The 96,244-nt window shown below is 60.5% G+C and carries 77 protein-coding genes, 2 tRNA genes and 1 pseudogene; 40 read left to right on the top strand and 40 right to left on the bottom strand.

Annotated elements, in window-relative coordinates; genetic code table 11:
- The 4 genes and pseudogenes from F7P80_RS13515 to F7P80_RS17380 form a co-directional block, all read right to left on the bottom strand.
- A partial coding sequence (locus F7P80_RS13515; protein ID WP_487246629.1) for a flagellin N-terminal helical domain-containing protein occupies nucleotides 1–473 on the bottom strand: 473 nt, incomplete at its 3' end.
- Between the two features lie 86 nt (nucleotides 474–559).
- Entirely contained in the window at nucleotides 560–1,711 is a 1,152-nt protein-coding gene (locus F7P80_RS13510) for a flagellin N-terminal helical domain-containing protein (protein WP_151045489.1), read from the bottom strand.
- 197 nt (nucleotides 1,712–1,908) lie between these two features.
- Nucleotides 1,909–3,096: a flagellin gene (locus F7P80_RS13505; protein WP_151045486.1), complete on the bottom strand. Its 1,188-nt coding sequence runs from the start codon at nucleotides 3,094–3,096 to the stop codon at nucleotides 1,909–1,911.
- 287 nt (nucleotides 3,097–3,383) lie between these two features.
- Nucleotides 3,384–3,491: pseudogene (locus F7P80_RS17380) on the bottom strand (flagellin); the annotation flags it as partial.
- A 220-nt stretch (nucleotides 3,492–3,711) separates the two neighbouring features.
- Between F7P80_RS17380 and F7P80_RS13495 the strand changes: the two are divergent.
- From F7P80_RS13495 to F7P80_RS13450, 10 genes are all read left to right on the top strand, one after another.
- Entirely contained in the window at nucleotides 3,712–4,965 is a 1,254-nt protein-coding gene (locus tag F7P80_RS13495; protein WP_151045483.1) for a flagellin, read from the top strand.
- Nucleotides 4,966–5,153: 188 nt separating this feature from the next.
- A complete protein-coding gene (motA, locus tag F7P80_RS13490; RefSeq protein ID WP_054065984.1) occupies nucleotides 5,154–6,011 on the top strand; it encodes a flagellar motor stator protein MotA in 858 nt (285 codons plus the stop codon).
- A 3-nt stretch (nucleotides 6,012–6,014) separates the two neighbouring features.
- On the top strand, nucleotides 6,015–6,992 hold the full coding sequence (gene motB / locus F7P80_RS13485; protein WP_151045479.1) for a flagellar motor protein MotB: 978 nt from the start codon (nucleotides 6,015–6,017) through the stop codon (nucleotides 6,990–6,992).
- Between the two features lie 77 nt (nucleotides 6,993–7,069).
- Nucleotides 7,070–7,462, top strand: coding sequence for a chemotaxis response regulator CheY (gene cheY / locus F7P80_RS13480; RefSeq protein WP_275886664.1), 393 nt, complete (start codon nucleotides 7,070–7,072; stop codon nucleotides 7,460–7,462).
- A 4-nt stretch (nucleotides 7,463–7,466) separates the two neighbouring features.
- Nucleotides 7,467–8,249 (top strand): protein phosphatase CheZ, encoded by a 783-nt coding sequence (locus F7P80_RS13475; protein WP_054065986.1) that lies wholly within the window; start codon nucleotides 7,467–7,469, stop codon nucleotides 8,247–8,249.
- Between the two features lie 250 nt (nucleotides 8,250–8,499).
- Nucleotides 8,500–9,648, top strand: coding sequence for an EscU/YscU/HrcU family type III secretion system export apparatus switch protein (locus tag F7P80_RS13470; RefSeq protein WP_151045475.1), 1,149 nt, complete (start codon nucleotides 8,500–8,502; stop codon nucleotides 9,646–9,648).
- Between the two features lie 75 nt (nucleotides 9,649–9,723).
- Nucleotides 9,724–11,799, top strand: coding sequence for a flagellar biosynthesis protein FlhA (gene flhA, locus F7P80_RS13465; protein ID WP_417034338.1), 2,076 nt, complete (start codon nucleotides 9,724–9,726; stop codon nucleotides 11,797–11,799).
- Nucleotides 11,796–13,319, top strand: a complete 1,524-nt coding sequence (gene flhF, locus F7P80_RS13460) for a flagellar biosynthesis GTPase FlhF (protein ID WP_151045469.1) — start codon at nucleotides 11,796–11,798, stop codon at nucleotides 13,317–13,319. Before flhA ends, flhF begins: the two co-directional genes overlap by 4 nt.
- Nucleotides 13,312–14,091, top strand: a complete 780-nt coding sequence (locus F7P80_RS13455) for a hypothetical protein (RefSeq protein ID WP_058879496.1) — start codon at nucleotides 13,312–13,314, stop codon at nucleotides 14,089–14,091. Before flhF ends, F7P80_RS13455 begins: the two co-directional genes overlap by 8 nt.
- Before the next feature lie 4 nt (nucleotides 14,092–14,095).
- On the top strand, nucleotides 14,096–14,812 hold the full coding sequence (locus tag F7P80_RS13450) for an RNA polymerase sigma factor FliA (RefSeq protein ID WP_054065991.1): 717 nt from the start codon (nucleotides 14,096–14,098) through the stop codon (nucleotides 14,810–14,812).
- 152 nt (nucleotides 14,813–14,964) lie between these two features.
- Here the strand turns inward: F7P80_RS13450 and F7P80_RS13445 are convergent, their stop codons facing one another.
- From F7P80_RS13445 to flgA, 3 genes are all read right to left on the bottom strand, one after another.
- On the bottom strand, nucleotides 14,965–15,330 hold the full coding sequence (locus F7P80_RS13445) for a hypothetical protein (protein WP_054065992.1): 366 nt from the start codon (nucleotides 15,328–15,330) through the stop codon (nucleotides 14,965–14,967).
- Nucleotides 15,331–15,437: 107 nt separating this feature from the next.
- Complete coding sequence (gene flgM / locus F7P80_RS13440) at nucleotides 15,438–15,764, bottom strand: flagellar biosynthesis anti-sigma factor FlgM (protein WP_054065993.1); 327 nt, start codon at nucleotides 15,762–15,764, stop codon at nucleotides 15,438–15,440.
- A gap of 93 nt (nucleotides 15,765–15,857) precedes the next feature.
- Entirely contained in the window at nucleotides 15,858–16,592 is a 735-nt protein-coding gene (gene flgA, locus F7P80_RS13435; protein WP_151045466.1) for a flagellar basal body P-ring formation chaperone FlgA, read from the bottom strand.
- 173 nt (nucleotides 16,593–16,765) lie between these two features.
- Here flgA and flgB point away from each other — a divergent pair, with 173 nt between their 5' ends.
- The 19 genes from flgB (at nucleotide 16,766) to F7P80_RS13340 (ending at nucleotide 37,167) form a co-directional block, all read left to right on the top strand.
- The gene (gene flgB / locus F7P80_RS13430; RefSeq protein WP_054065994.1) at nucleotides 16,766–17,191 is read left to right on the top strand and encodes a flagellar basal body rod protein FlgB; all 426 of its coding nucleotides are present in this window, start codon (nucleotides 16,766–16,768) and stop codon (nucleotides 17,189–17,191) included.
- A 25-nt stretch (nucleotides 17,192–17,216) separates the two neighbouring features.
- Entirely contained in the window at nucleotides 17,217–17,621 is a 405-nt protein-coding gene (flgC, locus tag F7P80_RS13425; RefSeq protein ID WP_058879493.1) for a flagellar basal body rod protein FlgC, read from the top strand.
- A gap of 23 nt (nucleotides 17,622–17,644) precedes the next feature.
- A complete protein-coding gene (locus F7P80_RS13420; RefSeq protein ID WP_151045464.1) occupies nucleotides 17,645–18,319 on the top strand; it encodes a flagellar hook assembly protein FlgD in 675 nt (224 codons plus the stop codon).
- A gap of 17 nt (nucleotides 18,320–18,336) precedes the next feature.
- Nucleotides 18,337–19,626 carry a flagellar hook protein FlgE gene (gene flgE / locus F7P80_RS13415; protein WP_151045461.1) on the top strand — a complete coding sequence of 430 codons (1,290 nt, stop codon included), beginning with the start codon at nucleotides 18,337–18,339 and terminating at the stop codon, nucleotides 19,624–19,626.
- Between the two features lie 35 nt (nucleotides 19,627–19,661).
- On the top strand, nucleotides 19,662–20,399 hold the full coding sequence (gene flgF / locus F7P80_RS13410; RefSeq protein WP_054065998.1) for a flagellar basal-body rod protein FlgF: 738 nt from the start codon (nucleotides 19,662–19,664) through the stop codon (nucleotides 20,397–20,399).
- 36 nt (nucleotides 20,400–20,435) lie between these two features.
- The gene (gene flgG, locus F7P80_RS13405) at nucleotides 20,436–21,218 is read left to right on the top strand and encodes a flagellar basal-body rod protein FlgG (protein ID WP_054065999.1); all 783 of its coding nucleotides are present in this window, start codon (nucleotides 20,436–20,438) and stop codon (nucleotides 21,216–21,218) included.
- Between the two features lie 116 nt (nucleotides 21,219–21,334).
- The gene (locus F7P80_RS13400) at nucleotides 21,335–22,075 is read left to right on the top strand and encodes a flagellar basal body L-ring protein FlgH (RefSeq protein WP_151045458.1); all 741 of its coding nucleotides are present in this window, start codon (nucleotides 21,335–21,337) and stop codon (nucleotides 22,073–22,075) included.
- Nucleotides 22,076–22,096: 21 nt separating this feature from the next.
- Nucleotides 22,097–23,242 carry a flagellar basal body P-ring protein FlgI gene (locus F7P80_RS13395; RefSeq protein WP_054066001.1) on the top strand — a complete coding sequence of 382 codons (1,146 nt, stop codon included), beginning with the start codon at nucleotides 22,097–22,099 and terminating at the stop codon, nucleotides 23,240–23,242.
- Nucleotides 23,239–24,198 (top strand): flagellar assembly peptidoglycan hydrolase FlgJ, encoded by a 960-nt coding sequence (gene flgJ, locus F7P80_RS13390; RefSeq protein WP_054066002.1) that lies wholly within the window; start codon nucleotides 23,239–23,241, stop codon nucleotides 24,196–24,198. The genes F7P80_RS13395 and flgJ overlap by 4 nt, the downstream gene beginning before the upstream one ends.
- Nucleotides 24,199–24,220: 22 nt before the next feature.
- Nucleotides 24,221–26,191, top strand: coding sequence for a flagellar hook-associated protein FlgK (gene flgK, locus F7P80_RS13385; RefSeq protein ID WP_151045455.1), 1,971 nt, complete (start codon nucleotides 24,221–24,223; stop codon nucleotides 26,189–26,191).
- A gap of 24 nt (nucleotides 26,192–26,215) precedes the next feature.
- Nucleotides 26,216–27,424: a flagellar hook-associated protein FlgL gene (gene flgL / locus F7P80_RS13380; protein WP_151045451.1), complete on the top strand. Its 1,209-nt coding sequence runs from the start codon at nucleotides 26,216–26,218 to the stop codon at nucleotides 27,422–27,424.
- Between the two features lie 110 nt (nucleotides 27,425–27,534).
- Nucleotides 27,535–28,794 (top strand): HDOD domain-containing protein, encoded by a 1,260-nt coding sequence (locus tag F7P80_RS13375; protein WP_249041476.1) that lies wholly within the window; start codon nucleotides 27,535–27,537, stop codon nucleotides 28,792–28,794.
- A 145-nt stretch (nucleotides 28,795–28,939) separates the two neighbouring features.
- Nucleotides 28,940–29,539, top strand: a complete 600-nt coding sequence (locus tag F7P80_RS13370) for a LysE family translocator (protein ID WP_054066006.1) — start codon at nucleotides 28,940–28,942, stop codon at nucleotides 29,537–29,539.
- Between the two features lie 230 nt (nucleotides 29,540–29,769).
- Complete coding sequence (locus F7P80_RS13365) at nucleotides 29,770–30,954, top strand: aminotransferase-like domain-containing protein (protein WP_058879488.1); 1,185 nt, start codon at nucleotides 29,770–29,772, stop codon at nucleotides 30,952–30,954.
- 102 nt (nucleotides 30,955–31,056) lie between these two features.
- Nucleotides 31,057–31,998, top strand: a complete 942-nt coding sequence (locus F7P80_RS13360) for a PhzF family phenazine biosynthesis protein (RefSeq protein WP_054066008.1) — start codon at nucleotides 31,057–31,059, stop codon at nucleotides 31,996–31,998.
- A gap of 187 nt (nucleotides 31,999–32,185) precedes the next feature.
- A complete protein-coding gene (locus F7P80_RS13355; RefSeq protein WP_054066009.1) occupies nucleotides 32,186–33,367 on the top strand; it encodes an imelysin family protein in 1,182 nt (393 codons plus the stop codon).
- A 152-nt stretch (nucleotides 33,368–33,519) separates the two neighbouring features.
- Nucleotides 33,520–34,995, top strand: a complete 1,476-nt coding sequence (locus F7P80_RS13350; RefSeq protein WP_211372042.1) for a di-heme oxidoreductase family protein — start codon at nucleotides 33,520–33,522, stop codon at nucleotides 34,993–34,995.
- Nucleotides 34,995–36,014, top strand: a complete 1,020-nt coding sequence (locus F7P80_RS13345) for an imelysin family protein (RefSeq protein ID WP_151045448.1) — start codon at nucleotides 34,995–34,997, stop codon at nucleotides 36,012–36,014. Before F7P80_RS13350 ends, F7P80_RS13345 begins: the two co-directional genes overlap by 1 nt.
- A 7-nt stretch (nucleotides 36,015–36,021) precedes the next feature.
- Entirely contained in the window at nucleotides 36,022–37,167 is a 1,146-nt protein-coding gene (locus tag F7P80_RS13340) for a DUF1513 domain-containing protein (protein WP_240183996.1), read from the top strand.
- 85 nt (nucleotides 37,168–37,252) lie between these two features.
- On the opposite strand, the gene F7P80_RS13335 is transcribed toward F7P80_RS13340, so the two are convergent.
- Nucleotides 37,253–38,383 (bottom strand): cytochrome-c peroxidase, encoded by a 1,131-nt coding sequence (locus F7P80_RS13335; protein ID WP_151045445.1) that lies wholly within the window; start codon nucleotides 38,381–38,383, stop codon nucleotides 37,253–37,255.
- Nucleotides 38,384–38,559: 176 nt separating this feature from the next.
- On the bottom strand, nucleotides 38,560–40,854 hold the full coding sequence (locus tag F7P80_RS13330; protein ID WP_170265389.1) for a TonB-dependent receptor plug domain-containing protein: 2,295 nt from the start codon (nucleotides 40,852–40,854) through the stop codon (nucleotides 38,560–38,562).
- 250 nt (nucleotides 40,855–41,104) lie between these two features.
- On the opposite strand from F7P80_RS13330, the gene F7P80_RS13325 reads away from it, so the two are divergent.
- Together F7P80_RS13325 and F7P80_RS13320 are read left to right on the top strand one after the other, a co-directional pair.
- Complete coding sequence (locus F7P80_RS13325) at nucleotides 41,105–41,776, top strand: histidine phosphatase family protein (RefSeq protein ID WP_058879485.1); 672 nt, start codon at nucleotides 41,105–41,107, stop codon at nucleotides 41,774–41,776.
- Between the two features lie 134 nt (nucleotides 41,777–41,910).
- Nucleotides 41,911–42,483: a hypothetical protein gene (locus tag F7P80_RS13320; RefSeq protein ID WP_151045439.1), complete on the top strand. Its 573-nt coding sequence runs from the start codon at nucleotides 41,911–41,913 to the stop codon at nucleotides 42,481–42,483.
- Here the strand turns inward: F7P80_RS13320 and F7P80_RS13315 are convergent.
- The gene (locus tag F7P80_RS13315) at nucleotides 42,468–43,325 is read right to left on the bottom strand and encodes a creatininase family protein (RefSeq protein ID WP_151045436.1); all 858 of its coding nucleotides are present in this window, start codon (nucleotides 43,323–43,325) and stop codon (nucleotides 42,468–42,470) included. The two genes, F7P80_RS13320 and F7P80_RS13315, sit on opposite strands and share 16 nt — an antisense overlap.
- Before the next feature lie 91 nt (nucleotides 43,326–43,416).
- Here F7P80_RS13315 and F7P80_RS13310 point away from each other — a divergent pair, with 91 nt between their 5' ends.
- Complete coding sequence (locus F7P80_RS13310; RefSeq protein WP_151045433.1) at nucleotides 43,417–44,919, top strand: MATE family efflux transporter; 1,503 nt, start codon at nucleotides 43,417–43,419, stop codon at nucleotides 44,917–44,919.
- 248 nt (nucleotides 44,920–45,167) lie between these two features.
- Nucleotides 45,168–47,408, top strand: a complete 2,241-nt coding sequence (locus F7P80_RS13305; protein ID WP_151045429.1) for a protein-disulfide reductase DsbD family protein — start codon at nucleotides 45,168–45,170, stop codon at nucleotides 47,406–47,408.
- A 175-nt stretch (nucleotides 47,409–47,583) separates the two neighbouring features.
- Here F7P80_RS13305 and tgt read toward each other — a convergent pair whose 3' ends face one another.
- The gene (gene tgt / locus F7P80_RS13300; protein WP_054065716.1) at nucleotides 47,584–48,756 is read right to left on the bottom strand and encodes a tRNA guanosine(34) transglycosylase Tgt; all 1,173 of its coding nucleotides are present in this window, start codon (nucleotides 48,754–48,756) and stop codon (nucleotides 47,584–47,586) included.
- A 111-nt stretch (nucleotides 48,757–48,867) separates the two neighbouring features.
- Here tgt and F7P80_RS13295 point away from each other — a divergent pair, with 111 nt between their 5' ends.
- On the top strand, nucleotides 48,868–49,344 hold the full coding sequence (locus F7P80_RS13295; RefSeq protein WP_054065717.1) for a universal stress protein: 477 nt from the start codon (nucleotides 48,868–48,870) through the stop codon (nucleotides 49,342–49,344).
- An 18-nt stretch (nucleotides 49,345–49,362) separates the two neighbouring features.
- On the opposite strand, the gene F7P80_RS13290 is transcribed toward F7P80_RS13295, so the two are convergent.
- From F7P80_RS13290 to F7P80_RS13280, 3 genes are all read right to left on the bottom strand, one after another.
- Complete coding sequence (locus F7P80_RS13290) at nucleotides 49,363–49,809, bottom strand: hypothetical protein (RefSeq protein ID WP_054065718.1); 447 nt, start codon at nucleotides 49,807–49,809, stop codon at nucleotides 49,363–49,365.
- 210 nt (nucleotides 49,810–50,019) lie between these two features.
- Nucleotides 50,020–51,165, bottom strand: coding sequence for a phospholipase A (locus F7P80_RS13285; RefSeq protein ID WP_058879484.1), 1,146 nt, complete (start codon nucleotides 51,163–51,165; stop codon nucleotides 50,020–50,022).
- Between the two features lie 27 nt (nucleotides 51,166–51,192).
- Complete coding sequence (locus tag F7P80_RS13280) at nucleotides 51,193–53,259, bottom strand: ATP-dependent helicase (RefSeq protein WP_054065691.1); 2,067 nt, start codon at nucleotides 53,257–53,259, stop codon at nucleotides 51,193–51,195.
- 199 nt (nucleotides 53,260–53,458) lie between these two features.
- On the opposite strand from F7P80_RS13280, the gene F7P80_RS13275 reads away from it, so the two are divergent.
- Genes F7P80_RS13275 through F7P80_RS13255 form a run of 5 tightly spaced genes read left to right on the top strand, consistent with a single transcriptional unit; the run spans nucleotide 53,459 to nucleotide 58,325 of the window.
- Nucleotides 53,459–54,406 carry an AEC family transporter gene (locus tag F7P80_RS13275; protein ID WP_151045426.1) on the top strand — a complete coding sequence of 316 codons (948 nt, stop codon included), beginning with the start codon at nucleotides 53,459–53,461 and terminating at the stop codon, nucleotides 54,404–54,406.
- A gap of 56 nt (nucleotides 54,407–54,462) precedes the next feature.
- Complete coding sequence (locus F7P80_RS13270; protein WP_058879483.1) at nucleotides 54,463–56,073, top strand: glycosyltransferase family 39 protein; 1,611 nt, start codon at nucleotides 54,463–54,465, stop codon at nucleotides 56,071–56,073.
- A complete protein-coding gene (locus F7P80_RS13265) occupies nucleotides 56,070–57,086 on the top strand; it encodes a glycosyltransferase family 2 protein (RefSeq protein WP_077344592.1) in 1,017 nt (338 codons plus the stop codon). The genes F7P80_RS13270 and F7P80_RS13265 overlap by 4 nt, the downstream gene beginning before the upstream one ends.
- Nucleotides 57,083–57,490, top strand: a complete 408-nt coding sequence (locus F7P80_RS13260) for a GtrA family protein (RefSeq protein WP_151045423.1) — start codon at nucleotides 57,083–57,085, stop codon at nucleotides 57,488–57,490. The genes F7P80_RS13265 and F7P80_RS13260 overlap by 4 nt, the downstream gene beginning before the upstream one ends.
- A 4-nt stretch (nucleotides 57,491–57,494) precedes the next feature.
- Nucleotides 57,495–58,325 carry a ChbG/HpnK family deacetylase gene (locus tag F7P80_RS13255; protein ID WP_151045420.1) on the top strand — a complete coding sequence of 277 codons (831 nt, stop codon included), beginning with the start codon at nucleotides 57,495–57,497 and terminating at the stop codon, nucleotides 58,323–58,325.
- Nucleotides 58,326–58,408: 83 nt separating this feature from the next.
- Here F7P80_RS13255 and priA read toward each other — a convergent pair whose 3' ends face one another.
- Both priA and hemE read right to left on the bottom strand, forming a co-directional pair.
- Entirely contained in the window at nucleotides 58,409–60,580 is a 2,172-nt protein-coding gene (gene priA / locus F7P80_RS13250) for a replication restart helicase PriA (RefSeq protein ID WP_151045417.1), read from the bottom strand.
- Nucleotides 60,581–60,975: 395 nt separating this feature from the next.
- Nucleotides 60,976–62,091 (bottom strand): uroporphyrinogen decarboxylase, encoded by a 1,116-nt coding sequence (hemE, locus tag F7P80_RS13245; RefSeq protein ID WP_054065697.1) that lies wholly within the window; start codon nucleotides 62,089–62,091, stop codon nucleotides 60,976–60,978.
- Between the two features lie 238 nt (nucleotides 62,092–62,329).
- Here hemE and gltS point away from each other — a divergent pair, with 238 nt between their 5' ends.
- Entirely contained in the window at nucleotides 62,330–63,550 is a 1,221-nt protein-coding gene (gene gltS / locus F7P80_RS13240; RefSeq protein WP_249041475.1) for a sodium/glutamate symporter, read from the top strand.
- 191 nt (nucleotides 63,551–63,741) lie between these two features.
- Here gltS and F7P80_RS13235 read toward each other — a convergent pair whose 3' ends face one another.
- The 24 genes from F7P80_RS13235 to F7P80_RS13120 form a co-directional block, all read right to left on the bottom strand.
- Nucleotides 63,742–64,809: a zinc ribbon domain-containing protein gene (locus F7P80_RS13235; protein WP_151045414.1), complete on the bottom strand. Its 1,068-nt coding sequence runs from the start codon at nucleotides 64,807–64,809 to the stop codon at nucleotides 63,742–63,744.
- Nucleotides 64,810–64,842: 33 nt separating this feature from the next.
- Nucleotides 64,843–66,201: an MFS transporter gene (locus F7P80_RS13230; protein ID WP_151045411.1), complete on the bottom strand. Its 1,359-nt coding sequence runs from the start codon at nucleotides 66,199–66,201 to the stop codon at nucleotides 64,843–64,845.
- A gap of 39 nt (nucleotides 66,202–66,240) precedes the next feature.
- Nucleotides 66,241–67,083, bottom strand: coding sequence for a PhaM family polyhydroxyalkanoate granule multifunctional regulatory protein (locus F7P80_RS13225; protein ID WP_151045408.1), 843 nt, complete (start codon nucleotides 67,081–67,083; stop codon nucleotides 66,241–66,243).
- 247 nt (nucleotides 67,084–67,330) lie between these two features.
- Nucleotides 67,331–67,852 (bottom strand): copper chaperone PCu(A)C, encoded by a 522-nt coding sequence (locus F7P80_RS13220; RefSeq protein WP_054065721.1) that lies wholly within the window; start codon nucleotides 67,850–67,852, stop codon nucleotides 67,331–67,333.
- A 57-nt stretch (nucleotides 67,853–67,909) separates the two neighbouring features.
- Complete coding sequence (locus F7P80_RS13215) at nucleotides 67,910–68,302, bottom strand: hypothetical protein (RefSeq protein ID WP_151045405.1); 393 nt, start codon at nucleotides 68,300–68,302, stop codon at nucleotides 67,910–67,912.
- A 107-nt stretch (nucleotides 68,303–68,409) separates the two neighbouring features.
- Nucleotides 68,410–70,476 carry an exodeoxyribonuclease V subunit alpha gene (recD, locus tag F7P80_RS13210; RefSeq protein ID WP_151045402.1) on the bottom strand — a complete coding sequence of 689 codons (2,067 nt, stop codon included), beginning with the start codon at nucleotides 70,474–70,476 and terminating at the stop codon, nucleotides 68,410–68,412.
- Nucleotides 70,473–74,138, bottom strand: a complete 3,666-nt coding sequence (gene recB, locus F7P80_RS13205; protein ID WP_151045400.1) for an exodeoxyribonuclease V subunit beta — start codon at nucleotides 74,136–74,138, stop codon at nucleotides 70,473–70,475. The genes recD and recB overlap by 4 nt, the downstream gene beginning before the upstream one ends.
- A complete protein-coding gene (gene recC / locus F7P80_RS13200) occupies nucleotides 74,135–77,665 on the bottom strand; it encodes an exodeoxyribonuclease V subunit gamma (RefSeq protein WP_428840872.1) in 3,531 nt (1,176 codons plus the stop codon). The genes recB and recC overlap by 4 nt, the downstream gene beginning before the upstream one ends.
- A 250-nt stretch (nucleotides 77,666–77,915) precedes the next feature.
- Nucleotides 77,916–77,991 (bottom strand) — tRNA-Phe (locus F7P80_RS13195).
- A 54-nt stretch (nucleotides 77,992–78,045) separates the two neighbouring features.
- Nucleotides 78,046–78,759 carry a response regulator gene (locus F7P80_RS13190; protein ID WP_151045397.1) on the bottom strand — a complete coding sequence of 238 codons (714 nt, stop codon included), beginning with the start codon at nucleotides 78,757–78,759 and terminating at the stop codon, nucleotides 78,046–78,048.
- Nucleotides 78,760–78,803: 44 nt separating this feature from the next.
- The gene (locus F7P80_RS13185) at nucleotides 78,804–81,092 is read right to left on the bottom strand and encodes a sensor histidine kinase (protein ID WP_054065705.1); all 2,289 of its coding nucleotides are present in this window, start codon (nucleotides 81,090–81,092) and stop codon (nucleotides 78,804–78,806) included.
- Entirely contained in the window at nucleotides 81,089–81,670 is a 582-nt protein-coding gene (locus tag F7P80_RS13180; protein WP_249041474.1) for a DUF4390 domain-containing protein, read from the bottom strand. Before F7P80_RS13180 ends, F7P80_RS13185 begins: the two co-directional genes overlap by 4 nt.
- Nucleotides 81,671–81,785: 115 nt before the next feature.
- Nucleotides 81,786–83,168 (bottom strand): 16S rRNA (cytosine(967)-C(5))-methyltransferase RsmB, encoded by a 1,383-nt coding sequence (rsmB, locus tag F7P80_RS13175; protein ID WP_151045391.1) that lies wholly within the window; start codon nucleotides 83,166–83,168, stop codon nucleotides 81,786–81,788.
- Nucleotides 83,165–83,737, bottom strand: a complete 573-nt coding sequence (locus F7P80_RS13170; RefSeq protein ID WP_170265388.1) for a hypothetical protein — start codon at nucleotides 83,735–83,737, stop codon at nucleotides 83,165–83,167. The genes rsmB and F7P80_RS13170 overlap by 4 nt, the downstream gene beginning before the upstream one ends.
- A 112-nt stretch (nucleotides 83,738–83,849) precedes the next feature.
- Nucleotides 83,850–88,055, bottom strand: a complete 4,206-nt coding sequence (rpoC, locus tag F7P80_RS13165; RefSeq protein ID WP_054065708.1) for a DNA-directed RNA polymerase subunit beta' — start codon at nucleotides 88,053–88,055, stop codon at nucleotides 83,850–83,852.
- Between the two features lie 121 nt (nucleotides 88,056–88,176).
- On the bottom strand, nucleotides 88,177–92,289 hold the full coding sequence (gene rpoB, locus F7P80_RS13160) for a DNA-directed RNA polymerase subunit beta (RefSeq protein WP_054065709.1): 4,113 nt from the start codon (nucleotides 92,287–92,289) through the stop codon (nucleotides 88,177–88,179).
- 291 nt (nucleotides 92,290–92,580) lie between these two features.
- A complete protein-coding gene (gene rplL, locus F7P80_RS13155) occupies nucleotides 92,581–92,958 on the bottom strand; it encodes a 50S ribosomal protein L7/L12 (RefSeq protein ID WP_054065710.1) in 378 nt (125 codons plus the stop codon).
- A 40-nt stretch (nucleotides 92,959–92,998) separates the two neighbouring features.
- Complete coding sequence (gene rplJ / locus F7P80_RS13150) at nucleotides 92,999–93,511, bottom strand: 50S ribosomal protein L10 (protein WP_054065711.1); 513 nt, start codon at nucleotides 93,509–93,511, stop codon at nucleotides 92,999–93,001.
- Between the two features lie 233 nt (nucleotides 93,512–93,744).
- Nucleotides 93,745–94,440 (bottom strand): 50S ribosomal protein L1, encoded by a 696-nt coding sequence (rplA, locus tag F7P80_RS13145; protein WP_054065712.1) that lies wholly within the window; start codon nucleotides 94,438–94,440, stop codon nucleotides 93,745–93,747.
- A gap of 1 nt (nucleotide 94,441) precedes the next feature.
- Nucleotides 94,442–94,873 (bottom strand): 50S ribosomal protein L11, encoded by a 432-nt coding sequence (gene rplK, locus F7P80_RS13140; RefSeq protein ID WP_054065713.1) that lies wholly within the window; start codon nucleotides 94,871–94,873, stop codon nucleotides 94,442–94,444.
- Between the two features lie 95 nt (nucleotides 94,874–94,968).
- Complete coding sequence (gene nusG / locus F7P80_RS13135) at nucleotides 94,969–95,559, bottom strand: transcription termination/antitermination protein NusG (RefSeq protein WP_054065714.1); 591 nt, start codon at nucleotides 95,557–95,559, stop codon at nucleotides 94,969–94,971.
- Nucleotides 95,559–95,942 carry a preprotein translocase subunit SecE gene (gene secE / locus F7P80_RS13130; RefSeq protein ID WP_054065715.1) on the bottom strand — a complete coding sequence of 128 codons (384 nt, stop codon included), beginning with the start codon at nucleotides 95,940–95,942 and terminating at the stop codon, nucleotides 95,559–95,561. The genes nusG and secE overlap by 1 nt, the downstream gene beginning before the upstream one ends.
- Nucleotides 95,943–96,030: 88 nt before the next feature.
- Nucleotides 96,031–96,106 (bottom strand) — tRNA-Trp (locus tag F7P80_RS13125).
- A 13-nt stretch (nucleotides 96,107–96,119) separates the two neighbouring features.
- Nucleotides 96,120–96,244: EF-Tu C-terminal domain-related protein (locus tag F7P80_RS13120; protein WP_479723912.1), on the bottom strand; the 125-nt coding region annotated here is incomplete at its 5' end.

The raw sequence follows: 96,244 nt of genomic DNA, 5'->3' as shown, positions 1-96,244 counted from the left end.
GTGATATTGTCACCAGCAGCAGCTCCCACCTGAAATACACCACCAGCAAAATCACCATTGAGCAACTTGGTGCCATTGAATTCTGAAGTCTTGGCTACACGGTCAATTTCAGCGATCAGCTGAGTCACTTCTGCCTGCATGGCCTTGCGATCATTGTCGCTATTGGTGGCGTTGGACGACTGCACGGCAAGCTCACGCATGCGTTGCAGCATATCACCCACTTTGCCCAACGCGCCTTCGGCCGTCTGCGCCAGCGAAATACCGTCATTGGCATTGCGTGCTGCCACGGCCAAGCCGCTGGATTGCGCTTTCATGCGCTCAGAAATGGCCAGGCCAGCCGCATCGTCCTTGGCGCTATTCACACGCAGGCCCGAAGACAGGCGCTGCATGGAAGTGGCCAAAGAGCTGCCAGACAGGCTCAGATTGCGCTGCGAGTTGATCGATACAACGTTGGTATTAATGGTCATTGCCATTTTTTATTCCCCTTCAAAAACCTTGAAAGCCATGGCAGCGCAGCCCGTGCAATTCAGCAGGAAAACTGCTGCGCTGCATGCATGACTTAGCGCAGCAGGCTCAGCACATTCTGTGGCAGCTGGTTGGCCTGGGCCACCATGGCGGTACCTGCCTGCTGCAAGATTTGCGAGCGGCTCAGATTGGCGGTTTCCGCGGCAAAGTCCGCATCCACAATACGGCCACGGGCTGCAGAAATGTTTTCGTTCATGATGTCGATGTTTTCAATCGACTTTTCAAAACGGGTTTGCAGCGCACCCAGATCACCTCGTGCAGTATTAACTTGGTTAATCGACTCGTCGATTTTTTTCAAGGCAACCCACGCGTCAGACTGCGTCTTCACAGAAACATCCTGAATACCTGTCAACCCAGTCGTTGCCAATGCTGTGGCAGTAATCGCCATAGTCACAGTTGCAGGAGTGGTCTCATTCGTCTTCAAAACCACGTTGGCTGTCGCCACCACCCCACCTGACAGCAAAGTGATAGTATCGCCATCATCTTCCAAAAAGGCTGTCAGCCCAGTGGATGCTGATTGCGAGTTAATTAGTGCTATCACGTCACCGGCTCGTTCTTTGGCTGAGCTGGCTTCACCAACTGTTTTTTCAACACCGTTATAAGTTAAGGTACCTGCTTTGAGGTTTGTACCAAAGTCAGCCACTTTCATCTCTGCAGTGGCATATGCAATAGTCGACAACTTATTAGCACTGACATTAGTCAATGCACCCACTGTGATATTGTCACCAGCAGCAGCTCCCACCTGAAATACACCACCAGCAAAATCACCATTGAGCAACTTGGTGCCATTGAATTCTGAAGTCTTGGCTACACGGTCAATTTCAGCGATCAGCTGAGTCACTTCTGCCTGCATGGCCTTGCGATCATTGTCGCTATTGGTGGCGTTGGACGACTGCACGGCAAGCTCACGCATGCGTTGCAGCATATCACCCACTTTGCCCAACGCACCTTCGGCCGTCTGCGCCAGCGAAATACCGTCATTGGCATTGCGTGCTGCCACGGCCAAGCCGCTGGATTGCGCTTTCATGCGCTCAGAAATAGCCAAACCTGCCGCATCGTCCTTGGCGCTGTTCACACGCAGGCCGGAAGACAGGCGCTGCATGGAAGTGGCCAGGGAGTTACCCGACAGGCTTAAGTTACGTTGCGAGTTGATCGATACAACGTTGGTGTTAATGGTCATTGCCATTTTTTATTTCCCCTTCAAAAAAACCGAGATGAAGGTGCGCTGTCTCTGTGACAAACCATGGCAACTGCCATGGTGCTGTGCAAGCACGCGAGATTCACGCACTTCATATTTAAGAGCAGCTAGCGTTTGATTGATAAGGATTTACAGATCATTTCTTATTGAAATTCTTATCCAATCAGCGCTAGCCGCTCTCTTTGTTATTGCAGCAGGCTCAGCACACCCTGTGGCAGCTGGTTGGCCTGGGCGACCATCGCCGTGCCTGCCTGTTGCAGAATTTGCGTGCGGCTCAGGCTGGCGGTTTCTGCTGCAAAGTCAGCATCCACAATGCGGCCACGGGCTGCAGAGATGTTTTCATTCATGATGTCGATGTTCTCAATCGACTTTTCAAAGCGGGTTTGCAGGGCGCCCAGGTCAGCACGTGCTGTATTGATTTGGTTAATGGCAGAGTCAATCGACTTCAGAGCCTTCCAAGCGTCTGCTTGGGTGTTAACACTCAAATCGCTGATGCCAACGTCAGGCGTTGTCGCCTGCGATGCAAATTTCAAGTCTGTTGCAGTAATGCCAAATGCTGTTTTCAGTGTGGCGACTGCATAGTCCGTACCACCCGCATCCTTGCCGGAGAACATAATGTCCTCATTCTTGCTCGACAAAATGTCAATTGATTTCTTATCTTCACTTAAAAAAGCAGCCACGCCTGTATCTGCAGTCTTAGCGTTGATTGCGGCCACGAGCTGACCCAAGCGCTCTTCGCCAGATGCTGCTTCTCCCAGAGAACCCAAACTGGTACTTCCAATCTTCAATTCACCTGTTGCGCCTTTTGTTGTGATGTCAGCAGCGTTTACTGTCAACTTACCTGCTGCATAGCTCACAGACGACAACTTTGCTGCCGTCGAATCCACCAAGCCACCCACAGTAATGTTGTCACCCGCCGCAGAACCCACCTGGAATACAGCACCCGCAAATGTGCCGTTGAGCAGCTTGGTGCCGTTAAATTCCGATGTCTTGGCCACACGGTCAATTTCGGAAATCAGCTGAGAGACTTCTGCCTGCAGTGCTTCACGGTCGGTCTTGCTGTTGGTGGCGTTGGACGCCTGCGCAGCCAGTTCACGCATGCGCTGCAGCATGTCGCCTACCTTGCCCAGTGCGCCTTCAGCGGTCTGAGCCAGCGAGATACCGTCGTTGGCATTGCGTGCCGCCACGGCCAGGCCGCGCGACTGGGCATTCATGCGTTCAGCAATAGCCAGACCGGCTGCATCATCCTTGGCGCTGTTCACGCGCAGGCCCGAAGACAGGCGCTGCATGGCGGTACCCAGCTGGCTGCCAGACAGGCTCAGATTGCGCTGTGCATTGATGGAAACAACGTTGGTGTTGATGGTCATGGCCATGATGTGGTGTCCTTACTTGCTGGGTACGCTGAAAGTTTGTTTGCAATGCCAGATCTTTGTGGTGAGCTGCCTGCGCCGTCTTTGCGGCATTGAAGTGCGGCTCCTGATCTGTACACCCATTACTTCGGCCACGCATGCCACTTCTTTAGAAGAAATTTCACGATTTCTTACAGGTCACCCAGGCTCAACACTCCTAGCTGACTTAAGTCTTTGAATCCAAAGAAAAAGCCCTGCAGGGCGGGGCTTGGGTGGTGGCATGGCAGCAAGACAAGCGCCTGCCTGATACCTCAGCGCAGCAGGCTCAGCACTTGCTGCGGCAGCTGGTTGGACTGCGCCACCATGGCGGTGCCAGCCTGCTGCAGGATCTGGGTGCGGCTCAGGCTGGCCGTTTCAGCAACGGCAAGAAGTACACCTCTTAAGGGCGCTACATGACAAACGGCATGCCATGCCTGCGGAAACCGCAAGAAAGATGGTTTTTGCGCCTTTATTCAGCGCAATAGAAAGCAAGCAACCATAGAAGAATTACCCCATCGCTAGCGTTGCCTGTCGCACATCCATGCCCATGGTCTATGTGAGCGATCCAAGCAACTCGCTTTTTCTGAAGGAAGCAAAGCAATGGCCGCAACTATCAATACGAATATCGCCTCCATCAACGCCCAGCGAAACCTGGCGTTGTCGGGGCAGTCTTTGAACACCACCATGCAGCGCCTGTCTTCGGGCCTGCGCGTCAACAGCGCCAAGGACGATGCAGCCGGTCTGGCCATCGCAGAGCGCATGAACACCCAGGTCACGGGCCTGACCGTGGCAGCACGCAATGCCAATGACGGCATCTCGCTGGCACAGACCGCTGAAGGCGCCCTGGGCAAGGTAGGCGATATGCTGCAGCGCATGCGTGAACTGGCTGCGCAGGCGTCCAACGCCACCAATAGCGCATCGGACCGCAAGGCACTGCAGGCAGAAGTGAGCCAGCTGGCTGCAGAAATTGACCGTGTAGCCAAGCAGACCAATTTCAACGGACAGAAGATTCTGGATGGCTCGTTTGCGGGCGCGGTGTTCCAGGTGGGTGCCAACTCTGGCGATAACGTGACGCTGGGTGCACTGGTTGATACACGCTCTTCGAAGGTGTCCAACATCTCGTACGGAACCAAAAAAGAAACACCCATTTCGACCGAAGACTCCAGCACCAATGGCACCTTGAAGGACTATGCATCCCCTCTAGACAGCACTAACCTAACCATCACGGTTTCCAGCAACGATGGCAACACCCAAATCACAGAAGTCACATTGCCTGACCTGCCTGCAGCCACATCCCGCCAAGAAAGATTGGGTCAAGTGGTTGAAGCCATCAACAACAAGTCTGCAGACACTGGAGTTACCGCTTATTTGACAAAAATTGATGGCACTGAAGACTACACTGTGACAATTATGTCGTCACGCATTGATGCAGATGGACTGCCTGCAACTATCAAATTTGGCTCAGGATTCACCACAGAAACCACTGGCATCAGCACTGATTTAAATATTACTGATACTGATGGCATCAAAAATGAACAAGGCATCGATGATATTGATGTCACCACCCAAGAAGGCGCCTGGATTGCCCTGAAGAAGATTGACAGCGCCATTGACCAGATCAACGGTGCACGCGCCACTTTGGGCGCCATGCAGACCCGTTTTGAAAACGCCGTGAACAATATCGACATTCAGGTGGAAAACTTGTCTGCCGCACGCGGCCGTATTGTGGATGCGGACTTTGCCGTGGAAACTGCCAACCTGAGCCGCACCCAGATCCTGCAGCAGGCAGGCACGGCCATGGTGGCGCAGGCCAACCAGATTCCACAGAATGTGCTGCAGCTGCTGCAAGGCTAAGCACGCACCGACCTGAGTTTGCCCTTCAGAATCTGCCACCAGCTGCCGATAAGGTGTCTGGTGGCTTTTTTCATGGCGGCTGCACAGGTGCTTGCGGTACAGCAAGCCTGCTCGTAAGCCCGAAACAAGGCGGTTTTTCTTGCGCCATTTCTGGGCTTGCCCGGTTCTGGCTCTGACACAATTTCCTCATGCTTGTCCTAATTGGTTACATCATCGCCTTCGGTTGCGTCTTTGGCGTGTATGCCCTGCACGGCGGGAACATGGCTGTGCTTGCCAAGGCCCTGCCGTTTGAGCTGGCCACCATTGGCGGCGCGGCGATCGGTGCGTTCATCGTGAGCAACCAGCCCAAGGTGCTCAAGGCCACCATGGCGGCCATTCCTGCGGCCATCAAGGGTTCCAAATACACCAAGGCGCGCTTCATGAGCCTGCTGGCCCTGCTGTACGACCTGCTGCAAAAAGCCCGCAAGGAAGGGCTGATGGCCATTGAAATGGATGTGGAAGAACCGCAGAACTCCGAAATCTTCCAGAAGTACCCCGATCTGCTGGCCGACCAGCATGTGGTGGAGTTCATGACTGACTATCTGCGCATGATGGTCTCGGGCAATCTGAACTCGCACGAGATCGAGTCTTTGATGGACAACGAAATTGAAGCCCACCACGGCGAAGGTCACCGCGTGGTGGTGGCACTGCAGCGCCTGGCTGGCGCACTGCCTGCCTTCGGTATTGTGGCCGCCGTGCTGGGTGTGGTGAACACCATGGGCTCGGTGGGGCAGCCGCCTTCGGTGCTGGGCGGCATGATTGCCTCGGCGCTGGTCGGTACCTTTCTGGGCATCTTGCTGGCCTATGCGCTGGTGGAGCCGCTGGCTGGCCTGATTGAGCAGCGCCACCAGGACGGCGCCAAGGAATTTGAATGCATCAAGTGCACCCTGATTGCCAGCATGCAGGGCTATAACCCGCCCACCGCCATTGAATTTGGCCGCAAGGTGCTGTTCTCGACCGAGCGCCCAGGCTTCCTGGAGCTGGAAGAGCACGTCAAGAGGAAATAAGCCATGCCGCCCCCAACCCCACCCGGTGGCGCAGCCGCAGGTGCAGCCAGTGAAAAGAAGCTGCAGCCCATCATCATCAAGCGTGCCAAGAAAGGTGCCCATGGTCACCATGGCGGCGCGTGGAAGATTGCCTATGCCGACTTCATGACGGCGATGATGGCGTTCTTTCTGCTGATGTGGCTGCTGGGCTCCAGCTCCAAGGGCGACCTGCAGGGTATTGCCGCCTACTTCAACTCGCCGCTGAAGGTGGCCATGACCGGGGGCGATGGCTCGGGCAACAGCTCCAACATCATTCCCGGCGGTGGCTCGGATCTGGCCAAGATTTACGGCCAGGTCAAGAGCGCAGACGCCGAGCAGAGCGAAACCAACCGCCAGAATATGCGCGAGCAGCGCGCCAGGCAGGATGCGCAGCGCATCAAGGCCTTGCGCGCCAAGATTGACGCCATGGTGGCCAGCAACAGCACGCTGAACGAGTACAAGTCGCAAATCCGCATGGATGTGACGGCTGACGGGCTGCAGATCCAGATCGTGGATGAGCAGAACCGCCCCATGTTCGACATTGGCAGTGCGATGGTGAAGCCGTACATGCGTGACATCCTGCGTGAAATTGGCGCGGCGCTGGGTGGCGTGGAAAACCGCATCAGCCTGGCTGGCCACACGGACGCTGCGCCCTATGGCACAGGCGAGCGGGGCTACAGCAACTGGGAACTGTCAGCAGACCGTGCCAACGCCTCGCGCCGCGAGCTGGTGGCAGCGGGCATGCCCAACGACAAGCTCGCCCGCGTGGTGGGGCTGGCCGATACCGATTTGCTCATTGCCGAAGATCCCCGTGCGCCGCAGAACCGGCGCATCACGATCACGGTGCTGACACAGGAAGCCGAAGAGCGCTTGCTCGGCAAGCGAGCCCCCTCTTCCCAACAGGAGCACAAATTGCCAACGGAAACACTGGAAAACCCCCTTCCAGCATCACAAACTCCGTGACAATTTGTGAATTAGGACAGCGTTGGTGTTATACATCGACGTCATTCAGAGAATTAGTTTGACCGAAAGGGTCCCCCGTGGCTAACAATGCCCTTCGTTTTTTAATCGTTGACGATTTCTCCACCATGCGCCGCATCGTGCGCAACTTGTTGAAGGAAAGCGGTTTCACTGAAGCGGATGAAGCCGAAGACGGCGTTGCCGCCCTGCACAAGCTGCGCAACAGCAAGTTCGACTTTGTGGTGACAGACATCAACATGCCGAACATGAACGGCTTTCAGCTGCTCACCGAGATCAAGAGCGACGACAAGCTCAAGCACCTGCCCGTGCTGATGGTGACCGCGGAAGCGCGCAAGGAAGACATCGTGGCTGCCGCTCAGGGCGGCGCTGCGGGCTATATCGTCAAGCCCTTTACCAAGGCTACCCTGGAGGAAAAGGTCAACCTGATCTTGAAGAAGGTTGGCTTGAGTTAATCCCATGGACCAAGCAACGCCTCAGAGCACTGCATCCACCCAGGGCATTGGCCAGGGTGATGTGCACAACAAAATCGGCTTGCTCACCCGGCAGCTGCATGACGCCCTGCGCGAGCTGGGCTATGCAGACCGTCTGCGTGATGCCACCGAAGAGTTGCCAGATGCGCAGAACCGACTCTCTTATATTGCGCGCTTGACTGGTGAAGCTGCTGAGAAAGTTTTGACCCTGGTCGATGATGCCAAGGGCCGGCAGACCGACATCGTGGCGCAGACCAAGAAGATGCGCCAGGCGATGATTGCCGACCCGGTCGCAGCCGTGGCCAAGGGCCACATCATGAATTACCTGGAAGACATGGAAAAGTCCACGGAGATCGTGGACAACCAGCTGACAGAAATCATGATGGCCCAGGACTTTCACGATCTGACGGGCCAGGTCATCGCCAAGGTCGTGCATCTGGCCTCCAACCTGGAGCAGCAACTGGTGGAGCTGCTGCTGCTGACCGCACCACAGCTTGCGCAAGGTGAGGTGCAGCTGGACCAGGGCGAAGTCAGCGCTGCGGCAGCCATGGCCACCGGCTCTGCCGTGCAGACGGAGCAAGTGGACGACCTGTGGGCTGCGGCTCTGGCCGAGTCCGGCAGTGCACCTGCTGCGGCCCCTGCCGAAGAAAGCAAGCCTGCTGCGCCAGCACACCCCAAGCTGTCCGGCCCCGTGGTCGACCCCAATGCGCAGGATGTGGTGACTTCGCAGTCGCAGGTGGACGAGCTGCTCGCCAGCCTGGGCTTTTAAGCGCCACTCACAAAAAAGAGAGCTGGCAGCGCTTGATTTTTAAGCATTTCAGACTGATTTCTATCTGAAAGCCTTGAAAACAGAGCGCAAGCAGCTCTCTTTTTGAAAGCATTCCAAGCCTGTCTAACAGATTGCGGCAGCCGCAGCCGCAGCTCTGGGACCTGATAAGCGCCCCCTGTTGCGCGCTTTTCCAGCTTTAGCAATTCCGTGGCTTGCGGACAATGGCATGAGATCAGTCCCTCATGCCGCCATGGAATCGAGCCAAGAAAAATCCCTACCAGCTTCCGAAAGAAAGCTGCAGAAAACCCGCAAGGACGGGCAGACGTCGCGCTCGCGCGACCTCGGCCACCTGGCGGTGCTGGGTGGTGGCTCGCTGATGGTGATTCTGGGGGGGCCCACCTTCATGCAGTACCTGCGCATTGCGACCAGCAATCAGCTGGCGTTTGATGCCAGCACCGTGCTCTCGCCCCTGTCCATGCAGGAGCGCCTGGTCGACATGGCCATCGTGGGCGTGATGGGCTGCGTGATTTTTGCGCTGGCCATCAACACCATCTCCATCATCACCACCTTGCTGTCGGGCGGCTGGATCTACAGCCTCAAGCCCATCATGCCGCAGTTCAACCGGATCAACCCGATCTCTGGCCTGGGCAATGTGTTCTCCAAACAGCAGATGGTGACCGCACTCAAGAACGTGGCGCTGATGCTGATTCTGGCCGCCGTGGGCTGGTTTCATATCCAGTCCGGCATGCTGCACCTGTCCACCCTGCCTGCACTGGGCGGCCCTGCTGCGCTGGCTGACATGGGCAACTGGATTGTCCAGGGCATGATCATGCTGCTGATCGTGGTCTTTGCCACCGCCTTGATTGATGTGCCGCTGCAGCGCTTTCTGTTCCTGCAGCGCCTGCGCATGAGCCACCAGGAAGTCAAGCAGGAACACAAGGAATCCGAAGGCAGCCCTGAGCTCAAGGGCAAGCTTCGCCAGAAGCAGCGCGAGATTGCCCAGCGCGCCAGCATTACTGCCGTGCCCAAGGCGGACTTTGTGGTCACCAACCCTACGCACTACGCCGTGGCCCTGCGCTATGACGATGCCACCATGGCAGCCCCTCAGGTGGTGGCCATGGGCGCTGACCTGATTGCGCTGAAGATTCGTGAAGTGGCCAAGGCCCACCAGATTCCGGTGCTGGAGTCTCCCATGCTGGCGCGTGCCCTGTACGCCCATGCCGAGATTGACCAGCCCATTCCATCCACGCTGTATACCGCTGTGGCTCAGGTCCTGGCCTATGTCTATCGCCTCAAGGCAGCCATCAGCGGCCAGGGCCCTGCACCGGGCGAGCTGGTGCAGCCCCATGTCCCCCCGGAGCTGGACCCCCACTCCAAGCGCGCGGCTGGCACCAAGTGATTACGTGAAAGAAAGCACTGCACCATGAGCACTGCACTCCTGAAGAACCTCCAAAACTGGAACTCCAAGCACGGCATGGGGATCCAGAATCTGGCTGCGCCCATGCTGGTCATTGCCATCCTGGCCCTGATGGTGCTGCCCATGCCACCATGGCTGCTGGACACCTTCTTCACGCTGAACATCGCCACCGCGCTGATGGTGATGATGATTGCCGCCTACATGGTCAAGCCGCTGGACTTTGCGGCTTTCCCCTCGGTGCTGCTGCTCACCACCCTGATGCGCCTGTCGCTGAACGTGGCCTCCACCCGCGTGGTGCTGCTGGAAGGCCACACCGGCCCCGGCGCAGCTGGTCAGGTGATTGAGTCCTTTGGCCACTTTCTGATTGGCGGCAACTTTGCCGTGGGTCTGATCGTGTTTGCCATTCTGGTGGTGATCAACTTTGTGGTGATTACAAAGGGTGCAGAGCGTATTGCCGAAGTGTCGGCCCGCTTTACCCTGGACGCCATGCCCGGCAAGCAGATGGCCGTGGACGCCGATCTGAACGCCGGCCTGATTGATGAAGCAGAAGCCAAGCGCCGCCGCGCAGAAGTGCAGGAAGAGGCGAACTTCTTCGGCTCCATGGACGGTGCCTCCAAGTTTGTGCGTGGCGACGCCATGGCCGGTATCTTGATTCTGATCATCACCATCGTGGGCGGTTTCATCATCGGCATGGCACAGCACGGCATGAGCGCTGGCGATGCGGCCAACAGCTACATTCTGCTGTCCGTGGGTGATGCGCTGGTGGCACAGATTCCTGCGCTGCTGATCTCGGTGGCATCGGCCATGGTGATCTCGCGCGTGGGCAAGGACAACGACACCGGCAAGCAGATTGCCAACCAGATGCTCAGCTCGCCCCGCGCGCTGGCCATTACCTCGGCCATTCTGATCATGCTGGGCCTGATCCCCAACATGCCCCACACCGTCTTCCTGACCATAGGTGCCCTGTTTGGCTATGGCGCGTGGACGGTCTACCGCAAGGGCCAGAAGAAGGAAATGGCCGCCAAGGCGGGCAACGGCAGCGAAGCGCCTGCTGCCAACCCCGGCGCCCTGCCTGCCCCACAGCAGGACTCTGAAGCCACCTGGGATGACCTGCAGCCCGTGGACCTGCTGGGCCTGGAGCTGGGCTACCGCCTGATCGCACTGGTGGACAAGAAGCGCCAGGGCGACCTGCTGACCCGCATCAAGGGCGTGCGCCGCAAGTTTGCACAGGAAGTGGGCTTTCTGCCGCCTGCCGTGCACGTGCGTGACAACCTCGAACTCAAGCCCAGCGCCTACCGCATCACCCTGCGTGGCGTGATGGTGGGCGAAGGCGAAGCCTTCCCCGGCATGTACCTGGCCATCAACCCCGGTGGCATCACCACGCCGCTGATTGGCACGCCCACCACCGACCCTGCGTTCGGCCTGCCTGCCCACTGGATCGATGAACGCCAGAAGGAAGCGGCACAAATGGCCGGTTTTACGGTCGTTGATTCGGAAACTGTGATGGCGACACATTTGTCACACTTGATGCAAATGCACGCTGCCAAGCTGCTCAGCCGTAATGAGGTACAGCAGCTGGTGGATCACGTGGCCAAGTCCGCTCCGAAGTTGATTGAAGAAGTGATTCCCAAGATGGTGTCCATCACCGTGTTCCAGAAAGTCCTGCAGCTGCTGCTGGAGGATGCTGTGCACATCCGTGACATCCGCACCATCATCGAAACCCTGGCTGAAAACGCCGCTTCAACACAAGACCCTGCGGAACTGGCCCGTCGTGTACGTATTGCGCTGGCTCCTGCCATCGTGCAGCAGATCTACGGTCCCACCCGTGAGCTCAATGTGATTGCCATCGAGCCCGGTCTGGAACGTCTGCTGATGCAAGCGCTCTCGAATCCTCAGGCTCCTTCGCTGGACCCTGGCGTCGCCGATGTGCTGACCCAGCGTGCCGCCGAAGTGGCCAACAAGCAGGAAGAGCTGGGCATGCCCGCCTGCCTGCTGGTACCCGACGCCATTCGTAACCCTATTGCGCGCTTGGTGCGCCGTGCTGCTCCGCGCCTGCAGGTGCTGGCACACAGCGAGATCCCTGAGACCCACACCATCCGCATCGGCCCCATTCTTAAAGGTGCAAACGCATGAACATCCAACGCTTCATAGCCCCAACTTCTCGTGAGGCCCTGGACAAGGCGCGTGCCGTTTTTGGTGAGAACACCCTGATCCTGTCCAACCGCCCCACCGCCCATGGTGTGGAAGTCATGGCGACTTCGGAGGACGTGCTGGACCAGGGCTCGACCACCAGCCCTGGTCTGCGCGCAGCCATTCAGGCACGCGAGGCGGATGAGACCCGTGCCCCCAAGCCAAGCACCAAGCCGCCCATGCCGCTGGATACGCTGCTCAAGCAAAGCAGCCCTGCTCCCAAGGCCAACCCTCGCCAGACGGTTGCGGAAGACACCGAACAGCTGGCCATGAGCACGCTGTCCTTCCAGAACTATGTGCGCGAGCGCATGCTGCGCCGTCGCAATGAAGAGCTGAGCGGGGAGCTGTCTCCTGAATCCCTGCCCACGTTTGCGCGCAAGAAGCAGGCCATGGCTGCACGCGAGCATGCCCCCATGTCCAGCAGCCCTGCCGTGGTCAAGCACAACCCCCTGCGCGGCCTGGCCGTAGATCTGACTGCGGAAATGGCTCCCAAGGCCAGCGCACCCGCCGTGGCTGCACCTGCGCTGATGAACGAGCTGCAATCCGTCAAGGACCTGATTGAAGAACGCTTCAACACCCTGACCTGGATGAACCAGACCCGCGCCAACCCGCTGCTCAGCAACATGATGCTCAAGCTGCTGCGCGCCGGTTACTCGCCCATGCTGTCGCGCGCCATCATGGAGCATCTGCCCCAGGAAACTGGCCCGGCGGACGCCATGAAATGGCTGGTGCAGGTGCTGGAGCGCAATCTGCGCACCGACAGCGCAGAAGCCCCCATCTGGGAGCAAGGCGGCGTCTTCGCGCTGGTGGGCTCCACTGGCGTGGGAAAGACCACCACGGCGGCCAAGCTGGCCGCCCTGTGCGCTGCCAAGCACGGTTCCAACAGCGTAGGCCTGATCACGCTGGATACCTACCGCGTGGGCGGCCATGACCAGCTGCGCGCCTATGGCCGCATGCTCGGCGTGGTGGCCCACCTGGCGCATGACAAGGCTGCGCTGCAGGACCTGCTGGGCCTGCTGGCTGGCAAGAAGATGGTCATCATCGACACCACCGGCGTGGCCCCCCGCGACCCTCGCAAGGACGACATTCTGGAAGTGCTGAACCTGCCCGGCATCCAGCACCTGCTGGTGGCCAATGCCGGTGCACACGGTGACACGCTGGACGAAGCACTGGCCGCCTTCAAGCGCGTAGGCTGCAAGCAAGCCATCCTCTCCAAGGTGGATGAGGCCGTGAAGCTGGCCCCTGCACTGGATGCACTGATCCGCCACCAGCTGGTGCTGCGCGGCATCACCAACGGCCAGCGCGTGCCCGAAGACCTGACACGCGCACAGGCCAGCGACCTGGTGGCCACCTCCATGCGTGCGCACACCAAGTCGGCCTTCGACCCTTCGACGCTGGACATGGAGTTCTACTTCACCGACTCTGCGCTGGCTCGTTCTGCACACGGAGCACTGCATGCTTGAACGCGTTTGGCACCAAGGTACAGGCTTACACTGGCAAGGCGCGCAGTCGTCGCTGCGTGTGCTGCCCGTGGTGCCATCCGGCGACGCCGCAGACGCCGCCGCGCTGTGGATGGCCTGCGCCCACCTGCAGCAGCAGGGCTACCCTGTGGTGGTGCTGGACGGCACCGAGCGTGAAACACCGGCCAGCCCCGGCCTGCAGGACATGCTGCAGCCCCGCCAGGGCTATGCCTTCACCACACTGGCTGCTGACCTGAGCAACCCCGCCAGTGTGGCCACCCTGCCTGCTGCATGCGGGCTGGTACAGCTGCAGCACAAGGCAGCCACCACAGGTGAGCGCCCCATGGATCTGCTCTACCGCTATGTGCGCAACTTTGCGCTGGTAGTGCTGTGGGCACCAGCGCCGCTGCTCGCAGGCATGCTGCACGGCAGCACCCGCTCTGCCATACAGCTGGTTCCCTCGCAGTCACGCAATGTGGTGAGCAGCTACCGCGCACTCAAACAACTGTTCATGGACACGGGCCACATGCCCCGCCTGGTGGCACTGCGTCCTGCAGACTACGGGCTGGACACTGTGCTCAAATCCGTCTCGCAATGCGCCATGCGCCATCTGCATGCAGAGCCGCTGTGCGAGCAGTTTGACCCGCTGGACAGCCGCCAGCTGCAGCGCTGGGCGCTGCGCTGCCTGGAGCATTCAGAACCCGTGCAGGCCCCGCAAGACATGGCAATCGCCGGGGCTGCGCCCTCTTCTTCGTCCGCCGTGTGGAGTCACTGAGTTCATGTACACCGCCCATGGCCACCTGGATCGCGATGCGCTGATTCGCCAGCATGCCCCGCTGGTGCGCCGCATTGCGCAACACATGATCGCCAAGCTGCCCCCGAACGTGGAGCTGGATGACCTCATCCAGGTGGGCATGATCGGCCTGGCTGACGCGCTCTCGCGCTATGAATCCAGCCAGGGCGTGCAGTTTGAAACCTTTGCCAGCCAGCGCATCCGCGGTGCCATGCTGGACGAGCTGCGCGACAACGACTGGATGAGCCGCAGCTCCCGCAAGGGCCAGAAAGACATTGAACGCGCCATCCACAAGCTGGAGCAGGAGCTGGGCCGCGCGCCCAAGGAATCGGAAATTGCCGAATCCATGGACATGCCGCTGGACGAGTACCAGTCTCTGCTGGGCAAGGTGCGCGGCGCCCAGCTGATCTACCTGGAAGACATTTCACCCAGCGACGATGAAGGCGAAAGCTTTCTGGACCGCTTTGTGGCCGACACCGATGCCGACCCGTTCGCCATCCTGCGCGATGTGCGCCTGCGTGAGGCTCTGGTGGCCGCCATCGAACACCTGCCCGAGCGCGAGCAGTACGTCATGGCCATGTACTACGAGCACGAGATGAACCTCAAGGAAATCGCCGCCGTGCTCAATGTGACGGAATCGCGCGTGTGCCAGCTGCACAGCCAGGCCATTGCCCGCCTGCGCACCAAGATGCGGGCGCACTGAAGCAGTTAAAGCCGTCATCGCTCCCAAAACAAAAGCGCCACACGGGCGCTTTTTTGTTTTTTGATAGCTGCTGGCGCTTGATTTACAAGGAATTCACAGCGATATATATGTGAAAGCCTTACTTGATAAGCGCAAGCCGCTATAGAAACCAGTTAACCACTGATGTGATACATGCGCGCCACAGAGGCTGCAGCGCCGGGCTTGCTGCTGCCGCCGTAGGTGAAGTTCATGGACTGCTCGGGCAGCAGCGTGGCCAGCTGCTGGGACGTCATGGCCGTCATCTTGGCCATATGGCCACGCATTTGCGTCATGCGCTGTGACAGGGCCTGCATGCGTGCCACGTTCTGTTCGGTGAACTGCTCCTGGCCAAAGCGTGGGGCCAGGCCTGCAAAGGCTTCCATGCCCTGGCGCAGCTGCGTGACGGCCTGTTCCGTCAGTTCGGGCTGGTTTTTCTGAATGCAGGCATTGACCAGGTCGATCATGCCTTCGATTTGGTCCAGAGCTTCGCTAAGTTGCATGGCTGATGGTGCGTTGGAGCGGTAAAAACGGAATCTGGGCGCTGATCACCAGTATGGCCGAAGGTCGGAAGGCCAGTACCGGCGCACAGCGCCCAGTCACAAGAGCATCAGATGCGTGCGCCGCCCAGCAGGGCAGAGGCATCAATCAGCAGCGTGTCGGCGATCACGCCTGCGTTGACTTTGAAAGTGCCATTGGCAATGGCTTCGCGAATGGCGTTGACCTTGGCCATGTCGATGTCCGAAGAAGACTTGGCGTTCTGATCCAGCGTGCGCACGGAACTGGAGACCGTGACAGGCACGCCAGCCGCATTGCTGCGTGCCTGGTGCACCACCTCGCTGGCAGTGCCACTCTTGCTTTGCTGGGTTTGCTGAGTAGCTTGCTGTTGCAGCTTGGCTGCCAGCATTTCTACGTTGGTGTTTTGTCCGACCTTCATGTGTTTACTCCAATTTCCCGCTCCCGGGCTCTGTAGCCTAGCTATCGGCCTTTGTAACGAGAACTTTAGGATTTTCTTTCAAAAGCACTTGTTTCACTGTGCAACCAGCACTTCACCCTGCGCATTGACGGTGCCAATCACCGTGCGGCCATTGTCCATACGCACACGCACGCTCTCACCCACGGAGCCGCCCTGCAGGGCCTTGCCCGAGGAAGTCACCTGAAAACCTGCGCCCTGCACCAGCACCTTGACGCCAGCACCCGCCTTGAACAGCTCAGGCGCCTTGACCATGGTCTGACGCAGTGCCATGCCTGCGGTGAGGTTGCGCACGGCGGTCTTGCCCACCCAGTCATCCGGCAGCGCAATGATGGCATGAGGCGATTCGGCCCAGTCCACCTCGCTTTGCATGGCGTGGTCCATGGTGAGCGGCTCGCCCATGTTCACATTTTGCGTCAGCACCCAGGCGGGGCCAAAGGCCTTCACCGTCACGGGCACGAACACGTTCCAGGGCCTGTCGCCTTCCACGCAGCGCACGCCAATGCGGGTGCGCCCCCACAGCTTGCTGCCACTGGGCAGATAGGGCTCCATGCGCAGACAGGGAGCCAGATTCAGACGCGGGTCCAGCTTGCCGACCTGCACCTCCATGCGCAAAGGCATGGTCTGCTGCATCTCGCTTTGCGCCAGCGCGTTGTGCACCCACTGGTCGCTGAGGTCCGTCAGGCTTTCCTGCGCAGCTGCCACGCCACTGGCTGCCAGCAATGCAGCCACAGAGCAACGCAGCGCAGCGCGTGCCGTTTGAGCAGACAGTGAAAAGGCATTTTTTCGCATAGCAGGCACTGTAGAGCCCTCCCGGTTTTTTGAACCGCCGAAATGCACAGGCATCCACGCTTTCTTTCCACTTTAGAAAAAACGCGTGCTTTTCATAATCGCTGCACGCACCAAAGTCCCATCCCGGAACGGTGGTGCATGGTCTTTCTGTTTTATCGACTGCAAGGAATCACATGCTCAACAAAATGACCGGCGGCTTGAATTTCCACAGCGACGCTCTGCTGTTGCGCGCAGAACGCCAACGTGTGATTTCCAGCAATATCGCCAACGCAGACACACCAGGCTATGTGGCCCGTGACTTCAATTTCGCCAAGACGCTCAAGGCAGCGCAGGGCGAAAACGGCACCGTGCGCAAGGCCCTGCAGGCTGCCAGCACCAGCCACCCCGAGCACATGCCACTGCCCACCGAAAAATTTGGCACAGACGGCAAGGGCCCGCTGGCCTATGCCCTGTCCTCCCAGCCCAGCCTGGACAACAACACCGTGGATCTGGACCGTGAGCGCGCCAACTTTGTGGACAACGCCGTGCGCTATGAAGCCACGCTGCGTTTCCTCAACGGGCATTCCAAGACCATGCTCAGCGCCATCACCGGCCAATAAGCACTGACGAACAAGGAGTTCCGCCATGTCCATGTTTTCCATTTTCAGCGTCTCTGGCAGTGCCATCAGCGCGCAATCGCAGCGCCTGAACGTGGTGGCCTCCAACCTGGCCAACGTCGACGCCGTTGCAGGCCCTGATGGTGAGTCCTACAAGGCCCGCCAGGTCGTTTTCCAGACTGCGCCCATGGGCCCCGAAGGCTCTGCCGGCGTGAAGGTCAAGGACATCACCGAAGACAACACCCCCGGCCGCCGCGTGCACAACCCTGAGCACCCGCTGGCCGATGAACAAGGCTATGTGACCCACTCCAACGTCAATGCCGTGGAGGAGATGGTCAACATGATTTCGGCTTCCCGTTCCTACCAGAACAACGTGGAAGTCATGAACACGGCCAAATCGCTGCTGCTCAAGACGCTGCAGCTGGGCCAGTAAAGCTGCACGGAAAGTAGGCCAACATGATTTCTGGCGTCAACAACACCAGCGCCGCGCTGAACCAGAGCGCCAAGTCCTCGGGCACCGATGCCCAGTCCATGCAGGATCAGTTTCTGACCCTGCTGGTGGCCCAGCTGCAGAACCAGGACCCCACCAACCCCATGGACAACGCGCAGCTGACCTCGCAGATGGCGCAAATCAGCACCGTCAGCGGCATCGAAAAGCTCAACAGCACCGTGGAAAGCGTGACCAGCCAGTTCGCCTCCATGCAGATGCTGCAGGGTGTGTCCATGATCGGCCACACCGTGCTTTCCGCCGGCAACCACCTGGGCCTGGCCGCCAAGGAAGCCGAGGACGGCACCAAGCACCTGACCGGCACGGCGGCCTTCGACCTGGATGCCTCGGCCTCCAACGTCACGGTCACCATCACCGATGCCAACGGCAAGCTCGTGGACACGATCGAAATGGGTTCGGCCAACGCGGGCCGCAACTACTTCACCTGGGACGGCAGCGACTACACCGGCGAAAGCATGGACCTGCGCTTCAAGGTCACTGCCACCAACGGCGAAGCCGCCGTCAAGTCCACCACGCTGTCGCCCAACGCGGTGGTCGCCACCAGCATCAGCAACGGCTCGCTCATGCTGGAGCTGGCGAACGGCGAAAGCATTAACTACAACAGCGTCAAGGCTGTGTTCTAAATTCGCAGGAGTCAACCATGGGTTTCTATCACGGTCTGTCCGGCCTGAACGCTGCCAGCAAGAACCTGGACGTCATCGGCCACAACATCGCCAACAGCAACACGGTGGGCTTCAAGCACTCCCGCGCTGAATTCAATGAAATGGTGGCCAGCGCCATGGGTGCATCCAGCAGCACCAACACCGGCATCGGTGTCAGCGTGGCCGCTGTGTCCCAGCAGTTCACACAAGGTGTCACCACCCCATCCGCCAACGGCCTGGACATGGCCATCAACGGCGACGGCTTCTTCGTGGTGCAAACCGGCACCGGCACAGCCTACACCCGCAACGGCGCCTTCCAGCTGAACAAAGCCGGCGAGCTGGTCACGGTCAATGGCGACAAGGTCCAGGGCTACACCGTCGACCCCACCACCGGCCTGCGCACCAGCGTGGCCCTGAGCAACCTGGTGTTCCCGGCCGGCACGCCCATCCCCGCCAAGCAGACCAGCACCGTGACCGCCACGCTGAACCTGGACGCGCGCGTGGACCAGAATGCCGTGCCCGCACCGGCACGTTCCACCTATGGCACGTCGCTGGAAGTGTTCGACGAACAAGGCATGGCCACCCCGCTGTCCATGTACTTCCAGAAGTCGGGTGCCAACACCTGGACTGTGTACGACAGCCTGGACCCCAATGCCATGCCCATCGGCCAGATGGTGTTCAGCTCCACAGGCAAGCTGCAAACCGTGGCCGCCTACAGTGGTGCGACCGACCCTGGCGGCCTGAACCCCGGTGACGCCGGCTATGTGCCCCAGTTCGCGGCCCCCACCGGCACCACGCTGACCACCACCGTCACCACCACCAACCCCAACAACCCCAACCCCGGTCCCTGGCCGGTGGACATCGACCTGGGCAAGGTGACACAGATGGGCAGCGCCTTCTCCGTGGCCAAGCTGACCCAGGACGGTTATGCGACCGGTGAACTCACTGCGGTGAACGTGGCCTCGGACGGCACGCTGCTGGCCACCTACTCCAACGGTGTCACCCGCGCCGAAGCGCAGCTGGCCCTGGCCAAGTTCACCAACAGCCAAGGCCTGCAGCCCGATGGCAACAACAACTGGGTCGCCTCGAACGACTCCGGCCCACCGGTGTACGGCTCGGCCGGCAGCGGCAGCTTCGGCGTGATCCAGGGCAATGCCCTGGAGGAATCCACCGTGGACCTGACCGCCCAACTGGTCGGCATGATGACCGCCCAGCGCGCCTACCAGGCCAACGCCCAGACCATCAAGACGCAGGACCAGGTCTTCTCGACCCTGGTGAACCTGCGCTAAGCACCGCACTGAATACGCGCTTTTAGGGGTTTGCAATGGACCGCATCATCTACACCACCATGACCGGCGCCAACGCCGCTGCTCAGCGGCAGGCGGTGCTGTCGAACAACCTGGCCAATGTCTCGACCACGGGCTTCCGTGCAGAGCTGAGCACCTTCCGCTCAGTGCCACTGCAGGGCCAGGGCTCCACCACGCGCGTGTTCGGTCTGGATGCGACCTCCGGCCACCTCGAGCAGGCCGGCCCCGCCATCACCACCGGCAAGAACACCGACCTGATGGTGCGTGGCAATGCCTGGTTCACCGTGCAGGGGCTGGACGGTCTGGAGGCCTACACCCGCAACGGCGCACTGGAAGTCACGGCCGAAGGTCAGCTGGTAACCGCCAACGGCCTGGCTGTGCTCAGCGAAGCCGGCGCCCCCATTGATGTGCCACAGAACGCACGCATCAGCTTTGGCGGCGATGGCACGGTGGTCGCCACCCTCGATGGGCAGGACCCCATCAACATTGGCCGCCTCAAGCTGGTGACCCCCAATGCAGAGCAACCTCTGCAGCGCGGCGATGACGGCCTGTTCCGCTCCGCACAAGGTGATCTGCCAGCCGACGCCAACGCCACCGTGGTGGCCGGTGCGCTGGAAGGCTCCAACGTCAATGCGGTGGAAGCCATGGTCGGCATGATTGCCGCCTCGCGCCAGTTCGAGCAGCAGATGAAGCTGCTGACCACCGCTGAAAACAATGACAAGACGGCCAGCCAGCTGCTGAGCCTCAACGGCTAAGCCGTGATGTAACGCATTAGCGAAGGAAACTTCACCATGATGAATTCTCTGTGGATTGCCAAGACCGGCATGTCTGCCCAGCAGACCAAGATGGACGTGGTCTCGCACAACCTGTCCAACGTCTCCACCACCGGCTACAAGCGCCAGAACGCGGTTTTTGAAGACCTGATCTACCAGAACCTGCGTCAGGTGGGCGCCCCTGCCGACGAGCAAAACAACCTGCCCACCGGCATGCACCTGGGCCTGGGTGTGCGCACCGTGGCCACGACCCGCAACTTCCAGCAGGGCACGCCCACCGAAACTGGCAAGGACCTGGATGTGGCCATCAGCGGTGATGGCTTCTTCCAGATTCAGATGCCCGATGGCACCACGGCCTACACGCGTGATGGCACATTCAGCAAGGATGCCAACGGCCAGCTCGTGACCTCCGGCGGCTATCCACTGCTGGACGGCATCACCGTGCCTGCCGATGCCGTGAAGCTGAGCATCAGCAAGACCGGTATCGTGGCCGTGACCACCACGGGCAACCCCATCCCCACACAGATCGGTCAGCTCAACACGGCATCGTTCATCAATCCAGCAGGTCTGGAGCCCATTGGGGAGAACCTGTACCGTGAAAGCGCCGCCTCCGGCGCACCCCAGACCGGCACACCCGGCACCAACAATCTGGGCACGGTGATGCAGGGCTTTCTGGAGTCCTCCAACGTGAACGTGGTGGAGGAGCTGGTCAACATGATCCAGACCCAGCGTGCCTATGAGATGAACTCCAAGGCCATCTCCACCAGCGACCAGATGCTGGCCAAGCTGTCGCAGCTGTAACTCATCTTTTAGAAGCGCCTTGCGCTGGATATTCAAAGGTTTCAATATAAAAACTATCTGAAACCCTTGAAATTCAAGCGCTAGCCGCTTCTGTTTTCATATTTGCCGGAGCATTTATGCCTGCCTCAGTCCGCCGCATCTCTGCATTGCCTGCCTTGCCCCATCTGCCCCGCTATGCGCTGTGGAGTGCGGCCAGCGTGCTGGCCAGCGGCTGCGCGTTCAACGAACCACCGCCCGTAGACCTGCACGCCCAGACCCAGCCGCTGCCAGCCACGGCCATTACCACGCCCCAGCCGCAGCAGCAGGCCACCGGCGGTCTGTTTCAGGCCAACCGCTATCGCCCACCTTTTGAAAGCCGCCGTGCCCGCCTTGTGGGGGATCTGGTGACGATTCAGATTGCTGAGAAGGTCACGGCCAGCCAGCAGTCTTCATCGACGGTCAACCGCGACAGCTCCATCGGCGCAGGCATTACGGAATTCCCCTTCGCGACGGGCGGTGCGCTCAACACCATCCAGAACGCAGGCAAGCTGGGCATGGGCAGCAATGCCGATTTCCAGGGCGGCGGTGGCACGACCAGCGCCAATACCTTTGCAGGCTCCATCACTGCCACCGTGGTGGAGGTGCTGCCCAATGGCCACCTGCTGGTCACCGGCGAAAAACAGGTGGGCGTGAATCAGAACGTCGATGTGCTGCGCTTTACCGGCACGGTAGACCCCTATCTGCTGGGCCCCAACAGCATCATCAGCTCGACCCAGGTGGCGAATGTGCGCGTGGAGTCGCGCGGCCGTGGTCAGCAGAATTCAGCGCAGGCAATTGGCTGGTTGTCGCGCTTCTTTTTGAGCTTTATCCCTTTCTAAAGATCACCAGAATTGGGCAGTATGAAAGTACTGTCCACCCTCTCCACATTCCGCGCCGCGCACATGGCGCTGGCGCTGCTCGCAGCCAGCTGCTGCCTGCTGGCCACTCCAGCGCACGCACTGCGCATCAAGGAAGTGGCTTCGGTACAGGGCGTACGCTCGAACCAGTTGACCGGCTATGGTCTGGTCGTCGGCCTGGATGGCACGGGCGATCAGACCACGCAGATGCCCTACACCACCCAGACGCTGTCGAACTACCTGCAGCAAATGGGCATCACGCTGCCAGCGACCGCCAACACCAACAACCTGCAGCTCAAGAACGTGGCAGCCGTGATCGTCACTGCCGAGCTGCCCGCCTTTGCCCAGCCGGGGCAGTTCATCGATGTGAACGTCTCCTCTATGGGCAATGCCAAGTCGCTCAAGGGCGGCACGCTGATCACCACCCCGCTGCGCGGTGCTGACGGTGAAATCTATGCACTGGCCCAGGGCAACCTCATCGTGGGTGGCGCAGGCGCTGCACAGGGCGGCTCCAAGGTACAGATCAACCACCTGAGCGCAGGCCGCATCCCCCAGGGTGGTCAGGTCGAACGTGCCGTGCCCAACCCGCTCAATGAGGGCGACACCATCAAGCTGGGCCTGAACCAGACCGACTTTCTGACCGCCAATCAGGTGGTCAATGCCATCAACAACCGCCACGGCATGGGCACTGCCATGGCGCTGGACGGCCGCACGGTGGAAGTACGCGCCCCTGTGAACCCTGGCGCACGCGTGAGCTTTCTGGCAGACATTCAGGAGCTGAATCTGCCCATCAACAAGCCAGCGGCCAAGGTGGTCATCAACGCGCGCACGGGCTCCATCGTCATGAACCAGGCCGTCACGCTCGGCCCCTGCGCCATTGCCCACGGCAATCTGGCCGTGACCATTGAGTCCACCCCCGTCATCAGCCAGCCCGGCGCCTTCTCGCAAGGCCAGACCGTGGTGGCAGAAAAGACCAATATCAATGTGACGCAGGAGCCTGGAAAGATCGTCAGCGTGCCCTCTTCGCCGCAGCTGACGGACGTGGTCCGTTCGCTGAACGCGCTGGGCGCAACCCCTCAGGACCTGCTGGCCATCTTGCAAGCCATCAAGGCTGCAGGCGCACTGAATGCCGAGTTGGAGGTGATATGAGCATGTCGCTGGGTGCCAGTCAGGCGCTGGCCACCGATATCAATTCACTCAACAGCCTGAAGAACCAGGCCAATGCCAGCAACCCGCAGGCCGCCCGTGAGGCGGCCAAGCAGCTGGAGTCGCTGTTCATGCACGAGATGATCAAGAGCATGCGACAGGCCACCATGAAAAGCGGCCTGCTGGACAACGACAGCTCGCAGTTGGCGGACTCCATGCTGGACCAGCAGTTTTCGGTCTCCATGTCCGGCCTGCCCGGTGGGCTGACCGATGCCATCACCGCGCAGATTGCCCGCTCCATGGGCATGGACCCCGCAGAAGCCGGCGTGAGCAGCACAGCAGGCATTGGTGGCAGTGAGCGCAGCTTCAGCATTCCCTCGACCATGAGCTTTGCCAGCCGCAGCGCACGCTATCCCGGCCTGAGTGGCAGCACTCCGATCGGTGGCCCGACAGCGTTTCTGGATGCCTATGCGCCCTCACCCAAGGGGCGCGAGCAGTTTGTGCAGGCGCACGGTGCAGCAGCCGAGCGCGTGGCGCGCGAAAGCGGCATCCCCGCCAGCTACATGCTGGGCCAGGCCGGCCATGAAACCGGCTGGGGACGCAGCGAAATTCGCGGCGACAACGGCAGCAACTCCTTCAACCTGTTCGGCATCAAGGCGGGCGGCAGCTGGAGCGGCAAGGTCGCAGAAATCACCACCACGGAATACATCGACGGCATTCCCCGCAAGGTCAAGGCCAAGTTCCGCGCCTACAACTCCTACGAGGAGTCGTTCCGCGACTATGCCCGCCTGATCAAGGAAAGCCCGCGTTACGCCAAAGCCATGCAAAGCACTGGCAGCGCCACGGCCTATGCCAGCGCGCTCCAGCAGGCAGGCTACGCCACCGATCCGCTCTACGCCAGCAAGCTCTCGCGCGCCATCCAGAGCGTGCAGGCCGTGCAGCAAGGCACACAAGGTTGAGAAGATTTAGAAAGATTCGCACATGAGCTTAATGAATGTCGGCGTCTCCGCACTGGTCGCCAACCAACAGGCACTGACCACCACCGGCCACAACATCGCCAACGCGAATTCGGCCGGCTACTCCCGCCAGACCGTGGCCACCAGCGCCCTGATCGGCCAGAACGTGGGCAACGGCTTTGTCGGCAAGGGCGTGCAAGTGGCCACCGTCATGCGCCACTACAACGAGCTGCTGGGCAAGCAGTCGAACGCAGCGAATGCCGCCAGCGCCGCCGACGCCATCCGCTACCAGTCGCTGATGCAGATGCAGGACGTGTACTCGGGTGGCGACAGCAGCCTGGGCGCCGCCATCAACAGCGTGATGAATGCCTTTGCGGACGTGGAGGCCGCACCGTCCGACGGCACCGCACGCAACGTGGTGCTGACGCGCATGAGCGAGCTGACGGCGCGTTTCCGCGCGGCCTCGGCCACGCTCAAGGAACAGGACTACAGCACCCAGCAGCAGCTGGGCAACAACGTCACCCTGGTGAACAACCTGGCAGGCCAGGTGGCCGCGCTGAACACCCAGATCAGCCGCGCCGTGGCCTCGGGCCACCAGCCCAACGACCTGCTGGACGCCCGCGAGCAGCTGATCCGCGAGATCAACCAGTACGTGCAGACCAGCCAGGTGGACGCCGACAACGGCGGCATCAACCTGTTCGTCGGTGGCAGCCAGCCGCTGGTGCTGGGCAGCAGCGCCGGCCAGCTGAGCGTGGCCGAAACCACCGAATACCCGGGCAGCGGCAAGCTGTCGCTGTACTTCAGCCAGCCCAATGGCGAGCAGGTCGAGCTGACCGCCAACATGGTGGGTGGCGGCGAGATCGCCGGCCTGCTGAAATTCAACAACGACGACCTGGTCGTCGGCCGCAACCTGCTGGGCCGCCTGGCACTGGCCATCGGCTCGGAGCTGAACCAGCAGAACAAGCTGGGCCTGACCCTGTCGGGCAACTACGGCACCGACCTGTTCAAGCTGACCACGCAGACCCAGGGCTGGAGCAACATCACCGGCTACGACGTCAGCAACCCGGCCACCAGCGCCACGGCCACCGTGACCGACACACGCAGCCTGGTCGCCTCGGACTACAAGATCTTGTTCGACGGCAGCAGCAACGCCCAGCTGATCCGCATCTCCGACGGCAAGACCACCAACCTGCCCATCGACCCGGTGAACGGCATCGATGCCCAGGTCGATGGCCTGCAGTTCTCCGTGCCCGCCACGGTCACGGCCAGCGCCACCCAGGGCCAGAGCATTCTGTTCCAGCCCTTCAGCGCGGCCGCCGACGAAATCCAGCCGCTGGTGCACAACGCCGGCGACCTGGCCGTGTCCAGCGCCGTGACCGCCAAGATCAACCAGGGCAACCAGGGCACGCTGCAGATGAGCAGCCTGCGCGCTACGGACCTGGCCGGCGTGCCGGCCCAGAACGCCCCGGTGCGCATCACCTTCGACGGCGCCGGCAACTACAGCTACCAGACCTACGACCCGGCCACCAGCAGCTGGAGTGCCGCCTCGGCCGCCGCGTCCTACACCTCGGGCCAGGCCATCCAGATCAACGGCTGGAACATCACACTGACCGGCACGCCCGGCAGCGGTGACAGCGTCGACGTGGGCAACGCCCTGGACCTGGGCGACGGCTACAAGCTGAACGCCGGCAACGCCTCGGCCTTCCTGGCCCTGCGCGACACCACCATCTTCGACGGCGGCACCACGCTGAGCGACGGTTTCTCCTCGGCCATGGCCGTGATCGGCACGCGCACCCAAAGCGCCAAGTACGCGGCCCAGCTGTCGCAGACCGTCGCCAACAACCTGAATGCCGACCGCACCGCCGTGTCCGGCGTCAACCTGGACGAGGAAGCCGCGCGCCTGCTGCAGTACCAGCAGGCCTACCAGGCCTCGGCCAAGATCATTCAAACCGCACAGTCCCTGTTCGACAGCGTGCTCAACGCCGTCGGCGGCTGATTTATCAAGGTTTAGGAGTTCTCCATGAGCATTACACGCCTGGGTACGGCCAACATGTATGACCGCACCATCAGCAACATCAGCAAGCAGCAAGCGGAGCTGGCCAGCCAGATGGAACACACCACGGCCGGCAAGCGCGTGCTGCGCGCCAGTGACGACCCCGTGGCGGCCGCCCTGGCCGAACGCGCCCGCACCCGCCTGGACCGCATCGAGACCGACAAGCGCATGCTGGATGCGCAGACCGCCACCGTCGAGTACGCCGAAGGCACGCTGGGCGAAATCAACAGCGCCGTGCAGGAGCTGCGCACGCTGCTGGTGCAGGCCGGCAACGGCACCTACAACCAGACCCAGCGCGACACCCTGGTCGAGCAGCTGACCAGCCTGCGCGCCCAGGTCCTCAAGTACAGCAACCGCACGGACAGCAACGGCCTGCCCCTGTTCCGCGGTCTGGACACCCAGGCCAACACGCCGTTCCCCAATGGCGGCAACGGAATCCAGTCCGGCCAGCCCAACAGCAGCGAATACACCATCACCAACTCGCTGGATGGTGCCCTGGCCTTCTTCAGCGGCAAGACCGGCAACGGCGTGCTGGCCGTGGACGCCAACCCGGCCAACCAGGGCAAGGCCCACACCGACGCCGGCGTGATCAAGGACCCGGCCACCGCCACCGCGCTGACCGTGCCGGTGACCATCAGCTTCCACGACGACAACGGCGTGCTGTCGTACAGCCTGGATGGCGGCACCACGATGCTGCCCTACAAGGCGGCGGGCGACGCCATCGATGTCGCCGGCATGGCGCTGACCATCAGCGGCGAACCGGCCGTGGGCGACAGCTTCACCGTCAAGCCCAGCGAAACCATTTCCGTCTTCGATGCCATCGACCGCGCCATCTCCACGGTGCGCAACGGCGGCAACCCCGACGGCAGCACCAACTCCGGCGCCCTGGCCCATGGCATCGCCCAGTCGCTGGCCGAGCTGGACACCGCGCTGAACCGCATCTCCACCGTGCGCGGCGTCGCAGGGGACCTGCTGAACCAGGCCAAACGCATGAACAACACGCTGGACGCCCGCGACGAGCAGGTGCAGGCCCAGCGCGTGGCCGCGGAAGACTATGACTCCGAAGGCATGGTGAAGGCGATTGCACAGCTCAAGACCCAGGAAACCGCGGTCTCGGCGGCGCTGCAGTCCTACGCCTCCATCCAGAAGCTGTCGCTGTTCGACTACATCCGCTGAGCGCTGCCCCCACTAGCCTGGGTGCGTGGTCCCGCAACGGCGGGGCCACCCGGTCCCGGGCGGCTGGCAACGGCAGCCCTCCCTAGACCTCAACACGGAGCGCTTGCGCTGTGGAATTCGTTCTCAATGCTTTGGTGATGGGCTATCGCCCGCTGTGGAATGCACAGCGCCACTTGGCGGGCGTGCAACTGTTCCTGCACGACACGCCCGACAACCCGGCCGACACGGCCCACCTGCTGCGCATCCTGCAGGAGATGTGGGCCCCGACCTCGCCGCTGCTGTTGCTCTCGCCCCAGTCGCCCGCCATGCTGCAGGCACTGCTGACGCACATCACGCCCTGCCCGCACTGGGCGCTGGAAGTGCGTGCCCCCTGGCTGCAGCAGCACCCTGCGCTGCAGGAGATGGTGGCCGCCACCTGTGCCCGCGGCGTGCGCCTGGTCTGGCGCGGCGGCATGGATGCGCTGCCCAGTGCCGATCAGGCCTGCAACTACGCCTGCAGCCTGCTGCATCTGGCGCCCCAGCAGGCGCTGCAGCTGATGCGCGCGAGCGCCAACCCTGCGGCCATGCAGGGGCTGGGTCTGCTGCAGGGGCAGATGTACGAAGACATCCACAGCCAGACGCTGGTCCAGCACTGCCTGGAGCATTACCAGGCCAGCGCTGTGGCGGGCTGGCCCACCGAAGACGTGCTGCACCGCGTGCGCGGCACGCGTGCGCTCTACCCCATGCATGCGCATGTGCTGCGCCTGCTCAAGGCCGTGGATGCTGACGAGTCCCTCGAAACCTTTGAAGCCATCCTCAGCGAGGACCCGCTGCTGGCCTACCGCTTCATGCTGTATGCCAACTCGGCCGCTCTGGGTGCACGCAACCCCATCAACTCCCTGCGCCGCGCGCTGGTGATGCTGGGCTATGGTCCACTCAAAGCATGGCTGGCCAATGAGCTGGTACACGCCAGCCATGACCAGGACCTGCAGCCCATCCGCCTGGCTACGGTGATGCGCGCCCAGCTGACTTCGCACCTGCTCGATGCCGGCGTGAGTCAGGAGCTGCGCAGCGAGGTCTATCTGTGCGGTCTGTTTGCACGTCTGAACGAATTGCTGGACGAGCCGCTGGAGACCACGCTCACCCGCCTGCCGCTGTCTGAGCGCATTCCTGAGGCGGCCATCCACGGTCAGGGCCCCTACGCGCCCAGCCTGCAGCTGGCCTTTGCCATGGAAAGCGAAGACAGCCTGATGCAGATTCCGCAGCTGTGCGAGCAGTACGAAATCTCACTCGAGCATGTGAACCGCAGCTTGCTGCGTCTGGCCTGCGAATGGCCCAGCCAGCGTCCTGCCTGGTCACCGACTCCAAAAACAAGAGCTGCCAGCGCTTGATTGGCAATCTTTTCCAATACAAAACCATTTGAAAACGAAGCTGCACAAGCGCTGCACGCTTCGTTTTTTTATGCATGGTAGAAATCCTCTGCCCTGCCGCACAGCCAGCCTTTAGAGTCTGGACATTTTTGTGTACACCTGCGGCATGCCACTCCAAGAATTCACCGCCCTGCTCGTGCTGGCCACGGCCATGAGCTTCACACCGGGGCCTAACACCACGCTCTCTACGGCCCTGGCCGCCAACCATGGGCTGCGCCGCAGCCTGCGCTTTGTGCTGGCCGTGCCCGTAGGCTGGGTGCTGCTGCTGGCGCTGTGCGCCCTGGGTGTGGGAGCACTGGTTACAGGCATCCCGGCGCTGCGCTGGGCCATCAAGGGCGTGGGCATTGCCTATCTGCTGTGGCTGGCCTTCAAGCTCTCGCGCAGCGGCCAGCTTGCACAGGCACAGCAGGCACAGCTGCAAGTCGGCTTTGGTCAAGGGGTTTTGCTGCAGTTCGTGAACATCAAGGCATGGCTTTTGGCGTTGACCATCGTCGCCGGTTGGGTGGCAGGCCAGAGCGATGTCACCACGCGCATGCTGGTCGTGCTGCCGGTGATGGCGCTCTACGCGCTCAGCAGCAACCTGCTTTATGCCTGCATTGGCGCGGCTTTACGCCAATGGCTGGCTCAGGGCCAGCGCCTGCTGTGGTTCAACCGCGGCATGGCTGCACTGCTGGTGCTGACGGCCATCTGGATGTTGCAAAGTTGAACACCATGTTTTTTTCACCTGTGCGTCAGCAGGCAGCAATACTTCGCTTCACAATAGCTGCATCGGCACCGCCGCCTTACCCTGCGCCCCGGTGTCATTGCCACTGTCGGCCCGGCTACGTACGTATTACCCGGGGCTGCATGGCCATGCTGCACAACGGTATGCTCTTTGCAACAAGCTTTCGCCAGCACGCGCACTGTGCGCGCGCGGCTTATTGAGATTGAGTAGTTATGACGAACTGGACCCTGGCTGCACGTGCAGCCAAGATGAACTCCTCCGCGATCCGCGAAATTCTGAAGCTGACTGACCGCCCCGGCATCATCAGCATGGCCGGTGGCCTGCCCTCGCCCGCCAGTTTCCCGATCTCTGCTTTCACCCAAGCTTGCAACACCGTGATGGAGCGTGACGGTGCAGCCGCACTGCAGTACTCCACCACCGAAGGCTTTCCTGCATTGCGCCAGGCGATTGCCGATTTCCTGCCCTGGGATGTGAACCCCGACCAGATTCTGATCACCACCGGCAGCCAGCAGGCGCTGGACCTGATTGGCAAGGTCTTCCTCGACAAGGGCAGCCGCATCCTGGTGGAAAAGCCCACCTATCTGGGTGCGCTGCAGGCCTTCACGCCGTTCGAACCCACCCCCGTGGGCGTGAACAGCGATGACGAAGGCATGCTGATTGACGACTTCGCCGCCAAGGTGGGCACCGGCGAGAACAAGGCCCGTCTGGCCTATGTGCTGCCCAACTTCCAGAACCCCACAGGCCGCACCATGAGCGAAGCGCGCCGCCAGGCGCTGGTGGAAAAGGCCAGGGAACTGGACATCCCCCTGATCGAAGACAACCCCTACGGTGACCTGTGGTACGAAGGCGAGCCCCCGCTGCCGCTGGCCGCACGCAACCCCGAGGGCGTGATCTACATGGGTTCGTTCTCCAAGGTGCTGGCCCCCGGCCTGCGCGTGGGCTTCATCGTGGCGCCCAAGTCGGTCTACGGCAAGCTCACCCAGGCCAAGCAGGCGGCTGACCTGCACAGCCCCAGCTTTAACCAGCGCGTGGTGGCTGAAGTCATGAAGGACGGTTTCCTGCACAGCCATATCCCCACCATCCGCGCCATGTACAAGGTGCAGCGCGATGTGATGCTGATGGCTCTGGAAGCCGAAATGGAAGGTCTGGGCGTGACCTGGACCCGCCCCGTGGGTGGCATGTTTCTGTGGGTGCGCCTGCCCGAAGGCATGGATGCCCAGGTGCTGCTGGCCGAAGCGGTGGAGCGCGGCATGGCCTTTGTGCCCGGCGCGCCTTTCTACGCCGATGAAGCAGAAACCAACACCTTGCGTCTGTCCTATGTGACCGTCTCGCCCGAGCAAATCCGCCAGGGCGTGGCAGCACTGGCTGCCGCCATTCGCGCCCTGCAAGCCAAGTAATTGGCTGCGCCGCCTGCACGGCGGCAGCAGGTAGCGTATCGTTCTCAGCGCACAGTCTGTACAGGCTGTGCGCTTTTTCTTTGCCTTCGGATTTCTCTTGCCATGCACAGCCTTCGCCCCATCCAGCGCCCCTTCATGACCGTCGACGTTTTCACCGCCATGCCCTACAAGGGCAATCCGGTGACCGTGGTGCTGGATGCCACGGGGCTGGACACCGCACAGATGCAGGCCTTTGCACGCTGGACGAATCTGTCGGAAACCACCTTTGTGCTGCCGCCCAGCGCAGCGGCACGCGCCCAGGGTGCGGACTACCAGGTGCGCATCTTCACGCCAGCGGCGGAAATGCCGTTTGCAGGACACCCCACACTGGGCACCTGCCACGCCTGGCTGGCGCAGGGCGGGCAGCCACAGCAGGCCGGGCACATCGTGCAGGAATGCGCCAAGGGACTGATCACCATTGAACGCACGGCCGATGGTCTGTCGTTCGCCAACCCTTCCACCAGCGCCATTCCACTGCCCGCCAATCTGCATGAAATCTACGATGCCGTTGGCATCACCACCGAGCAGGTCATCGACGCAGCTTATCTGGACAACGGCCCCCACTGGCTGTGCCTGCTGCTGGACAGCCCCGACACCGTGCTGGCGCTGGAGCCTGACCTGGCACGCATCAAGGCGCTGGGTCACAAGGTGGGCGTGGCCGCGCTCTATCAGGATGGTGACGCCACCCCACTCATTGGCCGTGCCTGCCGCGAAGCCGAGGCGTTTTCTACCGGCCTGCGTGCAGAGCACGCGCCATCGGCCCAGGCCCAGCTGGAAGTGCGCGCCTTTTCCACCACGGGGGTGGAAGACCCTGTCACCGGCAGCCTCAATGGCAGCCTGGCGCAATGGCTGCTCAGCCAGGAGCACCTGCAGGCCCCCTACATGGCCAACCAGGGCGCCTGTGTGGGCCGTGACGGCTGGGTTGCCATCCACCAGGATGCCGCCGGGCAGGTCTGGGTGGGCGGCCAGACCGTCACCTGCGTGCAGGGCAGCGTGATGCTGTAAAGCATCTGCAACCCCCAGCTGGCAACCGATACATAGCTCCCGTGCAGCACGTCTGATGCCCCGCTGTCAAGGCTGTTGCATCACCTGCATTGCCTCTTACAGGCGCAAGCAGGTATTGCTCAAAAGCAAATAAAAACAATTCTCAATAACTTAGAATTGCTGCTTTTCAGCCTCTTTGCCTACTTCTATGTATCGCTACCTGATTGCCAGCGCCATCGCTTTGGGCGCTACAACCATTGCACCTGCTTTTGCAACTACACCGGCAGCTGCCGCTACCAGCCAAATTCAGGCACAGGATGTGCTGCAGCACTACAGCAGCCTGGTATATGCCAACTACAGCGACAGCATTGCGGCAGCCAAGCAGATGCAGCAAGCGATTGATGCCTTCATCGCCAACCCCAGCCAGGCTACCCAGGATGCAGCGCGCAAAGCGTGGTTGAATGCGCGCGAGTTCTACGGGCAGACCGAAGCCTTCCGCTTCTACGACGGTCCGATTGACAACGAAGATGGCCCCGAAGGCCAGATCAATGCCTGGCCCATGGACGAGTCCTATGTGGACTATGTTGTGGGCGATGAAAAAGCTGGCCTCATCAATAACCGCAGCGAAGCCATCACCAAAGAGCGTCTGGCTGAGTTGAACGAGCACGATGGTGAAGAAAACATCTCCACCGGCTGGCATGCCATTGAGTTCATGCTCTGGGGACAGGACCTGAATGACAACGGCCCCGGCGCACGCCCCTTTACAGACTTTATCGATGGCAAAGCCCCCAATGCAGACCGCCGCCGTCAATATCTGCAGGTGGTCACAGAACTGCTGCTGGAGGATCTGCAGTCCGTAGCGGATCAATGGAAGCCCGGCGTCAAGGACAACTTCCGCGCGGAATTTGAAAAAGGTGGCGAAGCATCTTTGCGCAAGATTTTTGTGGGCCTGGGCTCCCTGTCCCGCGGAGAGCTGGCAGGAGAGCGTCTGGAAGTAGCCATGGCCAGCCGTGACCAGGAAGATGAGCACTCCTGCTTCTCGGACAACACCCACCGTGATGCCGTCGCCAATGCCCAGGGCATTCAAAACGTCTGGCTGGGCAGCTACAAGCGCCTGGACGGTTCCGAACTCAAGGGCCCCGGCCTGCGTGACTGGGTGGCGGCCCATGATAAGGCGGTTGCAGAAAAAACCACCTTGCAGATTGCAAAGTCTGTGGCTGCAGCCAATGCCATTCCCGCACCATTTGACCAAGCCATCCAAGGGGCACGCGACAGTACTGCACGTGCCAAGATTCAAACCACCATTGATGCACTGACCCAGCAAAGCAAGGACTTGGTAGAAGCCGCCAAGGCTGTTGGCTTTGAACAGCTGAATCTGGTCGAACCCTAAACCTTGCGTTGATTAAAAAGAAGAGCTGCTATCGCTTGGTACAGCTGAATTTCAAAGCTTTATCTCTTTGAAATTCAGTCAAAACAAGCGCTAGCAGCTTCAGTTTTTATAGCTATCAAATTTAGACTTTGTCTATTGCTGGAATCTACGCAATGAAGCACCTCCCCGTTCACATGACGCTACTGGCCTCTGCCTTGATTTTGGCGGGGTGTTCTGCACAACAGTCTAGCGACTCCAACTCCAACAGCAGCAGCACACCTTCGCAACTGTTTGCACCGCCTGATGCCAATGCTTTACCTGGGGGCAACACTACGGTGTACTCCAACGGGCGCAATGCGTTTTCTTTGCCTGCAGCCAACCTGAACGATGCCGAGCGCACGCGCTTTGCCGTTGGCAACTCTTTCTTCAAGCGCAACTGGGTACAGGCCCCCGCTTCCACCACGGCGCGCGACGGTCTGGGGCCCCACTTCCTGGCACGCTCTTGCGGTGGCTGCCACGTGCAGGATGGCCGTGCGCAGCCGCCTGATTTTCATAACCCTCTCACGCCCCAGCCTTTTGCGGGCTTGCTGATTCGTCTGTCTGTACCCGGCACGGATACACACGGCGGCCCTAAGCATGAGCCCGTTTATGGCGACCAGTTCAACACCATGGGTATCAATGGTGTCAAAGGAGAAGGGCAGCTCAAAATCAGCTACGAAACCGTCCATGGCCACTATGCCGATGGCACAGCCTACACGCTGGAAAAGCCCATCTACCATTTTGAAGAATTGGGCTACGGCCCCATGGCGGCAGACTTCATGTTCAGCCCACGCATTGCGCCGCAAGTCATCGGACTGGGTTTGCTAGAAGCCATTCCTGAATCGGAAATTCTGGCCAATGCCGCAGCCCAAGCCGCCACTGCCGGCCCCATCAAAGGCCAGGCTAACTACGTCTGGGATGCCTACGGGCAGCGCATGATGCTGGGCCGTTTTGGATGGAAAGCCAACGTCGCCAGCCTGGCGCACCAAACAGCGGCTGCCTTCCACGGCGACATTGGCATTACCTCAAAGCATTTCCCGCAGCAAACATGCACCGCGGCACAAGCCGATTGCCTTGCGGCCCCCAACGGCAATGCACCCGGCAAAGATGGTGTGGAAATTGAAGACTATGTGCTCGATGACGTCATCTTCTACCAAGCCACTCTCGCGCCTCCTGCTCGCAGGAACCCGAAAGACGAGCAAGTGCTGCGCGGCCAAGCGCTGTTCCATGCTGCACAGTGCGCGCAATGCCACCGTCCCAGTTACCAAACTGGTGAAGCCCTGTTCCCCAGCCTGAGCAGCCAGGCACTCAGCAACCAGACCATCACTCCCTATACCGATTTGCTGCTGCACGACATGGGAGAGGCACTGGCTGACGGCCGCCCTGACTTTGCCGCCAATGGCCGCCAATGGCGCACACCGCCTCTGTGGGGCGTCGGCCTGCTGACAGCCGTGAACAAGCACCATCGACTGCTGCACGACGGCCGTGCCCGCGGCGTGGCTGAGGCCATCCTGTGGCATGGCGGTGAGGCGGAACAAGCCAAGGAACACTTCCGCCATCTATCCGCCCAAGACCGTGAGGCTTTGGTGAAATTTGTGGAATCTTTGTAATGCGCAACTTCTCTCTCGCTATCCCTGCCGCGTTCTCTATATGTCTCCTCAGCGCCTGCACGACCACCACCGAGACGCCTGTTCGCTCTGCAGCGCCTCTGACCTCAGGCGCTGCTGCTCAAGCCTTGTACAGCCAATGGTTTGTGCCGCAGTCAGCGCAGACCAGTGCCGCCGCAAACCAGTTACAGCAACGCATGCACAACTACTGCGCTGGCAAAGCAGACATCACCGCAGTGCGTACGCAATTTGTGCAAACCAGCCAGCAGTGGGATCGCCTATCTACCCTTGCGATGGGACCACAAATTGAACGCCGCACAGCACGCATGGTGGACTTTCAGCCCATGCGCATGCCGCTGCTCAAATCCGCCCTGCGTAAAGCACCCAAAGATTTGGCTGCCATGGAAACCATTGGCGCACCAGCCAAAGGACTGCCTGCCGCAGAGTATTTGCTGTGGCCCGAGGTAGCTCAGCCACACACGCCACAGTGCCACTACGCCACCTTGGTGACTGCCGATATTGCCCAAGAGCTGCTGGCCTTGTATCAGGCCAACCAGGCTGCTGCCCAAGATAGTCCACTGGACTTTGAGAGCAATGCAGAATTCTTGAACCAATGGATTGGTGGTCTGGAGCGCTTGCGCTGGCAGTCTATGGAAAAGCCCTTGCGCAGTGCCACAGCCAGTAAACCCGCACCGCTGACCCGCGCCGCCAGCCAGGGCACGCTGCAAAGCTGGCAAGCACAGTGGACAGCACTTCAACAGCTGGCGATTGGCATGCCCCAGCAGCCCCACCATGTCAGCATTACTGCGCTGGTAGAAGCCAGGGGATGGAGTCACCTGGCACAAGCATTACGCACCGCAACCCAGCAAGCAGATGCGGCGATGCGTGCAGTCACAGCACCCGATCTACAGGCTATCGCACCTGCCAGCGAAGCGCTCCGCCAGCTGAAGCATTTGGTAGAAACCGATGTGGCCATGGCCCTGGACATCAGCATTGGCTTTTCTGACGCCGATGGCGACTAAGACTCCCATGCCAACGACTCGCAGACAATGGCTGCAAAGCATGGCTGTGCTAGCCATGCTGCCCCTGCATACATGGGGCCAAAACAGAGCCAACAGCCAGCACGTGCGCTTTGCTGCTGCATGGGCACAAGGTTCAGACCTGTTTGTGGGTGTACTGGCCGCCCCCAGTGCGCCTGAGCAGCCACTGCACATCGTGCAAGCACACAGCATTCCGACCCGAGCCCATGGCATGACACAGCTGGCAGATGGCAGCTTGCTGTTTGCCAGCCGCCGCCCCGGCGACTGGTTGCTGCACATTGCGCCGAGCGGACAAGAGCAATGGCTGTGGATTGAGCCTGACCGGGCCTTCAACGGCCATGTAATTGCCAGCCTGGATGGCCAGCACCTGTACACCACGGAAACCGATCTGGCCGACAGCCAGGGGCTGATTGGCGTGCGCGATGTACACACCCTGGAAAAAATTGCCGAATGGCATACAGGCGGCATGGACCCTCACCAGCTGCTGCTGGACAAGGACGGAAGCATCATGGTGGCCAATGGTGGCATTCCCACTCAGCCCGAGACCGGGAGGCGCAAGCTCAAGCTGACGCACATGGACTCCTCCATTGTCAGACTGAGCCCGCAAGATGCTGGAAGCATTGCTGGCCAATGGCGTTTGCCAGATCGTCGCCTGAGTTTGCGCCACCTGGCCTGGGGGCCAGCGGTCGCATGGGAACCACAGCAGCGCTGGCTGGGCATTGCCTTGCAGGCCGAGCATGACCACCCCGAGCACAAGCAGTCCGCCCCGGTACTGGCCCTGCTGGACGGCCAGCACCTGCATGCCGTGCCCTTGCCTGCAGGCGCGCAATGGCAAGGTTATGGCGGCGACATCAGCAGCGACGGCACACACTTTGCTGTCAGCTGCCCACGCGCCAACACACTGACGTGGTGGCTTCCTCCTGAAGCGTCAGACGGCACCGCCCAGTGCGTGCAACAGAACACGCAGCAAGGCGTGTACTGCATCAGCAACGACAGCGTGGTGACCCACTCTCTGAAAGCACGTAGCGCCATGCTGTGGTCTGGAGGCAGCCATCAGGTACTGCAATGGCCTCAAGGCCAGACCATTGCTGCAGCAGTACCACTGGCGCTGGATAACCACTGGGTGCAGATCTGAAAAAATCTACGCCTAAACAGCAACGCCAGTTTTGATTCAAAACTGGCGTCGCTTTTCATCAGAAAGGCTTCTGCCTGCTACAGGTTTATAAAAGTCTGAGCCACTCTACCAAGGCGTCAATCTCTTCGGCATTCAAGTTAATCGGCTTCATGTGTGGAGACTTCGGCGGTATATAGGGGTCTGTCGCCGGGTCACCTGCAACCACCCCCATACCAATGTTGTACAGACGCATGAGGCCATGCATGTCTGGGAACAAACCGTTGTGCATCCAGGGGCCTCCTTGCACGACACCGCGCAAGCTCGGCGTCTTGAACCGGCCTAAGTCTTCCTTGTCACGTGTAAATTCAAAGCGGCCCAGATCTTGATTGCGCCGGCCATAGAACGACAGGCCCAGGTCATGGAACTCGTTGTCTGTCAGCAGCGCACCACTGTGGCAATTCATGCAGCGTGCTTTCGTCCGGAACAGGTGCAAGCCCAGAAGCTGCTGGTCAGACAGGACCTTTGTGTCGCCAGCAATCACTTCATCCGCCAACGTTGTCGATGGGCGCAGGGTGCGCACGAAACTGGCAATGGCCGCCACCATTTCATCCTCATCCACCTTCTGAGTGCCGTAGGCCGTCTGTATCAGCGCCTGGTATTGGGGCTGTGCATTCACATGGGCCACCGCAGCGTCGAGCGTGTTGTTCATCTCAAAGGTGTTCTGGATGGAGCCCTTGGACTGTTCTTCCAGAGAGCCTGCACGGCCATCCCAGAACAGCTTTTCCGAGAATGGCGCAGCAAACAAGGTCTGTGCACGACGACGCCCCATGAGCTTGTCCTCACCCACACTCTGCGCCAGCCCATCGGTAAACGCCTTGTCGGCTTGATGACAAGAAGCGCAAGAGACCGCGCCCTTGCGCGACAAACCCGGGTCAAAGAACAGCACCGCCCCCAAAGCACGCTGCGCTTCTGCCTTGGCATCCGCAGGCGGCTGCACCGCAGGAACCGGTGCCATTTCCTTCCATGCCTTGCCTTCATCAATCACCGGCTTGGGCCAATGCCCAGGGGTTCCCTGGTAGCGAGAGCGCAGGCACTCGATATTCCAGCCTGCTTGCTCTCCACATTCGAAGGCCTGGTTGTCCACGGGACTGAGCAAGCGTGCCAAAGCCGTGTTGGGAGCAGAGGCTTGGGCGAGTTTGGTGGTGGCGTTAGGCTCCACGCGTATGGTTTGAGCCATAGTGGTCATGCTCGTCAGCCAAACAACCGCGCCTGCGATACTCCAGAAAGTACGTCGCATATTTCTTTTTAGACTCCGTCTCATTGTGTATGCCATAAAACTAAAAGCGCAGCCATTCCTAGCTGCGCACTTTTAAATACTGTCGCTTTAATCAGCTTATCAAGCGACACTCATTCTCAGAACTCATACCCAACGTTCAACCAAATTTCACGTCCGGTCTGATAACGCACATTGTTCGCAGCAGTCGGTGTTGCCACTGCAATCGGCGCCATGCGGTTGAGCAGGTTCAGAACATCGACATTCAGAAGCAATCCCTTGATCTGCTGCGGCTTCCAGGTGATGGAAGTGTCCCAGGTCCAATACGATGCAAGTCGCTGAGAGCCATAGCGCTCTAACTGCTCTGGCTTGGCAGAAACCCCCAGGTATGTGATGCCACTTTTGCTGCTATTCCAATTGACACGATTCCCCCAGGTCACACCTTGTTTTTGCCAGACCCCTGTCCAGCCAATGCTCAGCCGCCGCGGTTGATTGAAATCACTGGCAGGCTTGTCTTTGCGCAGGATCTTTTGATCGTTATAAATAATCACGTCATCTGGCAGGCTGGCTTCTGCAGCCCAAGCCTCGGCCATATCATGGTTGCGCCAAGCATCGTGCCAGCTGAAATCGACCCGACCGCGCCATTGGGCAGCCAGCGCATTCCAGGGACGCAGCGTCTGCAGGCTCAACGTAGCCGTTTCAGACTTGCCATAACCACCATTCGTGTATACGTATTGGCCATCAATGGAATCGCTTGTCACCGAGTCGCGACTCGTGCGCCGCACATAGGTAAGCCCAGCTTCCAGATATTCAGACAGCTGCTGCGTTACCCCGAAGGCCCATTCATCAGAACGCGGCGTCTTCACACCATCGATCAGATGGATTTGGCCTGCGGCAGGCTTATCGACAGGGTTGCCTTTAGAGTCAATCAGCTGGCGCTGCAGCTTGCTTTTTTCCTGGCTCAGCGCATAGCCCAGCAGGTCCAGACCGAAGTAACGCGACCAGCCAATCCCCAGCTGTGTCTTGCCATTGCCCAGCACGTCCCAATCGACACGGCCACGCGGCGCAAAGTTGGTATTCTTGAAATAGTTGTCACGATCAACCCGCGCGCCCAGTATCGCGCTCCAGTTGCCCCACTGCATGGTGTCACTCACATACAGCGACGTGCTGTTATAGCCAGCCTTCACCTTGCCAGCCATATAGTGGGTTTTATTGAAATACTTTTGCGAGCCATCCAACTGCTGTACGGCGCGATAGGCATACGCATCTTGCTTGCGGTCAAAATGCGCATCAATGCTTTGCGCGTCGACGCCCGCATAAATCTTGTGACTCACCGCTCCTGTTTGCAGCGTCTTCCAGTCCATGCGCAACTTGGCAGTCACCTGTTGCTGCTCCAAGGCTTCTGTGCCAAATCCCCCATAGGTATATTGGCTGAGCGACTTGTCAGCAAACTGCTGCGTGACGAACTCCGTCCCGCTGGAGTTACGCTGCGCATTCAATTGGTCCAGACCGAACTTCAGGCTCAGCTTGCCAACATCCAGCACCTGTGTGGCATCCAGGCCGATGCCATAAGCTTTTTGCTGATTGGTCCATGCAGTATCGGCAAAAAAATTGTCGACCAGATGTTCCTGGCGATCGGCGTATTTCAACGTCAGATTGGTATCTAGCCCCTGTCCCCAGCGCCTATGGAACTTGGCAAAAACGTTGTCCACCTGGTCACTATGGTCGGTCGCGACCAATCGCGTCGTTTTGCCATTGGGGATACCAGAAGTACGGTCAAGCACCTTGCCTGTGCGCTGAATCTCCGACTCACGCCGGGAAAAAGCCAGCAATGCGGCAGTCTCGTCTGACAGTTTTACATCAGCGTTGATGCTCGAAAAGTGTTTCTTCCAGCGTGCCGAATATCCGGGCTCCCCCTCCTCCCAGGCTTCTGTCACGCGGGGCGGCATTTTCTGTTGCGTCAAGTTTGAGCTGTTAAAGCTGCGCTTGACCTCCACCTTGTTGGTGCCCTGAGGCGTTTTGATCTGTGCATCGACCACACCACCCGTAAAACGCCCAAACTCGACGGGCACACGGTTGTCATACACCTCCACTGAATCAAGCAGTTCTGTGTCAATGTTGTAGGCCTGCGAAAACCCAGGCACATTGCCCACTTGCAAATTCAGGTTCTGATTTTGAGGACTGATGACATTCGTAGCACTGATGCCATCGACCTGAAACTGATTCTGGTACGGACTCTGTCCATGGATGGAGAAAGACTCTGGTGCTAAGCTGCCGCGATTACCAGCCCCATTTACTGTGGGGTTCTGCCGCACGGCAGGATGGTTCGCTACCAGTGAAGAGATATCGCGATTACCTTCTGGGGTTGCATCCATCTCTTCACGTGTATAAACGCGCACCTCCAAACTTTGTGCTGTCACGTGGACGGTCGGCATGCTTTTTTCTGCTGCACTGTGGCCACTTTCATCATCTACTGCCCACGCAGCACCTCCTACCCCGCATGCCGCAGCTACTGCGATGACTCTCTCCCACGTGGCCATGTTTTTTCACCTCTCCATTTGTATCTTTAAAGAATCAGCGATTCTATATAAAAATAAGAATGGTTATCATTTAGATAATCAGTAAAAATACCTTGGTCACGCAAAAGACAGCCTCTTCAAAAGGCCTTAATCAGAATCCCTGTGCATGGGAACCATCTACCTTGTTCGCCACGGCCAGGCGTCTTTCGGGGCCGATAACTATGACCAGCTCAGCGCACTGGGCCTGCAGCAGGCGCAGCAGCTGGGGCGTTACTGGCAGGAGCGCGGCATACGCTTTGATGCGGCCTACACCGGCACGCTGCAGCGGCATGTGCAGACGCTGGCGGGCATACAGGACGGCCTGCCCGGCCTGCCCGAAGCCACGGCACTGCCTGCGCTCAATGAGTACGACAGCCATGCACTGATACGGTGTATGCAGGCTGAGCCTCTGGGCCCAGCCTGCACGCCCGAAGGCTTCAAGGCCCACTTTCGTCTGCTGTGCGATGCGCTGGCGCAATGGATGGCTGGCGTCATTTCCCCCGAAGGCATGCCCAGCTGGCAGGCCTTCTCAGACGGGGTGCGCCATTCACTGGAGCAGATGCGCCAGCAGCACCATGCAGGCCAAGTGCTGGTGGTCAGCAGCGGCGGGCCGATTGCCACCGCTATCAGCTCCGTGCTGGGCACTTCCCCCGAAGTGGCGATCGCCCTCAACATGCGCATCCGCAATACTGCCATCACAGCGCTGAGCATGAGCCCCAAGCGTCTGATGCTGCAAAGCTTCAACACTCTGAACCATCTGGATACGCCAGACACCCGAGGCTGGGAGACATTTGCCTGAAGGCATAGACAATTGCTGGCAAAGCACTACAGCGATGTAAGCACATGCTGCAAAGTGCAGGTCTGCACAAGAATTCGCAAGCATTTGTCACACGGCCGGTGCACAATGGTCAGTCCGACCTTCAGGGATGCAGTATGTCTTCTTCCGTCAGCCTTGACACGCATGCACCGCGACCACCTGCTGCTACGCTCCAGCGCTGGCAGCGCCTGTGTGGCGATCAGGCGCTGGTGTGCCTGCACCTGTTCGCACACAGCAGCCAGGTGCTGATCTACGCACAGCCGCACGGGTCCGACGCGCCTGTGGCCCTGCAACTGCCTCTGGGGCTGGACCTGCTGGCGCAGCAGGTGTTTGGCAACCGCATGCCGAACGAGGCCCAGCTGGAACACGGCATCATGCTGGTCGAAGACACCATCATGCCTGTGGCCACCCAGATTCCAGCGCACAGCATGCTGCTGCTCAATGACCGGCTGCTGCATGCCGTGGGTCGCAGTGCACTGGGCCGTGCCCAGGCACACACCCACAGCGTGCGCCGCGAGGCGGTGGAAACACTGTTCAATCTGCTGGTCATGCAAGCCATGCACCCGCAGGTGCCCATCCACGATGTGCCGCAGACCCCGCAGGCCGCAGCAGCCCTGCTCATACTGCGTGAAGTGCTGCACCACTGGCAGCTGGAGTCCGTGCTGCTGGACGATCAACCCAGCGGCTGAGGCTGCCCACCTACCGTGCCCTCAGGCAGGGCATGAATTTCTGCGCACAGCTGCGCCAGACTGGCAGCAGCCCCCTGCACCAGTGCTTGCCCGCGCTGAGCATCTGCGGCAGCGGCATTGCCCGCTGCGCCCTGAGGGTTGTAGTCCTGCATGGCCCAGCCTAGCTTGGCGCTTTTGCCATTGCCCAGAATGGGAAACTGCCGGGCTCGCACTTCGGAACTGCTGGCAAAGTTGCGCGCATGCTCCATGCGCACCAGCTCAGGTGCCAGATGCAGCATCATGGAAGTCTCGGTCTCGCCACCATGCACACCAAAGCGGTGTTCATGGGCGCTGAAGGCTTCGTTCACACCTGCTGGCTGCGGCAGGTTGAACCAGCTGCTGTGGTAGACCAGCAGCCCGCACTGCATGCGCAGCTGGCGCGCCACGATGTCCATGCTGCTCACATTGCCGCCGTGGGCATTAAAGATCAGCAGCTTCTTCACCCCGGCACGTGCCACGCAGACCCCCAGCTCCGTCCAGAGGGCCAGCAAGGTGGCTGGAGACAGGCTCAGCGTGCCCGCGTAGTCCTGGTGCTCCAGACTCAAGCCAATAGCCTGCGTAGGCAGCACCAGCACCGGCACATCGGCAGCCATCAGTGGCAGGGCCGCGTCCACAACGCCTTCGACCAGCGCCGTATCGACCTTGAGCGGCAGGTGTGGGCCATGCTGCTCCACCGCGCCCACCGGCAGGATGGCCACCGTCTGCGCCGCCAGGCCGCTGCGCTGGGCAAGCGCAAAGTCACGTGCGGACACATCGGCCCAGCGCCTGGAAGGCCAAGCCTGCAATGCAGCAGCATCTGCCATGTCAGAAGAAAAAGAGGTGGTGTTTTGGCACATGCTGCAATCTTAGGCGCTGTCCGGCAGACTGGGCGCACGATAGACCCACAATCCCTCTATGCCCTCCAGCCCTACCCGAGACCTGACCCAAGGCCCTATTGCCCGCACCCTGGTGGTGTTTGCCCTGCCCATTCTGGCGGGCAATGTGCTGCAGTCCCTCAATGGCTCTGTCAACGCCATGTGGATCGGTCACTACCTGGGTGAAGCCGCCATCACCGCCACGGCGAATGCCAACAACATCATGTTCCTGCTGATTGGGCTGGTGTTTGGCGTGGGCATGGCTGCCACCATCCTCGTCGCGCAAAGCATGGGGGCCAAAGATTTGCAGCAGGCCCGCCGTGTCATGGGCACCAGCGCCACGTTTTTTGGTCTTGCATCGATAGGCATTGCGGCACTGGGCTACCCGCTGTCACGCCACATTCTGAACTGGATGGGCACGCCAGACGCAGCCTTGCCGCTGGCTGAAAGCTATCTGCGCGTCATCTTTCTGGCCATTCCGCTGCTGTACCTGTTTGCCTTTGTCTCGGCCATTTTGCGCGGTGCAGGCGATACCCGCACCCCGTTTCTGTTCCTGCTGCTGGTGGTGGTGCTGGACGTCATTCTCAACCCGGTACTGATTTTTGGCTGGGGGCCATTCCCGGCCATGGGCATCACCGGCGCGGCCACCGCCACACTGGTGTCCAACGCCATCAGCTTTGTCGCCATGCTGCTGTGGCTCTACCACCGCAGACACCCCTTGTGGATTGGGCGCAGGCAGCTGCACTACTTCCTGCCCCATGCGGCCATCCTGCGTGCGCTGGTGGTCAAAGGCCTGCCCATGGGCGCACAGATGGTGATGATTTCGCTGGCCATGCTCATGATGATGAGCATGGTCAACAGCTATGGCATTGACACCTCGTCCGCCTACGGCGCGGCGCTGCAGCTGTGGACCTATGTGCAAATGCCGGCCATGGCCATCGGCGCGGCCTGCTCCACCATGGCGGCACAGAATGTGGGCGCCAAGCTCTGGCAGCGCGTGGATGGCACCGCCACTGCAGGCATCTGGTGCAACATCTGGATGACCGGTCTGCTGATCATTCCGCTGGTGCTGCTGGATCGCCATGTACTGGGCCTGTTTCTCCCCGCAGGCAGCGCCGCGCTTGAGGCAGCGCGCCACCTCAACCACATTGCCATTGGCTCGTTTGTGTTCTTTGGCGTGACCTTTGTCATCTCCGGTGTGGTGCGCTCTACCGGCGCCGTGATTCCACCGCTGGTCATTCTGGCCATTTCGCTGTGGGGCATACGCCTGCCGCTGGCCAAATGGCTGCAGCCCTGGCTGGGTGCAGATGCCATCTGGTGGAGCTTTCCCGCAAGCTCCATCTGCGCCATGCTCATGAGTCTGGCCTACTACCGCTGGGGCCGCTGGCGCGAGGCACACATGCTGCCCACTGCCGATGAAGAGACCGTGGCCACACCCGCCGAAATTGGCGGTCAGCCCCCAGCCCCTGTCTGCGCCTTGCGGCGCCTGCACCAGCCCGACGCCCCGTCATCACGCCCTAGGGCGTGTTCACATAAAGCTTGAGATTCGCGTTGAAGGCTTGGGGATGGGATGCTAGGCGCGGTGGCGCAGCAATGCCGGGCGCCTTGCAAGCCGCCGCAACAACGCAGACCGCCCCAAGCCTTCAACCCCATTTGTGATCTCCATAATCAGGGGCAGCGAACCCAATGTTGATGTGAACACGCCCTAGCTGACCCCGCAGCGCAGGCAGAAAAAGCTGCACACCGGGTGCGCGGGGAACCACAATACGGTTTCTGCCTCCAAGCTTTGCCATGCCAACTCGCCGTTTCTTTTCTTTCCGCCGTTTCCATGCACAAGCGCTGACCCTGGGTGTTGTGGCATGGCTGTTCTGTGCCGTCCTGCTGCCCATGGTTGCCCATGCCCAGCTGCGGCTGAATCTGGGCAGCGCTGCTGCCGCAGGCCCTGCAGACACCATCACCACCCCGCATGTGCAGGCACAGCTGGTAGCTCTGGCTCCGGAAGGTGTGGCAGCTGGCAAGCCTTTGACGCTGGGGCTGCGCATCCAGCACCAGCCAGACTGGCATACCTACTGGCAGAACCCTGGTGATTCCGGCCTGCCCACGCAGCTGAGCTGGACACTGCCTGCGGGCATGCAGGCTGGTGATATCGACTGGCCCGTCCCCCAGCAGATTCGTGTGGGCGACATGCTCAACTACGGTTATGAAGGCACGGTACTACTGCCTGTGCCCGTCACCGTTGGCAGTGCATTTCAGCCCGGTACCGACCACAGCACCGAGCTGCGCCTGCATGCTTCCTGGCTGGTGTGCCGTGTGGAGTGCATTCCGGAAGAAGGCGAATTCCTGCTGCGCCTGCCCACCGATGTGAGCGACACCCAGTGGGCCACCGAATTTGCACAGGCGCTGGCCCAGGTGCCGCAGGCTCTACCTGAAGCGCAAGCCAGCCTCAGTGCCCAGCCTGATAGCGACCGCGTACAGCTGCGCGTGCAAGGCCTGCCTGCTCTGGCGCAGGGACAGACCCTGGCGTTTTACCCGCAAACGGCAGATACCTTTCAGCATGCAGCACCCATCGCCCAGCGCTGGGATGGCAATGTCTGGAGTGCCGAGCTGCCGCTGTCCACCATGCGTGGCGACACGCCGGCCATGCTGGACTTTGTGCTGGGTCTGCCCGGTGCCACAGGCGATGTAGCCCATGCGCCCCCCTCACAGGCCTGGCAGCTGACAGCAGCCGTACAAGGCCAGTGGAAAGCGGCAGAGCTGGCTCAGGTGTCCCCTGCACTGGCGGCTGCACTGGCGGCCAATCAGGCTGCAGCACAGCCCATCAGCGATGTCCCCAGCGCCAGCAGCTGGGCCATGGCACTGGTCGGTGGCCTGCTGGGTGGCCTGCTGCTCAACCTCATGCCCTGCGTCTTTCCGGTGCTGGCCATCAAGCTCATGGGTTTTGCACGCCATGGCGGTGACCAGCGCGCGCAGCGCCACGGTGGTCTGGCCTATGCAGCCGGGGTGATTCTGAGCTTTGTGGCGCTCGGTGCTCTGCTGCTGGCCCTGCGTGCAGCGGGTGAGCAACTGGGCTGGGGCTTTCAGCTGCAATCGCCCTTGGTGGTCGCCGCGCTGGCAGCACTGTTCACCCTGATCGGCCTGAACCTGGCCGGTGTGTTTGAGCTGGGCAATATCGTGCCCGACCGCGTAGCCAATCTGCATGCGCGTCACCCGCTGGGCGATGCCTTTGTCTCCGGTGTCGTGGCGGTGGCGATTGCCTCGCCCTGCACCGCGCCCTTCATGGGTGCTTCGCTGGGCTTTGCCGTGGGCATGCCTGCTGTGCAGGCGCTGGCCGTATTTGCCGCGCTGGGCATTGGCATGGCCCTGCCCTATGTGCTGGTGAGTTTTGTGCCTGCCCTGCTGCGTTGGCTGCCACGTCCCGGTGCATGGATGAACACCTTCCGCCGCGCCATGGCCTTCCCCATGTTTGCCACCGTCGTGTGGCTGGTCTGGGTGCTGGGCCAGCAAAGCGGGATTGACGGGGCAGCCGCCCTGCTGGCGCTGCTGCTGTGTCTGGCCGCCCTCGTGTGGGTGCTGACGCTGCAGGGCCGCACACGCGTGCTGCTGGGTGTGCTGGTACTGGCATTTTCGGCATGGCTGGTGCAGGGCATGGGCCGCTCCATCACCGAGCCTGTCGCGCAGGCCAGCCAGAGCAGCAGCAGCTGGCAGGCGTGGTCCCCCGCCGCGCAGGAGCAGCTGCTGGCACAGGGCCGCCCCGTGTTTGTGGACTACACCGCCGCATGGTGTGTGACCTGCCAGTACAACAAGCGCACTACGCTGTCGGACGCCAAGGTACTGGCCGACTTTGCGGCTCATGGCGTGGCCCTGCTGCGCGCAGACTGGACGCGGCGCGAGCCCACCATCACCGCCGCGCTGGCGGCCCTTGGCCGCAATGGTGTGCCCGTGTATGTGCTACTGGCACCAGGCAAGGCGCCCATCGTCATGACCGAGCTACTCACCCGCCAGGAAGTGCATGACGCACTGGCAACGCTCTGATAAAAATAGCTGCCAGCGCTTGAAAAACAAAGATTTCAGTATGATTTATGCCTGAAATACTTTAAAAACAAGCGCTAGCAGCTCTATTTTTTGAGGGCCAGCAGCCTTGGCTGCCGCGCCTGCAAACAGCAAAAAACCTCCCGAAGGAGGTTGCTGTGGATGCAGTTTGGCAGGCTTACACACCGCGTGCGCGGTCAGCCTTGAACTTGGCGCGGAACTCGGCAAAAGTGCCCGCTTCCAGCGCATCGCGGATTTCCTGCATCAGATTCAGGTAATAGTGCAGGTTGTGGATGGTGGTCAGCATGGGGCCCAGCATTTCGCCGCAACGGTCCAGGTGATGCAGGTAGGCGCGGCTGAAGCCATCACGGCCGCCGTCGTCCCAGCTCACACCGCTCTTGCCCGCGCAGGCATGGCAGGTGCAGGTGGTGTCCAGCGGCTGGTGATCGGTCTTGTGGCGGGCATTGCGCAGCTTCAGATCGCCATAGCGGGTGAACACCGTGCCGTTGCGCGCATTGCGGGTAGGCATCACACAGTCAAACATGTCCACGCCATCGGCCACGCCCTGCACCAGATCTTCTGGTGTGCCCACCCCCATCAGGTAGCGGGGCTTGTTGGCAGGCAGCAGGTGGGGCGTGTGCGCCATGATTTCCAGCATCTCGTCCTTGGGTTCACCCACGGAGACGCCGCCAACGGCGTAGCCGGGGAAGTCCATCTCCACCAGCGCTTCCAGCGACTCCTGGCGCAGATTGGTGTACATGCCGCCCTGCACAATGCCAAACAGCGCGTTGGGATTCTCCAGACGCTCGAACTCGTCCTTGGAGCGCTTGGCCCAGCGGCGGCTCATTTCCATGGACTTGCGCGCTTCGGCTTCCGTGGTCTTCTTGCCGTTGGTCTCGTACGGGGTGCACTCGTCGAGCTGCATGACGATGTCGGAGTTGAGCACCGTCTGAATCTGCATGCTCACCTCGGGCGACATGAACAGCTTGTCGCCATTCACAGGGCTCTGGAAGTGCACACCTTCTTCCGTGATCTTGCGCATGGCGCCCAGGCTCCACACCTGAAAGCCGCCCGAGTCGGTCAGGATGGGCTTGTTCCACTTCTCAAAGCCATGCAGACCACCAAAGGTCTTCATGATGTCCAGGCCGGGGCGCATCCACAGGTGGAAGGTGTTGCCCAGAATGATTTGTGCGCCCATTTCTTCGAGGCTGCGCGGCATCACACCCTTGACGGTGCCATAGGTGCCAACGGGCATGAAGATGGGGGTCTGCACCACGCCATGGTTGAGCGTGAGCTTGCCACGGCGGGCGTGGCTGGTGGGGTCGGTTTTGAGAAGTTCGAACTGCAGCATGATGGCGCGCATTGTCCCAGAAGGTGGCTTGCGTTGCCGCAGCATGCAGGGTGCCGGGGTGCTCTATAGTGGAATCTCTTGCACACCCACAACGATGACAAGGAGCACGCCATGTATACCCACATCATGATTGCCGTCGATGGTTCCAGTGAATCCCTGCAGGCCGTACGCGAGGCGCTCAAACTGATTGCCCGGGGGCTGCGCACCGAAATCGCCCTCGTGAACGTGCAGGAGCCTGCCTCTTTGCTGGAACTGGCCACCAGAGATGCCGACGCCATTGCCGCTGCTGCCGTGCAGGCCGGCGAAAACCTCATGAGCGAAGCCGCCGCCCTGCTCGACGCCGAAGGCGTTGGCTACTCCATGGAAGTGGTGCTGGGCGAGCCCGGCAGCATGCTGTTGGAAATGGCCGAGGATCTGAATGCCGACATGGTCATCATGGGTGCACGCGGCATGGGCGCGCTCAAAAGCGCGATTGTGGGCTCAGTGTCCAAGACGGTGATCACCCACTGCCGTCGGCCGGTGCTGGTCGTACGTAGCCCTGAGGAAGAGGACCTTGCAGAGGCTGAAGCTGCCGAAGACGCAGCGTAAGTGCCAGCACCTGCGGTTTTACGCCGCTTTGCGCTGCCAGCGCTTGTCCTGACTGCGCTGGTGGCTGCTGCCATGCGTGCTGCCCTGGGTTTTCTGCGCGGTCTGCCAAGCATGCAGCTTGCCATGCGGCAAGCTAGCCAGGCGCTGCAGCAGGCGGCGGCAGTAGCCCTTGATCGACAGGCATTTGTTGATTTCTTCCACGGGGAAGGGGCCTGTGACCACCACGATGTCATCCGCCTGCTGCCACAACCCGGCAGCGCGCAGGCGGCGGCGTGTATTCAATGCCCATGACTGGATGCGCGATGGCGTGCCATGCTGGTGCACTTCGCCCGTGTAGCGGTCAAACGCAATGGCCAGCAGGTCTGTTTTAAGCTTGAAGCGGCGCTCACCTGTGACTGCGCTAGGCGATTCGCGCATGTCGTACAGGTAGTAACTGCCTGCCTTGAGCTGGTACTGCAGGTGCATGGTCATCTCGGGTGTGCAAGGTGCTTCGGTAAGGGCGACACACGGGGCTGAAAAGGTGAAGCACATTCTGCGCCAAGGCGTCAGGGGTCACAAGCACCCAGATGGCAGGTATTTGGAACAATTTGTTTTTGTTAACTTTTCAGCATAAAAAAAGCTTCCAGCGCTGATGCAGCAAGCGCTGGAAGCTATGTTTTTATAAAGCGTGAGGGTTTAGAAATCCAGCAGGCTCAGCCCCACGGACAGCGAAGTGCGCTTGTAGTTGTAATCAATCAGGCTTTCACCGTATCCGCTGAACAGCTGAACATGCAGACGCAAATTGCTGTTGTCGCCCCCCAGTGCATACATCCATTCCAGCCGGCCTGAGCCATAGCCCTTGCCAATGCTGCCGCGTGCAGTCAGACCGAAGATGTTGCGGGCATCAGGCTGCCAGAACAGCTTGGCCTCGCCTCGGCCCCAGTAGTTCTGAATGCCGGGGTTGTCATCGTTTTCCAGCTTTTCCGAAATGCGGTGCCAGGCTTTGAGTTGCAGCTGCCAGCGGTTGTTGAGCTCCGCACCCGCCATCAGATAGGCGCGATTCCAGCTGCGCGAGAGTGGGTCGCTCTGACCATTGGAGTGGTGCACCAGCCCGATGCCGCTATAGCGCAGACGCCAGCCCAGCGGCAGCTGTGCCTCGGTGGGATAGACGTAGAAGATTTCGGGCTGGTGGTCCGTCGTACGGAAGGAGCGTGACGCATCGGCATTGAAGATCTGCCAGAACGACAGCTGGGTATAGCCCACCCACAGAGAGTCGAGTCGATCAGAATCTTCAGGCGTCAGCAGCCCTGCAGCCAGCTTGGTACGCAGCGACAGCTGAATGCGCAGCTCCTTGGTCTGGTAGTCGTCCGTCTCGAACGCAGGCTGGGTCAGTGTACTGGGGCTGGTGTTCATATGGTTGGCCGCCGTCACCGACACGGACTGGGGCTGAAAGCCCCGCAGCTTGAAAGTACCGCAGTCGGTAGCACGGCGCAGCTCATAGAACTGCAGCATGGTGCTGGCGCCAGAGCGGTAGCAGTCACTGCCTGGCAGCTGCATGGGTGCGCCTTCAGCCACGGCCACAGGCGCTGGCTCAGAAGGGCTCTCAGGCACTGTCAGCGCACTGGCGGCAGGCACTGCAGCCTTGGATGCAGGCACTGCACCGCCATGCTGTGCAGCGGCCCACTGGTCAAAACAGGCCAGGCGTTCCTGGCCATCTTGCACGGCACTGCAGGCCTGCCACCCGGTGGCAGGCTCACTCGGTGTGGCCGCCGAAGCTGTGGCAGTCCACAAGGCATACAGGCTGCAGCTATAGGCCAGACGACGAATCAGAGGCGTTCTCATGCCAGGCTTCCTCAGAACAAACAGGGGTTAAATAATTTTGGGAGCAGCTGCAGCCTTGCGGGCCAGCTGTTCGCGCAGCTGGCGCAGCTTTTCGCGGGGATCTTCACGGGCTGTGCTGGCATCCAGATTCATTTCCTTGATAAAGCGGCTGGGCTGGCACTGCACCATCTCGCGCCCCTTTTTGCGGCGCTTGGTCCAGCTCACGACCAGCGTGCGCTGGGCACGGGTAATACCCACATACATCAGGCGGCGCTCTTCCTGCAGGCGGGCTGCAATATCGTCGCTGACTTTTTGCTGCTTGCCGTCGTCATCATCGAGCTTGAAGGGCAGCATGCCCTCGGTCACACCCACCAGCATCACATGCGGCCACTCCAGGCCCTTGGATGCGTGCAGCGTAGACAGAATCACCATGTCCTGCTCTTTCTCACGCTCAGAGATGGTGGACAGCAGCGCAATGTTCTGCGCCACATCCAGCAGGCTTTTGACTTCGGTCTGCGTGGTCGTGCCTGCTGCATCTTCAATCTGGCCGCCTGCGCGCTGGCTCATCCAGTCGCAGAACTCCAGCACATTGGTCCAGCGTGCGGCGGCCACGGTTTCACTGTCTTCGCTGTCGTACAGATACTGCTCATAGCCAATTTCCTTGAGCCAATCGAGCATGAAGCTGCGCGAGGCTTCTGCCCCCAGCGTGTGGCGTGCGCGGTATTCCAGATCATTGATGTAGCGCCCAAATTCCAGCAGGCCTTCGTGCGCTTTCTTGGGCAGTACCGCTTCAAGCATGCTGGAGAACAAGGCACCGAACATGCTCAGCTTGTGCTGCGCTGAAAACTCGCCCAGCTTGCCCAGCGTGGTGTGGCCAATACCGCGGCGCGGTGTAGTGATGGCGCGCAAAAACGCAGGGTCATCGTCGTTGTTGATCCACAAACGGAACCACGCACACAGGTCCTTGATTTCCGCACGGTCAAAGAAGGAGGTACCACCCGAGACCTTGTACGGGATATTGAGCTTGCGCAGCGCCTTTTCAAACGGCTTGGCCTGGTGGTTCGCGCGGTACAGGATGGCAAAGTCCTTCCACGCAGGCTGCGGATTCATATTGGCACGCAAGCTGGCAATACGCATGGCAGCGCGCTCGGCTTCATGCTCTTCGGTGTCGCAATCAACAATGCGCACGGGCTCGCCCTCACCCAGTTCCGAGAACAGCGTCTTGGGAAACAGCTTGGGGTTGGGGCCAATCACATTGTTGGCCGCGCGCAGGATGGCGGAGGTGGAGCGGTAGTTCTGCTCCAGCTTGATGATCTTGAGCTGTGGATAGTCCTGGGGGAGCTTCTTCAGGTTGTCCAGCGTCGCACCGCGCCAGCCGTAGATGGACTGGTCGTCATCACCCACGGCCGTGAAATGGCCGCGCTCGCCCACCAGGAGTTTGAGCAGCTCGTACTGCGTGGCATTGGTGTCCTGGTATTCGTCCACCAACACATGGCCCAGCAGGCGCTGCCATTTCTCACGCACTTCGGGGTGGTTTTTCAGCAAGCGCATGGGCATGCCGATCAGGTCATCAAAGTCCACGCTCTGGTAGGCCGTCAGGCGTTCTTCATAGCGCTGCATGATGAGGGCAATGCTGCGCTCATGGTCGTCCTGCGCCATGGCCAGGGCCTTGCGGCTGTCCCAGCCTGCGTTCTTCCAGTTGGAAATCGTCCACTGCCACTGCCGCGCGGTGGCCGCGTCCGTGGTGCCGCCGGCACAGTCCTTGAGGATGCCCGTCACATCGTCGGCATCCAGAATGCTGAAGTTGGGCTTCAGACCCAGCACATGGCCATCTTCGCGCACCATGCGCACGCCCAGCGAGTGGAAGGTGCAGATCATGACGTCCTTGGCAGCGCGGCCAATCAGACCGGAAGCGCGCTCGCGCATTTCAGCAGCCGCTTTGTTCGTGAAGGTAATGGCCGCAATGCGCCTGGGGGCCAGGCCGTTTTCAATCAGGCGGGCAATCTTGTGCGTGATCACGCGGGTCTTGCCCGAGCCTGCGCCTGCCAGCACCAGGCAGGGGCCTTCGGTGTAGTGGACAGCTTGGAGTTGGGCGAGATTCAAACCAGCGGACATGGACGTAGTGTTCTGAGCAGACAGGGAAAAACAAGCGCCTGCAACCTCAGGCGCGGGGCAATCATACGCAAGCCCTCTGCCCCATGCCCCTGCGTGTCCACATGCCCGTGTCAATGGCAAGTGTGCCGGGCACAACAGCTGTCACCTGCGCGAAATCCCCTGCACCTGCTGCAGTACAGGGCTGACACAATCGCGCCCTGTGCTATCCATTCTTGCGGTCACTTTTCCCTTTTTTGCCCTGGTGCTGTGCGGCTTTGTCGCCACGCGCCGGGGCGTACTGCCATTGGCGGCCATTCCCGGGCTCAACACCTTTGTGCTGTACTTTGCGCTGCCTTGCATGCTGTACCGCTTCGGCGCACAGACGCCGATTACGCAGCTGATCGACCCGGTGGCTGCTGGCGTGTATTTGCTGTGCGGCCTGCTGATCGTGGGGGGCACCATGGCCTTGAGCCACACACGTTGGGGCTGGAATGACGCTGCCTTTGGGGCCTTGGTGGCCGCCTTTCCCAATTCCGGCTTCATGGGCGTGCCGCTGCTGGTGACACTGCTGGGTGATGCCAGCGCAGGCCCGGTCATTCTGACCATGGCCATCGACATGGTGATCACCAGTTCGCTGTGCATTGCGCTATCGCGCATCGGGCTAGGTGAAGCCGGCGTCCTGCAGGCGCTGCGCAATGCGCTCAAGGGTGTGTTTTCCAACCCCATGCCCTGGTCCATCATCCTGGGCGCCTGTGCCTCGGCCATGGCGTGGGAGCTGCCCGCACCGCTCGAAAAAACCGTCGCCATGCTAGCAGGCGCTGCCTCACCCGTGGCACTGTTCACCATTGGAGCGGTTCTGGCGCGTTCACAGATGAATCAGCATGAATACGTTGCTGCGCGCCACTATGTACCTATCGCGCTGGCCAAGCTGCTGCTGCACCCTGCGCTGATGTGGCTGGCCTGCCAGAGCGCGGTGTGGCTGGGACTGCCGCTGAGCTCCATGACCATCACCGTACTCGTGCTGGTCGCAGCACTGCCCAGTGCCAGCAATGTGTCCTTGCTGACCGAGCGTTTTGGTGCCCATGGCGGTCGGGTGGCACGCATTATTCTGGTGAGCACAGCGCTGGCCTTTGTGACATTTTCTGCCGCTGTCAGCCTTGTCGCCTAAACAGCGAGGTACAGCACCGATCTTTACAATAGTCAATCCCTCCGCACAGGATTGACATGCAGACACCCTCCCCCACCACCAGCACATTTCCACCACCCAGTGGTCGACAGACTGCATGGCTGATTGCCATGGCCTGCCTGGTCTGGGCATGCTCGTCATGGATCTCGGGAGGCAATCTCGACAGCTACAACGACATGCTGGAGAACTATGCATGGTCGCAGCCCTTTCTCTGGGGGACTCACAAGCATCCACCGTTTTTTGCATGGGTAGTGGGCACATGGTTTACGGTCTTTCCCAATACGGACTGGGCCTACCGGCTGCTGTCCTATACCAATGTCGCCGTGGGCCTATGGGGCGTAGTCAGTCTGGGCCGCAGACTGGGTCTGGGTGGTCTGGCCCACTGGGGGGCATTGCTGCTGCTGTGGAGCTTTCCCTATACCTCGCTGGCCGGCAAATTCAATGCCAACAGCCAGCTGCTGTCACTGTGGCCCTGGGCTGCGGCCCTGCTGCTGGCCAGCTGGCAGGAAAAAGGCTGGCGTGGCGTGTGGTTCAGCACCTGGCTGGGCATCGTGGCCGCAGCCTGCATGCTGAGCAAGTACTACAGCGGTGTGTTTCTGGCAGGCTTTCTGCTGCCCATCTTTCTGCACCGTGATGGCCGCCAGTGGCTGCTGACGCCCCGCCCCTATCTGGCCCTGCTGGTATTTGCACTGGCACTCAGCCCCCATGTGGCGTGGATGGCAGGCCATGACTGGGCGCCAATTGGCTATGCCATGGATCAGGGCGGCGGTGATGTGGTCTGGCGCTATGTGCTGCGTTTTACGCTTTCTCCGCTGTTTTACTGGCTGCCTGCCTGGCTGGCAGTCTGCGCGGTGTATGCCTGCCTGTCTGCCCGCATGCAGCAGCAAAGCTGCCTGCGCACCTTTGGCAGTTACCTGTGGCGTAGCTGGATGCCCCACGGCTGGGACGACGTGCTGTACTGGCTGGCGCTCACACCCTGGCTGCTGACCCTGCTGTGCGGCATGTTCGGCGTAGCGGAGCTGTCTACCCCATGGGCCATCCCTATTGGCTATGCTTTTGCGCTGCTGTGGCTGCGCAATCTGCATACGCTGGCACCCTCTGTGACGGCGCAGGTGCTTACCAAGCTGCGCAGAGCATGGTGGCCTGTCGTGGCACTGGTGGCCGTGCTGGGCCTTGTGGTGGCCATCGTCAACGCACAGAAAAGTGACAAGGGTTACTACCGCCCCACTGAAGATGCTGCCCAGCAAATTCTGAAACAGTGGCAGGAACGCAACCCCCAGCAGCAGCTGGCCTGGGTGGGAGGGGACTGGGCAGAAAACGCCATGATCGCTTTCTATGCCATGCCTGGCCTGCAAACCGTGCCCTACATGCCGGACAGCTTCCCCGCGCAGCTCGCGGGTCTGGGCGACTGGCGCAGCAAAAACGGCTTGCTGCTGTGTCCGCTGGGCCCTGTAGCCAACAATCCAGACATTCCTGACACTGCCTGCATGCAGGAAGCCACACAGTGGCTGGCCGCACAGGGACTCACTGCTGCGCCCCAAGTGCTGACCGTGGAACGCAGCGGCTGGCGCTTTCCCAAGCCCGTGCCTTTCCGCTATGCCGTGTTTGACGTACCTGCTGCCTCTACTGCATCCAAGGAAGTGCAATGACCTCCACGCCCAGCATGGATGCTGAATTTGCCCCTGCAGCCCCCTTCGCTGCAGTGCCTCGCCCGGCCCTGCAGCTGAGCTGCGTGGTCCCGGCCTACAACGAACAGGACAACCTGCGCGATTTCATCAATGCCTTGATCCCTGCCGTGCAGGCTCTGACCAGCGATTTTGAAATCATCATCGTCAACGATGGCAGCCGTGACGCCACACACGATGTGGCCATGCAGCTCGTCACACAGGGGCTGCCCGTGCGCTATCTGGCGCTGTCACGCAACTTTGGCAAGGAAGCGGCGCTGTCTGCTGGCATCGACCACGCGCGCGGCAATGCCGTACTGCTGATCGATGCAGACTTCCAGCACCCACTGGAAATGCTCCCCGAAATGCATGCCCTGTGGCAGGGCGGCTATGAAATGATTTATGGCGTGATCGCCGACCGCGGCGCAGAAAGCGGTGCCAAACGCCTGGGAACCAACCTGTTCTACACGCTGATGAACTCCGGCAACGGCGTCAAAGTGCCGCCCAATGCCGGCGACTTCCGCTGGATGGACCGCAAGGTGGTCGATGCCCTCAGAGCCCTGCCCGAGCGCAACCGCTTCATGAAAGGCCTGTACGCCTGGGTCGGCTTCAAGACTGCAGCACTGCCGTTTGTGCCCAAGGACCGTGCAGCGGGGCAGTCCAGCTTCAATCTCAAACGCCTCGGGGCGCTCGCCCTGCTGGGGCTGACCTCCTTCACCACGCTGCCACTGCGCGTGTGGAGCGTGATTGGTGGTGCCGTGGCCTTGCTGGCGCTGGCCTATGGTCTGTGGATCACGCTGGATACCCTGCTCTTTGGCGCAGACCTGGCAGGCTGGCCCACGCTGGCTGCCGGCATCATGCTGTTCTCCGGCGTGCAGCTGATGTCCATCGGTATTCTGGGTGAATACATTGGCCGCATCTATGACGAAGTCAAGCAGCGCCCCACCTATCTGATTGCACGCGACGAAGACGCCAGTCCTCTGCGAGAGCAGCCATGAGCACTTTGCTGATGCGTCTGCGGCAGCTGCCGCAGCTGGTGCAGTTTGGCCTGGTCGGCGGCAGCGCTGCCGCCACCCACCTGCTGGTGGTTGCCATCGTGGTTGCACTCACAGGCCTGCCACCGCTGTGGGCCAATGTACTGGGCTTTCTGGTGGCTTTTATCGTGAGCTACAACGGCCATGCAGCCCTGACCTTTTCACAGGAGCAGGCACGCGGCTGGGCCACGGTGGCCCGCTTTTTTGCCGTCGCCTGTGGCTCCTTTGTGGCCAATGAGCTGCTGTACGCCGCCGCGCTGCGCTGGCTGCCCTGGAACTACCTGGCCAGTCTTGCGCTGGTACTGGTGCTGGTGGCTGCAGGCACTTTTGTTCTGAGCAAGTTCTGGGCCTTCAAGGCGGCTCGCTGATGCCATGACCACCTCTATCCGCGCCTTTATTCTGTGTGCTGACGACTTTGGCCTGCACCCGGCTGTCGATGAGGCCGTAGAGCAGCTGTGCCTGGCAGGTCGCCTGTCAGCCACCAGCTGCATGACCAATGCCCCGCGCTGGCAGCAAGCAGCACCGCGCCTGAAGGACTTGCGCCCGCGCCTGTCCGTAGGGCTGCACTTCAACCTGACCGAAAGCTATGGCGGCTCTGTGCCTGCTCAGCCACTGGGCACAGTCATCCGCCAGGCCTATACGGGCCACTGGAGCGCCCCACAGATGCGCGCCATGTGGGAGCAGCAACTCGATGCCTTTGAGACAGCGCTGGGCACACCACCAGACTTCATCGACGGCCATCAGCACGTGCACCAGCTGCCCGGCATGTGCCAGGCCATGCTGGACGTCATGCTCAAGCGCTACACCCCGCAGCAAATGCCCTGGGTGCGCTCTACCGCCCCAGTGGGCACGCTGTGGCTCAGCCCCAAAGCCAGCATCATTGCGCTACTGGGCGGCTGGCAGACCACGCGTGCGCTGCGCAAGGCAGGCGTGCTGGTCAACCATGGTTTTGGCGGCGTCTATGGTTTTGACGCACCCACCCCCGACGCCTATGGCGCGCAGATGGCGCAGTGGCTGGCGCAGTTGCAGCCTGGCAGCCTGCTTATGTGCCACCCCGCTACCACCGAAGTTGTGGGCGATGCCATTGGCGCACAGCGCCCTGTGGAGTTTGACTATCTGCACTCCGAAGCCTTTGGAGCGCTGCTGGAGCAGCACCAGTGCCATATCCAGCAAGGGCCGCTCAAGCCGCTTCTAAAAATCTAAAACCATAGCTTTCAGCGCTTGCTGCATAAGCCCTGGACGCATTTTCATGCTTATTCTTCGGGCTGGGCGCTGAAAAGTATTTTTCACAGCGACAGCGGGTCCACATCCACCAGCCAGCGCACCAGCCGCTTGTGGGCAGGCTGACTGCGTACCCAGTGCAGCCAGGGCTGCCAGGCATGCAAAAACCTTTGCAGCGCACGGCGGTCGCTGGCCTCGATCAGCATCTGTGCACGCTCCACATTGGCGACACGCTGCACGGCCATGGGGATGGGCGGATAGATGAACACATCTTCCAGATGCGGCAGCTGCCCCTGGTGCGCAGCCTCTGTGGCCGCGCGCAGAAAGGCCTGCGCCTCTTCCTGTGTCTTGGCATCGGCACGCACCAGCGCCTGAAAAGCAAAGGGCGGCATGCCCGCTTCCTGCCGCTCGCGCAGCTGCAGGGCGGCAAAGGCTGGATAGTCATACTTGCGCAGCGCCGCATACACGCTGTGCTGTGGCTCAAAGCTCTGCACCCACATCTCTGGCTGGCTGTCATGGGCACGCACATAGTCGGCATCGCGCCCGGCACGGCCTGCGGCCTGCATGAGCAGACAGAACAGGCGCTCCGCCGCACGAAAGTCGCTGGAAAACAGCGCGCCATCAGGCTGCACTGCGGCCACCAGCGTGATACGACGAAAGTCGTGACCCTTGGCAATCATCTGCGTACCCACTAGCACATCAACCTCACCGCTGTGCACCAGGGCAAGTTGTGCTTCGAGCGCCCCCTTGAGCTTGGTGGTGTCGGCATCAATGCGTGCCACGCGTGCCGGACGGCCATCGGGCCGCTGCACATTACGCAGCAAGCGCTCCAGCTCTTCTTCCAGTTGCTCCGTCCCCTTGCCCATGGGCAGGATGTCCGGATTGCCGCACTCAGGGCAGGCATGCGGCACACGGCGCGTATCGCCGCAGTGGTGGCAACGCAGCGTGCGGTCGCCCTTGTGAAACACCTGGTGGGCACTGCAATGCGGGCAGTCACTTTTCCAGTTGCAGTCTGCACAGAACAGCACGGGCGCAAAGCCCCTGCGGTTCAGCAGAATCAGGCTTTGCTCACCACGCTCAATGCGCTCGGTCATAGCGGCCAGCAGTGGCTGCGAAAACACGGTTTTCCTGGGCTGCTGCGTCATATCCACCATGCGGACACGGGGCAGCTCTCCCGCACCAATACGGCTGGGCATGTGCAGACGCTGGTAGCGCCCGATGGCGGGCTCACTGGTATGCCAGCTCTCCAGCGAAGGGGTCGCACTGCCCAGAATCACCTTGGCCCCGCAGTGGTGCCCACGCCAGATGGCCAGATCGCGTGCGGAATAGCGTGCGCCTTCCTGCTGCTTGTAGCTGGGGTCATGCTCTTCATCGACCACAATGACCTTGAGCCCCGGCAGGCTGGCAAAGACCGACATGCGCGTGCCCAGCACAATGCGCGCCTGACCGGTATGCGCGGCCAGCCAGCTCTTGAGCCGCTGCACATCCGTCATGCCGCTGTGCATGCTGACTACGGCCTGCGGCCCAAACATGGGCACAAAGCGCTGTTCAAAGCGTTGCTGCAGCTGTGGCGTGAGATTGATCTCCGGCACCATGACCAGCGCCTGTGCCTGCGGATCGGCCTCCAGCGCCTGCTGCACCACGCGCATATAGACCTCGGTCTTGCCACTGCCCGTGCTGCCGTACAGCAGGAAGGGGCCGCAATTTTGCTCGATTTGCCCATAGACGCTTTGCTGCTCTGCGCTGAGTGCTATCAGGTTTTGCACAAAGAGCGCGGCTCGATCAGAGTTATCCACAGGATTCGCATTCGCAGCTGCTGCTTTTTTCGACAACTTCCGGGGCTTGGGAGGCTGCAAGCGCTTGGCCAGCTGCTCTGCTGTCATGTCCCGCAGTGCCGATGGCAGCCCCATCATGGCAATCTCCCCAATGCTGCGCTGGTAGTAATGCGCTGCAAAGCCCACCAGACGCTGCCAGTGGGTATCCAGGGGCTGCAGCCCTTCCATCACCGCATCAATCGGCCGCAGCGTGGCGTGCTCAGGCAAAGGCTGCTGCTGACGGTCATCCCAGACCACCCCCAGCAGATGCCGTGCCCCCAGCGGTACGCGCACCAGCGTCCCTGCGGGCAAAGGCTGGCTGTGCAGATAACTCAGCAGATGTCCGACACCGCTGTGAATCGGCGTGTGGAGCGCGACACTTATCACATGGGATGCCGCCGAAATGTCAGACAGAACCTGCATCGGGAGATTGTGTGTGGGAAACCCCAGTTTCTGTGGATAACTTTGTGGGGATTGTCAATCACCCCCACACCTTTAAGCAAGCTCAAAAACATCGCGTTTTCTTCATGACATTCTCATGAAGAAAATTTCTCAATAAAAACAGATACTTATTACGAAAATAGTTCGTTCAGCGCTATCAGCTTCATTGCCGTCCAATCAGCCTCCCGCTTGCTCAAAGTTGTGCATAAGTGGCACTCCAATGCACAGAAGCAAGGCCGTCATCGATAAGTAAAATCCCGTAGATAGACGTCAATTTGCAACTTTTTGACTGCTTTTGCACGGATTTTGAAGCGCCATTGCGGCCATGAAGCGTAGGTACGCACCTACGCTTCATGGCACACGCTGAACACCGTTCGTCAAGCCGACAGACGCAGTTGACGGGAGTAGTTATGCACAGTCTCAACCAGAGCAGCTACATGCTCTGGCGGTGTGTGCTGGCTGATGCCGTGACCCAGATTAAAGATATGGGAAGGGCCTGTGGTCGCCCGGTCCGTATGGGGCTTGCCAAAGCTGTCGAGCACGGCGCGCGCCTGCACAGCGATCTGCTCAGGTGGGGCAAACAGCACATTGGGGTCGATATTGCCCTGCAGGGCCTTGCCGAGGCCGCCCACTTCACCACCCACGATGGCACGTGCCTTGCCCAGGTTGGCCGTCCAGTCCAGGCCCAGCACCTCGCAGTCAATGCCTTTCATGTCATCGAGCCAGATGCCACCACCTTTGGTAAACACGATGCGCGGCACGTCGGTGCCATCGACGCCGGTGCGCTTGAGTTGCGCCAGCACGCGTTCGGTATAAGCCAGGCTGAACTGCTGGAACATGCCATCGGCCAGTACGCCGCCCCAGCTGTCAAAAATCATCACGGCCTGTGCACCAGCGTCAATCTGGGCATTCAGGTAGGTAGCAACGCTGTCTGCATTGACGGACAGGATCTTGTGCATCAGATCAGGACGGCTGTACATCAGGCTCTTGACTTGGCGGTAGTCATCACTGCCCTTGCCTTCCACCATGTAGCAAGCCAGCGTCCAGGGGCTGCCGGAAAAGCCAATCAGCGGCACACGACCGCCCAGCGCCTTGCGAATGCTGGTCACTGCGTCAAACACATAGCGCAGCTTGTCCATATCCGGCACAGCCAGCTCGGCCACAGCGGCTTCATCGCGCACCACCTTGGCAAAACGCGGGCCTTCGCCTTCCGCAAACGACAGGCCCAGCCCCATGGCATCAGGCACGGTGAGGATGTCGCTGAACAGAATCGCAGCATCCAGCGGAAAGCGCTCCAGCGGCTGCAGCGTCACTTCCGTGGCGTAGTCCACATTGGTAGCCAGCCCCATGAAGCTGCCCGCCTTGGCGCGTGTGGCCTTGTACTCCGGCAGATAACGGCCAGCCTGACGCATCAGCCACAGCGGGGTGTAGTCGGTCGCCTGACGACGGCAGGCGCGCAGGAAGGTGTCGTTCAGAAGGGGGGCAAAAGACATGAAGCGCTCACACAGAGAAAAGACCTGAAGGTGCCAATCCTCACGAAAGCACCTCCTACATGTTCTTGGGTTCTTGGGAAACGGCCAGTTTAACGGATGGGCCTGCAACACCTGGCTTCTAAGGCCTCCCGCTGCGAAGAGGGTGCACGTCTACTGATACAGCACAAGCCTTGCAACTGCGCTCATGCACAATCGCGGGCTTTGCTTCCCGTTACAACTTATACCGTACGCCGTGACCTTGCCAGAGACCATCAGCATTCCTGCTTTCCAGAGCTTTACCTTGGCTATTTTGCTGTTTTTTGCAGGGCAGAAAATTGCCGAGTATTGGGGCGTTATACGCCGCTACAGCATTCCCGAGCCCGTGGTGGGCGGCTTTGCCTGCGCCCTGGTCGTCGGCCTGATCTACTACACCACCGGCAGCAAGATCGAGTTCGATCTGAATGTGCGCGACTCCCTGCTGCTGTACTTCTTTGCGGCCATTGGTCTGCGCTCTGACCTGCTCACCCTCAAGCAAGGCGGCAAGCCACTGTTGATTCTGCTGGCGCTGGCCACCGGCTTTATCCTGCTGCAGAACCTGCTGGGCGTGGGCGTGGCCGAGCTGTTCGGCCTGGATAGCCGCGCTGGACTGATGACGGGCTCCATCTCACTGACCGGCGGTGTGGGCACTACCCTGGCCTGGGGACCCACCTTTGTGGAAAAACTCGGTATCCACAACGCCGTGGAACTGGGCATGGCCAGCAACATGGTCGGCATGATCGCCGCCTGTGCAATCGGCGGGCCGATTGCCAGCTACCTGATGCGACGGCACGCCATCCATGGCAGCGGCGCACGCCCGCTGGACGTGGGTGTTCCCGCACAGCAACTGACCGTGCCGCTGGACTACTTTGGCGTGCTGCGCGCTTGGCTGTGGCTGAACATGGCACTCATGATCGGCGGCATCATCACCCCACTGTTTCACAAGGTGGGCCTGCAGCTGCCCATGTTTGTGGGATGTCTGATGGGCGGCATTTTGCTGCGTAACACGCTGGGGCAATGGATGCTCTCGCGCAAGCGCCGCAAGCTGGGGCTGTTCCACTGGAACAGCATGCGCCAGGGCCTGAGCATGATTTCCGACATCAGCCTTGGCATGTTCCTGACCATGGCACTCATGGGCCTGCAGCTATGGGCACTGCAGGGCGTCATGGGCTTTGTTTTGACCGTGCTGGTGCTGCAGGTGCTCATGACCATCTGCTTCGCGCTGTTTGTGGTCTTTCGCTGCATGGGCAGAGACTATGAGGCTGCCGTCATCAGCGCTGGTTTTGGTGGCATTGCCCTGGGCTCTACCGCCACTGCGGTGGCCAACATGACCGCCGTGGCCCACCGACATGGCGCAGCGCACCGGGCATTCATCGTCGTACCACTGGTGTGTGGTTTCTTTGTGGACATTGTGAACGCCCTGATCATTCAGATGCTGCTCTGAACGTCATACGCCTGTCACAAGGCATACGCACCATACACGTCTGTGGGCCGATGAAGAAATTGGTGTGAAGCAGGGCTCAGCCGCTTCACGGATACCCAGCCTTGGTCCACGCCAATACCCAGCCGCTGTGTGCACAGTCTATGCACACAGCGGCTTTTTTCTGGCCTGCAGCAGCAGGCTGCAGAGCTGGTTTACGCCTGCCTGTCTTCGCCCGGCAGACTGTGGTTATGCGTATGCGTGCCGCAGTGAAAACAGAACTTGGAGAAAGCGCTCTTGCGCGTGCCGCAGGCATGGCAGGCCTGGAACAGGTTCAGCCCACAGTGGGGGCAGAAATCCGTCACGCCATCTTTGAGGTCCACAGGGCGCTCACAGCCCGGGCACACACTTTTGGCCAGATGCGCCAGCACGGCGTCATACGTCTTACTCACGCGGCGTTCGCTGGCAGGCAGGGCCTCGGCCTGCTTTTGCCGCTCCAGATAGCGCTGCAGCGCCACAATGGCCCAGCGCCCCACCAGTACCGTAATGGCAATGCCCACGGCATAGCGCACATAGCCACCGTAGCTGGGCAGGTAGGGCACGAGCTCCACAAAGAAGGCAAACAGCGCAAAAAAGATAAAGCCCCAGACAAAGGGCCACCAGGTGCTCTTGCGCTTTTTGACAAACAGCCAGCCCGCCAGCAGCAGCAATGGCAACGTCAAGGCCAGGCGATAGAAGAACACCCTGAGCTCCTGTGCACGCCAGGCGCTGTGCAAAGCCTCTCGTGCATCGTTCTCCAGCGCGTTCAGTGCCTGATTCGTGCGCGCTTGCTGCTGGCGCAGATTCAGCAAGGTCTGCTCCTGTTCGTGCAGCGCCTGCTGTGCTTGACGCTCTGCCTGGCGCAACTGCTCCAGCTGCTGGTTGCGTGCGATCACTTCAGGGTCCTGCTCGCTGCGCTGCGTCGCAGAGCGTGTCGCAATCCAGGCCATGAAGTTCTCACGTGCCACCTGCGTGTCACCGCGTGCTTTTTCCCACTGCAGCTGCGCCTGCTCACGGGCATCCATCGCCTCGTCACGCGCCTTGTTCAGCGCAGCCAGTTCGTTACGCAAGGGCTGCGCCTGCTGCGCATCGACGAAGTCGTCCAGCGTCAGCCGATGCTCGACCTGAGGCAGGTCTCCCACCACCGTAGATCCCAGACCAATCAGAAAACTGGCAAAGACCACGGCGACCAGCCACAGACCTCGGCGGAACCAGACTTCCGACCATCGCAAAGACTTGCTCATGTACGCACTCCCTCGTTCAATGGAACGTAGCCATTATGTCGGCTTGGAATTTCGCCGCCTCAGGCTGCGCAGCAGCCAGTAGGTACTGCGACGAACATACAGTGGCTCCCGCCAGCACATCAGTACCAGTGCCACAGCATTGGCCAGCCCCATGCACAGAAACAGCTGCGGCACACTCAGGCCTGCAGCCAGCAGTCCGGCTGCGATCAGCGCCGATGCCACCATGAACAGCGCGTTGAGAATATTGTTGGCAGCAATGATGCGCGCGCGGTGCGTCACTGGGCTGCGCTGCTGAATCAGGGCATACAGCGGGACGCTGTAAATGCCTGCCGACAGCGCCAGGCCGAACAGGTCCAGCAGCACGCGCCAGCGCTGCGGTGCCTGCACAAAGCTCCAGAGGTCCAGCATCTGCGCTGCGCGTGGCAGATGTGCCAGCGACCACCAGAAATCCACAGCAAACAGCGTCATCCCCAAAGCACCAAGCGGCACCAGCCCAGGCTCTATGCGTCCACGCGACAGGATTTCACACAGCAGTGCGCCTGTGCCCACACCCAGTGAAAACACAACCAGCAGGCAGGCCGCCACACGCTCATTGCCCTGCAGCACCTCCTTGGTCAGTACCGGAAATTCCGCCAGAAACACAGCCCCAAAAAACCACATCCAGCTGATGCCCAGCAGCGCCCTGAACACCCGGCCATCGGTGCGTGCCAGGCGCAGATTGGCGGCCGTTTCGCGCCACGAATTCCAGCCCAGCGGCGCTGCATGGGCAGGCACGGCCTGCCGGGGAATGCCCTGTGCCGCCCAGCGCCCCAGCATGGCCAGCAGCAGACAGGTCAGCGCCACATGCCAGCGCCCCACTTCGGGCGTAGCAATCAGCAGGCCGCCGACCACATTGCCCAGCAGGATGGCCACAAAGGTGCCCATCTTCACCATGCCATTGCCCCCCGTCAGCTCTGATGGCTTGAGCACCTGGGGCAGATAGGCAAACTTGGCAGGGCCAAAAAAGGTGGAGTGCACGCCCATACCCACCAGACACAGCATCAGCACCACAGGCCACTGCTGCCAGAAACCCAGTAGCGCCACTGCCATGATGGCAATTTCGCAATCCTTGACCCGCCGCATGAGCACGACCTTGTCCATGCGGTCTGCCAGCTGCCCTGCCGTGGCCGAAAGCAGCACAAAAGGCAGAATGAACAAGGCACCTATCACCAGACCGGCGATGGATGCTGGCAGCCATGCTACCTGCAGCTGGTAGGTGACCAGCACCGTCAGCGCGAACTTGAAGAGGTTGTCGTTGGCCGCCCCCAGCAGCTGGGTAGCAAAGAAGGGGCCAAAGCGCTGCTGGCGCAGCAGCGCGAACTGCGAAGACGGTGTGTGGTGCATGGCCGCCATGGGCAAATAGTCAGAACGCTTGCTTCGTCCTGCAGGGTATCAGCTTGACTTGCGAGCGCTGGTCTTTTTCGCCGGGCTGCTGCGCTTGCCCGCTGGCGCAGCCTTGGGCGTGGCTGTCCGTTGTGTGGCGCGGGTTGCGTTCGCAGGCTTCGCTGCTGGCTTGGACTTGGCCGATGCAGTGGTTTTGGCACCCGTCTTGGCAGTACTGGCCGAGCTGGCAGCCGCCTGTGTCTGGGCTACGGCCTGGCGCACCATGTCGCTGGCCGTCTTGACAGCCGTGCGCGCCAAATCTGTGGACATCTGCGTGGCCTGGAATACCGCCTGCTGCTGTGCAGGATCCTGCATGGCCTGCTGGGCAATCTGCTGAAACTGCTGCGTCAGCGCACCCCACCACTGCATCGCCGCAGCCATGCCTGCGGCCTGTGTGGACTGCTCCTGCGCCGCATCTTGCTGCGCCTGCTGCGCTGCACTTTCATCAGCAGGCTGGGGGGCTGCGGCATCAGATGTGGGCGTCTTGCCCGCCGCAGACATGGGCCAGTCCGACAAGTCCGGTCCTGCTGCTGCGCTCGTGGAGGCAAAAGGAAACCCCTTGGTCATTTCCCCCAAATTCACATGCATGCCCTGCAAGGCAGAGAGCGTCATCTTCTGCACTTCCAGCGCCTGCACGGTCGCGGCCAGTGCCTTGCTGTTTTGCTCCAGCCAGAACTGCACGGCCTTGAGCTCTTCGATGCGCTTGTTGATTTCTTCAACGCTCAGCGTAGGGGCTACCCAGTTCGCAAACGGAGGCTGTGCCGCACTGCCCTGCCCGACCTTGCCCAGGCTCTGCAAAAACTCAAACCCCGGAATGAATTTGCCAAAACCGAACGCGGAGGAATCACTCATAGCCATCACCCATTGCGTGCAATACAAAAAAAGCCCGGGCACAGCGGTGTACCCGGGCTGGCTGCCAGCTAGCTTAACGCAGCGGCCGCTGTACGCTGTCACGCGTACAGCATCTGCCTGGCTTAAAGCCGCTAACGCTACCCAGCAAACCGCAGGTTTGCGTTTGAGACGGTGCGCGAAGCCGTAGACAGTACGAGTAGTACGACAAGGCTTCGCAACGACGTATCAAGGGTTGCGTTAGCAGGTCTTACTGGCCATGGTGATGCGCACTGCCATGCCCATGCTGCATGCTGTGACCATGGCTGCCCGCCTTGGGCGCCATGCGGTGCACGGGCAGCTCCAGATGCAGGCGCGAAGCCTCACCCTTGCTGTCCTTGAAGATCAGCGTCACGGGCACTTGTGTGCCTTCCTGCAGCGGGGCCTTGAGCTGCTGGAACATCAGGTGGTAGCCACCGGGCTTGAGCTCCACGGTCTGGCCCTCAGGCAGCGGCAGGCTGTCGATGGCACGCATGCGCATCACATCGCCTTCCATCTTCATTTCATGGATTTCGCCCACCGCGGCGACAGGCGTTTCAACGCCGACCAGCTCGAGCGGCTCCTGCGCCGTCAGACGCACGAAGCCCCCTGTAGCCTGCTGCCCCGGCACGGAAGCACGCGCCCATGCGCCTTCTGCCTGTACATGGGCGGCATCAGGATGGGCCATGGCCACACCCGTGGTAAGCGCTACAGCAAGCACTGCAGCCGAGAAAATTTTGTTGTGCAAAGACATGGGAATCACTTGGTAAAAAAACTCAACACCAGGCACATGCCAGATGGCCTGTGCCACTCAGGACAGGATCCATGTCTTCGAAGGTGGTGCACGCACGGGAGGCAAAGCTACGCGGCACGGAATATGCACTGCTGGCGGCAAGGCCTGAGGCTGGGCGGCAGGCACCTGTACGCTGGCTGCTTGCACCTGCTGTGGCGGCGGTGCAAGCACCGGCAGGCACAGTGGGCAGTCCAGCGTATGGTGCAGCGCCATACCCTGCCCAGTATCGGTCAACGGGCTGGGTGCATCCAGCGGCGCCAATTCCCCTGAGCACAGATGCACCACATGCTGCTGGCTGATCTGGGCCCGTGCCATCGGCGCCCAGATACTGACCATGCACACGCACAGCCATGCTGCCAGCACCAGCAAGCTGGTGCGGCGCAGATGCGTGGTGATCAGCCGGTTCAACATGTCGGCAATTCTATCGAGCCCACTGCTGCAGACCGGAAGCCATCGGCTTAAATTTCAAGCCAAATATGCCTCTAAGGCTTATACAGCAAGCGCTGACAGCTATATTTTCAAGCTTTCAATTCACCTTCCAGAAACCGCAGCAAGCCACTGACCCGGCGTGTTGGCGCGGCAATGGCCTGGGCCAGCAAACGGACGTCTTCTGCCATCAGCGTAAAAGCACTGCGCGCCCGCGTGATGCCTGTGTAGACCAGTTCACGCCCCAGCACCGAGCCGGCCTTGGCAGAGAGCACCAGTGCCGTGTGCTCAAACTCCGAGCCCTGGCTTTTGTGTACCGTCATGGCAAACGCGGTTTCCACATGGACCAAGCGCGCCACACTTACGGCATGCAGTTGATTGCCCTGCAGAAAGTACACGCGCAAAGGGTGCCCCGGCGCTGCACTGGGCAGGGCAATGCCGATGTCACCATTGAACACGCCCAGCGCTGCATCGTTGCGTGTGACCATGACAGGTCGGCCGCGGTACCACTCACCAGGCTCCTTGGGGATCACGCCCAGCCGTGCCAGCAGCTGTTGCACGGCGGCGTTCAGGCCAGCCACGCCCCATTCGCCTTCACGCACGGCGCACAGCAGACGAAAGCGCTCAAACGCGGTGATGACTTCGCGCACCCAGCCCTCATGCTGCACGGCGATGTCCGATGCTTTTTCTATCGCTACCCAGCGCTGCAGCGCCTGTGCAAAAGGCTGGTAGCCCACGGCGGTGCCGCGCCCTTGCCAGGCCAGCTGGTGTACGCGCTGCACAGCGCCACCGGCTTGCATGAAGACCGGGTCGTAGACGCCACATTCGGCCAGTAGCGCTTGACTGCGCGCCACATCGCCCGCATTGACGGCCAGCGCCAGCTCGGCAATCGGCCCACTGAAGCGCCTGCTTTCGCGCAGCATCACGGTCTGCTGCGCCAGTGCAGGCGCCATGGCATCTGCGTGAAATGGTGCAGGAATGTGCTCACCCGCCACACGGGCCACATAGTCCACCGTTGCTGCGTCATAGCGCCCCATTTGCGCATCACGGCACAGATCGCCCAGCACAGCGCCGGCCTCGACAGATGCCAGCTGGTCCTTGTCCCCCAGCAGCACCAGGCGCGCATGGGGCGGCAGTGCATCGAGCAGGGCCGACATCATTTCCAGGTGCACCATGGATGCCTCATCGACGATGAGCACATCCACATCCAGCGGCCGCCCCGCATGAAAGCCCCAGTGCCGCGTATCAGGCCGCGCGCCCAGCAGCGAGTGCAGCGTGCGCGCAGCGCCCACGCGCTGCACCAGCGCCTCCAGATCCAGAGCATCTCCCACCACTTGCTGCAAATCCTTGAGCGCGGTTTCAATCGATTCCTTCAGCCGTGCTGCCGCCTTACCCGTGGGCGCAGACAGTGCCACACGCAGCTGCTCAGGTTGCGCCGCCGTAGCAAACAGCAGCGCCAGCAGGCGTGCTGCGGTATAGGTCTTGCCCGTGCCGGGGCCGCCGGTGATGATCGAAAAACGCCCACGCAGGGCCACCGCACAGGCCACTTTCTGCCAGTTGCAGCCAGCCCCCGAAGCCACGGGAAAAAAGCGATCCAGCCACTCGCGTGCGGCCTGCTCAGGCAGCTGCACGCCAGCGGCAGTACTGCGTTGCAGGATGTGTGCGGCCACCATGCGTTCATGGTCCCAGTAACGGCGCAGATACAGCAGGGGGTGGGCGCTATCTACTGCAGCCAGCACCAGGGGCTGGGCACGGTCTGCCTCGGTGGCTGCACGCACCAGTGGACATGCCTGCAGTGCCTGCAGCCATTGCGCACATGTACCCGGCAGGCGCTCCCACAGGGCCAGCAGATGGGGCAAGTCTTCCGCATCCCAGCCCAGCACCGCATTGGGCGTAGCCACCAGATCAGCCAGCGGCAAGCAGCTGTGACCGCGCCCTTCCATCTGTGCCAGCATGGCTGCCGCCACTAGCACGCAGGGCTGCACCTGCGGGTCCTGTTCATGCAGCCACACGGCCAGCGCCACATCCAGCCGCCGCAGCATGCCTGCATCGGCCCACAGGCGCAGCACCTCCAGCACACTATGCGCGGTCACAGGTGCTGCAGGTTCGGCGGCGAACATTTCCAGGGTATGGATATCCAGATGACGTTTGCGGCTCATGCCTGCACCTCGTTGATCAATGCCTGCAGGGCGTCCAGCAGCTCCAGCATGGGGGGCACCACATGCACACCCTGTGCCGGCCCATCCATGCCGCGCAAAAAGAAATACAGCGCGCCGCCCAACTGCTGCGCTGGGTCATAGGCATCGCCCAGACGGCTTTGCAGTAGGCTATGCAGCGCCAGCAGATACAGCGCAGCCTGTACGTCATAGCGGTGCTGCAGCATGGCCTGCTGCAGCGCAGCGGCATGGTAGGCGCTGCCATCTGTGCCCAGATAGTTGGTCTTGTAGTCCAGCACCCAGTAGCGGTCTTCATGCACAAAAACCAGGTCTGCAAAGCCCATCAGCATGCCGTGCAGGCTGCGGTCTGGCAGCATGGGACGCTCCATCTCCGGCAAGATGAACTGGCGGCACAGCGCATCGACTTCACGCGCGGGCAGCTGCGCAATCGGCAGCCAGAATTCCATTTCCGGCAGCCGCGTGCGGATCTGCGCCAGGCTGCAGCCCAGTGGCGGCAGCGGATGGTGCACCACATGGCGCAACCACTGCAGCGTGTCCTGCGCCTGCTCCGTGCGGCCCGCGCGTTCGCAGCGGCGCAGCAGCTGCTCGCTCAGGCGGCCTTGCCCATCGGCTTCCAGCGCAAAGTCTTCACCCTCCAGCCACTCCAGCTGCTCGTGGATAAAGTTGCCCACCAACTCACCCCGCATAAAGCGGTGCCACACGGCGCTGCTGGCCACGGGCAGCAGCGCCTTGCGCCCTGCGCTCGCATCCAGCGCACGCTCGTCATCGGCGGGCTGCATGGCCGCCACAGGCAGCACCGGCAGCTCACTGCTTTTGCCACGCACCAGGCGGGTAAAGCTGGCAATGCTCCACTGCGTGTCAAACTGGGCATCATAGGTCTGCGGAACGCACAGTGGCGGCGGTACATCGCTGCTACGGTACAGCGTGGGTGCAGAAGGCGCTGGCAAAGGCTCTACCCGTATGTCGCTGCAGCCTTCAGCCAGTGCCTGCAGTGCATCACGCCAACCCTGCACAGAGGCTTCCTGCCCGCCATTGAGCAGATAACCACAAGCACCCTTGTGGTTCACACATTTTTTTGAGCCGTGCTTGCTCAGCGCACTGATGCCCACCCAGATCGCATGGCGTGGCCGCGTCAGCGCCACATACAGCAGACGAATGTCTTCACGCAGCCGCTCCTTGTCTGCCTGCTGCTTGGCCTCCGTGCTGGGCTGCAGATCCACACTGCGGCGGCCATCAGGCTGGGGGACACGCACCAGGCTGTCGGAATACTCACGGAAATCTGCCGCAAATGGCAAAAACACCACGGGATACTCCAACCCCTTGCTTTTGTGCACAGTGACAACCTTGACCAGATCTTCATCGCTTTCCAGCCGCACGACCTGTTCTTCACTGCCCTGCCCCGGCGCTTCGATCTGCATGGCCAGCCAGCGAATCAGTGCCTGTTCACCTTCCAGCGTCGCACTCGCGTTTTGCAGCAGTTCCGCCAGATGCAGGTAATTGGTCAGCCGCCGTTCACCCCCGGTTTCAGCCAGCCACAGCGCAGGCAGCTGCATGCGGTGCAAGGTCTGACGCAACATGGCCAGCACGCCCTGCATCTGCCAGACGCTGTGCAGCTCAGCCACGATCTGGCTTTTGGCATCAAAGGCTTCGTCATCCGCCGCCAGCCAGGCCAGCTGCTCCAACGACAGCCCCATGATGCGCGTTGCCAGCCCGGCACGCACGGCCCGCGCATCGCGCGGCGCAGCCACAGCACGCAGCCATACCAGCACGTCCTGTGCCTCAGCGCTGGCAAACACGGATTCCTGGTCTGACAGATACACCGACGCCACATGGCGGCGCTGCAGTTCACGGCGTACGGCTGCAGCCTGTTTGCCGGTACGCACCAGCACAGCAATATCGCGCGGACGCAGGCGCTGCAGCGGCTTTCCATCCTCTGCGAAACCCACCCTGACATCGTTGAGCCATCGCACGATCTGCTCGGCACAGGCACGGGACATATGCTCCAGCATCGTTTCCGTGTTGACCAGCTCTCCCTGCCCCTCATGCCACACCACAGTCATGGCTGGAACGGGCTGACCATCCATCTGAAACCGCTCCGCACGGCCCTTGGCACGCACAGCGTCAAACGGCAGCGGGTTGCGCTGCGCTTCACGAAACATGAAGGCCCCGGCCCCCACGCGGGCCTCGGCCTGTGCGAACCAGCGGTTGACGGCATGCACCACGGCTTCGGTGGAGCGGTAGTTCACATCGAGCACATAGTGGCGGCCTTCCGTAGCCTCTCGTGCGCGCAGATAGCTGTAGATGTCGGCGCCGCGAAAGCCGTAGATGGACTGTTTCGGATCACCAATCAGCAGCAGCGCACTTTCGGGGTCGTTGTCTGCCGTGCGGTAGATCTGGTCAAACAGGCGGTACTGCAGCGGCGAGGTGTCCTGAAACTCGTCAATCAGCGCCACCGGATACTGCGCCAGAATGCGCTGGCGCAGGGCTGGGCCGTTTTCGCCAGACAGTGCCTGGTCCAGGCGTTCCAGCATGTCCGCAAAGCCAAAGGTACGCGTCTGCTGCTTGAGCCACTGCATGCGCTGGTGCACATAGGCCGCAGCATGTGCCAGCATCTGCACCCGCAAATCGGGCATCTGCGCCATCTGCTCGGCCAGCTCCTCAAAAGCATGGGCTTGCGGCGGTACCTCCAGCGGTGGTGCACTTTTCAAGCGGCAGGCGGGCATCTCACTGGCACGCAGATTCTGGCGTGCGGTGGCGTACTCCTTGCGGCGCCAGAAATCCATGACTTCTGGTGCCTCTACCCATGCGCCCAGTGCCTGCACCCAGTCCTGCACCTGCTTGGCGCTGAAGCGTCTGCTATTCCAGTGCTCCGGAGCATCTTCCACCTGTTGCAGCAGCCAGTCGCGAAAGCGCGGAAATATCGTTTTCCAGGGCTGCACCAATGCCTGCTGCGCCGCCTGTGCCTGCTGGACCAGCTGTTGCAGGCTCTGTCCGTCTGGCACAAAACTGGCCATGTCTTCGGGACGAAGGCTGCGCAAAGCCTCATAGCAATCTGCAAAGCTTTTCCAGACCTGCAGCACCATGGCCAGCTCCTGCCCCTGCAGCGGATAGCACTGCTGGCGCCAGTAGTCCTGCGCAGCTTCCACCAGGCGCTGGGATTCGTCACTTTCCAGCGTTTCGTCAAACAGATTGCTGCTGTCGAACGCATGCTCGCGCAGCATGCGCTGGCACCAGGCATCAATGGTGAAAATGGCCGCATCGTCCATGGACTCCGCCGCCATGGCCAGCTGCCAGGCAGCTCGCTCGCGCGGCGGCCCTTCAGGGTAAGCCGCCATCAAGTCCAGCAAAAACGGATCAGGCTTCTCCTGCTCTGGCACCTGTCCACGGAAATACGCGGCGGCCTGCACCAGACGTGCGCGGATACGGTCTGAGAGCTCGCGCGTGGCCGCGCGCGTGAAAGTCATGACCAGAATGTCTGCAGGCATCAGCGGCTTGCCAAAGGCGCGTTCACCGCCGTGCCCCAGCACCAGTCGCACATAGAGCGCAGCAATCGTCCAGGTCTTGCCCGTGCCCGCACTGGCTTCAATCAAACGGCTGCCATGCAGCGGAAAGCTGCGTGCATCCAATACGTGGCGCTGCGTCATGCATGCCCTCCCTGCTCTGTGTGGTGTATCCAGCCCACGTTTTCTACACACTGCTGCAGCCAGACTTCCATCGGCCCATAGATAGCCAGCGCCAGATCGTGCAAACGCCCATCTGCGTTCAGTATCTGGAAGTCCGGATACAGGCGCTGCCAGTACATGTCTTCAGCTTCACCATTCCCCACAAAGCCGCCCTCATAGGCAGTGCGGGCTGCCGCCTCATCTTGCCAGGCCATGGCCATGCCGGTCTTCATCGGCACTAGCAAGGGCGATTGCTGGCCCTGCAGCCAGAGTTCCAGCAAATCCTGCAATGCCTGCTGTGCCACGTCCTGCGCCATGGGCTGTACATGCAAGGCCGTATCGCGCCCGATCAGCACACCCTGCACCTCCACACCACAGGCGGCAGCCACCAGACTGCGCAAATACACGCGCAGCAGCTTGTCCCTGCGCAACTCGCCGTCCTTGTCCAGCACATCGCGTGCGTCCAGCTGCAGCCACACGGGGGCCACACCTGCAACTTCGTGGTCAGCTGCCCACAGCTGATCCAGCCAGTCTTCCAGCACCACGCCCGCATGCCTGAAGTGCACACGCAGGCGTTCGACTTCGCGTGGGAAGGCCTGCCTGCGTGCCGCCCATTCCTGCAGGCAGGGCAGCACCGTGGCCTGCAACTGCTGCGCTTCGCGCTGCCCCACACCGGCCAGCGGCAGACGACCGGCGCGCTGCAGACTCTGCAGGCGTGCCTGCAGCAGCGGTGCAGCTCTGTCGCCATCCAATGCCGCATGGCGGCTTTGCTCCCAGTCCGCCACAAACTGCTGCTGCAATTGCTCGACCAGCTGGTAGGCCTGCAGACCATTGAGCTGGAACAGCTCGTCGTCTTCAACCGTGTCCTCATCCGCTTCAAAGTACACCCCCAGACGCTGCTGAAAAAACGCCTTGGCCGGGTGGCGCACAAAGCGCGTCAGTCTGTCCATGCTCAAGGGCTCCAGTGCATCCAGGTCCAGTGCTGGCATGTCCTGCACCACGGCCGCATCCTGCTGCGCATGCGCATCACGCCATTCACGGGCATAGGTCAGCAAATCCGTGTTCTGCTCAAAGTAGCGGCGGCTAAAAGGCTGCAAGGGGTGGTGCCAGGTGCGCTCCGCCAGCAAGTCTTTGCGCTCCCCTCGCCAGCCAGCGGCCAGATATTCACGCAGCTGCGACACCAGCACGGAAGGCGGCTGCTCGCTGTTGTCGCGCACATGGTGCCCGGCCCAGCTGATGTAGAGCACGCGGCGTGCAGACAGCACGGCCTCCAGCATCAGCTGGCGGTCATGGTCACGGCGCGCGCGGTCACCCGGACGGTACTGGCCGGGCTGCTGCATCAAGTCAAAGTCATTGCGTGTGGCGCGGCGCGGGTAGTCGCCATCGTTCATGCCCAGCAGGCAGACGACTTCAAACGGAATCGCCCGCATGGGCATGGGCGTGGCAAAGGTCACGCCACCGGCCCGGAAACGCTGCTCCAGCGAAGGCTGCTCCAGCGCCTGCAGCCAAGCTTCCTGCGCCACAGCCAGCGGAATCTGCTGCACAAAACCGGCCTGGTCACAGGCTTCCTGCCAGCGTGTGAGCGCTTTTTCCAGCCCATCGAGCAGGGCACGCTCTACATCATCCTGCGGCTCAAACATGTCCTGCGCCAGCTGGCGCAGGCGCTGCGCCCAGACATCGGGCGTGGCATCCAGCAATGCTTCCTCCCACCAGCGCATCAGGCGCTCGAGCACCGCGGCCAGAATGCCCGCCAGTTCGGCACCCAGCCCGCCGACTTCGTCATAGGGCTCAATCTCGCCCCAGGCAGCGGCACTCTGCCAGCCATGCGCTCCCTGCACACTGCGGCTGCCGCTGGCATAGCCCAACAGCATGCGGCGCAGACCAAACCAGGCGCTGTTGTGCTCACCACAGGCCTGCAAGCCCAGCGTGGCGCGCTGCTCGGCATTCAGTCCCCAGCGGATACCTGCACCCGCCATCCAATGCGTGAGCTGCGGCACATCGGTGGCCGACAGGCCAAAGCGTGCGGCCACGGCGGGGACATCCAGCAGATCACACAGCTCGCTCAGGCGGCAGCGCTGCTGGGGTAACTTGAGCAGCCATTGCAGCGCCACCACCATGGGACTGGCAGCACGCGCACTTAGGTCTGCAATATCAAAGGGGATGTAGCGCGGGTCATGCCGGCTGTACTGACCAAACACGGCGCGGATCGATGGGGCCGCAGCCTGAATATCCGGCAGCATGACGATCACATCGCGCGGCTGCAGCGGCACCTGCCCCGGGGCGGGCGGCTGGGCCAGCAGCTGCAGCAGCTGGTCGTGCAGCACTTCCAGCTCACGCACCAGACTGTGCGCACTGTGAAAGACGATGGACTGGTCCTGTGCAGCAATATAGTGCTCAGGCTGCATGGCTTTGGGGTGCTCAGCCAGCGGCAGCATGTCTCGGATGCTGCGCTGCGCCTGCTGCAGCAGACTGCCTGCATCAGCCGGCGCATCATCAAACAGATCTACGCGTGGCCAATGTGCACGGTCGGCGGTCTGCAAGGTGTTGTCGTACTCGTCGAGCAGGCGCACATAGTCGCGGCTCTGACGGCCCCATGCGGCCAGCAGTGGGTGGGCATGGGCATGCATGGCCTCCAGCGGAATGGCGGCCAGGTCCTGGCCGTTGCGCAGCGGCTGGCGGCGGCGCTGCATGCGCAGCAGCGCGCGCCCGTCAATGGCATCGGCCCAGTGATAGCGGCAGGGGTTGGGTACGGCCAGCACCACCTGAGTGTGGCGCGCCATGGCATCCAGAAAACCCAGCATGGCCAGCGGCACATGGCTCAGGCCAAACAGCACCACACGGCGCGGCACAGGCAGGCTGCCGGGCTCGGCCTCGCGCAGGCGCTGCATGACCAGCTCGCGCAAGGCCGTACGCGTCGCGGCCATTTCATGCGCCTGCAGATCCGCCAGCACCGCACGCCACAGCTGCGCCTGCCAGCGCTGGCTCTCGGGCAGAGGCTCCTCCGGTTTTCCCGGATGCGTCAGCACATCACGGCCCTCCTCCCAGGCCTTGAGCCAATCTCCACGGTAGACCTGGTACTGGTCAAACAGGTCGGCCAGACGCTCGGCCAGCTGCAGCAGGCGCTCGGGCTCGCCAGGGCGCAGAAAGCTTTCAATGGGTGCAAATGCGGGCTCGTGCAACAGGCCCGGCAACAGGCGCATGAGTCGCCAGGTCAGCGGCACTTTTTCCAGCGGCGAAGCAGGCGGCACGGCATGTTTGCCCAGAATCTGCCGGTAGGTGCGCCAGATAAAGCGCGCGGGCAGCTCCACCTTGGCCGCCGCGCACACGCCCAGCTGCTCGGCCATGCGCATCTTGAACCACTCGGCCGTGCCATTGCTTTGCACAAGCACGACTTCGGTTTCGAGTGGCTGCAGCGGGTGGGTGCGCATCCACGCCATCAGCGTATCGGCCAGTGTTTCGGTGCAATTACCGTGCAGGGCCACCAGCCCTGTGGACATGGAAGCAGCCAAGCGAGCCTCTCCGTGTAGGGGTTGTCAGAAAAGCGGCTAGCTTGCCATGCCTGCGATAGCTGCACAAGCACAGCAAGCTTCAAAAATCAGAGCTGCCAGTGCTTACCAAGAAAGGATTTCAAACTTATTGAACTTGCAAATCCTTATCTGAAAAGCGCAAAGCGCTTTCATTTTTATTGCAGCATGCATGAAGCAAAGGCGCAGAAAGCAGAAAAGCCCTTGATCATTGCTGATCAAGGGCTTTGAATTCTGGTGGCCTGGGACGGGATCGAACCGCCGACACGCGGATTTTCAATCCGCTGCTCTACCAACTGAGCTACCGGGCCGTTTGTAGAAAACGCGATTGTATATCAAACCAGAGCAGCCTGGCAAAAATATTTTTAACCGCGGCGACTGCGTCCCAGATCAACACCCAGCTGGCGCAGCTTGCGATACAGGTGGGTGCGCTCCAGCCCGGTTTTTTCTGCCACGCGTGTCATGGACCCGCCTTCGCGGGCCAGATGAAACTCGAAATAGGCCTTCTCAAAACCATCGCGTGCTTCACGCAGAGGGCGGTCCAGATCAAAGCCCTGGTGGGCACTGGGCACGCTGTCTGCAGCCTGGCAGGCATTCGCCACAGGTCGCACCACGGCAGCATCGGTGCTGTAAGTCATGCGCTCTGCCACGGGCGCTGCGCCCGCAGGGGCCGCGCCAATCATTGCGCCCGGAGCTTTTGCTGGCGGCGTGCTTGCGCTCTTGGCCAGCCCCTGCTCCACGGCCTTGAGCAGCTTTTGCATGGTGATGGGTTTTTCCAGGAAAGACAGTGCGCCAATGCGCGTAGCCTCTACCGCCGTCTCAATCGTGGCATGACCACTCATCATGATGACAGGCATGGTGAGCTGACCCGAAGTGGCCCACTCCTTGAGCAGGGACACGCCATCGGTATCAGGCATCCAGATATCGAGCAACACCAGATCAAAGTTGCCTGAATTACGAGCGACACGGGCTTCTGTGGCATTGGCCGCTAACTCAACGCTGTGACCTTCGTCGTTGAGGATCTCCGACAGAAGATCCCTGATGCCCAACTCATCATCTACTACCAGTATGTTTGCCATGAGATTCGAAAGCCTATGTACTTCAGGTATCAGGTTCACCGCCCTCACGGTGTTTCGGTGCTTACGGGGACAAATGATAGCGACACTTGTGCACCTTGTACCATGCCGTTATCCATGCGATTTGCCAGATCAATGCGTGCGCCGTGCTCGTCAGCAATCTTTTTCACCACGGCCAGACCCAGCCCGGTTCCCCGGACCTTGGTCGTGACATAAGGCTCAAAAGCACGCTGCAGAATGTGTGCCGCAAAACCTGCGCCACTGTCACTGACGGTCAGTCGCACACGCTTGCTGCTCTCTACCCACTGAATGGTGATTTCAACAGCAGGCGGCGTCACACCCAGTGATTCAGCCTGCTGCAAGGTCGCATCTTGTGCGTTTTGCACCAGGTTATGGATGACCTGGCGCAATTGCTGTGCATCTCCCGCAATGCGTGGAGCGGATGGGTCGAGCTTGGCTCGCACAGGCACCTGGGCATTTTCTTCACCGTACAGCTGCATCAGCTCCATCACCAGCGCGTTCAAATCCAGCGGCTGCAATTCTGCGGCAGGCAAGCGTGCATAGTCGCGAAACTCATTCACCAAACGTAGCATTGCTGCTACTTGATCAACAATTGTTTTCACCGATCGGTTCAGCAGTGCCTGTTCTGGCGGCTCCAGCTTGTCTGCCAGCTTGATGGAAAGACGCTCGGCAGACAGCTGAATCGGTGTCAGCGGATTCTTGATTTCATGCGCCACACGGCGTGCTACCTCGGCCCACGCCTTGGAACGCTGCGCAGAAACAATCTCCGAGATATCGTCAAACACAATCAGGCGCCTCGACTGCGGCAGCTCTGCACCGCGCACCACCAGCGTGGTCTTGTTCTGGGTGACCACGCCGCTGTCAGCTTGCTGCTCCGGATGCTCCAGCGACAACTCCAGCACCTGCTGCCAGCGATCACGCCCTGCATCCGCACCCTGCTCGCCGAGGAAAATCTCGAACTGCTCCTGCACCAGCTGTGCCATACCAGCCAGACCCGGCACCTCTTCCAGCTTGCGCCCAATGTAGATCGCCATGGGCATGCGCAGAATGCGTGTGGCACCAGGGTTGATAGACAGCACATGCCAGCGGTCGTCGAGCACCAGCACACCCGAGGTCAGATTGTCCAGAATCGTCTGCAGATTGGTGCGCGCAGCCTTCACCTCTGCCATGCTCTTGTCCACTGCCGTGCGGGCATCCAGCAGCTGCTGCGTCATCAGCGCAAAGGAGCGCGTCAACCCGCCCAGTTCGTCCTGGCTTTGCAGCGCCATCTTGGGCGTCAGGTCTCCACGCGCCACATCGCGCACGCCCTGCGCCAGCACCAGCAATGGGCGCGCAAGGTGATTGCCCAGCAAGACCGCCAGCAGGACCGCACCAAACACCGCCAGAAACAGACTCAGCGTCAGCGTACCTATGTACATGCGCTGCAGCCCCTGGCGCGCCAGAGCGCGCTCCTGGTATTCACGGTTGGCATCCTGCACGGCCAGTGCATTCGTCACCAGCGCACTGGGCAGCGGGATGATGGCCTGCAGGAAGCGGGGCTTGCTCACCAGCATCAACCGCGGGTCACTCACCAGTGCCAGGGTTTTCACATAGGCATGTTCGCCTTCTTCACCTGCACCCCAAGCCCCCACTTCATCCAGCCCTTCGATGCTGGCCAGCGGCCGCAGGCCAGTGCGCAGACTGCGCAGCTGCTGGTTGCTGGGGCGTTCAGGGTTGAGGTCGAACATGGACATGCCCACACTGGCCACGGCCACACCCGCTTCATTCCACAGGATCACATCGGTAGCGCCCAGCTGTTCTCGGATGCGCTCCAGCACCACGCCCGCGGCCGCATCCGGCACCTGGGCCAGCTGCTGGCTGGCAGCCCGCGTGTTGTTCGCCATGTCATTGGCCACAGTCTCCAGCGTGACGCTGGCCAGATTCACGCCAGCGCTCAGCGCCCCCTCGACCTTGACGTCAAACCAGCTTTCAATCGAGCGCGAGACAAACTGGTAGGACACGACATAGATCAGCAGCCCCGGCACCACACCGACCAGACCAAAAATGGCCGCCAGTTTGAGCAGCAGGCGGCTGCCAAACTTGCGCTGGCGCCAGCGCACCGCCAGGCGTATGGCCATCCACAGCAGCACCAGCAGCAGTGCAGATGCCACCAGCACATTCAGGCCAAACAACCATGCGTAGTGCTGTTCATACAGCTCCCGGTTGTTCGTGGCCTGCATGAGCAGAAAAAGCAGCACCAGGCCAATGGCACACATGACCGTACCCAATACGCCCAGCACCCAGCGCATGGATTTACGCGAACTTGGCGCACTCATTGCAAAGCTTCCAGATCCACAGTTTCCCGGCGTGTGACCAGCAGGTTCCAGTCTGAGCGTCCCAGTGCACCAATCTGCAGGGGGCGGGGGAAACGGGATAAATCAATACGAAAGCGCAGCTGCAGCAGCGCCGTGCCATCCGATGGCAGCTCGGCCATGCTGCCAATGCGCCAGCGCACAATCCGCTGCATGGCCTGCACCGCATCCGCCAGTGATTCAAACGTGCTGGACAGCGCCAGCTTCAGGCCCTGACCCTCAAAGGGCTGGCTGCCGTCATACAGGCGCCAGCGACGGATGAGCGGCTGGTAGCTCAGCCGCATGTAGCGCACTGCGCTGAGCAGCTGCTGGTCACTCCAGTACCAGCGCTCGCGCAACATTTGTGCTTCAGCGATGAAGTGCACGGGAATGCCCTTGAGCAAGGCATCCAGCACCAGATCAGGCAATGACCACTGAAAGCGCGCACTCAGCAGCAGGGACTCACCATCGCGCTGCAGACGCAGGTTCTCCCAGTCCAGGCTTTTATCCGCCGAAGCAGACTCTGGAGACGGCTCTGCACCCCCCTCTTGCAGTGGCGGCAAAGACGTAGCTTCCTGCGCATGCGTACCTTGGGCCGTCCGCAACGCCGATGCCCCGATTGCCAGCACCCATGCAGCAGCTGCACGACGCTGCTGCCCATGGGGGGGCAGCGCAGCATCAGCCGTTTTTTTGCAGCAGGGCGTAGAAGAATCCGTCGTGGTCACCTGCAGCATTGTCTGTGACCGGTGCAGCTGCCGCGTCATTTCCCGGAATTAAATGTCCGGGGGACGGTAATAACTGTGCCCGGGTGTTGCGTGCAAGAAACGCTTGGATTTGCGCCTCGCCCTCTGCCTTGAACACGGAACAGGTGCAATACAGTATGCGCCCACCTGTTCGGAGCAAAGGCCACAGGGCATCCAGCAGCTGGGACTGGATCGCAGCCAGCTGGTCAATATCGCTGGCACGGCGCAGCCAGCGCACATCAGGGTGGCGGCGCACAATGCCCGAAGCGGAACAGGGAGCGTCCAGCAAGATGGCATCAAACTGCGCACCACCATTGGCAGCCTGCCACCACTGCGCAGTCTGACCGGCATCAGCCACCAGCACCTTGGCGCGATCCTGCAGCTGCAGACGCTGCAAGGTATCGTGAATGCGTTCGCTGCGCTCGGCATCGACTTCCAGCGCCGTCACACGCACGGGTGAAGCCGCACCGGCGTATTCCAGCAAATGCGCCGTCTTGCCGCCCGGTGCGGCGCAGGCATCGAGCAGCTGCAAAGGCTGGCTCAGATCCATGCCCTTCAGCAACAAGGGCGCAGCCAGCTGCGCGGCACCATCCTGTACCGACACCATGCCCTGCTCAAAGCCTGGCAAAGCATGTACGGGCTGCGCCTTGTCCAGCTGCACACCGGCTTCACCAAACACAGATGCATCAATATTGATAGCTTTCAGCGCTTGCTGGTACTGTGCGGGAGTCGTTTTTTGCTTATTAACTCTCAGGCTCATGGGGGCCTGGGTGTTATTGGCCTGCAGAATGCGCTCCCAGTCCTGCGGATAGTCTTTTTGCAGGCGCTCCAGCCACCACTGCGGATGGTTCCAGCGTGCCAGCGGATCGCTGTCCGTCTGCGCCACCAGGGCATCACGTTCGCGCAGGAAGCGGCGCAGGCAGGCGTTCACAAAGCCGGACTGGCGCATCAGGCCGCCACGCTTGGCTGCCTCCACCGCCTGGTTCACCAGCGTGAATGGCTCATAGGGGGCCTGCTCAGGGTCCCAGGCCAGTGCGAGGGCCGTACACAGCAAGGCATCCACCTTGGCCGGTGGGGCCTTGGGGGCCAGTTGCTTGCGCAGGGCCTGGGCACGGCCCAGCTGGCGCAAGACCTGAAACAGCAATGCCTGCACGCCAGGGCGCAGGCGGGGCGACACGGATGCCAGCGCTGCATTGCCAGACTGGCCATCCAGAATCATCTGCAAGCCCTGGGCCACGGCAGCCAGCTGCTGCCACAGGGCAATCGGTGCTGCAGTGCCCGAAGGCGCTGCAGAGGAGGGAAAAATCTTTCGCGTCATGCGGTAGGCTGCATCAGCAATGCAGCATCTTTCTGAAAACTACGACCGGGGCGATAGCCACTCAGCCGTGCAACCACACAGGTAGGAGCCTGTGCAATCGACTGGTTGTAATGGGCCATGGCGTCATTGAACTGCGCAAGGCTGTGCATCTGCAGCGTATGCAGCTGCTGCCAGCGCTGTGACCATTCCTGCACATGCTCAGCGTGCATCTCCGACTTGTCTGCACACTGCTGCACATAGGCCTGCCATGCGACCTGTGCACTTTGCCATGCCACGTCCAGCGCAGCCACAGACTCGGGGCGAATGGAGCGCTTGCCCGGCTGCTCAACGGCAGATTCCAGCACATCAGCGCTGGACAGCAGCGCCTGCGGTGCATGGGGCACGAACACACCTGCCACCTGTTCCTTGAGCAGTTGCATGCGTGCGCAGTTACGCATCATTTCCACAATCTGCACAAACTGCTCCTGCACAGGTGCAAATGCCTGTGTGCAATGGTTTTTCAGCCGCTTGATGCGCTTGAACGCACCAATGCACCAGAACACCAGCACGGCAAGCAGCAGCAACTCCAATGAAAGTATCCACATCGTTCCAGCCCGACCCAGAGGTACCAATAAAAACGCTCCCTACCCGCCGCGAGGCAAGTAGGGAGCGCAATGCGCCTAACGCGGCACAGCGTGGCGATTAAGCAGCACTGTCGTCAGCGTCATCCGTAGCGGCAGCCATTTCAGCAGCTTCGGCTTCGGCGATGGCGCGACGCTCGGCGTCGTCCATGGCTTCCTTGGCCTTGCGTGCCTGGTGGTATGCCAGACCGGTACCGGCAGGGATCAGACGACCCACGATCACGTTTTCCTTCAGGCCGCGCAGCTCGTCGCGCTTGCCCATGATCGCAGCTTCGGTCAGCACGCGGGTCGTTTCCTGGAAGGAAGCCGCAGAGATGAACGAATCGGTCGACAGCGAAGCCTTGGTAATACCCAGCAACACGTTGGAGTAGGTTGCGGGGATCTTGCCCTGGGCCTGCAGCGCTTCGTTGGTGTTGAGGATCTCGGAACGCTCCACCTGCTCGCCAGCGATGTAGGTAGAGTCGCCGGGGTTCTCGACCACCACGCGACGCAGCATCTGGCGAACGATCACCTCGATGTGCTTGTCGTTGATCTTCACGCCCTGCAGACGGTACACATCCTGCACTTCGTCCACGATGTAGCGCGACAGCTCTTCGATACCCAGCAGACGCAGGATGTCCTGAGGATCGGCAGGGCCGTCCACAATCAGCTCACCCTTGTTCACCACCTGGCCTTCGTGGACCAGAATGTTGCGCTCCTTGGGCACCAGTTCTTCCCAGACCTTGCCTTCCAGATCAGTGATCTGCAGGCGGACCTTGCCCTTGGTTTCCTTACCAAAGGAGATCGTACCGGTCATCTCGGCCAGCGTACCCTTGTCCTTAGGCGTACGTGCTTCGAACAGTTCGGCCACACGTGGCAGACCACCGGTAATGTCTCGGGTCTTCTGGCCTTCCACAGGGATACGTGCCAGCACCTCGCCGGGGCCCACTTCCTGGCCGTCGCGCACCTGAATCAGCGCGCCGACCTGGAAGCCGATGGTCACGGAGTGGTCGGTACCAGGGATCTTGACTTCCTGGTCGTTGGCATCCACCAGCTTGACCTGAGGACGCACCACCTTGGTAGAACCACGACGCTTGGGGTCGATCACGACCAGGGTCGACAGACCGGTCACATCGTCCACCTGCTTGGCCACGGTCAGACCTTCTTCCACATTCTCGAACTTCACGCGACCAGCGTATTCGGTAATGATGGGGCGGGTCAGAGGGTCCCAGTTCGCCAGGATCTTGCCGGCCTTGATGGCTTCATCAGGCTTGATGGTCAGGATGGCACCGTAAGGCACCTTGTGACGCTCACGCTCGCGGCCGTTTTCGCTGATGATGATCTCGCCGGAACGGGAAATCACCACCAGTTCGCCCTTGGTGTTGGTCACATAACGCATGGTGGCGTTGAAACCAATCGAACCGTTGGACTTGGCTTCCACGCTGGAGGCCACTGCTGCACGCGAAGCCGCACCACCAATGTGGAAGGTACGCATGGTCAGCTGGGTACCAGGTTCACCGATGGACTGCGCAGCGATCACACCCACAGCTTCACCCAGGTTCACCAGACCACCGCGGCCCAGGTCACGGCCGTAGCACTTGGCGCACAGACCGTAGCGGGTTTCGCAGGTCAGCGCAGTGCGGACCTTGATTTCGTCCACGCCCTGAGCTTCCAGCTCTTCGATGATGTCTTCGGTCAGCAGGGTACCTGCAGACAGCAGCACTTCACGGTTTTCGGGGTGCAGCACATCTTCCGCAGTCGTGCGGCCCAGCACGCGATCGCGCAGGGATTCGATCACTTCACCACCTTCCACGATAGCGCGCATCAGCGTGCCATTGTGGGTGCCGCAGTCGTTTTCGGTCACAACCAGATCCTGGGTCACGTCCACCAGACGACGTGTCAGGTAACCGGAGTTCGCAGTCTTCAACGCCGTGTCGGCCAGACCCTTACGGGCACCGTGGGTCGAAATAAAGTACTGCAGAACGTTCAGACCTTCGCGGAAGTTCGCGGTAATAGGTGTCTCGATAATCGAGCCATCTGGCTTGGCCATCAGACCACGCATACCGGCCAGCTGACGAATCTGAGCTGCCGAACCACGAGCACCCGAGTCCGCCATCATGTAGATCGCGTTGAAGGACTCCTGGTCCACTTCGTTGCCGTGACGGTCAATGGTCTTCTGAACCTTCAGCTGGTCCATCATCACCTTGGACACGTCGTCACCGGCCTTGCCCCAGATGTCCACCACCTTGTTGTAGCGCTCACCTGCGGTCACCAGACCGGAGACGTACTGCTGCTCGATTTCCTTCACTTCGGCTTCTGCGCGAGCCAGGATATCGGCCTTCTGTGGAGGCACCAGCATGTCGTCGATGGACACGGAGAAGCCCGCGTGTGTCGACAGACGGAAGCCGTTTTGCAGCAGCTTGTCAGCGAACACCACGGTGGCCTTCAGGCCGCACTTGCGGAAGGAAGAATTGATCAGCTTGGAGATCTCTTTCTTCTTCAGCGCCTTGTTCATGTGGCTGAAAGGCAGGCCCTTGGGCAGAATTTCGGACAGCAGCGCACGGCCCACGGTGGTTTCCACCAGGCTCACGCTCTTTTCGAATTCGCCAGTTTCCTTGTTCTTGGTCCACTCAGGCAGACGCACGCTGATCTTGGCGTGCAGCTCCACTTCACCAGCGTCCAGTGCGCGCTGCACTTCGTTGGTGTCCAGGAACACCATGCCTTCGCCCTTGCCGTTGATCTTTTCACGGGTGGCGTGATACAGACCCAGCACCACGTCCTGAGAAGGAACGATGGAAGGTTCGCCCGAAGCAGGGAACAGCACGTTGTTCGAAGCCAGCATCAGTGCGCGAGCTTCCATCTGTGCTTCCACAGACAGAGGAACGTGCACAGCCATCTGGTCACCGTCAAAGTCAGCGTTGAACGCCGCGCAGACCAGTGGGTGCAGTTGCAGTGCCTTGCCTTCGATCAGGATAGGTTCGAACGCCTGGATACCCAAACGGTGCAGCGTAGGCGCACGGTTGAGCATGATGGGGTGTTCTTTGATGACCTCTTCCAGGATGTCCCACACCACAGGTGTGCCGGATTCCACTTCCTTCTTGGCAGCCTTGATGGTCGTAGCAATGCCACGCTGCTCCAGCTGAGCAAAGATGAAGGGCTTGAACAGCTCCAGCGCCATCAGCTTGGGCAGACCGCACTGGTGCAGCTTCAGGTAAGGACCCACGGTAATCACGGAACGACCGGAGTAGTCCACGCGCTTACCCAGCAAGTTCTGACGGAAGCGACCGCTCTTACCCTTGATCATGTCGGCCAGCGACTTCAGGGCACGCTTGTTAGCGCCCGTCATGGCCTTGCCGCGACGGCCGTTATCCAGCAGCGAGTCCACAGCTTCCTGCAGCATGCGCTTTTCGTTGCGCGCAATGATTTCAGGAGCCTTCAACTCGAGCAGACGACGCAGACGCGAGTTACGGTTGATCACGCGGCGATACAGGTCGTTCAGGTCGGAAGTGGCGAAACGGCCACCGTCCAGAGGTACCAGAGGACGCAGATCGGGAGGCAGCACAGGCAGCACTTCCAGCACCATCCACTCGGGCTTGATACCGGACTTCTTGAAGGCTTCCAGCAGCTTCAGGCGCTTGGCGTTCTTCTTGACCTTGACTTCAGAGCCAGTCAGGTCGTTGCGCAGGCGCTCGATTTCGCTGTCGATGTCGATGGACTCGAGCAGCTCCTTGATCGCTTCCGCGCCCATCTTGGCGGTGAACTCGTCGTAGCCGTATTCCTGGCACTTGGCGTCGTAGTCGTCCTCGGACATGATGCTGAACTTCTTCAGCGGGGTCATGCCGGGGTCGGTCACCACGTAGGCTTCAAAGTACAGCACACGCTCGATGTCGCGCAGTGTCATGTCCAGCACCAGGCCCAGACGCGAAGGCAGGGACTTCAGGAACCAGATGTGGGCGCAAGGGGCTGCCAGGTCGATGTGACCCATGCGCTCGCGGCGCACCTTGGTCTGCGTGACTTCAACACCGCACTTTTCGCAGATCACACCACGGTGCTTCAGGCGCTTGTACTTGCCGCACAAGCATTCGTAGTCCTTGATAGGACCAAAGATCTTGGCGCAGAACAGGCCGTCGCGCTCGGGCTTGAACGTACGGTAGTTGATGGTCTCAGGCTTCTTCACCTCACCAAAAGACCAGGAACGAATTTTCTCGGGCGAAGCCAAGCCGATCTTGATGGCATCGAAATGCTCATCCGGCGTGAATTGCTTGAACAGGTCGAGTAGCGATTTCATGTAACTCTTTCCCTTTTCACAAAATTTATAGCTGCTATCGCTTGCAGGACAAGGGTTTCAATATGAAAACCCTTGCAAATCCTTTATAAACAAGCGCTAGGCGCTCACTTTCTTTAAGGCCTTAGGTACGTTCGAGTTCGATGTCCAGGCCCAGGGAACGAATTTCCTTGACCAGCACGTTGAACGATTCGGGCATACCGGCTTCGATCGCATGTTCGCCCTTCACAATGGATTCGTACACCTTGGTACGACCCACCACGTCGTCGGACTTCACCGTCAGCATTTCCTGCAGAACGTAGGCGGCGCCGTATGCTTCCAGCGCCCACACTTCCATCTCACCGAAACGCTGACCACCGAACTGCGCCTTACCGCCCAGAGGCTGCTGTGTCACCAGCGAGTAAGGACCGGTGGAACGAGCGTGCATCTTGTCGTCGACCAAGTGGTGCAGCTTCAGGTAGTGCATGTAGCCCACGGTAGTGGGGCGCTCGAAGCGCTCACCAGTACGGCCGTCATACAGATAAGCCTGTGTGCGTGTCTCGGTCAGACCCTTGCGCTCCTTCAAGTCATCAGGGTATGCCAGCTTCAGCATGTCCTTGATTTCCTGCTCGGAAGCACCGTCAAACACGGGCGTTGCGAAAGGCACGCCGTCCTTGAGGTTCTCAGCCATGCGCATGATTTCGTCGTCGCTCAGCTGAGACAGGTCTTCCTTGCGGCCGCGGCTGTTGTAGACCTCGTCCAGGAAGGCACGCACTTCAGCCACCTTGGCTTCGTCACGCAGCATGTCGCCGATGCGCTGGCCCAGGCCCTTGGCGGCCCAGCCCAAGTGCACTTCCAGCACCTGACCGATGTTCATACGCGAAGGCACACCCAGAGGGTTCAGCACGATGTCGGCAGTGGTGCCGTCGGCCATGAAAGGCATGTCTTCCACAGGCACGATGCGCGAGACCACACCCTTGTTACCGTGGCGACCGGCCATCTTGTCACCAGGCTGCAGACGGCGCTTGACGGCCAGGTAGACCTTGACCATTTTCAGCACGCCAGCAGGCAGCTCGTCACCCTGTGTCAGCTTCTTGCGCTTTTCTTCAAAGGCCAGATCGAATTCGTGGCGCGTCTGCTCCAGCGAGTTCTTGCTGGACTCCAGCTGTGCAGCCACGTCGTCTTCGGCAGGACGGATGTCGAACCAGTGGAACTTCTCGACGCTGTCCAGATAAGCCTTGTCGATCTTTGCGCCCTTGGCCAGCTTGTTGGGGCCGCCATTGGCCACGCGACCGATCAGGAGCTTTTCGATACGGTCAAACGCGTCAGCTTCCACGATACGCAGCTGGTCGTTCAGGTCCAGACGGAAGCGCTTGAGTTCATCGTCGATGATCTGCTGAGCGCGCTTGTCACGCTGGATGCCTTCACGGGTGAAGACCTGCACGTCGATCACGGTACCGGACGAGCCCTGGTCCACACGCAGCGAAGTGTCCTTCACGTCGGAAGCCTTCTCACCGAAGATGGCACGCAGCAGCTTCTCTTCAGGGGTCAGCGTGGTTTCACCCTTAGGTGTCACCTTGCCCACCAGCACGTCGCCGGGCAGCACTTCAGCACCCACGTAAATGATGCCGGACTCGTCCAGACGGTTCAGTTGCTGCTCGGACAGGTTGGGGATATCGCGGGTAATTTCTTCCGCACCCAGCTTGGTGTCACGCGCCATCACCACCAGTTCCTCGATGTGGATCGAGGTGTAGCGGTCATCCGCCACCACGCGTTCGGAGATCAGAATCGAGTCTTCGAAGTTGTAGCCGTTCCAGGGCATGAAGGCGATCAGCATGTTCTGACCGATGGCGATTTCGCCCATGTCGGTCGATGCGCCGTCAGCAATCACGTCACCCTTGGCCAGCACGTCGCCGCGCTTGACCACAGGACGCTGGTGGATGTTGGTGTTCTGGTTCGAACGCTGATACTTGATCAGGTTGTAGATGTCCACACCGACTTCACCAGCCACGGCTTCAGCGTCGTTCACGCGGATCACGATGCGGGTTGCGTCCACATAGTCCACGATACCGCCGCGACGCGCAGTCACCACGGTGCCGGAGTCCACAGCTGCCACGCGCTCGATACCGGTACCGACCACAGGCTTTTCAGGACGCAGCACAGGCACGGCCTGACGCGACATGTTGGCACCCATCAACGCGCGGTTCGCGTCGTCGTGCTCCAGGAATGGAATCAGGGAAGCCGCCACCGACACGATCTGTGCAGGCGACACGTCCATGTACTGCACGCGCTCAGGCGACAGCAGGGTCGATTCACCCTTTTCACGGGCAGACACCAGCTCACCCACCAGACGGCCTTCTGCGTCGAGCTCGGCGTTGGCCTGCGCGATCACATACTTGCCTTCTTCAATGGCGGACAGGTAGTCGATTTCCATGGTCACCTTGCCATCGACCACGCGACGGTAAGGGGTCTCGATGAAGCCGTACTCGTTCAGACGAGCGTACAGCGCCAGCGAGTTGATCAGACCAATGTTTGGACCTTCAGGCGTTTCGATAGGGCAGACGCGACCGTAGTGGGTCACGTGCACGTCACGCACTTCAAAGCCTGCACGTTCGCGGGTCAGACCACCTGGGCCAAGGGCCGAAACACGGCGCTTGTGGGTGATTTCGGCCAGAGGGTTGGTCTGGTCCATGAACTGCGACAGCTGCGATGCACCGAAGAACTCCTTCAGCGCTGCAGAAATAGGCTTGGAATTGATCAGGTCGTGAGGCATCAGAGGCTCTTGCTCTGCCTGGCCCAGACGTTCCTTCACAGCCTTTTCGATACGTGCCAGACCGGTGCGGTACTGGTTTTCGGCCAGTTCGCCCACGCAACGCACGCGACGGTTGCCCAGGTGGTCGATGTCGTCCACTTCACCACGGCCATTGCGCAGATCCACCAGCAGCTTGACCACTGCCAGAATGTCTTCGTTGGACAGCACCATGGGGCCTTCGGCCGTATCGCGCCCCACACGAGCGTTGAACTTCATGCGGCCTACGCGCGACAGGTCGTAGGTGTCTGGGTTGTAGAACAGACGCTGGAACAGCGCTTGCACGGCATCCTCGGTAGGAGGCTCACCAGGGCGCATCATGCGGTAGATAGCCACACGTGCAGCGAACTCGTCCACGGTTTCGTCAGTACGCAGGGTCTGCGAGATGTAGGCGCCCTGGTCCAGTTCGTTCGTATAGATGCACTGGATGTCCTGGATGCCGGCGCTGCGCAGCTTCTTCAGCACGGCTTCGGTCAACTCTTCGTTGGCCTTGGCAATGATTTCGCCAGTGTCAGGATCGATGATGTTCTTGGCCAGCACGCGACCCAGCAGGAAGTCTTCAGGCACGCTGATGTACTTGGTGCCAGACTGCTCCAGTTCACGGGTGTGACGTGCAGTGATGCGCTTGTCCTTGGCGACAACGACCTTGCCGGACTTGTCGGTAATGTCAAAGCGTGCCACTTCACCCTTCAGACGATCGGCCACAAATTCCATTTGTGCGCCGCTGTCCATCAGACGGAAATTATCGTTCACAAAGAAGTGCGCCAGGATCTGCTCGGGGTTCATGCCGATGGCCTTCAGCAGGATCGACACGGGCATCTTGCGGCGACGGTCCACGCGGAAGTACAGCAGGTCCTTGGGGTCGAACTCGAAGTCCAGCCAGGAGCCGCGGTAAGGAATGATGCGTGCCGAGAACAGCAGCTTGCCAGAGCTGTGGGTCTTACCCTTGTCGTGCTCGAAGAACACGCCTGGCGAGCGGTGCAGCTGCGACACGATCACGCGCTCAGTACCGTTGATGATGAACGAGCCCTTGTCAGTCATCAGGGGCACTTCGCCCATGTAGACCTCTTGCTCCTTCACTTCCTTGACTACCTTGGACTGGGCAGTGGAAGACTCGCGGTCATAAATAATGAGTTGCACCTTGGCACGCACGGCCGAAGCGTAGGTCAGACCACGGGTCTGGCACTCTCGCACGTCAAACGTGGGCTTGGCAAGGTTGTACTCAACAAACTTCATCTCCACAAAACCATTGTGGGAGACGATGGGGAAGGCGGAATTGAAGGCCGCTTGCAGGCCCTCATTGCTGCGTTTTTGGGGCGGTACGTCTGCCTGCAGGAATGCGGTGTATGCATCTTTTTGCATCTGCAGCAGGTAAGGCACTTCGAGCACGCTATCGCGGCTGCCGAAACTCTTGCGAATTCGCTTGCGTTCGGTGTAAGAATAGGCCATGAGATCTCCGGGCAAAGACTTGAGTCCTGGGTCTGCGACGACACGGTCCAGCACGTACAGCGCACGCACGCTGCGTTACTGGCTTGGCGGTTGGCCACTACCAACCATGGCTGACGACGATGCGTTGCACATCGCCCGAACCAAGGCATCTTCTGCTGTCGAGATGTCAGAAGACACTAGAAAACCGTGACTACTCTGGCTTTCTGGTGCACTCTGGAAAAAATAGCATACCCACAAGCGCCAAAAGCTGGAGTGCCCTTTCGGACACTCCAGCCTCAGGAATTCACTGAATTACTTCAGCTCAGCCTTAGCACCAGCTTCGGTCAGCTTCTTAGCAGCTGCTTCAGCGTCGGCCTTGGGCATGCCTTCCTTCAGAACCTTAGGAGCGCCGTCGACCATGTCCTTGGCTTCCTTCAGGCCCAGACCAGTGATTTCGCGAACCACCTTAATCACGGACACCTTGTTGGAACCAGCGTCAGCCAGCACCAGGTTGAAGTCGGTCTTTTCTTCAGCAGCAGCAGCACCGCCAGCAGCGCCACCAGCAGCAGGAGCGGCCATAGCAGCAGCGCTCACGCCAAACTTCTCTTCAATAGCCTTAACCAGCTCGTTCAGTTCCAGAACAGTCATGCTGTCCAGGGCGGTCAAGAATGCGTCTTTATCGAATGCCATTTTGATTTCCTAACAATTAGTGTGTTGATGCCGCGCTCAATTAAGCAGCAGCAGTTTCTTCGGCGCCTTCGCCCTTCTTGGCCGCCAGAGCGCCCAGCACAACGGCTGTACGCGAGATAGGCGACATGAGCAAGCCGCACAGTTGTGCGAGCAATACTTCCTTAGAGGGGATGCTAGCCAGCTGCTTAACGCCGTCCACGTCCAGGGCCTTGCCTGCAAACGCGCCTGCACGAATCACCAACTTGTCGTTGGTCTTCGCGAAGTCAGCCACTACCTTGGCAGCGGCAATTGCGTCTTCAGAGAAGCCATAGATCAGAGGACCAGTCATCTGGTCAGCCACCACTTCAAACTGGCTGCCGGACACAGCACGACGGGCCAGTGTGTTCTTCAGAACACTCAGGCTCACGCCCTTGCTGCGAGCATCAGCACGCAGTTTGGTCATGTCGGCGACCGTGATGCCGCGGTATTCCGCGATCACAAGCGTTTGAGCTTTAGCGGCGAGGCTGGTCACTTCATTGATGACCGCTTCTTTCTCACTGCGATTCAGACTCAAGGTCTACTCCTTCAAATGCGCATACCCAGTTACCTCGGCATGCGCGCTCTTGTTGCAGCGACCAACTGTTAGAGGGACATTCATCCATCTGCAGCGGGATCGCCATCTGCGCTGGCGCTATCATTAAGTGGCAAGCCACACCAGCGGTCTTGGATGACCTACGCGGCTTTTTCAAGCTGCGTAGCCCACCACATCGGCTCGCCTTTTTACAGGCAAGCCAAATATTTTAGCAATTAAGCTGCGATGGATTGTGTGTCGACGCGAACACCCACACCCATGGTGGAGGAAACCGCCACCTTGCGCAGGTACAGACCCTTGCTGGTTGCAGGCTTAGCCTTGTTCAGCGCTTCGATCAGTGCAGCCAGGTTGCCCTGCAGCTTTTCGCTGTCGAACGAACGACGACCAATGGTCGAGTGAATGATACCGGCCTTGTCCACGCGGAACTGCACTTGACCAGCCTTGGCGTTCTTCACAGCCGTAGCCACGTCAGGAGTCACAGTACCAACCTTGGGGTTAGGCATCAGACCACGTGGGCCCAGAATCTGGCCCAGCTGACCCACCACGCGCATGGCGTCAGGTGCAGCGATCACGATGTCGAAAGGCATGTCACCAGCCTTGACTTGTGCAGCCAGGTCGTCCATACCCACCACGTCAGCACCAGCAGCCTTGGCTTCTTCAGCCTTGGCACCTTGTGCAAACACAGCAACACGGGTGGTCTTACCAGTACCGTGAGGCAGCACCACAGCGCCACGCACCACTTGGTCAGACTTCTTGGCATCCACGCCCAGCTGAACAGCCACGTCGATAGACTCATCGAACTTGGCAGTAGCGGCTTCCTTCACCAGAGCAATAGCTTCAGCGAACGAATACAGCTTGGTGGTGTCTACCTTACCCTGCAGGGCTTTTTGCTTCTTGGTCAACTTGGCCATTTTACAAACCCTCCACGATCACGCCCATCGAACGGGCAGAACCAGCCAGCGTACGCACAGCAGCGTCCACGTCAGCAGCGTTCATGTCCTTCAGCTTGGTCTTGGCAATTTCTTCCAGCTGTTCGCGGGTGATCTTGCCAACCTTTGCCTTCAGAGCGTTCGAAGAACCCTTGTCCAGCTTGATGGCCTTCTTGATCAGCACAGTTGCGGGAGGAGTCTTGATGACAAAAGTGAAGCTCTTGTCAGCATAGGCAGTAATCACCACGGGCAGAGGCAGACCGGGCTCAACACCTTGAGTCTGCGCATTGAATGCCTTACAGAACTCCATGATGTTCAGGCCACGCTGACCCAGCGCAGGACCGATTGGAGGGGATGGGTTGGCCTTACCAGCTGGCACTTGCAGCTTGATGAAGCCGACGATCTTCTTCGCCATGTTTAGCTCCTTACGGGTAATAACGCCAGGTCAAACGACCCGGCTCCCCGGGGTTAAAGCCCCAATATTTCAATACGCGGGGCCAAAAACGTACCTCAGGTTTTTTCGACCTGAGAGAACTCGAGTTCAACGGGTGTAGAACGTCCAAAGATTGCTACGGATACGCGCAGACGGCTCTTTTCGTAGTTCACTTCCTCGACAGTGCCGTTGAAGTCCGTGAATGGACCTTCCTTAACACGCACCAGCTCACCCACCATGAATTCAATCTTGTGGCGAGGCTTTTCAGAGCCTTCTTCCATCTGGCTCACAATCTTCTGGACTTCAGCCTCAGAAATGGGAGCGGGACGGTTCTTGGCCCCACCCACAAAGCCAGTAACCTTGCTGGTGTGCTTGACCAGGTGCCAAGTATCGTCATCCATGACCATCTCGACGAAGACATAGCCTGGAAACAGGCGACGCTCGGTGGTCTTGCGTTGACCGTTCTTCATTTCCACCACTTCTTCGGTGGGAACCAAGATACGACCAAACTTATCTTGCATACCAGCGCGATTAATGCGCTCGGTAATATTGCGCTCTACAGCCTTCTCCATGCCCGAGTAAGCATGGACGATATACCAGCGCAGATCAGGATTGACAGGAACAGACGCAGCTGCCTCACCCGACAAAGGTTCGATCGCATCAGTCATTAGCTTCTCCAGCCCAAAATGAGATCGTACAGAACCCATCCAAGCGTTTTATCCGTCAGCCACAGAAACAGTGCCATGACCACTACAAAACCAAAAACGTAGGCGGTCATCTGCAAGGTTTCCTTGCGAGTTGGCCACACTACCTTCTTGACTTCTTTCCACGAGTCTTTTCCGAAAGCGAGCAACTGCTTGCCGGACTCGGAGACAAAAAATGTCGCGGCCGCAGCGAGCAACCCGACAACCAAGACGCCCCACTGCGCAACAGGTCCATGCTGCGACAACAGATAAAAGCCAGCCACAGCAGCAATCACCAAAACCAATGCTGCGATCAGCTTGGCTTTGTCTGCACCGGTGCTAACTGTCTCAACTTGTGATGTGGCCATATCTCACTTTTCTTGCTGCAAATGATCTTGCAGCACAAGACACTGAAGCCCGCCAGTTCCTGGCGGGCTTGGTGTTACCACTACATGGTGGCAGGGGCAGTAGGAATCGAACCTACAACCTTCGGTTTTGGAGACCGACGCTCTGCCAATTGAGCTATACCCCTAAACCCGAATCAATTAGGCAATGATCTTAGCAACCACGCCGGCGCCAACAGTACGACCACCTTCGCGGATAGCGAAACGCAGACCTTCTTCCATAGCGATAGGAGCGATCAGCTTCACAGTGATGGAGACGTTATCGC

Source organism: Comamonas kerstersii (assembly GCF_008801935.1).
Classification (GTDB): Bacteria; Pseudomonadota; Gammaproteobacteria; order Burkholderiales; family Burkholderiaceae_C; genus Comamonas; species Comamonas kerstersii.
The sequence above is the reverse complement of the archived record's forward strand: the minus strand, read 5'-3'. Positions and strand labels throughout refer to the sequence as shown.

Bases quoted from the DNA above. Each gene is read 5' to 3' on its own strand.
- F7P80_RS13235 (WP_151045414.1), bottom strand. From the start codon at position 64,809: ATGAGCAAGTCTTTGCGATGGTCGGAAGTCTGGTTCCGCCGAGGTCTG.
- F7P80_RS13360 (WP_054066008.1), top strand. From the start codon at position 31,057: ATGCACAGCCTTCGCCCCATCCAGCGCCCCTTCATGACCGTCGACGTT.
- F7P80_RS13450 (WP_054065991.1), top strand. From the start codon at position 14,096: ATGTACACCGCCCATGGCCACCTGGATCGCGATGCGCTGATTCGCCAG.
- flgL (WP_151045451.1), top strand. From the start codon at position 26,216: ATGAGCATTACACGCCTGGGTACGGCCAACATGTATGACCGCACCATC.
- recB (WP_151045400.1), bottom strand. From the start codon at position 74,138: ATGACGCAGCGCCACGTATTGGATGCACGCAGCTTTCCGCTGCATGGC.
- F7P80_RS13445 (WP_054065992.1), bottom strand. From the start codon at position 15,330: ATGCAACTTAGCGAAGCTCTGGACCAAATCGAAGGCATGATCGACCTG.
- flgA (WP_151045466.1), bottom strand. From the start codon at position 16,592: ATGCGAAAAAATGCCTTTTCACTGTCTGCTCAAACGGCACGCGCTGCG.
- F7P80_RS13220 (WP_054065721.1), bottom strand. From the start codon at position 67,852: ATGTCTTTGCACAACAAAATTTTCTCGGCTGCAGTGCTTGCTGTAGCG.
- flgF (WP_054065998.1), top strand. From the start codon at position 19,662: ATGGACCGCATCATCTACACCACCATGACCGGCGCCAACGCCGCTGCT.
- flgC (WP_058879493.1), top strand. From the start codon at position 17,217: ATGTCCATGTTTTCCATTTTCAGCGTCTCTGGCAGTGCCATCAGCGCG.
- F7P80_RS13395 (WP_054066001.1), top strand. From the start codon at position 22,097: ATGAAAGTACTGTCCACCCTCTCCACATTCCGCGCCGCGCACATGGCG.
- F7P80_RS13185 (WP_054065705.1), bottom strand. From the start codon at position 81,092: ATGAGTGCGCCAAGTTCGCGTAAATCCATGCGCTGGGTGCTGGGCGTA.
- F7P80_RS13190 (WP_151045397.1), bottom strand. From the start codon at position 78,759: ATGGCAAACATACTGGTAGTAGATGATGAGTTGGGCATCAGGGATCTT.
- flgM (WP_054065993.1), bottom strand. From the start codon at position 15,764: ATGAAGGTCGGACAAAACACCAACGTAGAAATGCTGGCAGCCAAGCTG.
- F7P80_RS13455 (WP_058879496.1), top strand. From the start codon at position 13,312: ATGCTTGAACGCGTTTGGCACCAAGGTACAGGCTTACACTGGCAAGGC.
- rplL (WP_054065710.1), bottom strand. From the start codon at position 92,958: ATGGCATTCGATAAAGACGCATTCTTGACCGCCCTGGACAGCATGACT.
- flhA (WP_417034338.1), top strand. From the start codon at position 9,724: ATGGGGATCCAGAATCTGGCTGCGCCCATGCTGGTCATTGCCATCCTG.
- F7P80_RS13230 (WP_151045411.1), bottom strand. From the start codon at position 66,201: ATGGCGGCCATGCACCACACACCGTCTTCGCAGTTCGCGCTGCTGCGC.
- F7P80_RS13270 (WP_058879483.1), top strand. From the start codon at position 54,463: ATGCAGACACCCTCCCCCACCACCAGCACATTTCCACCACCCAGTGGT.
- F7P80_RS13335 (WP_151045445.1), bottom strand. From the start codon at position 38,383: ATGGCTCAAACCATACGCGTGGAGCCTAACGCCACCACCAAACTCGCC.
- flhF (WP_151045469.1), top strand. From the start codon at position 11,796: ATGAACATCCAACGCTTCATAGCCCCAACTTCTCGTGAGGCCCTGGAC.
- F7P80_RS13260 (WP_151045423.1), top strand. From the start codon at position 57,083: ATGAGCACTTTGCTGATGCGTCTGCGGCAGCTGCCGCAGCTGGTGCAG.
- F7P80_RS13355 (WP_054066009.1), top strand. From the start codon at position 32,186: ATGTATCGCTACCTGATTGCCAGCGCCATCGCTTTGGGCGCTACAACC.
- F7P80_RS13370 (WP_054066006.1), top strand. From the start codon at position 28,940: ATGCCACTCCAAGAATTCACCGCCCTGCTCGTGCTGGCCACGGCCATG.
- F7P80_RS13345 (WP_151045448.1), top strand. From the start codon at position 34,995: ATGCGCAACTTCTCTCTCGCTATCCCTGCCGCGTTCTCTATATGTCTC.
- F7P80_RS13315 (WP_151045436.1), bottom strand. From the start codon at position 43,325: ATGGCAGATGCTGCTGCATTGCAGGCTTGGCCTTCCAGGCGCTGGGCC.
- flgB (WP_054065994.1), top strand. From the start codon at position 16,766: ATGCTCAACAAAATGACCGGCGGCTTGAATTTCCACAGCGACGCTCTG.
- flgG (WP_054065999.1), top strand. From the start codon at position 20,436: ATGATGAATTCTCTGTGGATTGCCAAGACCGGCATGTCTGCCCAGCAG.
- F7P80_RS13340 (WP_240183996.1), top strand. From the start codon at position 36,022: ATGCCAACGACTCGCAGACAATGGCTGCAAAGCATGGCTGTGCTAGCC.
- rplA (WP_054065712.1), bottom strand. From the start codon at position 94,440: ATGGCCAAGTTGACCAAGAAGCAAAAAGCCCTGCAGGGTAAGGTAGAC.
- F7P80_RS13330 (WP_170265389.1), bottom strand. From the start codon at position 40,854: ATGCCGACCGTCCACGTGACAGCACAAAGTTTGGAGGTGCGCGTTTAT.
- F7P80_RS13495 (WP_151045483.1), top strand. From the start codon at position 3,712: ATGGCCGCAACTATCAATACGAATATCGCCTCCATCAACGCCCAGCGA.
- motA (WP_054065984.1), top strand. From the start codon at position 5,154: ATGCTTGTCCTAATTGGTTACATCATCGCCTTCGGTTGCGTCTTTGGC.
- F7P80_RS13420 (WP_151045464.1), top strand. From the start codon at position 17,645: ATGATTTCTGGCGTCAACAACACCAGCGCCGCGCTGAACCAGAGCGCC.
- motB (WP_151045479.1), top strand. From the start codon at position 6,015: ATGCCGCCCCCAACCCCACCCGGTGGCGCAGCCGCAGGTGCAGCCAGT.
- F7P80_RS13475 (WP_054065986.1), top strand. From the start codon at position 7,467: ATGGACCAAGCAACGCCTCAGAGCACTGCATCCACCCAGGGCATTGGC.
- hemE (WP_054065697.1), bottom strand. From the start codon at position 62,091: ATGTCTTTTGCCCCCCTTCTGAACGACACCTTCCTGCGCGCCTGCCGT.
- F7P80_RS13365 (WP_058879488.1), top strand. From the start codon at position 29,770: ATGACGAACTGGACCCTGGCTGCACGTGCAGCCAAGATGAACTCCTCC.
- recD (WP_151045402.1), bottom strand. From the start codon at position 70,476: ATGAGCCGCAAACGTCATCTGGATATCCATACCCTGGAAATGTTCGCC.
- F7P80_RS13255 (WP_151045420.1), top strand. From the start codon at position 57,495: ATGACCACCTCTATCCGCGCCTTTATTCTGTGTGCTGACGACTTTGGC.
- F7P80_RS13290 (WP_054065718.1), bottom strand. From the start codon at position 49,809: ATGCACCTGCAGTACCAGCTCAAGGCAGGCAGTTACTACCTGTACGAC.
- F7P80_RS13215 (WP_151045405.1), bottom strand. From the start codon at position 68,302: ATGTTGAACCGGCTGATCACCACGCATCTGCGCCGCACCAGCTTGCTG.
- priA (WP_151045417.1), bottom strand. From the start codon at position 60,580: ATGCAGGTTCTGTCTGACATTTCGGCGGCATCCCATGTGATAAGTGTC.
- F7P80_RS13310 (WP_151045433.1), top strand. From the start codon at position 43,417: ATGCCCTCCAGCCCTACCCGAGACCTGACCCAAGGCCCTATTGCCCGC.
- rpoB (WP_054065709.1), bottom strand. From the start codon at position 92,289: ATGGCCTATTCTTACACCGAACGCAAGCGAATTCGCAAGAGTTTCGGC.
- F7P80_RS13295 (WP_054065717.1), top strand. From the start codon at position 48,868: ATGTATACCCACATCATGATTGCCGTCGATGGTTCCAGTGAATCCCTG.
- rplK (WP_054065713.1), bottom strand. From the start codon at position 94,873: ATGGCGAAGAAGATCGTCGGCTTCATCAAGCTGCAAGTGCCAGCTGGT.
- F7P80_RS13280 (WP_054065691.1), bottom strand. From the start codon at position 53,259: ATGTCCGCTGGTTTGAATCTCGCCCAACTCCAAGCTGTCCACTACACC.
- flgK (WP_151045455.1), top strand. From the start codon at position 24,221: ATGAGCTTAATGAATGTCGGCGTCTCCGCACTGGTCGCCAACCAACAG.
- F7P80_RS13285 (WP_058879484.1), bottom strand. From the start codon at position 51,165: ATGAGAACGCCTCTGATTCGTCGTCTGGCCTATAGCTGCAGCCTGTAT.
- F7P80_RS13510 (WP_151045489.1), bottom strand. From the start codon at position 1,711: ATGGCAATGACCATTAACACCAACGTTGTATCGATCAACTCGCAACGT.
- flgE (WP_151045461.1), top strand. From the start codon at position 18,337: ATGGGTTTCTATCACGGTCTGTCCGGCCTGAACGCTGCCAGCAAGAAC.
- rsmB (WP_151045391.1), bottom strand. From the start codon at position 83,168: ATGACGCGAAAGATTTTTCCCTCCTCTGCAGCGCCTTCGGGCACTGCA.
- F7P80_RS13325 (WP_058879485.1), top strand. From the start codon at position 41,105: ATGGGAACCATCTACCTTGTTCGCCACGGCCAGGCGTCTTTCGGGGCC.
- secE (WP_054065715.1), bottom strand. From the start codon at position 95,942: ATGGCCACATCACAAGTTGAGACAGTTAGCACCGGTGCAGACAAAGCC.
- F7P80_RS13305 (WP_151045429.1), top strand. From the start codon at position 45,168: ATGCCAACTCGCCGTTTCTTTTCTTTCCGCCGTTTCCATGCACAAGCG.
- flgJ (WP_054066002.1), top strand. From the start codon at position 23,239: ATGAGCATGTCGCTGGGTGCCAGTCAGGCGCTGGCCACCGATATCAAT.
- F7P80_RS13320 (WP_151045439.1), top strand. From the start codon at position 41,911: ATGTCTTCTTCCGTCAGCCTTGACACGCATGCACCGCGACCACCTGCT.
- tgt (WP_054065716.1), bottom strand. From the start codon at position 48,756: ATGCTGCAGTTCGAACTTCTCAAAACCGACCCCACCAGCCACGCCCGC.
- F7P80_RS13350 (WP_211372042.1), top strand. From the start codon at position 33,520: ATGAAGCACCTCCCCGTTCACATGACGCTACTGGCCTCTGCCTTGATT.
- nusG (WP_054065714.1), bottom strand. From the start codon at position 95,559: ATGACTGATGCGATCGAACCTTTGTCGGGTGAGGCAGCTGCGTCTGTT.
- F7P80_RS13470 (WP_151045475.1), top strand. From the start codon at position 8,500: ATGGAATCGAGCCAAGAAAAATCCCTACCAGCTTCCGAAAGAAAGCTG.
- F7P80_RS13225 (WP_151045408.1), bottom strand. From the start codon at position 67,083: ATGAGTGATTCCTCCGCGTTCGGTTTTGGCAAATTCATTCCGGGGTTT.
- rpoC (WP_054065708.1), bottom strand. From the start codon at position 88,055: ATGAAATCGCTACTCGACCTGTTCAAGCAATTCACGCCGGATGAGCAT.
- F7P80_RS13400 (WP_151045458.1), top strand. From the start codon at position 21,335: ATGCCTGCCTCAGTCCGCCGCATCTCTGCATTGCCTGCCTTGCCCCAT.
- F7P80_RS13265 (WP_077344592.1), top strand. From the start codon at position 56,070: ATGACCTCCACGCCCAGCATGGATGCTGAATTTGCCCCTGCAGCCCCC.
- F7P80_RS13505 (WP_151045486.1), bottom strand. From the start codon at position 3,096: ATGGCCATGACCATCAACACCAACGTTGTTTCCATCAATGCACAGCGC.